The organism is Ruegeria arenilitoris (genome assembly GCF_013030265.1).
Lineage (GTDB): Bacteria > Pseudomonadota > Alphaproteobacteria > Rhodobacterales > Rhodobacteraceae > Ruegeria > Ruegeria arenilitoris_E.
This window is the reverse complement of the sequence record NZ_WPZQ01000009.1, coordinates 57,672-173,014: the sequence shown is the minus strand read 5'-3', so window position 1 is coordinate 173,014 and position 115,343 is coordinate 57,672. Positions and strand designations below refer to the sequence as shown.

Annotated in this window: 94 protein-coding genes, 1 tRNA gene and 1 pseudogene (2 of these 96 cut by a window edge); 53 read left to right on the top strand and 43 right to left on the bottom strand. The window is 53.8% G+C overall.

The window, feature by feature from the left end; all coding sequences use genetic code 11:
• The 4 genes from GOX61_RS16855 to GOX61_RS16840 form a co-directional block, all read left to right on the top strand.
• On the top strand, positions 1-944 hold the 3' portion of the coding sequence (locus GOX61_RS16855) for a patatin-like phospholipase family protein (RefSeq protein WP_155147973.1). 106 nt of this gene lie to the left of the window's left edge; only the last 944 of its 1,050 coding nucleotides appear in the window; its start codon lies beyond the left edge, outside the window; its stop codon occupies positions 942-944.
• Positions 945-1,105: 161 nt separating this feature from the next.
• Positions 1,106-2,119, top strand: coding sequence for a catalase (locus GOX61_RS16850; RefSeq protein ID WP_170335567.1), 1,014 nt, complete (start codon positions 1,106-1,108; stop codon positions 2,117-2,119).
• A gap of 4 nt (positions 2,120-2,123) precedes the next feature.
• Complete coding sequence (locus tag GOX61_RS16845) at positions 2,124-2,840, top strand: hypothetical protein (protein ID WP_170335565.1); 717 nt, start codon at positions 2,124-2,126, stop codon at positions 2,838-2,840.
• Positions 2,837-4,234, top strand: a complete 1,398-nt coding sequence (locus GOX61_RS16840) for a Dyp-type peroxidase (RefSeq protein ID WP_170335563.1) — start codon at positions 2,837-2,839, stop codon at positions 4,232-4,234. Before GOX61_RS16845 ends, GOX61_RS16840 begins: the two co-directional genes overlap by 4 nt.
• Here GOX61_RS16840 and GOX61_RS16835 read toward each other — a convergent pair.
• Positions 4,231-7,401, bottom strand: coding sequence for an ATP-binding protein (locus tag GOX61_RS16835; RefSeq protein WP_217353899.1), 3,171 nt, complete (start codon positions 7,399-7,401; stop codon positions 4,231-4,233). The genes GOX61_RS16840 and GOX61_RS16835 overlap by 4 nt on opposite strands.
• Positions 7,402-7,581: 180 nt before the next feature.
• The gene (locus GOX61_RS16830) at positions 7,582-8,505 is read right to left on the bottom strand and encodes an SMP-30/gluconolactonase/LRE family protein (RefSeq protein WP_170335559.1); all 924 of its coding nucleotides are present in this window, start codon (positions 8,503-8,505) and stop codon (positions 7,582-7,584) included.
• A gap of 378 nt (positions 8,506-8,883) precedes the next feature.
• On the opposite strand from GOX61_RS16830, the gene GOX61_RS16825 reads away from it, so the two are divergent.
• Positions 8,884-11,670 carry a bifunctional aconitate hydratase 2/2-methylisocitrate dehydratase gene (locus GOX61_RS16825; protein ID WP_170335557.1) on the top strand — a complete coding sequence of 929 codons (2,787 nt, stop codon included), beginning with the start codon at positions 8,884-8,886 and terminating at the stop codon, positions 11,668-11,670.
• Positions 11,671-11,953: 283 nt separating this feature from the next.
• On the opposite strand, the gene GOX61_RS16820 is transcribed toward GOX61_RS16825, so the two are convergent.
• Positions 11,954-12,934, bottom strand: a complete 981-nt coding sequence (locus GOX61_RS16820) for an aldo/keto reductase (RefSeq protein WP_170335554.1) — start codon at positions 12,932-12,934, stop codon at positions 11,954-11,956.
• Between the two features lie 138 nt (positions 12,935-13,072).
• Between GOX61_RS16820 and GOX61_RS16815 the strand changes: the two genes are divergently transcribed.
• Positions 13,073-13,951: an AraC family transcriptional regulator gene (locus tag GOX61_RS16815; RefSeq protein ID WP_170335552.1), complete on the top strand. Its 879-nt coding sequence runs from the start codon at positions 13,073-13,075 to the stop codon at positions 13,949-13,951.
• A gap of 79 nt (positions 13,952-14,030) precedes the next feature.
• On the opposite strand, the gene GOX61_RS16810 is transcribed toward GOX61_RS16815, so the two are convergent.
• The 9 genes from GOX61_RS16810 to gntH form a co-directional block, all read right to left on the bottom strand.
• A complete protein-coding gene (locus GOX61_RS16810; RefSeq protein WP_155147989.1) occupies positions 14,031-14,786 on the bottom strand; it encodes an ABC transporter ATP-binding protein in 756 nt (251 codons plus the stop codon).
• A 9-nt stretch (positions 14,787-14,795) separates the two neighbouring features.
• Positions 14,796-15,551 carry an ABC transporter ATP-binding protein gene (locus tag GOX61_RS16805; RefSeq protein ID WP_170335550.1) on the bottom strand — a complete coding sequence of 252 codons (756 nt, stop codon included), beginning with the start codon at positions 15,549-15,551 and terminating at the stop codon, positions 14,796-14,798.
• A 10-nt stretch (positions 15,552-15,561) separates the two neighbouring features.
• The gene (locus tag GOX61_RS16800; RefSeq protein ID WP_155147994.1) at positions 15,562-16,767 is read right to left on the bottom strand and encodes a branched-chain amino acid ABC transporter permease; all 1,206 of its coding nucleotides are present in this window, start codon (positions 16,765-16,767) and stop codon (positions 15,562-15,564) included.
• A gap of 3 nt (positions 16,768-16,770) precedes the next feature.
• The gene (locus tag GOX61_RS16795) at positions 16,771-17,802 is read right to left on the bottom strand and encodes a branched-chain amino acid ABC transporter permease (RefSeq protein WP_155147996.1); all 1,032 of its coding nucleotides are present in this window, start codon (positions 17,800-17,802) and stop codon (positions 16,771-16,773) included.
• A gap of 105 nt (positions 17,803-17,907) precedes the next feature.
• Positions 17,908-19,254 carry a substrate-binding protein gene (locus GOX61_RS16790; RefSeq protein WP_155147997.1) on the bottom strand — a complete coding sequence of 449 codons (1,347 nt, stop codon included), beginning with the start codon at positions 19,252-19,254 and terminating at the stop codon, positions 17,908-17,910.
• A gap of 571 nt (positions 19,255-19,825) precedes the next feature.
• Positions 19,826-21,085, bottom strand: coding sequence for a HupE/UreJ family protein (locus GOX61_RS22635; protein WP_170335548.1), 1,260 nt, complete (start codon positions 21,083-21,085; stop codon positions 19,826-19,828).
• 4 nt (positions 21,086-21,089) lie between these two features.
• Complete coding sequence (locus tag GOX61_RS16780; RefSeq protein ID WP_170335547.1) at positions 21,090-22,721, bottom strand: hypothetical protein; 1,632 nt, start codon at positions 22,719-22,721, stop codon at positions 21,090-21,092.
• An 88-nt stretch (positions 22,722-22,809) separates the two neighbouring features.
• The gene (locus GOX61_RS16775) at positions 22,810-23,580 is read right to left on the bottom strand and encodes an OprO/OprP family phosphate-selective porin (RefSeq protein ID WP_217353898.1); all 771 of its coding nucleotides are present in this window, start codon (positions 23,578-23,580) and stop codon (positions 22,810-22,812) included.
• 104 nt (positions 23,581-23,684) lie between these two features.
• The gene (gene gntH / locus GOX61_RS16770) at positions 23,685-25,016 is read right to left on the bottom strand and encodes a guanitoxin biosynthesis MBL fold metallo-hydrolase GntH (RefSeq protein WP_170335543.1); all 1,332 of its coding nucleotides are present in this window, start codon (positions 25,014-25,016) and stop codon (positions 23,685-23,687) included.
• A gap of 164 nt (positions 25,017-25,180) precedes the next feature.
• On the opposite strand from gntH, the gene GOX61_RS16765 reads away from it, so the two are divergent.
• Entirely contained in the window at positions 25,181-26,515 is a 1,335-nt protein-coding gene (locus GOX61_RS16765; RefSeq protein WP_170335541.1) for a tetratricopeptide repeat protein, read from the top strand.
• Here the strand turns inward: GOX61_RS16765 and GOX61_RS22660 are convergent.
• The gene (locus GOX61_RS22660) at positions 26,430-26,726 is read right to left on the bottom strand and encodes a hypothetical protein (RefSeq protein ID WP_254436903.1); all 297 of its coding nucleotides are present in this window, start codon (positions 26,724-26,726) and stop codon (positions 26,430-26,432) included. The genes GOX61_RS16765 and GOX61_RS22660 overlap by 86 nt on opposite strands.
• 660 nt (positions 26,727-27,386) lie before the next feature.
• Here GOX61_RS22660 and GOX61_RS16755 point away from each other — a divergent pair.
• The gene (locus GOX61_RS16755) at positions 27,387-28,127 is read left to right on the top strand and encodes an ABC transporter ATP-binding protein (RefSeq protein WP_170335539.1); all 741 of its coding nucleotides are present in this window, start codon (positions 27,387-27,389) and stop codon (positions 28,125-28,127) included.
• A 4-nt stretch (positions 28,128-28,131) separates the two neighbouring features.
• Positions 28,132-29,766, top strand: a complete 1,635-nt coding sequence (locus tag GOX61_RS16750) for a putative ABC exporter domain-containing protein (protein WP_170335537.1) — start codon at positions 28,132-28,134, stop codon at positions 29,764-29,766.
• An 857-nt stretch (positions 29,767-30,623) separates the two neighbouring features.
• Here the strand turns inward: GOX61_RS16750 and GOX61_RS16745 are convergent.
• Complete coding sequence (locus GOX61_RS16745) at positions 30,624-31,907, bottom strand: serine hydrolase domain-containing protein (RefSeq protein WP_170335536.1); 1,284 nt, start codon at positions 31,905-31,907, stop codon at positions 30,624-30,626.
• A 413-nt stretch (positions 31,908-32,320) separates the two neighbouring features.
• Between GOX61_RS16745 and GOX61_RS16740 the strand changes: the two genes are divergently transcribed.
• A complete protein-coding gene (locus tag GOX61_RS16740) occupies positions 32,321-32,824 on the top strand; it encodes a GNAT family N-acetyltransferase (RefSeq protein WP_170335534.1) in 504 nt (167 codons plus the stop codon).
• 18 nt (positions 32,825-32,842) lie between these two features.
• On the opposite strand, the pseudogene GOX61_RS16735 reads toward GOX61_RS16740, so the two are convergent.
• Positions 32,843-33,379 (bottom strand): annotated as a pseudogene (locus GOX61_RS16735) (IS5 family transposase); the annotation flags it as partial.
• Here GOX61_RS16735 and GOX61_RS16730 point away from each other — a divergent pair.
• From GOX61_RS16730 to GOX61_RS16710, 5 genes are all read left to right on the top strand, one after another.
• On the top strand, positions 33,290-34,435 hold the full coding sequence (locus GOX61_RS16730) for a helix-turn-helix domain-containing protein (RefSeq protein WP_367646977.1): 1,146 nt from the start codon (positions 33,290-33,292) through the stop codon (positions 34,433-34,435). The pseudogene GOX61_RS16735 and the gene GOX61_RS16730 sit on opposite strands and share 90 nt — an antisense overlap.
• 108 nt (positions 34,436-34,543) lie before the next feature.
• Positions 34,544-35,950, top strand: coding sequence for an aldehyde dehydrogenase family protein (locus GOX61_RS16725; RefSeq protein WP_170335530.1), 1,407 nt, complete (start codon positions 34,544-34,546; stop codon positions 35,948-35,950).
• Positions 35,951-35,971: 21 nt separating this feature from the next.
• Entirely contained in the window at positions 35,972-37,948 is a 1,977-nt protein-coding gene (locus GOX61_RS16720) for a tyramine oxidase (RefSeq protein ID WP_170335528.1), read from the top strand.
• A gap of 1,918 nt (positions 37,949-39,866) precedes the next feature.
• Entirely contained in the window at positions 39,867-40,928 is a 1,062-nt protein-coding gene (locus GOX61_RS16715; protein WP_170335526.1) for an HNH endonuclease, read from the top strand.
• A gap of 50 nt (positions 40,929-40,978) precedes the next feature.
• Complete coding sequence (locus GOX61_RS16710; protein ID WP_170335524.1) at positions 40,979-41,422, top strand: hypothetical protein; 444 nt, start codon at positions 40,979-40,981, stop codon at positions 41,420-41,422.
• An 856-nt stretch (positions 41,423-42,278) separates the two neighbouring features.
• Here GOX61_RS16710 and GOX61_RS16705 read toward each other — a convergent pair.
• The 3 genes from GOX61_RS16705 to GOX61_RS16695 form a co-directional block, all read right to left on the bottom strand.
• Positions 42,279-43,475 (bottom strand): DNA-processing protein DprA, encoded by a 1,197-nt coding sequence (locus tag GOX61_RS16705; protein WP_170335522.1) that lies wholly within the window; start codon positions 43,473-43,475, stop codon positions 42,279-42,281.
• Between the two features lie 7 nt (positions 43,476-43,482).
• Complete coding sequence (locus tag GOX61_RS16700; RefSeq protein ID WP_170335520.1) at positions 43,483-45,585, bottom strand: RecQ family ATP-dependent DNA helicase; 2,103 nt, start codon at positions 45,583-45,585, stop codon at positions 43,483-43,485.
• A 403-nt stretch (positions 45,586-45,988) separates the two neighbouring features.
• Positions 45,989-46,759 carry a hypothetical protein gene (locus GOX61_RS16695; RefSeq protein WP_170335518.1) on the bottom strand — a complete coding sequence of 257 codons (771 nt, stop codon included), beginning with the start codon at positions 46,757-46,759 and terminating at the stop codon, positions 45,989-45,991.
• A 90-nt stretch (positions 46,760-46,849) separates the two neighbouring features.
• On the opposite strand from GOX61_RS16695, the gene GOX61_RS16690 reads away from it, so the two are divergent.
• The 5 genes from GOX61_RS16690 to GOX61_RS16670 all read left to right on the top strand — a co-directional run bounded on the left by GOX61_RS16690 (position 46,850) and on the right by GOX61_RS16670 (position 50,276).
• Positions 46,850-47,053 carry a helix-turn-helix domain-containing protein gene (locus GOX61_RS16690; protein WP_170335516.1) on the top strand — a complete coding sequence of 68 codons (204 nt, stop codon included), beginning with the start codon at positions 46,850-46,852 and terminating at the stop codon, positions 47,051-47,053.
• A 390-nt stretch (positions 47,054-47,443) separates the two neighbouring features.
• Complete coding sequence (locus GOX61_RS16685) at positions 47,444-47,914, top strand: hypothetical protein (protein ID WP_170335514.1); 471 nt, start codon at positions 47,444-47,446, stop codon at positions 47,912-47,914.
• Between the two features lie 217 nt (positions 47,915-48,131).
• Positions 48,132-49,490: a site-specific DNA-methyltransferase gene (locus GOX61_RS16680; protein ID WP_170335512.1), complete on the top strand. Its 1,359-nt coding sequence runs from the start codon at positions 48,132-48,134 to the stop codon at positions 49,488-49,490.
• On the top strand, positions 49,487-49,870 hold the full coding sequence (locus tag GOX61_RS16675) for a DUF5681 domain-containing protein (RefSeq protein WP_170335511.1): 384 nt from the start codon (positions 49,487-49,489) through the stop codon (positions 49,868-49,870). The genes GOX61_RS16680 and GOX61_RS16675 overlap by 4 nt, the downstream gene beginning before the upstream one ends.
• On the top strand, positions 49,863-50,276 hold the full coding sequence (locus GOX61_RS16670; protein ID WP_170335354.1) for a DUF5681 domain-containing protein: 414 nt from the start codon (positions 49,863-49,865) through the stop codon (positions 50,274-50,276). Before GOX61_RS16675 ends, GOX61_RS16670 begins: the two co-directional genes overlap by 8 nt.
• Positions 50,277-50,377: 101 nt before the next feature.
• Here the strand turns inward: GOX61_RS16670 and GOX61_RS16665 are convergent, their stop codons facing one another.
• Entirely contained in the window at positions 50,378-50,635 is a 258-nt protein-coding gene (locus GOX61_RS16665) for a hypothetical protein (RefSeq protein WP_170335509.1), read from the bottom strand.
• Between the two features lie 239 nt (positions 50,636-50,874).
• Here GOX61_RS16665 and GOX61_RS16660 point away from each other — a divergent pair, with 239 nt between their 5' ends.
• From GOX61_RS16660 to GOX61_RS16635, 6 genes are all read left to right on the top strand, one after another.
• Positions 50,875-51,357 (top strand): lecithin retinol acyltransferase family protein, encoded by a 483-nt coding sequence (locus GOX61_RS16660; protein WP_170335507.1) that lies wholly within the window; start codon positions 50,875-50,877, stop codon positions 51,355-51,357.
• 79 nt (positions 51,358-51,436) lie between these two features.
• Positions 51,437-52,369, top strand: a complete 933-nt coding sequence (locus GOX61_RS16655) for a hypothetical protein (RefSeq protein WP_170335505.1) — start codon at positions 51,437-51,439, stop codon at positions 52,367-52,369.
• Positions 52,370-52,622: 253 nt separating this feature from the next.
• Positions 52,623-53,855: a DNA (cytosine-5-)-methyltransferase gene (gene dcm, locus GOX61_RS16650; protein ID WP_170335502.1), complete on the top strand. Its 1,233-nt coding sequence runs from the start codon at positions 52,623-52,625 to the stop codon at positions 53,853-53,855.
• On the top strand, positions 53,800-54,303 hold the full coding sequence (locus GOX61_RS16645) for a very short patch repair endonuclease (protein ID WP_367646976.1): 504 nt from the start codon (positions 53,800-53,802) through the stop codon (positions 54,301-54,303). The genes dcm and GOX61_RS16645 overlap by 56 nt, the downstream gene beginning before the upstream one ends.
• Before the next feature lie 18 nt (positions 54,304-54,321).
• Positions 54,322-55,572 (top strand): type II restriction endonuclease, encoded by a 1,251-nt coding sequence (locus GOX61_RS16640; RefSeq protein ID WP_170335500.1) that lies wholly within the window; start codon positions 54,322-54,324, stop codon positions 55,570-55,572.
• Positions 55,569-56,231: a hypothetical protein gene (locus GOX61_RS16635; protein ID WP_170335499.1), complete on the top strand. Its 663-nt coding sequence runs from the start codon at positions 55,569-55,571 to the stop codon at positions 56,229-56,231. Before GOX61_RS16640 ends, GOX61_RS16635 begins: the two co-directional genes overlap by 4 nt.
• Before the next feature lie 271 nt (positions 56,232-56,502).
• Here GOX61_RS16635 and GOX61_RS16630 read toward each other — a convergent pair whose 3' ends face one another.
• Positions 56,503-57,474, bottom strand: a complete 972-nt coding sequence (locus GOX61_RS16630; RefSeq protein ID WP_170335497.1) for a hypothetical protein — start codon at positions 57,472-57,474, stop codon at positions 56,503-56,505.
• Between the two features lie 337 nt (positions 57,475-57,811).
• On the opposite strand from GOX61_RS16630, the gene GOX61_RS16625 reads away from it, so the two are divergent.
• Positions 57,812-58,774, top strand: a complete 963-nt coding sequence (locus GOX61_RS16625; protein WP_170335495.1) for an endonuclease domain-containing protein — start codon at positions 57,812-57,814, stop codon at positions 58,772-58,774.
• A gap of 139 nt (positions 58,775-58,913) precedes the next feature.
• Here the strand turns inward: GOX61_RS16625 and GOX61_RS16620 are convergent, their stop codons facing one another.
• The 4 genes from GOX61_RS16620 to GOX61_RS16605 form a co-directional block, all read right to left on the bottom strand.
• On the bottom strand, positions 58,914-60,035 hold the full coding sequence (locus GOX61_RS16620) for a hypothetical protein (RefSeq protein WP_170335493.1): 1,122 nt from the start codon (positions 60,033-60,035) through the stop codon (positions 58,914-58,916).
• A 226-nt stretch (positions 60,036-60,261) separates the two neighbouring features.
• Entirely contained in the window at positions 60,262-62,115 is a 1,854-nt protein-coding gene (locus tag GOX61_RS16615) for a hypothetical protein (RefSeq protein WP_170335491.1), read from the bottom strand.
• Positions 62,112-62,612: an ABC-three component system middle component 2 gene (locus tag GOX61_RS16610; RefSeq protein WP_217353897.1), complete on the bottom strand. Its 501-nt coding sequence runs from the start codon at positions 62,610-62,612 to the stop codon at positions 62,112-62,114. The genes GOX61_RS16615 and GOX61_RS16610 overlap by 4 nt, the downstream gene beginning before the upstream one ends.
• Positions 62,600-63,631 carry an ABC-three component system protein gene (locus GOX61_RS16605; RefSeq protein WP_170335487.1) on the bottom strand — a complete coding sequence of 344 codons (1,032 nt, stop codon included), beginning with the start codon at positions 63,629-63,631 and terminating at the stop codon, positions 62,600-62,602. The genes GOX61_RS16610 and GOX61_RS16605 overlap by 13 nt, the downstream gene beginning before the upstream one ends.
• Positions 63,632-64,056: 425 nt before the next feature.
• On the opposite strand from GOX61_RS16605, the gene GOX61_RS16600 reads away from it, so the two are divergent.
• The 3 genes from GOX61_RS16600 to GOX61_RS16590 are packed head-to-tail and all read left to right on the top strand — an operon-like array spanning position 64,057 to position 66,361.
• Complete coding sequence (locus GOX61_RS16600) at positions 64,057-64,311, top strand: DUF3489 domain-containing protein (protein WP_170335485.1); 255 nt, start codon at positions 64,057-64,059, stop codon at positions 64,309-64,311.
• A gap of 5 nt (positions 64,312-64,316) precedes the next feature.
• On the top strand, positions 64,317-64,733 hold the full coding sequence (locus tag GOX61_RS16595) for a DUF2924 domain-containing protein (protein ID WP_170335483.1): 417 nt from the start codon (positions 64,317-64,319) through the stop codon (positions 64,731-64,733).
• Positions 64,733-66,361, top strand: coding sequence for a recombinase family protein (locus GOX61_RS16590; protein ID WP_170335481.1), 1,629 nt, complete (start codon positions 64,733-64,735; stop codon positions 66,359-66,361). Before GOX61_RS16595 ends, GOX61_RS16590 begins: the two co-directional genes overlap by 1 nt.
• Positions 66,362-66,544: 183 nt before the next feature.
• Here the strand turns inward: GOX61_RS16590 and GOX61_RS16585 are convergent.
• A tRNA-Gln gene (locus GOX61_RS16585) sits at positions 66,545-66,619 on the bottom strand.
• A 91-nt stretch (positions 66,620-66,710) separates the two neighbouring features.
• Entirely contained in the window at positions 66,711-67,700 is a 990-nt protein-coding gene (locus tag GOX61_RS16580; protein ID WP_170335479.1) for an NADPH:quinone reductase, read from the bottom strand.
• Positions 67,701-67,786: 86 nt separating this feature from the next.
• Here GOX61_RS16580 and GOX61_RS16575 point away from each other — a divergent pair, with 86 nt between their 5' ends.
• Both GOX61_RS16575 and GOX61_RS16570 read left to right on the top strand, forming a co-directional pair.
• A complete protein-coding gene (locus GOX61_RS16575) occupies positions 67,787-68,695 on the top strand; it encodes a haloalkane dehalogenase (RefSeq protein ID WP_170335477.1) in 909 nt (302 codons plus the stop codon).
• A gap of 147 nt (positions 68,696-68,842) precedes the next feature.
• A complete protein-coding gene (locus tag GOX61_RS16570; protein WP_155148046.1) occupies positions 68,843-69,343 on the top strand; it encodes a ferritin in 501 nt (166 codons plus the stop codon).
• Between the two features lie 34 nt (positions 69,344-69,377).
• Here the strand turns inward: GOX61_RS16570 and GOX61_RS16565 are convergent, their stop codons facing one another.
• Positions 69,378-69,899 (bottom strand): SH3 domain-containing protein, encoded by a 522-nt coding sequence (locus tag GOX61_RS16565; RefSeq protein ID WP_209016277.1) that lies wholly within the window; start codon positions 69,897-69,899, stop codon positions 69,378-69,380.
• 138 nt (positions 69,900-70,037) lie between these two features.
• On the opposite strand from GOX61_RS16565, the gene GOX61_RS16560 reads away from it, so the two are divergent.
• The 4 genes from GOX61_RS16560 (at position 70,038) to GOX61_RS16545 (ending at position 77,130) form a co-directional block, all read left to right on the top strand.
• A complete protein-coding gene (locus GOX61_RS16560) occupies positions 70,038-71,024 on the top strand; it encodes a 2-hydroxyacid dehydrogenase (protein WP_170335475.1) in 987 nt (328 codons plus the stop codon).
• A 146-nt stretch (positions 71,025-71,170) separates the two neighbouring features.
• Positions 71,171-72,964: a gamma-glutamyltransferase gene (ggt, locus tag GOX61_RS16555; protein WP_170335473.1), complete on the top strand. Its 1,794-nt coding sequence runs from the start codon at positions 71,171-71,173 to the stop codon at positions 72,962-72,964.
• An 89-nt stretch (positions 72,965-73,053) separates the two neighbouring features.
• Entirely contained in the window at positions 73,054-74,451 is a 1,398-nt protein-coding gene (locus GOX61_RS16550; RefSeq protein WP_170335471.1) for an FAD-binding oxidoreductase, read from the top strand.
• 171 nt (positions 74,452-74,622) lie between these two features.
• Complete coding sequence (locus GOX61_RS16545; protein WP_170335469.1) at positions 74,623-77,130, top strand: GcvT family protein; 2,508 nt, start codon at positions 74,623-74,625, stop codon at positions 77,128-77,130.
• Between the two features lie 48 nt (positions 77,131-77,178).
• Here GOX61_RS16545 and GOX61_RS16540 read toward each other — a convergent pair whose 3' ends face one another.
• From GOX61_RS16540 to GOX61_RS16525, 4 genes are all read right to left on the bottom strand, one after another.
• Positions 77,179-77,514, bottom strand: coding sequence for a carboxymuconolactone decarboxylase family protein (locus GOX61_RS16540; protein ID WP_155148054.1), 336 nt, complete (start codon positions 77,512-77,514; stop codon positions 77,179-77,181).
• A gap of 70 nt (positions 77,515-77,584) precedes the next feature.
• The gene (locus GOX61_RS16535) at positions 77,585-78,238 is read right to left on the bottom strand and encodes a DUF938 domain-containing protein (protein WP_170335467.1); all 654 of its coding nucleotides are present in this window, start codon (positions 78,236-78,238) and stop codon (positions 77,585-77,587) included.
• Positions 78,235-79,302 carry an NAD(P)/FAD-dependent oxidoreductase gene (locus GOX61_RS16530; protein WP_170335465.1) on the bottom strand — a complete coding sequence of 356 codons (1,068 nt, stop codon included), beginning with the start codon at positions 79,300-79,302 and terminating at the stop codon, positions 78,235-78,237. Before GOX61_RS16530 ends, GOX61_RS16535 begins: the two co-directional genes overlap by 4 nt.
• A complete protein-coding gene (locus GOX61_RS16525; RefSeq protein ID WP_170335463.1) occupies positions 79,299-80,237 on the bottom strand; it encodes an aldo/keto reductase in 939 nt (312 codons plus the stop codon). The genes GOX61_RS16530 and GOX61_RS16525 overlap by 4 nt, the downstream gene beginning before the upstream one ends.
• 150 nt (positions 80,238-80,387) lie before the next feature.
• Between GOX61_RS16525 and GOX61_RS16520 the strand changes: the two genes are divergently transcribed.
• Both GOX61_RS16520 and GOX61_RS16515 read left to right on the top strand, forming a co-directional pair.
• Positions 80,388-80,786: a hypothetical protein gene (locus tag GOX61_RS16520; RefSeq protein ID WP_155148219.1), complete on the top strand. Its 399-nt coding sequence runs from the start codon at positions 80,388-80,390 to the stop codon at positions 80,784-80,786.
• 3 nt (positions 80,787-80,789) lie between these two features.
• The gene (locus GOX61_RS16515) at positions 80,790-82,022 is read left to right on the top strand and encodes an HlyD family secretion protein (protein ID WP_155148061.1); all 1,233 of its coding nucleotides are present in this window, start codon (positions 80,790-80,792) and stop codon (positions 82,020-82,022) included.
• Between the two features lie 33 nt (positions 82,023-82,055).
• Here the strand turns inward: GOX61_RS16515 and GOX61_RS16510 are convergent, their stop codons facing one another.
• From GOX61_RS16510 to xdhA, 8 genes are all read right to left on the bottom strand, one after another.
• Positions 82,056-83,459, bottom strand: a complete 1,404-nt coding sequence (locus GOX61_RS16510; protein ID WP_170335461.1) for an MFS transporter — start codon at positions 83,457-83,459, stop codon at positions 82,056-82,058.
• Between the two features lie 124 nt (positions 83,460-83,583).
• Positions 83,584-84,657, bottom strand: a complete 1,074-nt coding sequence (locus tag GOX61_RS16505; protein ID WP_155148066.1) for a BMP family ABC transporter substrate-binding protein — start codon at positions 84,655-84,657, stop codon at positions 83,584-83,586.
• Between the two features lie 35 nt (positions 84,658-84,692).
• Positions 84,693-85,613 carry an ABC transporter permease gene (locus GOX61_RS16500; RefSeq protein ID WP_155148068.1) on the bottom strand — a complete coding sequence of 307 codons (921 nt, stop codon included), beginning with the start codon at positions 85,611-85,613 and terminating at the stop codon, positions 84,693-84,695.
• Between the two features lie 3 nt (positions 85,614-85,616).
• Positions 85,617-86,699, bottom strand: a complete 1,083-nt coding sequence (locus GOX61_RS16495) for an ABC transporter permease (protein WP_155148070.1) — start codon at positions 86,697-86,699, stop codon at positions 85,617-85,619.
• A gap of 47 nt (positions 86,700-86,746) precedes the next feature.
• A complete protein-coding gene (locus GOX61_RS16490) occupies positions 86,747-88,264 on the bottom strand; it encodes an ABC transporter ATP-binding protein (protein WP_170335460.1) in 1,518 nt (505 codons plus the stop codon).
• A complete protein-coding gene (gene xdhC, locus GOX61_RS16485; RefSeq protein ID WP_155148072.1) occupies positions 88,261-89,196 on the bottom strand; it encodes a xanthine dehydrogenase accessory protein XdhC in 936 nt (311 codons plus the stop codon). The genes GOX61_RS16490 and xdhC overlap by 4 nt, the downstream gene beginning before the upstream one ends.
• Positions 89,196-91,598, bottom strand: coding sequence for a xanthine dehydrogenase molybdopterin binding subunit (xdhB, locus tag GOX61_RS16480; RefSeq protein WP_170335458.1), 2,403 nt, complete (start codon positions 91,596-91,598; stop codon positions 89,196-89,198). The genes xdhC and xdhB overlap by 1 nt, the downstream gene beginning before the upstream one ends.
• Positions 91,595-92,956, bottom strand: a complete 1,362-nt coding sequence (xdhA, locus tag GOX61_RS16475; RefSeq protein ID WP_170335456.1) for a xanthine dehydrogenase small subunit — start codon at positions 92,954-92,956, stop codon at positions 91,595-91,597. The genes xdhB and xdhA overlap by 4 nt, the downstream gene beginning before the upstream one ends.
• 344 nt (positions 92,957-93,300) lie before the next feature.
• Here xdhA and dnaE point away from each other — a divergent pair, with 344 nt between their 5' ends.
• The 3 genes from dnaE (at position 93,301) to GOX61_RS16460 (ending at position 97,484) form a co-directional block, all read left to right on the top strand.
• Entirely contained in the window at positions 93,301-96,801 is a 3,501-nt protein-coding gene (gene dnaE / locus GOX61_RS16470; protein ID WP_170335454.1) for a DNA polymerase III subunit alpha, read from the top strand.
• Positions 96,802-96,891: 90 nt separating this feature from the next.
• The gene (locus tag GOX61_RS16465) at positions 96,892-97,110 is read left to right on the top strand and encodes a hypothetical protein (RefSeq protein ID WP_155148081.1); all 219 of its coding nucleotides are present in this window, start codon (positions 96,892-96,894) and stop codon (positions 97,108-97,110) included.
• A gap of 26 nt (positions 97,111-97,136) precedes the next feature.
• Positions 97,137-97,484, top strand: coding sequence for a hypothetical protein (locus tag GOX61_RS16460; RefSeq protein ID WP_209016279.1), 348 nt, complete (start codon positions 97,137-97,139; stop codon positions 97,482-97,484).
• 4 nt (positions 97,485-97,488) lie between these two features.
• Here GOX61_RS16460 and GOX61_RS16455 read toward each other — a convergent pair whose 3' ends face one another.
• On the bottom strand, positions 97,489-97,683 hold the full coding sequence (locus tag GOX61_RS16455) for a SlyX family protein (protein ID WP_155148085.1): 195 nt from the start codon (positions 97,681-97,683) through the stop codon (positions 97,489-97,491).
• A gap of 148 nt (positions 97,684-97,831) precedes the next feature.
• Between GOX61_RS16455 and hisS the strand changes: the two genes are divergently transcribed.
• From hisS to hisG, 3 genes are read left to right on the top strand one after another with little or no spacing between them, the layout of a single operon-like run.
• A complete protein-coding gene (gene hisS, locus GOX61_RS16450; RefSeq protein WP_170335452.1) occupies positions 97,832-99,319 on the top strand; it encodes a histidine--tRNA ligase in 1,488 nt (495 codons plus the stop codon).
• Positions 99,320-99,322: 3 nt separating this feature from the next.
• Complete coding sequence (locus GOX61_RS16445; RefSeq protein WP_170335450.1) at positions 99,323-100,411, top strand: ATP phosphoribosyltransferase regulatory subunit; 1,089 nt, start codon at positions 99,323-99,325, stop codon at positions 100,409-100,411.
• On the top strand, positions 100,408-101,097 hold the full coding sequence (hisG, locus tag GOX61_RS16440; protein WP_170335448.1) for an ATP phosphoribosyltransferase: 690 nt from the start codon (positions 100,408-100,410) through the stop codon (positions 101,095-101,097). The genes GOX61_RS16445 and hisG overlap by 4 nt, the downstream gene beginning before the upstream one ends.
• A 2-nt stretch (positions 101,098-101,099) precedes the next feature.
• Here the strand turns inward: hisG and GOX61_RS16435 are convergent, their stop codons facing one another.
• Entirely contained in the window at positions 101,100-101,531 is a 432-nt protein-coding gene (locus GOX61_RS16435) for a DUF1489 family protein (RefSeq protein WP_170335446.1), read from the bottom strand.
• Positions 101,532-101,660: 129 nt separating this feature from the next.
• Here GOX61_RS16435 and GOX61_RS16430 point away from each other — a divergent pair, with 129 nt between their 5' ends.
• The 3 genes from GOX61_RS16430 (at position 101,661) to GOX61_RS16420 (ending at position 106,833) form a co-directional block, all read left to right on the top strand.
• Positions 101,661-103,943, top strand: coding sequence for an adenosylcobalamin-dependent ribonucleoside-diphosphate reductase (locus GOX61_RS16430; protein WP_170335444.1), 2,283 nt, complete (start codon positions 101,661-101,663; stop codon positions 103,941-103,943).
• A 601-nt stretch (positions 103,944-104,544) separates the two neighbouring features.
• Positions 104,545-105,864 carry a hypothetical protein gene (locus GOX61_RS16425; protein WP_170335442.1) on the top strand — a complete coding sequence of 440 codons (1,320 nt, stop codon included), beginning with the start codon at positions 104,545-104,547 and terminating at the stop codon, positions 105,862-105,864.
• A 42-nt stretch (positions 105,865-105,906) separates the two neighbouring features.
• Complete coding sequence (locus GOX61_RS16420) at positions 105,907-106,833, top strand: DUF2971 domain-containing protein (protein WP_170335440.1); 927 nt, start codon at positions 105,907-105,909, stop codon at positions 106,831-106,833.
• A 619-nt stretch (positions 106,834-107,452) separates the two neighbouring features.
• Here GOX61_RS16420 and GOX61_RS16415 read toward each other — a convergent pair.
• Positions 107,453-107,776 (bottom strand): excinuclease ABC subunit A, encoded by a 324-nt coding sequence (locus GOX61_RS16415; RefSeq protein ID WP_254436901.1) that lies wholly within the window; start codon positions 107,774-107,776, stop codon positions 107,453-107,455.
• Positions 107,777-108,173: 397 nt separating this feature from the next.
• Between GOX61_RS16415 and GOX61_RS16410 the strand changes: the two genes are divergently transcribed.
• The gene (locus tag GOX61_RS16410; RefSeq protein WP_170335438.1) at positions 108,174-108,362 is read left to right on the top strand and encodes a hypothetical protein; all 189 of its coding nucleotides are present in this window, start codon (positions 108,174-108,176) and stop codon (positions 108,360-108,362) included.
• 255 nt (positions 108,363-108,617) lie between these two features.
• Here GOX61_RS16410 and GOX61_RS16405 read toward each other — a convergent pair whose 3' ends face one another.
• Entirely contained in the window at positions 108,618-109,769 is a 1,152-nt protein-coding gene (locus tag GOX61_RS16405) for a hypothetical protein (protein WP_170335352.1), read from the bottom strand.
• A 197-nt stretch (positions 109,770-109,966) separates the two neighbouring features.
• Between GOX61_RS16405 and GOX61_RS22375 the strand changes: the two genes are divergently transcribed.
• The 5 genes from GOX61_RS22375 to GOX61_RS16380 all read left to right on the top strand — a co-directional run.
• Positions 109,967-110,572 (top strand): PepSY domain-containing protein, encoded by a 606-nt coding sequence (locus tag GOX61_RS22375; protein WP_217353896.1) that lies wholly within the window; start codon positions 109,967-109,969, stop codon positions 110,570-110,572.
• Positions 110,573-110,609: 37 nt separating this feature from the next.
• Entirely contained in the window at positions 110,610-111,269 is a 660-nt protein-coding gene (locus GOX61_RS16395) for a response regulator transcription factor (RefSeq protein WP_170335436.1), read from the top strand.
• Positions 111,269-112,597, top strand: coding sequence for a sensor histidine kinase (locus GOX61_RS16390; RefSeq protein ID WP_170335434.1), 1,329 nt, complete (start codon positions 111,269-111,271; stop codon positions 112,595-112,597). Before GOX61_RS16395 ends, GOX61_RS16390 begins: the two co-directional genes overlap by 1 nt.
• Positions 112,598-114,187: 1,590 nt before the next feature.
• Positions 114,188-115,198: a succinylglutamate desuccinylase/aspartoacylase family protein gene (locus tag GOX61_RS16385; protein ID WP_170335432.1), complete on the top strand. Its 1,011-nt coding sequence runs from the start codon at positions 114,188-114,190 to the stop codon at positions 115,196-115,198.
• On the top strand, positions 115,191-115,343 hold the beginning of the coding sequence (locus tag GOX61_RS16380) for a MalY/PatB family protein (protein WP_170335431.1). It continues 1,023 nt past the right edge of the window; the window shows 153 of its 1,176 coding nt (coding positions 1-153); its start codon is at positions 115,191-115,193; the stop codon falls past the right edge of the window. The genes GOX61_RS16385 and GOX61_RS16380 overlap by 8 nt, the downstream gene beginning before the upstream one ends.

The following is a 115,343-nucleotide window of genomic DNA, read 5'->3' as shown; positions in this document are numbered from 1 at the left end:
ATGGGTTTGCAGGAACGTCGACCGGTGGTTTGATAGCGGTCGCTTTGGCGGATGGCAGATCTCAGGGAAAAGACCTGACCGCATTGATCACGGATCTTGCATCGCATTATCGTGACGATGCGGATACGATTTTCAGAGAGAATGAGCGTAGTCTGGTAGACAAAGCGCTCGATGAAGTACTTCGAAAATTCAAATTCGGCGGTGGCCCGGGAATTACAGCTGCGCAGTATAATTCGACCGGTTTGGCTGAGATCGGCGAGACCCTTGTCGGTGATCGGACCGTTGGATCAATTTCTTCGGATCTGGTGATGGCCATCAATACAGTGTGCCTGCATCGCAGTGACCAAGCCGGCTGGGCGCCATTTACAGTCACCAACCAGGATCTGGGCAATGGATCATGGCTGGATATGAGCGCGGTCAAATTGCTTGACGTTGCATTGGCAAGCTCGGCGGCCCCGACATATTTTCCACCGCACCTGATAACGGCGGATGGGGTTGATTACGGGTACTTCGCTGATGGCGGTACCTTTGCGAACAATCCGGTGCTGAATGGGATCAACATAGCGATAGCTGCAGATCGGGCTGAGGGGCTTGAGCAAATCGAGGCGCTGTCGATCGGAACCGGTCAGCAGCCTACGGATATCTCGGAAGAGATGATCAAGGACCCTGACGATTGGGGCCTGCTAAAGTGGTTTGGGATAACCTCGAACGCACCGCGCGGCGCGCTGATTGAATTGTTGCTAACGACTTCGGCGGAGAACCAGTACTGGATGGCGCGACTGGTGCTGAAAGATCGGTTGGTGCGCCTGAACCCACCGTTGCCCAAGGTCGTAGGGCTGTCGACACACAAGCCCGCCGCCTATGACCTGATGGATGAGGCCTATCAGTCTATCAAAGAATCCGAGGATTGGATGCGCGCGGTGCAGATGCTTCGTGGATGGTAGTCCTATTGAGAGACTTCGGGACATCGATTGGGGATACTGGAACACACCCCGCTTTGTTTTTGTGGCACTTTCCAGAAAATGCGAAGTGTTTGTTGCGATTGCGGCTAAACCATAAAGGTTAACGCCCAAGTCTTATTTGTTCATACGCGAAGGGGAGGCATATGGACGATCCCAACATTGCCGAGAAATTGGTCGAAGTTCTACAGCGCAGCGATGGCGACACTTCGTTGCGCCCCGTTCACACCTTTGGTGTCAGCGTCACAGGATTTTTTGAACCGTCGCCGATCGCGGGCAACTTCTGTGTCGCCGAGCATTTCAAAGCAGAAAAAACAAATGTAATCGTTCGGTTTTCAAACGGTTCAGGCAGCGCAACCATTCGAGACGGCTGGTCTGATGTACGGGGGATGGCGGTACGTTTCCATCTGTCTGACGGGAGCGACACCGACCTTATCGCAATGACCTTGCCGGAGTTTTTTGCCCCTACGCCCGAGGCGTTTCTGGAATTTGCTTTAGAGGCAGCCCCTGCGCCGTATGAGGGGCAATCACCGTGGAAGAAAATCCTAGAACTGTTACACCTGAGATTGCCCGAACGTGATCCATATCCGGGTGAAACCATCAGCCCCGATGCAGGAGCTATCCGCTTTGCGGACAAGAATGCCTATGCGCAGCTTGGCGTGCTACAGGCCGCAACCATTGGCGCGCCGGTGAGCTATGTGCGTGCGGCATATCACGCTGTCCACACCTTCGTGGTTACCGATCCTGACAACACGCGCCGCTGGGTGCGGTTTAGCTGGCAGCCGATTGCGGGTGTTCTCAGAACCGATCCCAACAAAACGCCGGTCGATGACTATCTTAAGCAAGAACTTGTGGACCGCATTGCTAACGAACCGGCTCGTTTTTCGCTGATGATGACAATTGGCGAAGTAGGCGATGACTTCAATGACTCGTCACGACCTTGGCCACCGCATCGGCAAAGGGTGATGATGGGAACGCTCACGCTCGACGCCATACCCGATAACCAGGAGGAGCAGTGCGAAAAGCTCAGCTTCAATCCGGGTCTCCTTACTGATGGTATCGAGGCGTCAGATGATCCGGTGCTGCATATCCGCAAGGAATCCTACAAGATTTCAAGCAAGTGGCGGAACGGAACACCATGCCCATTTTCGCGGAGTTAAGACCATGACAAGCCGGAACGGATGGTTCAATCGCTATGTCAACAGTTTGCCCGAGCGAGGCTGGTTCAATTTCCTATCCCGCTACGTGGTCGTACCCTACTGGATCTGGAAAGAGCCGAAGCCAAAGCTGCCGGGTGGGCCCCGCCCGTCACCGCAACCCAGCGAAAATGTTCAGAGGATGATGAACCTCATCATGCCCCTAAAGGATCCGTCACCGGCAGGGCGGGCGCGAGCAACGTTGGCGATTGCCCAGAATGTCGATGAGATTTTTGCCGGCCTCGATAATGTGGGTACGGTGCACTTTGCGCGCTTTTTGCTGATCGGAAACAACATCTGCATGATATCTGTCTATGATGGCGATTTCAGCAATTACATCCGGGATTTCATCACAACGATAGGCAGTGTCTTCAACGATGTTATGTCGTTAGTCGAAGGCGGTGATGAGCTTATGCCGACCGAGCACAACGTTGAGAAGTTCATCGATTGGGTGCATGAGCATGATCTGTTTCAAGCGCCTGACTTCCCAACAGATTTGTTCGGTTTGCAGGACGCAGCTAAAGGGCTAGTTCCCAATGATCCGCCGCACATGATTGGCTCGCTACCGCGCGATCTGATTCTGCAGTTGCATGCAAATCCAAACATTTCACTGGGTGGTGGCTATCGCGCCTATCCCGGTGTTTCTGCCGCTCAAGTACGCAGCAAATTCGGAGTGGGCTGGTGAACAAGGCTTTCGATCTCGGCGATATTCAGGGCAACATCCTGCGTGGCTATCGCCGCAACTTTGTACGACATCTCATTCTTGAGGTTAATGATCTGGCAGCGGCAAGAGGTTTTCTGGCTGCTTCGGTAGATGGGAACAACTCGGATGTTCCGGCGATTACACGAGACACGACTTGGCGCCAAAAGCCCGCGGTTTGTTTCAATATCGGTGTGACATTTGAAGGTTTGCGCGCGCTGGGCACGCCTTCAGAGCATCTGGATACATTCCCGACCGAATTCCGGCAGGGTATGACGAAACGCGCCATGAAAATTGGTGATTTCGGGGAGAGTGCCCCCGAACATTGGCCTGCGCCTTTCGGTACTCCGGATCGTGTACACATCATTGCCTCGATACACGCGGATACCGAAGAACCTTTGGATGAGGTTCAGGCACAGGTGGCAGGTGCATTCGATGTTCTGGGCGTGCGCAACGGGCGAAACCTACCTGAAGGCAAGGTGTTCTTTGGTTATGTTGACGGCATTTCGCAGCCACGCTTCAAACATGTCATCGATCCGGATCAGGTAGGTGTGGATGAACCCATCGATCCACTTGGTACGGCATTGCTGGGCTATCCCACACGTCAGGAAGGTGTGACGTTTCGGGTCCCTACGCCCCATGAGTTGGGGTTCAATGGGTCGTTCAACGCCTTCCGCATTCTCGCGCAGGATGTTGTAGGTTTCGAAGCTTATCTGGATCAGGCCGCCACCGAGTTGATGGAGCATCCTGAAGCAACGCAACTGGCTGATCCTGAAAATCTTGACCGGATTGGCGAGGGGTTGGATCTGCATGGCGCATTGCGTGAGGTTGTTGCCGCACAGATGTGCGGTAGGTGGCGCAACGGTGTGCCATACGAGTTGTCTCCTGATGCGCAATTCCCTGAAGAGCCTGTCTCGCTAACTAATTTCGACTACACGCGCAATTCTCGCTGCCCGGCCGGTTCACACTTGCGACGCGGTAACCCTCGTGGCGGACCCATCGTGCAGCGCATTGCGAATTATACCAGGCGTCTCGTGCGGCGCGGGATGTCATACGGTCCGGATTTCGATCCTCAGCAACCGGACAGTCATGAGCGCGGACTGCTTGGCAGCTTCATCGGAGCCAATATAGGTGCGCAGTTCGAAGCGGTTATGTGCGACTGGATCAATCTTGGTCTTCATGATCCGACCATCACCGGATCCAATGATCCGCTGTTGGGTGCAAACACAACTGAAACCAGCTGGTTCGACATGAGATTGCCGGATGGTGAGACGATCCGTATTCGCGGCATTCCCCGCCTGATCACGTCGCGGGGCGGGGCCTATACGTTCCTGCCAAGCATTGCTGCGATCAAGTACCTGTCAGAGTTGACTAATTAGGCGCTCAGGGAAAGCTCATTCAACGCGGTATCGATCCGTGTGAGCATCGGCGACTGGCCCGCGGTTTCCACGACCAGACGGGCCCGCTGCAGATGTTCCACGGCCAAGGGCCTTTTCTTTTTTGCCTTGTAAAGCAGGCCCATGATCATGTCGCAGCGTGCGATATAATGACCGCCGCTGTCGAATTGCGGATTCTTGCGAATGTGTTCGATCATGGCGATCATTTCTTTTTCACCAAAGATCATGACCCGAAGGATCGAGCGCAGATTTCTGAACAAGACGCCAAGCGAACCGCCACCTTCACCCGTGAGAATGGCCAGATGCATTTCACATAGGAAGAGGCGGCCCCAGTCTGCAGCGGTTTGGGTGCCATCTTCGTCACGCTGGCGAATGACATCTTTGATCTGGCGTAGACCCTCGGCAATCTGACCATTCAGAGCGTAGGCGACACCCAGCATGGTTGCTGGGCCGTTGGTGAATAATGCCCAGCCTTTGGCATCGCATGTGCTGATATGTTGTTTGACCGTCTCAAGGGCACCCGGTTTGCCCAAGGGTATCATCGAACTGACCCGCGCAACTTCGGCGATGGCCAACTCAAATTCGACCTGTGACTGGCGTCGTGCTTCTTCTGCCATTTTTAGTGCAAGCTCATGGTCGTCAGTGACCATCGCAATCAGAGCTTTCATCGCTGTGCCATAACCAAGCGAGCGTGGATCATTCTTGGCCTTGCCAACGGCGATCATTCGATCCGAATTGGCATGTGCCGCAGCTACCCGACCACGATTGAGTTCATTCCAACCGATGGTCGCCAGGAAGAAGTTCTGAATATAGGCGTCTTCAATCTTTTCCAGATAGCTTTCGATTTCGGCGATCTTGGCATTGAACAGATCGTTTTCAATCGGCGCAAAGTAGATGGATACCGACAGTTCATTAACCATGGCATACGCTCGGGAGGCCGGGTCACCAAGTCGTTCAGCCATTGCGGTCAGCTCTTGCTGAACACCATGTGCCTTGCGGAATTTTCCATTGCAGACGAGACAGGAAACGTAGTGATGCAGGAAAAGGGCGTGATGGCTGCTGTCTCCAGCTTCTTCGAGGATCGGCCGAACATTATCAGCTAGTTCGATCAGTTTGAGCACACGCATCGAAATATTCGAGCACAAGGCAAAATCTGCAAGAAACTCCACAAATTGCTCATTCGTGGCGCAGTCTGGATCGCTTTGATAAAGTTCGAGCGCAGAAACAAAGTACTTGTTGGCTTCGTCAAGGGAGTAGATGCCCAAGCTCTTTACACCTGCCAAAGTGCTGTACTTGAAAGCCTGATCCGTTCGATCTGTGAGCCCATAGTGATGGGCAAGGGTTTCAGCAACTTCCTGAAGTCGGTTCGAGTTTCTCAACTCCAACATATCCGCGATGGCCAGATGCAGTGTCGACCGGCGAGTTGATACGAGGCTTTGGTACACCGAGTCTCGCAGCAGGACATGTTTGAAAATGTAATCGGAAGAGTTGGTTTCCCGATAAAGAACATCCAGAGCTTGCAGCCTTTGTAGCGCTGCCCCTACGCCGCCTGGCTTTTCAACCAGTTGAGACAACAGGCCAGGATCAAACCTCCGTCCAATGACAGCAGCCGCTTGCAACAACTCTCGGTCTTCTGGTTTGAGGTGTTCCATTCTGGCGGCGAGCAGGCCACGCATACTTACGGGCAGTTCATTCTCACCTTTGCCAACTTCGAAATAGGCTCGTCCTGCATCAACTCTCAGGGTGCCTTCATCTAGCAGGAAACCTAGTAGCTCCTCTCCAAAAAGAGGGTTTCCTCCAGCACGCTCTGTCAATTGAGAAGCCAGATCGTCCGGCAATGTATCTACCCCGAGCCGCGTCTGGGCCAGATAGGTAATATCGTCAGACGGTAACGGGCCGAGCGAAATCGTTGTCACACCGGCCTGGGCATTCCAACCCGGAGTATATTCCGGGCGCCGTGTCTGGATGATCAACAGGTTATTCTGCTGACCACTTTCAACCAGATTGCGAACAAGCTCTTCTGAAGCGGAATCGATCCAATGCGCATCCTCTATAAGCAGGATTACTTTGCCATGCGCACATTTTGCCTTCATCAAAGCTGGCAGCAATTCGCGCGTGCGCAGACCGATCAAAACTCCATCAAGCCCGTCAAGTGCACCTGCGGGAGGTTTCAGGCCAAGCAAGTTGAGCAGTAAGCCCAAGTTTTCAGCCGAGTGTAAATCCGCGGCAGTCAGTCCCTTTTCCAGCTTGCGAGCTACTTCTGTCGGGTCATCAGCCTCGCGGATTTTGAACGCACTGCGCATGATTTCCAGAAAGGGCAGGAATGGCACCTGCTGACCATCCGCAAAGCAATAGCCGGAAAGAACCGAGGCTTCTTCGGAAGGCACTCTTTTAAGAAATTCGAACACAAGGCGCGTCTTGCCCAAGCCGGGCTCAGCGACCAGATCAATGACGGACAAGGCGTCATCTACATTGGCCAGCGCATCGAATAGCTGGTTCAGTTCCCCAACTCGCCCGACATAGCTGCTGAGTCCACGCGCAATCGAGGCATCAAAGCGTGTTGCATCATTGCTGACCGACTGCAATTGCCAGAGCTTCTGCGGTTTGAGCAAACCTTTGATTTGATGCTCACCGTTGAAGCTCAGATCGGCGACCCATTCGACCAGCCGACGTGTTGTATCGCACATCAAGGTGCCAGCAGGCGGTGCAAGGTTCTCAATGCGCGCCGCGAGATTGACCGTGCTGCCAACAGCAGTTGTTGGTCCGTCCTCGCCCTGCACAGCGGCCATCAGGACAGTTCCGGAACTGATGCCAACACGCATGCGTGGGCGTACCCCGAATTCTGCTTCCAGATCATCCGCTGCTGTCGCAAGGGCTTTGTGAATCGCCATCGCTGCCCGGCATGCGCGCAGTGCTGCATCTTCAAGTGCTTCCGGGATGCCGAACAAAGCCATGATGCTGTCGCCAGCAAAGTCGCGCACTGTACCGCCATGCTCCTCAACAGCGTTGGTCAGCGTCTCGTAGGTTAGGCGGACAAAATTGAGGGCCTTCTCTTCGCCAAGTTCGGCAACGATAGCGGTATAACCGACCATGTCCGCGAACAACACGGACACCTGGCGTCTTTCACCAAGGCTAGCTTGCTGTGACACTGGTATGTTCGCAACATCCCCCATCTGAAAAACCTATCTACTACAGCAAAGGTTGTCCCGCCAGACTTACGCAACATCACGTGACCAAGGTTCATTGAACGGCAGCCAAAATGTCACGCATTACACAGCTATGGGTTGATCCGGGTTGCTGATTGCGCAAAGTCGATCTTGTTTTTGAGATCAGGCTGAATAAACAAGTTTCAATCCGGGCCGAGGCCATCTGGTCTTGTAGATCTTGCCTGTGCTTGAGGCGGTAATCCACAAGTCACGCATGTCACTGCCACCGAAGCACATGTTGGTTGTGAAAAGATCAGGTATTTCAACGTGTTCCGTGGTTCCGTCGAGATTGAATACTGTAATGCCACCGGTGAACAATGTTCCCACGCAAACACGTCCGTCTTTTTCGACCTTGAGACTATCAAGCCACTGGTATCCGGGTAGCGTTTGAACAACATTTCCCGGCATTCCGGGCAAAGGTCCCGGCTTCACTTTACCGGGAGCAGTGATCTCCATCGCCCAAAGACGTCCGTAAACAGTGTCTGATACGTAAACAGTTTTGCCATCTGGGGACAGTCCCACGCCATTTGGCATTGGAATGGTGGCGGCTTTGGTCAGGGATTTTCCGTCGATGGTTGCATAATACAGGCCGCCATATCGCGTCGATTCTTCATCCTGAATGCCCGTGTCAGTGAACCAAAACCCCCCAGACGTGTCGAAAACGATATCGTCCGGAGCGATGAGACGCTTTCCGTCATACGAATCGTAGAGTTGGGTTACTTCCCCCGTGTCCAGATCCACGCGGTGGACTGACCCTCCCTTGTAGTTCGGTCGTATTGGGGCAGGGACCGTAATTTGCTCGGGGCCGTAGGGCACGAAGCTGTAGACGCCGCCATTGTTGCAAACATACGCGGCGCCATCAGGGCCGATGGCAATGCCATTCGGCCCCCCCGGGATTTCAGCAACTACGCTGACTTTGCCATCTTCGCTGAGGCGCAGCAGTGTCTGTTCTTTGATGTCGACGAAAAGCAGTGATCCGTCATCCATAGCCACAGGGCCTTCAGGAAATCCCAGCCCGCTGCACATTTCTTCCAGTTTCAATGACATACCGCTCCTCCTCACATCATGCTGACCAATAACACTGTGAATTCACTGCAGGCCAGATGATTTGTTTTTTCTCTGTAAAGAAACGCCGGATCTTGAATCTGGGTCAAGACGGACAGCCGGCTACTTCTGTGATCGTTATGTCGAAGATGCAGGGTGAAAACTCTTCACTGCCAAATAGGGAACAGGAAGCGAACCAAACCTGACGCTGCAAGCAATTTTCAGGTATGGGTCAGGTGGGGCAACATGCCACGATCCGTATTTCTTGCAACTCTGTTTCTTTTGGTATACCGCCGCATACAGCAAGCTTCTCCGGGTTCGCCAGTCACTGCTGAGGCCCATCGTTCAAGCTTCATTTAACGCTTATACGTCGGGAAAATCATGAGCCTGTTCACAGACTACCTAAATGAGATTGAAACGCGCAAAGGGCAGGGGCTGCATCCAAAGCCTATCGAAGACGGCGCGCTCACAAAAGAAATCATCTCGCAAATAAAAGATGTTGAAAATGAACACAGGCAAGAATCCCTGAAGTTCTTCGTATACAACACCTTGCCGGGCACAACCAGCGCTGCAGGCGAAAAGGCGGGGTTCCTGAAAGAGATCATTCTAGGCACGGCGACCGTTGAAGAGATTTCACCGGCTTTTGCCTTTGAGCTTTTGTCGCACATGAAGGGTGGCCCTTCCGTCGACGTCCTTCTTGATCTGGCACTGGGAGATGATCTGGAGATCGCTCAGCAAGCGGCCGAAGTGCTAAAAACACAGGTATTTCTGTATGAAGCAGATACTGACCGCTTGGCGTCAGCCTACGCTGCTGGCAACGCGGTCGCCAAAGAAGTTTTGGAAAGCTACGCCAAGGCCGAGTTCTTTACCAAGCTTCCCGACATCGAAGAGGAAATTCAGGTTGTAACCTACATTACTGCAGAAGGTGATGTTTCGACCGACCTTCTTTCGCCGGGTAATCAGGCTCACTCCAGGTCTGACCGTGAATTGCACGGCAAATGCATGATCTCCGAAGCGGCTCAGGCTGAAATTCAGGAGCTGCAGAAGCAGCACCCGGACAAGCGCGTCATGCTGATCGCCGAAAAGGGGACCATGGGCGTGGGTTCGTCCCGGATGTCGGGCGTGAACAATGTGGCTTTGTGGACTGGTAAGCAGGCAAGCCCCTATGTGCCATTCGTCAACATCGCTCCGATTGTGGCTGGTACGAACGGTATTTCGCCGATCTTTCTGACAACCGTCGGAGTGACAGGCGGCATTGGGATTGACCTGAAAAACTGGGTCAAGAAACTTGATGCAGACGGTCAGCCGGTCCTGGATGGCAATGACGAACCGGTTCTTGAGCAAGCCTACTCGGTTGATAATGGCACTGTGCTGACAATCAACACCAAGACGAAAAAGCTCTATGATGGCGATAAAGAGCTGGTTGATATCTCTTCGTCACTGACCCCGCAAAAGGTCGAGTTCATCAAGGCCGGCGGTTCCTATGCGATCGTGTTTGGTAAAAAGCTTCAGAGCTTCGCTGCACAGACACTCGGCGTTGAAACGTCGCCTGTCTTTGCAGCGTCCAAAGAGATTTCACATGAAGGGCAAGGCCTGACCGCTGTTGAGAAGATTTTCAATAAGAACGCAGTTGGTGTCGCCGACGGGGCCGTCCTGCATGCCGGGTCGGACGTAAGGGTCAAGGTGAACATCGTCGGTTCGCAGGACACAACCGGCCTAATGACTGCACAAGAGCTTGAGTCCATGGCCGCGACCGTGATCTCACCGACTGTTGACGGTGCGTACCAATCCGGGTGCCACACCGCCTCGGTCTGGGATTTCAAGGCGCAGGAAAACATCCCAAAGCTCATGAGTTTCATGAACAAGTTCGGCCTGATCACCGCACGGGATCCAAAGGGTGAATACCACGCCATGACGGACGTGATTCACAAAGTCCTCAACGATATCACGGTCGATGACTGGGCAGTTATCATCGGTGGCGACTCTCACACCCGTATGTCCAAAGGCGTAGCCTTTGGTGCGGACTCGGGAACTGTTGCGCTTGCTTTGGCAACAGGTGAGGCAACGATGCCAATCCCTGAATCCGTGAAGGTTACGTTCAAAGGAACCCTCAAGGATCACATGGACTTCCGTGATGTGGTGCATGCAACGCAGGCTCAGATGCTGAAGCAATTCGGAGACAATGTCTTTCAGGGGCGCGTCATCGAGGTTCACATCGGCACGCTGATCGCAGATCAGGCATTCACCTTCACCGACTGGTCGGCTGAGATGAAGGCCAAAGCATCGATCTGTATTTCCGAAAACGAAACGCTGATTGAATCGCTCGAAATCGCCAAGAGCCGCATCCAGATCATGATCGACAAGGGAATGGACAATCAGGCCCAGACTCTTCAGGGCTTGATCGACATCGCCGATAAGCGCATTGCCGAGATTAAATCCGGCTCAAAACCGGCCCTGACCCCCGACTTGAATGCAAATTACTTTGCAGAACTGGTCGTGGATCTGGATCAGGTCGACGAGCCCATGATTGCAGACCCTGACGTCAACAATGAAGACGTCTCCAAGCGGTACACACATGATACGATCCGGCCTGTCTCTTACTACAACGGTGAAAAGAAGGTTGATCTGGGTTTTGTCGGCTCATGCATGGTGCATAAAGGTGATTTGAAGATCGTCGCACAGATGCTTCGCAACCTTGAAAAGACGCATGAGAAGATCGCGTTCAATGCTCCGCTGGTTGTTTCGGCCCCGACTTACAACATCATTGATGAGTTGAAGGAAGAGGGCGATTGGGCAGTTCTGCAAAAGTACTCGGGGTTCGAGTTCGACGATGCCGCACCCAAAAGCGCAGCTCGGGTCGAATATGAGAACATCCTGTATCTTGAACGTCCGGGATGTAACCTTTGCATGGGTAACCAGGAAAAAGCCGCAAAAGGTGATACCGTCCTTGCCACATCCACACGTCTGTTCAAGGGCCGGGTTGTTGAGGATTCGGCTGAGAAGAAGGGCGAGTCACTGTTGGCATCAACTCCTGTAGTTGTCCTGTCGGCCATTCTGGGTCGCACCCCGAACATGGATGAATACAAGCGCGCTGTAGATGGAATTGACCTGACAAAGTTTGCGCCTCCACTGCAGAAAACACCGGGTCAGCGTTCGATCCACTACTAACCATCAGAACCCCCGGGATCAGCAGTCTCGGGGGATTTCTCTTGGGTTGATCACAAGCAAGGTTTTGGTTTTCGGTCAGAAATCGGTGATCTGCCAGAGCGATCGATCGTGTCCAAAACTATCAGGCTATTGGTGCGCCTTTACCCCTGACCGGATAATGATGATGAAACCTTGCGATTCCGAATAGCGGGACAAAGCGGCCATCGTACTTACCACCGATGACCGCTGTCTTAATTTTCAGCAGTGAACTCAAGTCAGACAAAGTCACTCGCTGAGCGCGAGATTAGTCCCACTGCGGCATGAACGCTTCTGCGTATCGCGCACCGAATCCTCCCTTCGGAAGGATTTCCGCGATAGCTTTCAAGTCATCAGCATTCAGATCAAGTTCTGCTGCACCGACGTTTTCTGTCAGTCGTTCCTGACTACGTGTACCTGGGATAGGAGCGATGTCGTCGCCCTGTGCCAAAAGCCACGCCAGCGCAAGTTGCGAGACAGGTGCGTTCTTCGTTTTGGCGAGCGCTTTGAGTTTTTCGACCGCGTCGACGTTCTTTTCAAAGTTGCCAGGCTGCCAACGTGGGTCAAACTTTCGGAAATCGGTCTCTTCATAGTTGTCCGCAGGTTTTGCGTGGCCCGTCAGGAACCCGCGCCCTAGTGGTGAATAGGGAACAAAACCAATCCCGAGTTCGCGCAGCACCGGAAACAGTACTTCTACATCCCGAGCAAAGAGCGAATACTCTGTTTGTAGTGCTGCGACGGGTTGCACAGCATGGGCACGTCGGAGTGTTTTCTCACCCGCTTCACTTAGCCCGAAATGCAGCACTTTGCCTTCTTTGATGAGATCAGCGACGGTGCCTGCAACGTCCTCAATCGGAACATTGGGATCTGGCCGGTGCTGATAGAGAAGATCAATGCGGTCAGTATCCAGATAGCGCAGGCTGTTTTCAGTCACCTTGCGAATGTTCTCGGGGGTGCTGTTCAAACCGATGCTCAAACCGCCGTCAGGATCGGGTGAGAATCCGAACTTGGTTGCGATCACGATGTCATCTCGAAAATCTTTGACCGCGCGACCAATGAACTTTTCATTTTCTCCCCAGCCGTACAGCTCTGCTGTGTCGAAGAAGGTAACCCCTAAATCATAGGCTTTCTGGACAGCGGCAAGGGCGGACGCCTCATCACTTGTTCCATAGAAAGATGTCACCCCCATCGCACCATAGCCGAGGGCGGATACCTCAAGCCCCTGGCTGCCCAATTGTCGCTTTTTCATATCAATACTCCATTCTTGATTGATCGTTGTGGAGCATATGGGCATGGAGAAAGGGTCGCCCCTGCCTGATCATGTGCAATCATTGCCTATTTCTGTCACGATATTGACTGTCCACATAGGAATCGCCTTATTCCTTGCATGAAACAGCTATCCGATCTCAAAGAGCTTGCGTTGAAACATGCGGGCTCATCTGCGATTCCTGACTTGGAAATACATAAGCTGGACCAGCCTACAGAGTTGATCCCACTCATATACGAGCCAAGCGTTTGCCTAATTTTACAGGGCAAAAAACGCACCATCATCGGGGAAAAGGTGCTGGATTACTCGGGTGGCTCTTGCCTGATTATAGCAGCAGAATTGTCGGCGCTCGGACAAGTCACCCACGCATCTGTCAGCGAACCTTTTCTGGCGCTTGCTTTAACGATCAATACAACCAAACTCGCTGACGCGATGCGAAAAGCCCCGGTATCTGAACACTCAGGCGATCAAAGCTTTGGGTTGCAGTCAGCTTCTGAATTGCTGATTGAAACATGGGGCAGACTGTTGGGTATGTTCGACCGTCCAGATGAAATACAAGCGCTTGGACCTCTGTATGAGCAAGAACTTCTGTACAGGTTTCTCGTTGGACCAATGGGTCCATTCTTACGTCAGATTGGCACAGAAGATTCCGATCTATCTCGCATTCGTCATACGATGGAATTCATACGTCAACATCATGCCGAACGATTAGAGGTCCGTGAATTGGCTGAATTGGCGGGCATGAGTCTTACGACCTTCCACCGTCGCTTTAAGAAAGTCGCAGGTATCAGCCCACTCCAATATCAAAAGCAGTTCCGGCTGCATGAAGCCAAGCGTTATCTGGTTGCCCGTGAAGGCAATGCTGCGTCGGTGGCTTACCGTGTAGGCTATGAAAGCACGTCCCAGTTTAGCCGCGAATATCGACGACTATTTGGATTGCCGCCGCTTCAAGATGCTGCTGCGGCACGAGAATTGGCGAAGGTTCGCGCAAGTCAGTAAACTTACCTCCGAAGCAAACAAGTGCTTTGGACGCGTTTTAAATCTGCCCTTTTGGTCTGATTGGCACGAAATATGCGAACTAGATTGCTAGATATTCCTCACGGAGATTGGTGTCCTCAAGCACCTCTTTCGCCGTACCATCAAATACAATGGTCCCGGTATCTAGTATGATTGCACGGTCCGCCAACTCCAAAGCGCGTACGGCGTTTTGCTCAACAATGATCGTGGTCATACCCTGTTGCTTAACGTGAATAAGGGTCTTTTCGATTTCATCGACAATGACAGGAGCCAGTCCCTCATATGGTTCATCCAAGAGTAAGACCTTGATGTCCCTCGCCAAGGCTCTGGCGATTGACAGCATCTGCTGTTCGCCTCCTGACAGTGTAATTCCCTCTTGTTTTCTACGCTCACCCAAACGTGGGAACAGTTCGTAAAGCCGTTCCAGTGACCATCCAATTGGTGGGGCAATCTGAGCAAGCTGCAAGTTTTCTTCCACGGTCAGGCCGGGAATAATGCGCCTGTCTTCCGGTACAAGACCTAAGCCTGCCGCGGCGGCTTCGTAGCTAGTCATGTTGTGTAACGGCTTATGGTCAAGCCAGATTTCACCATGTCTTACTTCAGGCTCTCCAACTCTCGCGATCGAACGAAGTGTTGAGGTTTTACCCGCACCGTTGCGCCCGAGAAGAGCAAGAATTTCACCTTCGTGCACGTTGAAGCTGACGCCTTGCACGATGTAGCTTTCTCCATAGTAGGAGTGCATATCCCAAACGGAGAGAAACGCAGGGGCCGTGCTGGCCAAATTGGCGTTTTTCGAAAAGTCAGGTTTTTCGTTCATAGCTTTTCCTTACGCAGCCTCGCCTAGATAGGCCTCGCGAACCTTGGGGTTACCGCGGATGTTTTCAGGAGTATCTTCAACCAGGGGTGTACCCTGAGCCAGAACAGTGATGCGTTCGGCTAGGCTGAAGACCACATGCATGTCATGCTCGATGATTGCGATGGTGATGTCGCGCTCATCCTTAATTTGTTTTAGCAGATCGATCGTGTTGTTGGTATCCGCCCTCGCCATCCCAGCCGTGGGTTCATCCAGTAGAAGTAGCCGCGGATTTTGGCTGAGGCACATGCCAATCTCAAGCCGCCGCTTGTCACCGCGCGACAGCGAGGCAGCATGCATTTCGCGTTTGTCCGCCATATTCATCTCTTCCAGCATGGCTTCGGCTTGTTCGACGATGTCGCGCTCGTTTGCGATGGTCTCATATGCATGCATTCGGAATGCACCGTCCCGCATTGCAAAAATCGGGATCAACATGTTCTCCATCACTGTCAGCTCACCAAAAATCTCCGGCGTCTGGAACACGCGACTAATACCCATCTGGTTGATCTGATAGGGTTCGCGCCCCAACACCGAGGCGTTGTCGAACAATACGGAACCGGTGTCTGGCATAAGCTTGCCCACCAGACAATTTAGTAAAGTCGACTTGCCGGCACCATTAGGCCCGATGATCGCGTGAACCGAGTTTTCCTCAACACTGAGATTTACGTCCGTTAGTGCCTTGAGACCGCCGAAACGCTTGCTGACGTCTTTGACTCTTAGAATTGCCATGGCGCGCCCCTTATTCCGCCGGTTCCGTTTTGCCTGACGTTGCATCGTCGGCTTTTGATTTCTTGCGCTTGATCCGGTTAAGCAAACGCTGGCCACCTTCGACAAGACCACCTGGCAAGTAGATAACGACCAGCATGAAAAGGATGCCGAGCGTCAGATGCCAACCTTTTCCAATAAACGGATGGATCACGAACACTACCGCGTCTTCCAAGCCGTCAGGCAGGAAAGCAAACCAACTGTGCAACACGTTGTCGTTGATCTTCGAGAAAATGTTTTCGAAATATTTGATGAAACCTGCACCCAATACTGGACCGATCAAAGTGCCTGTACCACCCAGGATCGTCATCAGAACGACTTCACCCGAAGCGGTCCACTGCATACGCTCTGCGCCTGCCAGTGGATCCATTGCCGCCATCAGACCACCAGCTAGACCGGCATACATGCCAGAGATTACAAACGCCGCCAATGTGTACGGCTTTGAGTTTAGGCCGGTATAGCTCATCCGTTGCTGGTTTGATTTGACCGCCCGCAGCATCATGCCAAAAGGTGAGCGGAAGATGCGGATGGACAGATAGAATACCATCATCATGATTATCGCACATAGATAGTATCCCGCGTTAAAATCAAAGCTCCACGCTCCCACGTCCATTGTATAGGTTGCGCGCATCGGCAGCCCGAATAGATGCGGCAGGTCTGGTGAGTTGGCGCCTTGCAAGATTTGCGGATCGTCTGCGTAAACCTGTAGGCCGGTTTCCCCGTTAGTTAGGTTGAACTTGGGGTTCGACAAAACAGAGTAGGCCAATGCAAAACTCATCTGCGCAAAGGCCAGAGTCAGGATCGAAAAGTAGATGCCCGACCGGCGCAGACTTACATAACCAATCAGCAGTGAGAACACCCCGGCAACCACAACGCTGAGTGCGATCGCTGGAATGATATTGTAGCTCAGCAACTTGAACATCCATACCGCTGAATACGATCCGACACCCAAAAAGGCTGCATGACCGAATGACAGGTATCCTGTAAGGCCGAATAGGATGTTGAACCCGATGGCAAAGATGCCAAAGATCACGAAACGCTGCATCAAGTCCGGATAACCCGCGTTAAATTGCGCCATGGCGCTGCCTTCTGGGAACGGGTTCAGGATGAACGGGGCCAGCAGGGTGAGAAGGCCGACGATGATCAGAAGGCTGGTGTCTTTTTTGTTCAGTCCAAACATCGATTATTCCTCCATCACGCCTTTGCGTCCCATCAACCCGCGCGGGCGTGTCAGAAGCACAATGATGGCAACAAGGTAGATGATGATTTGGTTGATCCCAGGGATTGTCGTGGTGGCCCAGGTTGTTGAGGCAAAACTCTCCAGGATGCCCAGTAGAAAGCCAGCCAGCACGGCTCCGGGCAGCGAGCCCATGCCGCCGACAACAACCACAACAAAGCTAAGGACCAGAAAGTCCATCCCCATGTGATAATTTGGCGGGTTCAGCGGCCCGTACATTACACCGGCCAAACCGGCCACTGCGGCAGCGATACCGAACATGATCGTAAAGCGCCGGTCGATATTTATTCCCAGCAAGCCTACGGTCTCGCGGTCCGCCATTCCGGCGCGCACGACCATCCCGAACGTGGTGAATTGCAGGAATGAGAAAACAGCACCGATAATTGCGACGGCGAATCCGAAGTACACCAGACGCCAAATTGGATAGATTATGGCGTTGGGATCAAATCCAACCATTGTGCCAAGGTCGATAGAACCGCTCAGCGCGTCAGGCGGTGGAGTTTGGATTGGATTGGCGCCGAAGAAATACTTTACGATTTCCTGCAGCACGATCGCAAGACCAAACGTCACAAGGATCTGGTCAGCGTGAGGGCGCTTGTAGAAATGCTTAATCAACCCGCGTTCCATCACGTAGCCCACTGCCAACATGATCGGGATCGCAAACAGGACAGCCAGTGGAACAGACCAATCGATGATCGTCGCACCGGTCTCTGGGCCGAACCAGGCCTCGACGTAGGGTGTTTCAACCTTCAGCGGGTTTCCCAGGAAGTCGGTCTGGCTCTCGTCGATGGTCACAAAGCTCAGGTTCATGAGCTTTTGCAGAGTAACGGCACAGAACGCACCGATCATGAACAGTGCCCCGTGGGCAAAGTTCACAACGCCCAGCGTTCCAAAAATAAGCGTCAGCCCCAGCGCAATCAACGCATAGGCCGACCCTTTGTCCAGACCGTTCAAAATTTGCAATAGGATGGCGTCCATTGGCCCCACCTCAGGGTTGGTCAGTGTGAATTAAGCGGTTAACAGGATCAGCCCTGTTGAAGGTGTCTGGCCACCTTTTTGGCAGCCAGACTTAGACACGAGGACTTACGCGCCCGGGTTACACTCACCCAGTGAGCCACCGGCGAACATCGGATGCTCGGGGTCGTATTCGACCTGTGCGCGCGGCGTGATCTCGACGATTTCCAGAGTGTCATAGGCGTTGGTCGGGTTCTCGTTGCCACGAACGACCAACACGTCTTTGAAGCACTGGTGGTCCGCACCGCGGTACCAGGTCGGACCGTTGCCCAAACCGTCAAACTCGAAGTCTTCCAGAGCTTCGACAACGCCGCACGGGTTGAATGTACCCGCACGCTCACAGGCATCCGCATAAAGCAGAACTTGTGCATAGCAGGTCTGTGCAGAGTTGGACGGCGGTTTGCCGTACTTCTCACCAAACGATTTCACAAAGGCTTTGGTGCCCTCATCTTGCAGCTGCCAGTTCCAGTTCATCGAACCCAGCACGCCTTTGATGTTCTCGCCTGCACCAGCGGCCATCAGTTCCGAATACAGCGGAACGACGATCTTGAAGTCTTTGCCGTTGGCCACCTTGTCAAGCAGGCCGAACTGAATAGCGTTGGTGAGCGAGTTCACCATGTTGCCGCCGTAGTGGTTCAGAACCAGAACATCAGCGCCCGAATTCAAAACCGGAGTGATGTAGGACGAGAAGTCCGTGGACGCGAGCGGTGTTTTGACAGTGTTGACCGTTTCCCATCCCAAAGCTTCTGTCGAGGCAACAATGGACTCTTCCTGAGTCCAACCCCAGTTGTAGTCAGCCGTCAGGTGATAGGCGCGGCGCTCATTGCCCATCTCGGCGGCCAGCACCGGTGCAAGGGCAGCACCCGACATGTAGGCGTTGAAGAAATGGCGGAAACCATTGGCCTTCTTGTCTTTGCCAGTCGTGTCGTTGGCGTGGGTTAGGCCCGCCATGAAGATCACGCCTGCTTCTTGACAGAGGCCTTGCACAGCAACGGCCACACCCGATGACGAACCGCCATTGATCATGATAGCGCCGTCTTTTTCGATCATCGATTTTGCCGATGCACGCGCAGCGTCTGACTTGGTCTGCGTGTCGCCTGTGACGAACTCGACCTTCTTGCCAAGGATACCGTTGCCCTTCAGTGCCTTCGAAGTGAAGGTGTTCAAGCAGCCGCCATCTCCCTCACCATTGAGATGTTCGACGGCCAGTTGTTGCGCCAGCAACTCGTCGTTACCCTCTTCTGCATACGGCCCAGTCTGGGGAACATTGAAGCCCAGGGTTACGGACCCTCCGGTTGGTTCGTTGGTGTAAGCAGCAGCCGACGAAGCCGTGAAGATCGTAGGCAGGGCTAGACCGGTACCTGCGACGGCACCAGACTTCAACACGCCGCGGCGTGTGACAGATTTATTGGTCATTAATTCCTCCCATTTCCCTTTCTTTCGTCATTTGGCTCCTCTTCCAGCAGACGAAAGCGCACTTATGTGCAAATCAATAATGGAAAGCCGAAGGAAAATTTCACAACAAATTGCTGGATTTGAAATAAAATTTTGTAAATTTATTCACCAATTTCGCCCATATTTGTAAATTTTTCGCGGACTGGTAGTGCTAACTAATATGATTCCTGACAGTTAGGTGCAAAAAAGCTATTCCTAGTGCTTTGTCCTGAATGGCTTCGCACGCTTTAGTGGGCAGAAGCTGAGGCTAATTCGCAAGTGCGAGGCAGTATTTTCTGTTTCAGTTTGATACTAGATGTTCACAGAGGCTGGGTGTCTGCCGTCAAAGGAGCCTGATTTATCATTTGCCTGTTTTGGGCTCCATGCCGCATTTCGCTGCATTGTTGTTCGGCGACCTGTCACAGCCCGAAGCGGATATTCGCAAGTAAACTTCGCAGATTGAGCGATGCGTAAAGAAACTTGCCGTACAGCGGCAAAAACCACGTATCAGACGACCAGCGGCTAACGTGATTCATGTCAATAAACGCAAAGATCAGAGAAAGAACTCTGCCCTTTCCACTACCCAAACCATTGCGACTAGACTTGCGCATGCGGCAACGGCAGCGCGAGAGCTGACCCAGATACGGCCTGGTTGTTTACGCAGCAACAACACCAGGGGCCAGACCAATAGAACGATTATGACTTGTCCAGCCTCTACTCCGACATTGAAGGCCAGCAAGCTGTGCCAAACGTTTGGTGCATCAACTCGTAGAATTTGATGCAACATGAAGGAGAAACCAAACCCGTGCAGCAACCCAATCCCGGACGTGATTGCAAAAGCCTTCAGGTCGCCATGTCCTTTCTCCGGTGGCCAAACCGCCATCGCAGCAGCGTAGATAATTGAAAGTGCTATTGCCAGTTCGACAGTTGGGATGAACCACGCTCCGCTCGGTGCGAAGCCAAAAAAACCTAAAATCAGTGTTACCGTGTGGCCCAAGGTAAAGCCTGTGACGCGGGCGAGAAGGCTGTGCAAGTTCAATGCACCGATGATCATGCAAAGCACAAACAGAACGTGATCGGGACCTTCCAAAATATGCCGAATACCTTCGACAAAGAAGGTCGAAGCGGCTGCGGTTGCCGATCCGGAAACTTCGACCGGGGTATGCATCAGGCCCCGCGCACGAAATGTCCGAACATCCTGCCCGTTATAGTCGAGGATCAGGTTCGCCGTTTCTTCTTGTTCAGGAAGTCCCGGATCAGAAGTGTAGGATAAACTGTATGCTCCAACCTCTCCCGTCACATAGCGCAGATGTACATCAACCATCACCTCGCCAACATAAATCTTCTCGGTTGTTGGAAACACATCTCTTGGCGCAAGTGCCGAATGCGCCTCATCAAGCGTGGCAAACCCAGGTTCTTGCCCCGACGGGTGCAGTCTTATCGAGACGATTTCTGGTGTTTGTTGGTGACCGTCGATAGATAGCACAAAGCCGTTTTCAGCAATACGAGCCAAGCCGGTTGGATCTTTTTGCAATGCGACCTGATCCAAGTAGTGCATCAGCACCCCATCTTCGATCAGATTGTATGTGTAAGGAGCTGGTTCGAGCAAACCGTCCGGGCCTTTGGGACCGACGAGTTCCGCAACCAGATACGGCATCGGAAGGCGCAAATAGACATCTAAGCCATTTTCCGAATGGGCCACATGATGAATGCGGACATTCTGGTTGAGATTGAAATGCGCCTCTGCTCTGCCTGCGCACAAAAAGATCATGGCAAACAGGAACGTGGCAAAAAACAATCTAACCACTACCACAGAATTACCCTCCTGTTTTGGCGCTGATAATCGTCAGCTCATCAAGCATCCAATGGTCGCCATGCTGCGAAACGTCTAGCAAGCCGCGATAAGAAACCGTTTGCCTGTGTAGGTGCCCCCAATGACCTCCGCTTACACGGGCAGTCCAATTGGCGAGGGCCTGATGCTGATGTCTGTCTTCGCCGGGCGAGAAGCTTTCGACGTTCAGGTCTGAAATCGCTTCGACTCGTGCCAAGGCGCCAGAGGGCAGGGTAACCGACAAGCCACGACGCATCTCTGCTTGAACCTTTTCGCGATTGATTGCTTCGACATATGGCTCCATCGCCGCCACGGTATTGTCATCTCGCGTCTCAAGCATCGTGGTTCCGATGTTGGTCAAAAGGCCTTCTACGATTTGATGCGTCGCGATCTCATCCGGCTCAGGCGCTGTCGACAAGTTGTTCAGTGAGTAAGTGACAATCGCAGCGGCTCCGAATGCCCCGGTCAGGCCAAGCAAGATCAGACGCTGACCGTTTGCACGTTGCGACGAATAATAGGCGCATACCAAACACAGAAAACCTAAGCCGAACGCAAGCGAAGGCACCTGAGCTACACCTGCGACTTTGACGACGACCGGGCTCGTTTTCGGATTGACCCAAGTTGTCAGATGATTGTTCCAACTTACAACAGGATCGGATGCATAAATCTGCGAGGGAACCGCCCCTGCCGGATCGGAGAGGGTGATCGGAATAACTTCCAGACCATCTGGGAAAAGCTCCCAAGCCAGGTCAACTCGGCTCGGCAAGGTCTCAACCGGATAGGAAAGGACAACACCCAATAGCATCGTCTTTCGGTTAGCCTCTGCTTCATCCGGAAGAACACGCAAACCTTCGGCACCAACTTTGATACGTGAAACCTGCACCGTTTCCGGTTTCATCGGCTTGCCGTCTACGGCGAGCGGGTTTCTAGTCGCAAGAAAGTCCGATACGCCAGACTTGATCCTGGCGACATCATCTGGAGTTAATCGCTCTGCGCCTTCAAAGTCCAAATCCGCCCAAGTTTCGAAGTCTTTCAAACGCAATATGATCTCGTGCCGGACCACACGCGGCTCCATGGCCAGGAACGACATCATCGGAGACTTGTGGTGGCGGGTGAGGTTTGGGTTCTCAAATTTGCTAAACCAAGGATCATTCCAATCTGGCAGTATTGTCTCAGCCTGAGAAAGGTAACGATAGTCTGTCACTGGAACGCCCATGTGCTCTACCACAACGCCGAGTGAAGCCAGGGGAATCCCGTCTGGACTTAGGGGGGGAATGAATGTGACCCGATCAGGCTTGCCATTGAACGGAAACTCCATATCCACGAAGACGACATTTTCGCTGCGTGGTCGCGGTCGAAACTGAGCGCTGGCTGCAGTTTGCCGGGAAATTCTGGGGCGCACATCAATCGTATTCGTTGTGCTGGTCAGTTTCTCTTCGTCTGCCCAGATCTGAAGGTTTCGACCCGTACGCTCGGCCAGTGACGTACCCGAACCATCATCTGGAATGACGAATATGGGATAGTCGTTCAAATCGACCTCAAGGAGAACCCGCACATGACCAGGCTGCACCGAAAGCTCGACAAAGTTTGGGGCGGTTTCCCCGCCGTAGGGGGACACGAGGTCAGCAATCGATTGGTTCGCGCTAAACGTAAGACTGGCGAGCACCGAGCCCAACCAAACGCATATTGTGCCGCATTCTCCAATCTTAGAAATGGAACGCGACGGCAGCATAGATACCATTCTGGTCAACATCATAGGCAAACTCCCCGCCCGTGCGGTCAGTGGAATAGTCAATTCCATAGAACTGATAGCCAAACCGCAGGGACGTGTTCTCCCAGCCTTTCCAGTCAAAACCAGCCAGAAGCAGATATTGCAGGTCATCGCCATTCACGCCGAAACCACTCAGTTCAGCGCGACTGGCGAAACTCCATTTCTCGTTGATTTCCATCGCATAGCGGAGTGCGATCATTGGCTCGAACCAATCTTCCGTTCCGCCCAGCGTTACGCCGGGTCCGGGGCCTGCAATGTTGATCTCTTGTTTAAGTCGGTTCCACTGAACGCCAATTGCGGCGTCTGCTGCATAGCGTCGGCCCGAAGCAAGGACCCCGTTTGCGAACCGGTAAGCCCCCTGAACGTTTACAAAGGTCTGCCGGACATCAACATCAACGCCTGCTCTTCCGCCCGGTAGAGTTCCGTCTTCACCAAGCCTTACATAGTAGAGTTCAGAGATGATCCCAAAGTCTCCGTTCCAACCTTCGTAGCGCACTGAGGCGGCACCTTGGAGAACATCGAGTACCTCGCTCAGGCTCAGATCCAGATCGACGCTTGTACCATCAATTGTCGATGTACCCGTCGTGCTGAGCGGCAGGAACAGATAGGGCGTAATGGAATGTCGCCACCCGCCTTCATCATCTTCTGAACGCGCAAGAGATTGAGCGCTCGCCGCATGGGATGTCGCTATAGTCAACCAACCCACACAAACCAAATGGCGATAAATCAAAGATGTGTGTCGCATAAGGAAACCCGATCAGATTTAGGTAAAGCCGGCGCGTGTTGCAGTCGCGCCGGTCAAATTTGACTTTATTGATCGCCGGGATACGGGAACTCTTGGCCCAACACCTCTGACGCTTCCTCGTAGATCGGTCGCAAGACGTCATCCACGTCGTCAACACCCCCGAGAGTGAACTCTGAGAACGTGAGAACATCTTGCGGCACACCAGCTTTTTCAGAGAAATTGACTCGATCCTGCATGTCTGGTGCTTGCGCCGGAGCAGCCAATGGAGGTGCCCAAGTTCTTTCTTCGGTTGCGGCCATACGGATGATTATGTCGTCCTTGGTGACGTTCCATACCATAAAGTCGTCTGCCAGACTGAGCGGGCCGTCATAGGTTGATCGAATACGCTGGTAGACCGAGTTGACCGTGTCGAAATCGTTAAAGAAATGATACGCGACGGCCAATCTTGGTTGGATGTCACTCATCACCTTTCCAAAGGCTTCAGGTGCTGTGTGGACTTGGGTTCCGACCAATAGTGCCGATTCAGGTGTAAACTTCATTTTGGTGACCAGTTCAGGTACGGCGATGAAACACTCGTGGATCGCGAGATCTGCATTCTTTGCGTATTCTTTGAACCATTTGTTCGGATAGGTGTCCGAGCTGAACACAAATTTCAGCCCATTCCACTCCAAAGCATAACTAACCGAGCCATCAATTGCGTGGATTGCTGGAAAGGACCGGATCGTTACACCATTGTTCTCGTAGACCACTTGGTTTTCACCTTTGTAGTCGAATTCGTTGATTTCCAAGCTGTATCCGCGAAAATCTGTATTACCGGCACGCGCGGCCAGATCCCAGGTCAACATCCGACGCATATTTTCAAGCGCATAGGCTGTCCCTAACTCTTCCACAGGACCGCTTGGCCCCCAAACCCGCAACGGAACATTTCTGCCCATCAACGCTCCACCGATGAACAGGTCATGCAACGCGCCGAAATGGTCGGTATGCAGGTGCCCGATAAAAACCTTGTCCAAATAATTGTACGGGATTTGCAGGGAAGAAATTCGCTCGGCCGATCCCGAACCAATGTCGAACAAGAACTTGTCTCCGTTGCCCAGTTCCACAAGGAAACACGCAGCAGCCTGAGCAGCCCGCGTTGTAGGCATTCCAGTTCCGCAGGCAATTACTCGCATCTCATCGTCGGCGAGATCTTCGGTATTGGGATAGTACACATCGCGCGGGCGATCACGCACCATCGTCGGAGAAACTTCTTCTGTTTCCTGCGCGTATGCTGCCGAGGGGGCAACTACATCAAATACCGCGTCGGTAATCGCTTGAGGGGAGACAGCCCAAGCGCCAAACATCACACCAATTGCGAAGTGCTTGCTAAGACTCCTGTAATTCAGATGTTGAGCCATGTGTCATCCTCCAGCCGCATGGTGGTTGGCAAGCTGGAGTTGCGGATTTTCGCGCTCCGGCTCGCTGTTTTGGTTACAAGCCTGAGGCTTAGGGAACATACACGTAAGTGACTCACGGTGAATAACGGGGTGACTCACGGGCTGATAATTGCAAAAATACGAATATGGTACGGCATTCCGAAATCGTCTCGGACGGTGAGAAACGCGCTGCCCTAGGCAGATTGCTTGCTGACGCTCATCTAGATGGATCCGATAGACTTCAGGCGTTCCTGACGTACATCGTCGAGGAAGAACTCGCAGGGCGGGGCGAAGAAATCCGCAGCAAGACTATCGCTCAAGATGTTTACGACCGCGATACCTCGGAGGGAACTGATCCGGAGAACATCGTTCGCGTCGATGCTCGGCGGCTTCGCCAGTTCTTGGAACTGCATTACGAAGGTATTGGAAAAGATGATCCGGTACGACTGTGTATCGATAGCGGTGGATATAGGCCGCGTTTCGAAGCCGTTTCAGGCATCGCTACAGTATCAATCTCGACTGAAGTTAAACGTTTTGGACTACCCATAGGCGCGTTCGCCATAGGGGCTTTAGTTGGTGCATTGGTCGCAGTCGGTCTTGCCCAAGATGGACAGGAAACTGCTTCTGCTGAAGTGAGCGGTTTGCCTGCAGCTGACTCGAACGCGTACTTGCAGCGCGCTGCAATTTACGAAAAATCCCCGGCCGCACTACAAGCGTTCAATTTGGCGCAACAGGCGCGGACAATGATATTTCCGATCTTCGACCAACAACGCCAGTTATTGGTTCTCACCGTGTTCGAAGGCGTGATCGAAATCGACCCAGAGTATTTCGGCGGATATGCGGGTGCAGCGCAGGCACTCGCGTCCCTTGCGGTGATAACTCCGCCGTCCGATGCCAAGACCGAATATGCTGATGCCGCCATGAAGCTGGCGAACCAAGCAGTTAGCCTTGCTCCGGACCAAGCCTGGAGCCAGTCCGCTAAAAGCTGGGCCTTTTTCGCCAATCGCGACTACGACGCAGCTTTGCAACTCGGTAGACGGGCCTCAAAACTTGATCCGAATGATGGAGCGGTTCTCGACTTTCTTGGCGCTGTGGCTTTGTTTTCGGGCGCATTCGAGGAGGCAATCGAGACCGCAGACAGGCTCTCGTTGCTGGATCCCAGCAACCAGAGGTTTGCCAATCGAAACATTTCGGGCGCGACGCACTTTCATCTGGGTGAATATCAAACAACGGTAGAGCGCTTTGAAGAGGCAAAGCAACTTGGCGATCCGCTTAGCGCTCCTTCTCTGGCTTATGTGACGGCAGCGCTGTCTGCCATGGGGCAAAACCAAGCGGCCAAAGCCAAGCTGGCTGAACTTGAGCGTGCATGGCCGAACGCGCCAATAGACGCGATACTCAAAAGTATCCACAAAGACGTCGAGAACGCAGAAGCCGTGCTACGCGAGTTACGAAAACAAGGATGGGTAAGCCCTGTCCGATAGGGTGATGAACGACGGCTGATAGCGGTGCCAAGGTCATAGTTTTTTCCGTGTGTGGGGGCTCAAGTCGAAACTCACTCCACCTATCCGCCAGCAGCAGAAATTGTTCATGACTGTCCTGATAGCGCAGCCGGTTTGCAAGCGAGCCTGCATAGTGTCCGATGTGAAGCGGCCCCGTGGTGCGGTCACCTGTCAGAATGTTTGGTTTGTTCATTTGCGTCTTCTCATGAAAAGGGAGGCGGCACATCGGGAGGCTCGGAAAACAAAAGGCCGCCCATGCGGCGGCCTCGGGATACGTTTGGTCATCCGGCCACCCTGTCAGGAGGCCAGCCACCAAGTCATTGCGATGATCGTAGTGTTTTCCATGGAATACTGACTATCGTCTGTGAAATTACTGGTCAATCAATTGGTAGAGAGGGCTTGAGGCTGACCTCGGATGCGGTGCAGCACGTTCGCTTTGCGATGCAAGTACGGCCCAATGAGGACCTTCACCGCATAGTATCTATGTTGCGGTGTGGCCCGCTAAACCGGACCTTCGCTGCATCAGTAACATCGGGGTACTTGCGAACTCACAAAACGCAGGACTTCGTGGGAATTCAGGTGTGACAACCGACTGTCAGCATTGGAAGGTCAGTAGTCAGAATTCACCACTTCTTTTGGTAGCAAATCGATGCGACCTTTAGCACATCACAGTGCGCTAACTACGTATTTCCACTGTTTCATTCAGCTATGGGCATAGTAAATGACTTGAAAAACAGTTTTGGACTTAGAATTGACATGAATTAGTCCAAAATTTCGATGACTTGAGTGGTGTTGGAGCCCATGTCAGCCCGCCAAGTTGGCTGCAAACCAGAGAACCTCGAGCAACGAGCACATGATCAAAGTCACGAACTTCAGCAAACAATACAAAGGCTTCACGGCCGTGAAGAACCTTAGCTTTTCGGTTGAACCCGGCCAAATCCTCGGGCTGGTTGGTTCGAATGGTGCAGGCAAGACGACGACCCTGCGTGCCTTGTGCGGGATTGTCCCTCCGACCTCGGGGCGCCTCTTGGTTGCGGGCCATGACATTGTACGGGAACCAATCGAAGCAAAACGGAACATCGGCTATATTCCTGATGATCCGCGGCTTTTTGACACCATGACGGTCTGGGAACATCTGGCCTTTACTGCAGCGGCTTACCAACTTGTAGATTTTGAGGAAACCGCCGAAGCGCTTCTTGTGTCCTTCGAGCTTACCCATAAGCGCGATACGCTCGTCCATAACTTGTCTCGCGGTATGCGCCAGAAGGTGGCGATCGCCTGTGCCTTTTTGCACGATCCCAAAGTGATCCTGTTCGATGAGCCCTTAACGGGGCTCGATCCGCAGGGGATCCGGGGCATCCAGCAGGCGATCCGAGAACGTGCGCGTTCCGGTGCCGCCATCATCATCAGCTCGCATCTTTTGAGCCTGTTCGAGAACTTGTGCACGCATATTATGGTGCTGAACCTTGGTGAGTGCCGTAGGTTTGGCACGATGAGCGACGTGTTGAGCGAGGTCGGCGAGACCGACAGTAACTCGGCCCTAGAAGAGGCGTATTTCAGCATCACCCAAGACAAAGAAATGGCTGAAGTTTAAAGATATGGATTCCGCGCTTTTTCGTCTTCTTTTGATGCGCCTGCGTGGCGGCATCCGCCTGCGTCTGATCCAATTGACAACTTTGCGCGGCCTGCTCTTTTCTGTTGCTTTTTGCGGGATCGTTTGGCTGCTGCTGGTTGCAAACGGCTCAACTATGGAAACGGGGTTCCTGGCAGACGCCGCCTTGGATCGGCAAGCTTTAAACACGCAGATCAGCACTTACATGCCGATCGGAATGCTTGCGATGTCCCTGTTGACGGTCGCGTTGTCTGTCGGTCCTACGTTTCATTTTTCGCCCGCAGAGATCAATTTTCTTTTCACCGGGCCATTCCGTCGGCGCGACCTGATCATCTACAAATTCGGCGCCTACGTTGCCGGTGCCACATTAAGCTGTGCGCTCATCACCATCTTTGCGCAGGCGCAAACGGGGTCCGCACTGACTGCGTTTATCGCCTCGCTCCTGACGCTCGTCTTCGTTCAGTTGAACAGCGCCGTCATCGGCATGGCTGGGCAAGCACTGGAAGGCAGCAGGTTTGCGCGGCTTCGATGGCCCGCAATTGCGCTGCTTTCCGCCGCTGCGACCGCCACCGCAGTCTACGCTTGGACAACGCCCGAGCGCAGCCTATTCGACCTGCTGTTCGAGTTTCGCCACTCGTGGATCGGCACCATTGTCCTGTCACCCTACATCGTGTTTGCCGAACTCTTCGTAGCGCCATCGCCATTTCCGCATCTGTTCTTTTGGGCCTCAATCGCGGTCCTCATCAACGCTGCACTATTGCACCTTGCAATCAAGCTCGACGCGCGCACGACCGATCGTGCCTTAAGGGAAAACGCCCGACAGAGCGACCGATGGGAGCGCATAAAGCAAGGAGGTTCGTTCTGGGCCACTGAACGGACCGAAATACCTTCGATCCGTCGTGCGCCGACTATAAGTGGTTTGGGGCCGATTATCTGGCGTCAGGCGCTCAACGTTGCCCGCAGTTCATTCAGGGTCGTTGCCGTATTTGTTGGTATGGCAGCCTGCGTCGGGCCAGTCCTTTCCGCGGCCGGTATATCGGTCACGGACTCGCGGGCCGTGTTGTTTTTCTACATCTTTTTTGTGTTCATCCTGCCTCGAACACTGGTTTGCGACTTTCGCGGCGACCTGAGCCGGATGGAAGTCTACAAGACCTTGCCCATCACACCATGGCGCATCTGCGCAGGTCAGCTCGTGACTCAGGTGGTTCTGGCCTGTGTCGTTGCTTTGACCATGATCGTCAGCATCGTTGTCTTTCAAGATGGACTCGGCATACCCGATGCACTGGTCCTTGCGGCTTTTGTATTCCCGTTGACCGTGCTTCTCTATACCGTTGAGAACACCATACATCTTTTGTTTCCGACAAAACTCCTCCCGATGGGACGAGCAGACTTCGAATTTCTTGGTCGTTCACTTGTCGAGTTCATTGCGAAGTCGATTGCCATTTTTGCGGCTGTGGCGGCTTCGGCTGCCGTCGGGCTATTCACATTCACAACGATAAGACCCTCTTGGGTTCTATTGGGGTTGGCCAGCTGGATCACATTGACCTTGTTCGGGCTTTTTGCGTTGGCCGCGATGCAATATGCGTTTCGTCGGTTCGCAGTGGCAGAAAACGTCGACTAATGCGAAGAATGGTGAACGCCGGCCGAGGCCTTCAACCTACTTGAGGCTCCAGCCGTCGGAATGGCGGGTTTGGACCTAATATCTGGTGCGGACTCGTTGAAACTAGCTCTGTCAAGAATAGCAGTTCACCAAAGTTCCGTTCCTGGCACACCATCGAATAGGCGTATCTAGTAACCGCGCTGTCGATGATCAAAGATATGGACCGACAACGAGGACCAACGTGAGTGGTAGTACTGGAAATACCTGCTAGCAGCGTAAGCGGACCAATATAGGTTAAGCACCCCTGAAAAGGAGCTGGCGCATTCACCATTCGGAAACCCCAAGTCGCCTTATCTTTTGGCGCAGGATTTCAGGTTTGAGTCCCCGCATAAATATCAGGCACGCGAGAACAAAATTGTTGTCGCGCGTAAAAATACTTGAATTGTTGCATTTTAAGTTCAAGTATTCGAATGCGTGGCAAGTCTGTATTACCTCTGTTGCTCGCGCATTTGCCAGACCTGTCTGGTTAACCTCCTGGAGATGACGTGAGTGGCGTCGCCAGGAGGTTACTTTTTCGTTGAGACAATCTTCCACAGAAGCGCCTAATGAAGCTAGCTAGGTTGAAATGCCCCCCTTGTGAGCGAAGTTTGTTTTGTTCGTTTGCCTGCTATTTGTAACCTGGTTCTGAACGTCCGGAATGAGCGGTTTGCGACTTGCCGCACTCGCGAAAGACTGAAGCGTGATCAAAGGCGGCTTTGGGCTCGTTGCAGACATTCTAAGTCAACAAAAAAGTCGACTTATGTCTGCGCTGAGCTCGGAGCAGACGTTCGAAGTGCCTTTTTCTGTGCCTTCAAAAGGGGAATGGCTAGGTTTCCCGACTACTCCTCGAATGAGCGTGAGATCGCGTCCATTGCAGCCCACCCCAACGCGATATTCTCCTTGTCTGCACTAACTGGAAGCGATGAGAATTTAACGATTACTGTCCGGGTTGTGGGGTTAATCCAAATGTGCTGACCGTTGACCCCGACGGCGAAGAACGAACCGTGGTCGTCCTTGGTCACATACCACTGATTTCGGTAGAAGCCGTCGGGCCAAGCCTTAGAGTAGATTGTCGGCTGCCAAGCCGCGTTGTCCCCGTTAAAGCGGATATCATCGATCCACCCAGACGGTATGATCTGTCGATCATTGAAGAAACCATCGTTCAGGACCATTTGCGAGAACCTGGCAAGGTCGCGCAAAGTCAGAACGAATCCGCCGTTTGCGGCGGCGGCGCCCTTGTAGTCGACCGTGATTTGGCCATCGTGGTCGGCTCCGAGTTTCGACCAGATCGCGGTGCTCATGTAGTCCGCAAACCGCTGTCCCGAAGCTCTTTCGATTAACCAACCAAGAACGTCAGTGTTGATCGATGCATATTGGAACTGCTGACCGTGCGGTCGCGACGCGTCTTTTTCAATGGTCGTCGCAAAGGCATAGACCCCTTCCTCGGCCATGGGTGCATTTTCGCCGCGCCAAGCTGTTGAGGCCTCGTGTGCGACAACCTCTGCTTGAGGGTCGGCGTAGTCCTCGCTGAAGACTATAGAGGTTGTCATATCAAGAACTTGCCGAACCGTAGCATCACCAAAACCCGGCGCGCCATCCATCTCCGGGATATAGTCCGTGACCTTCGCTGTCGGGTTCAGTCGTCCGTCATTCACGAGTATCCCGGCCAGAGTACCTGTAACGGACTTCGACACGGACATCAGAAGGTGCCTCGTGTCTGGAGTCATTCCATTGAAGTACTTTTCAAAGACGATATCGCCGTTGTGCAGAATGATGAAGCCATCGGTATACGTCCGGACCAGCATGTCCGTGACTGTCATCGGTTGACCGCCCAAGTCGTCAAACTGAAGCCTTGAGAGGTCTTGAGGCGCGAGATTGAGAGGCGCAGCCGGTCCTGAACCACGGCTGATATTTGCAACGTGCAGGAACTCGCTGATATGCTGAAACGCCCAACGATTGTCAGGGCCCTTGTCCCAAGCAGAAATATCGATGGTACGTATTGGAGGATTCCCTTGCATGATCCCCATCTCGGCCGCGGTCATCGGCCGTCCTTCGACAATGTTGTCTTGCGCAAACGCCGCACTGGCAAATGCTAAAGCGCAGAAATAGCAAAGTGTTTTCATTGTTCCCTCCCCCATTTCTTCGAATTTATAACGAGAACCCAAAACCACCAAATTGTGCGGATGTGGCGGTCTGCTTTGTCCGCAGTCCTTCCATCGGCAAAGCGATCGGGAATGTCCGGTTTGCACGGTTCAGAACTTTCTGCACGGGCGAAGCCTCAAAGTGCGGTGAAGGTCTGGTAAGGGCTCCTATCGCCAGTACAAGTGCACTGCTGAAAAACGTCCATTCTGAGCCCGGAGCTGCCGTTAGTCGCGCTTCGGGCCTATGCAAGTGCGGCGCGTCGTGAACGCACAAACCGGACATTGAGCGCAATTTTGTGAAAGGCAGGGGAGTGGGAAAGTTGTCGTTGCTGATTTTCGTTACTTGTGAAGGTATTGGCAACGACCATCAGGATTCAACTGAAAGCCAATAGTCTATGTATTCGATACCAACTTTGGAAACAGAGCGCGTCATATTGCGTGTGCCCACGATGGAGGACTGGCCAGAATACTCTGAGTTGATGGTGTCAGAACGCTCGGTTTTCATGGGTGGTCCTTTCTCTCTTGCTGCTGCCTGGGGATTGTTTTGTCACGACGTTGCGCAATGGGCACTGATGGGAATTGGCGCGCTGATGATTGAAGAACGTCGGTCAGGGCGGTGTTTAGGGCAAGTAGGAGTTAATTCCGGTCCTCTGTTTCCAGAGTATGAACTGGGCTGGCTTATCTATTCACACGCAGAGGGTAAAGGATTTGCCCACGAAGCTGCACAGGCGTTGAAACGCTGGGCGTATCGTGAAAGGAAACTTGAGACACTGGTCAGTTATGTGGATCCATCTAATCTTCGATCCCGTTCGCTTGCCGAAAGGCTCGGCGCTAAGTTGGACGCAGCAGCACCTCGTCAAGATCCGACGGATCTAGTTTATCGCCACCCCTTTGAATAGGTCACCTAGGCTCAGGACTCATAGCCAGAACATGACGAGAGCTGCGATGGCGATTGCTGAGAGGAAAACTGTCGGGCACCTGTCGTACCGTGTTGCGCCGCGCCGCCAATCCTTCAATCGACCGAACATGATCTCTTTGCGGTAGCAGCGTTTGTAACGCCACATGTCATACCTCGCGGGTTTCTTGCGGTGCTTTCGACCTAGTATGCAGGGGCGTGCCATTGTCGTACAAAGCTTTCCTGAACCAAACAGCATCATAGCCGCGATCCCGAGCAACCAATCGACATCTGGCAAGCTACTGAGCAAGACGCATGCACCGATGTAATTGCTGACCTATCCGGCGATTACAAAGAGGTTCGGTGGACGACCTCAGCTGTCGCAGATCGCATGCAACTTTGTGTTCATGCCGCCCTTGGTTCAGCCGCCCGCGCCCCCCTGTTTGACGTCAAAACTGGACGCAGTTCGATGAGCCTTCAGGTAAGTCGCATCAATCATCAGAGTTATTTCCTCGCCTTGATAGGCGGCCAGAGCAGCCATCATCTCGCCAAAGCCACCCGTCTTGCAACAAGAAACGTTTTGCTGAAAACCTACAACACCGGTACTGTTTACGCCAATCCAATCACAGCAAACCCAACGCTCATGAATCCACAACCAAACAACGCATCATTTGCACCGCTTGTGCAGGCGAATTTGCGTTCGCGATCCGTGGAAGGGTTTTCTCAAGATCTTGAAAGGGTCTGCGGGCAATTTGCCGTCGAATCTGGGTCTGCCTCACGCGGGCGCATTGATGGAGACGTTTCCACATTACCAGTGTCACGATTTGAAACGGCAATTGTATCTCTAGACGCTCAAAGAGTTTTTCGAGACGAGCGTATGATACGGAAGGATCCCGGAGAGCACTTGTTTCTACTCATACAGGACAAGGGAAACTGTCGCATTCACCAGAACGATACGTCGGTTTTGTTGACCCCCGGCGACATGTATCTTGTTGATAGCGCAAAACGCTCCGAGTTTGTCTATGACGGGATGAACTCTCGCCAAATCTCGATCCACCTGCCGCGTGATGAGATGCTGCACAGATTCGGGGCAATTTGCACCGGTGGGATTGGGGTGGACCACAATGATCCCTTGTTTGTGGCAATGCGCGCCGTTCTGGCCAAGATATTTGCGGAAGATAACGCAGTTACACTGCAGCTGGGCGAGGCGTTCTTGAGTTTGCTGGGGGCCTATTTCCGATGTGTCAGCCATCAGGAAGATCAAAACGGACGAGAGGCTAACGCAGTTCTGTCACGTGCCTTGCAACTGATAGAGCGCAAAGCGACCGATCCTGCATTCGGGCCGCAAGCGTTGGCAGAAGCTCTGCAAGTATCGTCCCGGACCCTTCAGCGCCATTTCGGAACGATTGGTGAAACGGCGAGTAAGCGTATCTTGTCTGTGCGGCTTGAGACCGCAAAAGCCCGACTGAAGGAAGTGAACTCTGACGCCGGACGCGACACGATCGCCGTCGTGGCGTATGATTCCGGGTTCAACGATCTGTCGCATTTTTACAAGGTCTTTCGGGAACGATTTGGTGTCTCCCCGGGGGCTGCGCGAAAGAATATGTCGCCTTGACCCAAATCTTGTGGCGCAAAACCCCAAGACTCGACCGACCGGTCGGCTAAACTTTCTCTCTATGATTGATGGTCGTGTACGAGCATCGAGATTCAGGGAGGACGAGACATGATCGAATACGATCTGACCATCGATGGTCAGCCAATATCCACGGCAACCATGTTTGATGTGCTGAACCCATCGACGGGTGAAGTTGCAGGACGGGCGCCCAATGCGACGACAGCCGAACTGGAGACGGCAGTTGCAGCTGCAAAAACAGCATTTGAAAGCTGGTCGGCCAGATCGGACGAAGAATTGCAATCCGCCTGCGAGGCTGTGGCACAGAAGATCGGAGAGCATTCCGATGAGCTTGCCAAAATCATTACCGCCGAACAGGGAAAGCCGCTGAACGGTCTGGGATCGCGCTGGGAAATGGGCGGGGCAGGGGCCTGGGCCGGATATACTGCTGGCCTGTCTTTGCCGATGAAGGTTCTGCAGGACAGCAATGAAGGACGGGTCGAGTTACATCGCAAGCCACTTGGTGTTGTAGGATCGATCACACCTTGGAATTTCCCGGTGATGATTGCGATTTGGCACATCATGCCAGCACTGCGTACCGGCAATACTGTCGTCATCAAACCATCTCCCCAGACGCCATTATCAACATTGCGTCTTATTCAGATTATGAATGAAGTTCTGCCTGCGGGCGTTGTGAATGTTATCACCAGCGATGACATCGGTGATAATATCGGTGGCGCGATGTCAGCCCATCCCGATATCCGTAAGATTGTTTTTACCGGGTCTTGCACCACCGGGCAAAAGGTCATGGCGTCGGCCGCCGAAACCATGAAACGCCTGACGCTCGAGTTGGGCGGCAATGATGCGGGCATCGTTCTGCCCGACGCCGACCCACACGCTATTGCCGAAGGTCTGTTCTGGGGTGGGTTCATTAACAACGGCCAGACTTGTGCCGCGATGAAGCGCCTCTATGTTCATGAAAGTATCCATGACGAGGTCTGCGACGCGCTTGTTGAATTTGCCCGCAATATCCCGGTGGGTGATGGCATGGACGACCATGCGATACTCGGCCCGATCCAGAACAAAATGCAGTTTGACAAGGTCAGCCGCCTGGTCGCCGACGCGAAACAGCGTGGTCGGGTGCTACTGGGTGGCGCACCGGGCGATGGGTTGTTCTTCCCTCCTACGATCATTGCGGGGCTGAATAACGGCGACCCATTGGTTGATGAAGAACAGTTCGGCCCGGCGCTGCCGATCATCAAGTACTCGGACGTGGAAGATGCGATTGCCGCTGCGAATGACAGCCCGAATGGGCTGGGTGGCTCGGTCTGGTCGTCTGACATTGAGGCCGCCAAGGCAGTTGCCAGCCGCATGGAATGCGGATCAGTCTGGATCAACAAGCATGGCGCCATTCAACCCAACGCCCCGTTCGGCGGGGTCAAATCATCTGGGATCGGCGTCGAATTCGCCGATGAAGGTTTGGCCGAATACACCGATATCCAAGTCGTATTCAGCTAAAGAAAGACAGGAGAGGAAAAGATGAAAATCAGGAATATCCTTGCCACAACTGCGCTGGGAGCCGTCTTCGCCGGTGGGGCCCTTGCGCATCCATTGGACGGACTAACGCCCGACGAGCTTCAGCAGATCAACACGATCCTGAAAGACAGCGGCACCGTCACGGATGAGACGCTGTATCCGTTGATCGACCTGCATGAGCCGTCGAAGGCCGACGTTCTGGCGTGGAAAGTAGGGGATGCGCTGGATCGTAAAGCGATGGTGCAATACACAACCGACGAAGGCTTTAGCGAGGCGATCGTAAATATCACGCAAGGCACGGTCGAAGAGAACTTTGCCATCGAGGGCTCGGGCCAGCCGATGGTTCTGTTCGCCGAGTTTATCGGTGCGCTGGAAGGTGCTCTGGGCCACCCGGACATGATCGCGGGCTTGGAAGCACGTGGTTTAACAAATGAAGACGCGTTCTGTCTGCCTCTCACAGCGGGCAATTTCTTTACCCCCGAATTCGACGGTACGCGTCTGATGAAGGTGCCCTGCTATCAAAACCCGACGGGCTCAAACTTCTACGCAAAGCCAATCGAGGGTCTGTTCGCAATCTACGACATCGGCAAGCAGGCAGTTGTTGAGGTCATCGACACCGGTGCGATCCCTTTGCCGCAAGATCCCTGGGGTTACACGCTGGAAGAGGTTGCCGAACGGGCCGAGCTGCGCCCTGAAACCAACAAGGTGCTGCTGACTCAGGAAGGTGGACCTAACTACAAGCTGGATGGTAATCATCTGGAATGGGATATTTGGCGCATGAACCTGCGCGCGGAAAAGCGTGCTGGTCTGGTTGTCTCAAACATCGATGTGAACGATCAGGGCAAATGGCGTTCGGTCATTTATCAGACGCATTTGTCCGAAGTGTTCGTCCCCTATATGGACCCGACTGACGGTTGGTACTGGCGGACCTATATGGACAGTGGCGAATACGGGTTCGGCCTGTTCCTGACACCGCTTCGCGCAGGCGTTGACTGCCCGGCATATGCGACCTTCCTGCCCGCTGTGATCGCGGACGACGCCGGTATGCCGCTGGAAATTCCGGATGCGATCTGCATTTTTGAGCGTAACATTGGCGATCCTGCATGGCGTCACTTCGAGATCTTCGCTCAGACACCCGAAAATTTTGTCCCGGCCGAAGGTCGTTCGGAAACCGAACTGGTTGTGCGGACGGCATCGGAAGTCGGGAACTATGACTACTTGATCGACTACCGTTTCAAGCAGGACGGTCAGATGTTCATCAAGATCGGCGCAACTGGTCTGGACGCAGTCAAAGGTGTGGTTTCGACCTCGATGAACGATGCGACGGCTGCGGAAGATACGAAATACGGCACGTTGATTGCACCGCATCTGGTTGCGGCCAACCATGATCATTATTTCAACTTCCGTATCGACTTCGACATCGACCAGCCGGTCAACCACATGGGTTTGATGGAAATCATCCCGGCTGAAGTGCCTGCAGACAGCCCGCGCAAATCGATGTGGACCTGGCAGCACGTGATGCCGGATAGTGAGCTGGACGCACGCTATCGCTTCAGCGCATCCAGACCGCGTCACGTCCATATTTCGAACCCGCAAGCGGAAGGCTATCTGGGCCATACCCCGGGTTGGATGATTCACCACGGCTCGATCGCCTATGGCCCGTTTGACTTTGAAAACGACCCGCCGTTCAAGCGAAATGCCTATATCGAGTATTCCTCGTGGACGACAGTGTACGATCGCGATCAGCGCTATGCGGGTGGTAAATACGCGATGCAAAGTGACGGTTCGGACACGCTGGCCGAATGGGTAAAAGAGGACAAACCCCTCATGCACCAGGACATCGTGTCGTGGTTTACTGCAGGGTTCCACCACATCCCGCGAATGGAAGACTGGCCGGTCATGTCGACCGAGTGGAAGACGGTTCACATCATGCCGTTCAACTTCTTCGCTCACAACCCAGCGCTGACGATCCGCGAGTGATTATGGGCAAATGAAACAATCGAAGGGCGGCCTATTGCAGGCCACCCTTCGTTTGTGTGTGATCTTATCGATATCGATTTCTTAAAGTTTGGTAGGGCCGTCCGCTCGACTTTGCAAAGTCGACTTTCTGCGTATTGTCGTTATTGAAATTGATGGCAGCGAAGCCGAAGCGTCCAGCCCCGAACGCCGGATCCAGTGCGATCAGACCTCATGTGTCGAAGCAGTTCCTTGTAACTTGATAACAAGCCAATTGAGATGACAAGCGCCAGATGAATTCCCCAATTTTGGCAAAAAGTTGCGTTCTCGGCCGACAAAAGTTGTGTTTCAAGTCAGACAAGTTCCGATTCAAACCGGACGGCATAAATACGTGGAAAGTGGCTGGGGTGCTAGGATTTAAAATTCTATAAAAATTATTTTAAAACAAATGTATAATAGAGGTAAGCTCGAGAGGTGTTCCGGGGTTGGTTGCTTCGCAACTTCTTGTAAGTCACTTAGTGATCAAAGTTACGACAGGTATCCACATATCTTTAAAACCCACTGAAGAGCTTAACATGCTTAGATTACCAAAGAGCTTTCTCGAGTTTTTTATACGCAGTCTGAAGGCAGTACCCTACCTAGCGGTGGTGTTCGGACCAGTGTTTGCACTGATCGGTTTATGGGAAAGTCAGTCGACCAAGCAGTTCTTAAGTGAATCTAAAGACGTGCAAGCGATCGTTCTTCGGATCGACGAGCAGGTCGGTGAGAAAGGTCGTGTTTACAGGCCCACCTTTGAGGTTACGGACGAGGGTCAGAAAGTAGAGTATACGGGTAACTTGTGGACGTCGCCGAAGCCTCACAACGTAGGTGACATTGTTCGGGCAAAGTTTCAACGCAGCTCTGGAAAAATAATGAGTGAGCGAATGATCCAGAGTTCCAAAAACTTGAGCGAAAGCCTCCTCAATTTAGGTGTTTTCTCATTTATTCTAGGCATTTGTTACTTCGCTAGGAGATGGTGGTTGACCAGAACTCGCGCAAAGGAAACTGAAGGCTGAGGTGGGGGCGCAATCGATTGATGCATGAGACAAATCGTTGGGCTGAGAATCTGACACAAGTTCGTTGTTTGTGTTTAAAGGTGCGGAGTGAACAATGCTAAAGCTGTTCTCTTCACGCGTCATGTTGTGCGAGTCACTGTAAAGTTGACAAGTTGGAATCCGCGAACCGCAGCATATTGAAAGTGCCCGCATACGTTGCGGGATCTCGCAACATTTCTTATTCACAAAACCGGCAAGTTTCATGGGAAATGGCTGTGCACGCAGTCTGGTGCTATCCGCTCTCGAGCTGACATTTCCCTGATTACAGGGAGTTTGCAGGGAAATTCTGTCGATTATATGTCTTCGTACTGATCTGCCCGCGTCAATGGCCCAGAAATTCAGCTACTTAGCCTAGAATTCCCTACATTCAGAAGCAGGGAATTACTAGCGTCTTTGCAGGGAAATTTCGGCGGTAAACAGAGACGGACAAAATTCAAGGAACGCGTACGGCATGCGCGATATTCCTCGCGGTAGCTGCGAGTATTTCGTCTCGTAACGCTAAAGTTCTATGATTTCAGCAGAACCAAGATGCCGAGTTTTGGCGAACTCATGACGCGTGGGCGATACATCTTGATAGTGACATTATGTTAAATGTCCGATGAGGCCATCATGAGGTTCCAGAGCCAAGTTTGCACGCATTAAATCTAGCCAGCAGTCGCTATCCTTTCGCCTGACGCATCGCCTGATAACGATTTAAATGGGCGTCCGCGAAACGGGACTGTTATCTCAGTCGAATCCCTGCTTTATAGGCAGCCAATACACAACAGGGATAACGTTTCCTCTTTTTAAGACGCTTTGTCTGTCCATAATCACGAGACAAGTTTGAGGAAGAAATACGCGAGGAACGAATGGCGCTACGAATTTCCGCTAAGCTAAAGAAGGCTCTCTCGGAAGAGCTGAAGAAAGACAAGTCTGAGATTGAAGACTACGTCTGGAACCACAAGGAGCAAAAGTGCTTCCTTTGCTCTGAAAAGTTGAACCGCGCCTCAGATGATATTGAATTAGACCACGATGTCCCTGAGGGAGAAGGCGGCTCTAATGCGTTCGAGAACTTGAACCTCGCTCATGTTGAGTGCAACCGCTACAAAAGAAATCACAGCAGTTTTGATGTTAGGCCGCATCTAAAATTCAAACGATTTTATGAGAGTAAGTTGGGAGAAGTGCACTTCGGGGATGCAATGGCGTTCTTTGAAATAACTCCAACCGAATGCTATCTGCAGATCGATGATACTCAGTCATATGCAAATATCCAAACCACTTTGGGCGAGGAGCGGCTACGAATCCACAAAGAAGTTGTAAATGGTAAGGAGCAGTTTTTTTGTTTTGCGACGCTTCCGGTTTCTTGTATTTTAAACGATGCTGATATTCAGCCAAGAGAAATAAAAATTAACCACCTTTTTGCGATCTCGGCCGATTTAAAGAAGAATCCTCTGCATGAGCAACCAGCCATTCGAATTGCTGGCAACTCCGATAAGAAATTGATGCTAATGTTTGATGGGCAACACAAAACCGTTGCTCATATGCTTAATGGAAATCATAGCTGCACATTTAAGATCTACCTGAACATTGAAAAGCCCGAAGCCGTGCATCTCGTGAACTCGATTCAGGCTAGAATAAAGATGTTACCTCTCACGCCGTTTGAACTGGCATCAAAGATGTCCGATGAAGTTAGGCGCAAGCTTGAGGCCTATGAACATCAAATCGGTTCAACTGAAGTTTCCGAGGAAGGGTTCATTTCATGGCTTGATCCAGCCGATCGAACTCGCGCAAAAAGTGGCATAGAGGCTGCGGTTGTTGATCGCATCATAGGAGACTCTGATCTTGCGTTCATGAAAATTGTAGAGCGAAAAGGAATTCCAACCTCTAGCGATTTTTCCGTAAAAGAGCCTGCGTTTAAAAAAATGTTTTGAAAACCCTTTTGCATACAAGGCCATTAGCGGCATCCTTCAAGGGCGACGCTATGAAAGATGCCAGGGAAAGAGAGGCCAGAAACGTTACTAAGATTCTAAATTTGGCATTTGATAAAGGTTTCGTGCCAGATCCAGATAGGGATGCTGATCTTGAAAGCGCGAGAATAAGAAGATTAACCTATCAGGGTTCGCTTCGTATTATGTGCGAAATTCTTCATAAGATCACTGCAAATCACTTCTACTCAAAAGAGGATACGGTTTTGCTGGAAAAACTGATTGATGGGGAGCTCTCAAGCAAATTGTCTGAAGCTGCAGAGCGATTTTTTGGGCATCCAGTTTGGATAGCAGACCTTTCGTCAGGAACAAAATCGCAAGCCGTTGATGATGCATTGAAGAAGAACCAAAACATCGAGGATGCTTTCAAAGGTGTTGGACTGACTGCAGCCTATTGTGCTGACTTCGAGCAGCTGCCGACAAATTGGGCTGGATCCTGATATTTAGGTCGTTTGCCGACAGGACGTGTCTCGGGTTGGAGGATTTTCGGCGGTGATTTTGGACAGTACTCAAGTGCGGAGTTGCCATCCCAACTCTTGAGGGATCTAGGCCCTTGGATCAAGAAAAGGAGAAAATTTTGTCTCATGCGTAGGGACAATCTCCAAGATCTTAACAACAGATTTATTAAATTTTTTGGCCTTTCTTTGATTGTTTCTGGCTGTTGGTCAGCAAACTAGAGAGTGCACCATACTACTGTTCAAAAATGAGGTATTAATAGACAATTGATTCTGACCAGCTGGCTAACCGGAAATTAACATGGCATCAAATATCAGTCGTTGGGGCCTTTTAAGCGGATCTTTTCCGACTGACCCGGAAGTCGATCCTGATAAGTCCAATATCTTTGCGTTGGCCGCGGTCGTACAGGAATCCGACGCGTCAGGCTGCAGTTAACGGCCGGTATGTTAAGCCGTGTGGTCACAGCGCAGGCTTCTTCGCGTTTGCTGATAACACGTGTTTGCCTATCGCTGTGTGTGCACAGAGATCTGAGGTAGCATTCGGCATATAACCAGCCCGAAGCGGTCGTTCAACTTCCACTGTGTTGGGGGAAGCAGAACTTCCGCCATTGATCAAATTCGGTAGAGCAGGCTGCCAAGCAGACCTTCGGTAAGTTTGCAGCACCAAGCCCTAAAAGCGGCAGCTTTGCGCAGGAAGCGGACTGTGCAAAGTCAGAGTAATTATATACCCGGACAGTGCACGAACGGCTTTAAACCACCGTTGAGTTAAATACGTCCTCCTGTGGTGCAGATTCACCAAAGCAAAAAAATCCCGCATGCATTTATTCCGTACAGATAGCGCCTATTCGCTAGGCCGTGCGATTTCATTTTTGGAAGCAAATCGTTTCGGCTCTGAGAGTTCCAGCACAACACCCATGTTTTTTGCTTTATTAAGCCAAACAACGACCTGATTAATTTCCAAGCAAAAATGTTCGGCTATCGCAAGGTCAGTTTGCGGCCCCTCTGCTAACCATTTTTCAAGCAAATCGAGAAATACTTTGAACAATGACGTTTCCGAAGGCTGAACGTCTGAAGCGAATTGTGTGGACTTGGAAGTCCGTAAATCTAGCTGTGGCGATTGTTTTTGGTAAGTTGCAAATAGAACCTCTCTAAGGTTTTCTGGAACTTCCCCTTGAGCGCCATCAATTGGCAGAAGGCCCATCTCGACTAGACGTTTGTTACCCAATGCAACATGCTTGTCCATACGTACGAAAGCCTGCGTCCATTGTTGCTTTTGGTTCTCAATTGCCCCTGTCCACGTTCCGCCTTTAGTCTCGCTATCGACTACAATTGCAGCAGATCCTAAGGCATACATGTATTTATTTCGATCCATAGCTTTTGCAACAGTGAAACCTGAATCAGGATCGTAAGGGCTAACCAAGATGAGGTTTCCCGATTTTATTGGGTCACGATTTCGCTTTGCAAGCACCAACTTGGCAAGTGCGTCGACCAACACCGCTGTCACGTTGCCACCGGCGTTTATTGTACTATCCATGGCAGCCCGATCGATCCCCCGGGCGTCACCAGATACAACGTTTAGGCCTACTGACGCACAACGCGCCCCCAAGTTTTTGGCGAATCTCAATCCAGTTTCTGATGCATTCCGAGAGCCAACGACACAAACGGATTCACTCTTTAGTAGATCTAAGTTTCCTGCACAGTATAAAATCGGGGGGGCTCGCCCCCGCAGCTTTGCCTTCAGTCTAGAAGGATACTGGTCGTCGCCTCTGCCAATGATCTTGATTCCAAGCTGCGACCAACGTTCAACCGCAAGAGCGAGAGCAGTCCCCCGTTCCATCAGAACCTTAAGCCTTTCGGTGTCAAAAACGAGATCCTCTGGTAGTTTCTGCAACATATCGGCTGGGCGTAGGTTCAACTTAACCAGTTGCATAGCCAGCTTATTATACTCAGCACCACTAAGTGGCTCGACATCTGCAGCCTTTGTGAATTTTCCAATTAGCAACAGCGTTGCTTGTGTGTCTGGCGATAAGGTAGTCATCACTAATTTAATCTCCCGCCGCCGACGCTGATGCAAGAACAAGAGGAAACACCGGCCCTGTTCCAGCTTGTCGGAGTAAGGCGCCAACTACTGTCACAGACCATCTCGAATCCACTACATCGTCTATCAATAGTGTTGCCCCCGATCCTATAAGGTCTTTGTTAACATGAAACGCCCCATCCAGATTACTTGCTTGCTGTGAACTATTCATCATCGTTATCTGACGTTCAGTTTCCCTGATTTTTGTGACCGCAGGGCTAAAGGGAATGTCAAGCGCATGAGCCAGGCGTTGGGCAAAATTGGGGACTAAGGCTTCGCTGCGAAGAGACGGTACACATGTTATCCAAACTGGATAAGGCTGTGGCATCCATCGTTCTTTGACGAGCTCTACGCATGCGTCAACAAGAGCGTCAGAAAAAAAACCACTTTGTTTGCAGTCATCAACTTCAGTACCCCAACCGCCATCTTTCCAAGTAGACAACGCGCGCCCCTCTTCGCAACGAAGCTCTTCCGGAATGATTCCCTTCCAAGCATAATCGGGAAACGCGTTCGCCTGCCATTTTTTCCGGGGCATGAGAACTACATCGCTGCGCTTGATGAAGCGACTTGCCTCCGCAACGATTTCCTCGTCTACTTTAATTTCGATTAAAGGACTTTTAAGGCAGTTCGCGCATCTACCGCAATCTGCGGCAGCGGGATCATCGAGCGCTTCACCAAGAAACCGCATTAAGCATCGGTCTGTTTCGAGATAAGCAAGAACACTCTTCCACTCTTCTTTGCGCTGACTAATGAGCCGTCTCTCGTTCTCTTGGTCTGGTTGATATTCGTGTATGGTTCGGTACCAAAGTGTACCATTTTTCGCCACCAATCCATTGTTGACGACTGATAGCATTTTGAGAATTTGTTTTATTTGAGACGGCTTTAGATTAACTAAATCAGTCAGTTTGGTCTCTGAGATGCCTCCATCTGCCGCATCCAGGACATCTAGAATTTTCTCAACTTGCCACTGCGGAGGAAATGATTTTTCTATGAAGTGGTTATTAATTTCATGATCCTCGGCGCCGCGCATTAATACACCTACTGCATTTTCAATCCCTCGACCCGCGCGGCCTACTTGTTGGTAGTAGTGAACAATTGATTGCGGTGCCTGAAAATGAATAACAAAACTCAGATCCGGTTTATCAAACCCCATACCTAGTGCATTGGTGGCAACCAGAACTTTCATTTCGTTCCTTAGAAGCATTCCTTCCAATTCTTCGCGACTGCGATCTACTTCAGCGTTTCCAGTGCCACCGTGATACGCGTGCGCATCAATGCCTTGTGATATCAACCAATCGGTGACGCGGTTTACGTCGCGCTTGGTGAGAGCGTAAACGATACCATTGCCCTTAATTTCATGAAGAGCCTGAGATAGCCAAGCGAGTCTCGCAGCAAGATCAGGCAGTATGACAGTCTGCAATCCAAGTGTGGACCTTGTTAATGGACCCCGCTGCAATTGCGTATTTGCGCCCATTTGCTCCAGTACATCATTGACCACTCTTTCGTTCGCCGTTGCGGTTGTAGCGAGTACCGCGACATTGGAGGGAAGCTGTGCCAAAATCCGATCAACTCTTTGATAGTCAGGTCGAAAATCATGCCCCCAGTCAGAGATGCAATGCGCCTCGTCTATCACCAAAAAGCGAACCCTGTCAGAAATTTTCAACAAGCATTGATCCATGAATTTCTCATTTGAGAGTCGTTCGGGTGCGACAAGTAGTAAGTCAACTTCATTGGCGAGGACGCGGTTTATGATCCCGTCCCATTCATCTGTGTTTTTTGAGTGTATTGTAGCGGCGCAAAGACCAAGGCGTTCGGCGGCCTCTACTTGGTTGCGCATTAGGGCAAGCAATGGAGAAATTATGATCGTCGTGCCTGCACCAGAATCTCGTAGGATCCGAGTTGCTAGAAAATAGACCATGCTCTTACCCCACCCGGTTCGTTGAACCAAGAGAACCCGCTGCTGGCTATTTACAATTGCATCGATGGCGGTCCATTGGCCGTCTTTGAACTCCAAAGCGTTACCAGCGGTAGCAGTGCTAAGCAGCGCTAATGCTTCGTTATATGTAATCATCGTATTCACCTCGAATTTTCCACTAAAATTATGGACTTATGTTCAGTTCCTTAGAGCAGGCAATGGGTTGTGGATGCAATATTGAAATGACATCGAGCATGCATCCTGGCTGTGTTTCAATATTGGGCTGTGGACAGTATGCTTCGATGGTTGAACACCTTCTTTCGGGCTCACAGCGAACGGCAAATCTCCACCTCTCATGTATGATCGACCTCGTGCTGGATGAACGTAGATGAATTTCCGGGAAGGGCTGCGATCTGATGAATGCCACTGCAGTATTTCCGCACGGCAACGTCTGCTCGGGGCTTAAGAACCTGACATTCAACGTGCTATTTTGAATGTCTGGTTGCGGTTCTCGGTGACTATGAAAAAAGACTTTAGCTGACGAGCAGGGTCAGTTGCGTCAACGCGTACTTTCCCAGTGCCAGATCGCGTAATCCAATTGCCGTGGAGACCAGTTGCACCCTCGCTCAGTCAGCACGAGAATCGCATTCTGTAACACTGCTCTGGCGAACTCTGGCGTGACATGCTCAGGTTTCATTTTCAACGCCTTAGCGACGTAGCGCTGAACCATCCGATCTGGCTTGATCAGGTTGTCATTGCCTGCGAGCATCCGAAAGTAGTCGAATGAGATTCCGCTGCCCTGGCCCGGGATATCGCGGACCTGCTTTTTGATCATTGTAAGACGGGTTTCGGTCATGTCCCCAAAATCTTCGATACCGTTTGCCTGCAATGCTTCAGCATACTGGCGAACTGCTTCGGCCTTCAGAATGCCTGAGCGGGTCGATGTACGCTGCCGATTGCCGAAGAGGTCATCAGCCATCTGCTCCGCCGTCAGGCCATCAAACAGCGCCAGAAACTCACTGATGGTGTGCTCGCCGGTTGAGCGAGGCGCATCCGGCGCCAACGACATCGTCCAGCCCTGGCGTTCGCAAAACCGGGCCACCGTGTTTGCGGTAGAGGTGTATGTGACGCCAATCGAAAACACCGCATCGATTACACAAAGGGGCAGGGAGGCGTAGAAGAACTCCGCGGGCAGGGGCAGCGGCTTCAGCCCGGTTTCGATGATGTAGTCTGCAAGTTGCTTTGTCAGTTCATCAATGCCTGTCTGGGGTTCCATGGCTGTTGTTTCTGAATTCAGCATATCAATTCCCTTGTCGTCGATCAGTGACATCGACAAATGCTTTCTGAAGGGTGGAAGTCAACACATAATGTCACTGATCGTCTGTAGACGGATCGGCGACATCCCGTGCCTTTGGGTGTCATGGATGTTCGTGACCGTCTCAGTGGAAACATGCGGCGTCTGCGCCGGTCGAAAGACTGGTCGCAGGAAGAGCTCGCGCATCAGTCCGGCATCCACAGAACCTACATCAGTGATCTCGAACGCGGGGCCAGAAATCCCACGATAGAAGTGGTGGACAAGATAGCTGTTGCGCTGGGCGTACCCTGCGGCGAGCTACTGGACTGAGCCGAAGCCGAATCACGTCAGGGTTGAGAGGCCGCGGTAGCGCCCCGGTGAACCGTTTGCCCGGTGCGAAATCACGGCGAAACCGGCCTGAATATCATTTTTTGTATAAGCCATTTATAATTCTGGCATCTCTACCAAAAAAAGTTCTTGAAATTTCCACCGAACTTTCCTTTCTGGTGTTCAGCAAGACGCATCCACCGGGTGATCTTGCCTGCCAACGGAAGCTGGCTGGTTTGCTGAACTTGCCGGATGTCGGGCTCAGACCCGGCAATTCCGTAAGCGCCTATGAGGCTGCTTACGCATCAACGGAGTTAAGCGGTGACTATCACCGCATGAAATTTCGAAGCCGCCGGATGGTCCGGAGGCAAATGGTGTGTGAGGAGTACTCTGATGCATGCGTCAAAACTGGAACTGCAGGTTCCGAAAATGCCGGTGACAAGCCGGTGGAAAACAGAGCAGGTTTCTCCAAAGAAACTTGTGGATTATGGTCGCGAATACATGCCGCTTCACAGCGGCGAGCAGATGAAAGTGATCGCTGATACGATCCGTAAATTTGGTTTTGCTCTGCCAGTTGTGACAGATGGCCGGGACTCCATTATCTGGGGACCTGGTAGTGTGAAGGCGGCAATAAGACTCAGGTATTCGACGATTCCGACTGTTCCACTTCAGTGGATGACCGAGCAGGAAAGGCGCCTGCTGAGTATTGGCATGATCCGCTTTGCCCGTCTCGGAAACTGGTCGCCGGAGATCCTGGATCTTGATGTGCGTGGCCAGAGGGAAACGCAGCTGAACACCGAATTCAAGATCAATGGTGGCTTCTGTGACGCGCGTGGAAACATGTACTATCCGAAGCTGCGCTAAACAGCCTGACCTGAACAAGCGCATACTTTATTAGCTTGTTCACACGCAAAGCGAAGTGATCGGTGGAGGGGCCTGCCGATCTTGTGCCGGGAGATTCCGGCCCTTCGCAGGGATCTGTTGATCCGGCCTCTTCCTGAAACAGCGCAGACCGGTTCCCCGAACGGGGATCTGATCTCTGTCAGGGCGAGCCGGCTGCGCGCAATTGAAAGGCCCCATAATGGCTGACATTAAATCTCTGCCGGAAGAAACCCGGCTGAAGATCGTCTATCGCAAAACGGATGATCTGATCCCCTATGCCGGCAATGCCCGGACGCACAGTGACAAGCAGATTGATCAGATCGCAGCGTCGATCCGACAGTTTGGCTTTACCAATCCTGTATTGATCGACGAAAATGGCGGCATCATTGCCGGCCATGGTCGCGTCGCTGCAGCTAAGCGACTTGGCACCGCTGAGGTGCCGACGGTTGAACTGGCGCATTTGTCGGACGCAGAGCGACGTGCCTATTTCATTGCTGACAACAGGCTGGCTGAACTGGCCGGCTGGGATCGTGATATCCTGAAAATCGAATTCCAGGCGCTGGAAGAGCTGGAGCTGGATTTCGATCTGGAAATCACCGGCTTTAAAACGGCCGAACTGGATCTGCTGCTGGATGACGATGATGAAGAAACAGCGGACCCGGCTGATAAGGTGCCGGAACCTGCTGCAGAGCAGGCAATAACGAAGCCCGGTGATGTCTGGATTCTTGGCACGCACAGACTGATCTGTGGCGATGCACGTGATCCCGAGACATATGCACGGCTGATGGGCGACGATCGTGCGCGCGCTGTGTTTACCGATCCACCCTACAACGTCAAAATAGATGGCCACGTCTGCGGCTCGGGTGCCGTGAAACACCGTGAGTTTGCTATGGCTGCCGGTGAGATGGATGCCAGTGCCTTTACAGCCTTCCTGGAAGCGTCGCTCGGCGCTATGGCGGGTGTCAGCGTTGACGGTGCCATTCACTTTGTCTGCATGGACTGGCGTCACATGCCGGAACTGCAGGTGGCCGGATCCAAAACCTATTCAGAGCTGAAAAATCTGATTGTCTGGGCCAAGACCAATGGCGGTATGGGTACGTTTTATCGGTCACGACACGAACTGATTTATGCCTGGAAAGTCGGAACTGCTCCCCATCTCAATACCTTCGGCCTCGGTGAGAAAGGCAGATACCGGACGAATGTCTGGGATTATCCCGGTGTGAACAGCTTTGGTGACAATCAGAAAGATCTGGAACTGCACCCGACTGTTAAGCCAGTGGCGCTGGTGGCGGATGCGATCAGAGATGTCACACGGCGTGGTGATATCGTGCTGGATGGCTTTGGCGGCTCCGGCACGACCCTGATAGCTGCGGAGCGCTGTGGCCGTAGAGCCCGCCTGGTGGAACTCGACCCTATCTATTGCGACGTTGTCTGCCGCCGCTTTATGGCGCAGACAGGGCAGCAAGCCGTTCTGGAGGCCACCGGTGAGACATTTGCCGAGATGGCCGCTCATCGCGCTGAAGAGGCAATGGCTCCTGCCATGGAGGCTGCAGAATGAGTGGCCAGACCAAAACTCAGGTGGGCTATATGCGCCCGCCTGAACACAGCCGCTTCAAAAAGGGTAAATCCGGAAATCCAAAAGGCCGGCCCAAAAAACAGGATGATATTCTGTCTCTCACGCAGAAAGTGCTGAAGCGCAAAGTCAGGCCGAAGGGTGCCGAGAAACAGATGCCCATCAGTGAAGCTCTGATCCGCAAACTGCGGGAACTGGCACTGTCGGGTGACCGGCGCGCTATGGACCTGCAGCGGCGTATCCTTGAAGAAGCAGGTGCCGCCCAGGCCACTGAGTTTGATCCGCAGGAGAAGAAGCAGCGGATCCTGAACGCGTTCCGGAAGATGGGTGTCAATGTTATCGATGATGGAGGTGGCAATGACTGAAACCTACGACATTGGATATGGCAAACCTCCGAAATCCGGCCAGTGGAAAAAAGGTCAGTCCGGCAATCCGAAAGGTCGGCCGAAGACCCGTTCCGATCTGGTGAAAGATGCTGCAGCGATCCTGTCGGAGCCTGTTGCAGCCCGCACACCGGATGGCCGGACTGTGTCGCTGGACGGATATGAAGCTGCTTACCTGGCGCTCTGTAAAAAAGGTCTCAAGGGTCATGTGCCGTCCCTGATCAAAGCGATCAACATCATGCTGGAGGTGCAGCCGGAAATGGATGCCAGAGAAAACCAGGACAAACAGCGCCGCGAAGAGATACTCGCAAGGCTGGAAAAATGGGGGTCGATGTCCGCGGTGCCAGACGCACATCTGCTTATACCAGCTGAAAAGTTACGCTACTGATTTTAACGTTCAGACACGACCCGGATCAGGGGCGGCGGTGTTATACCCGTCGCCCCTGTCGAACTAGTCTCCGGGGACTTCGAAGCGGTGTCGACCGGCTATCAGCGATATCTGCCAGCCAGTCGCTCTATGGCCCGTATGCGGGCGTCAGCGTGGCTCAGCAGGGCCTGAATGGACCGTATCAGCTCTTCGGCCTCTTCCGCACTTATCTGCGGGTGCTGGCCCTTCAGGGCCAGCGAGGCCGCATCCTCCAGATTGCCCGTCAGCTTCGCAAATACAAAACTGAGCTGTTCCCGGGTTGCGTCGTCCATGGCTGCAGTACGGCTTGTCGGGCCATGGAAGTCGAGCGAATTCTGCATAGTGTCGACAAAGCGTTACCCGCTTGTGGACTGCACGGATAATGAAGCTGTGCCAAGCACGTAAATCGTGTGTTGCTTTGATGCCGCATCCTTAAAAAGTGTGCCGAATGGTTGTCCCGTCACTTTTTCTCCGGTGAACGGTTAGTAGGTTGCAAGCAGAGCTGGATCAGAAATCAAGCTTCGACACGCCAAATTGTGCATCGCGCAATTCAAGATAACAAAAAAAGAAAGATACAGAAGTGAAGCACCAGATAGTAAAGCCCGGAGATGTCGTTGCGACGCAAATGGGAACCTACCAGCATTGGTCTATTGTGACTGACCAGTATTGCCAGTTCGGAAAGCCAAAACTTATCTCGGCAACAAGACGTAACAAGACAGTCCGCGAAGAGCCTTGGGACGTGGTCGTCGGCGATCGAAAGACGATTGTTGCAGAGCTTTACCCAAAGTTCCCGGTACCTGAAATCCTGGCAAGAGCCAGATCACACATTGATTCCTGGGAGTACTCGGCGCTAACCGGAAACTGTGAACACTTTGTAGCTTTCGTGACAGGTCATGAAGTAAAGTCCTCTCAGGTCAGAGCGGGTGTGGTCGGGGCCACAGTAGGGGTGGGGCTTGTAAACAGCATTTCGGAAAATCCGACTTTCCTGAAACTTCTGGCAGGTGCCGTGTTGGTCGGGGGCATTGCTGTTCTGGCCAGTGGCGCAAAAGAACGAGAGTATTAACGCGCTCCCTAGGCTGTGAAGTGCTACTGCCAGCTTTCGGATTTTCCTTTGCAACCAAAGCATTCGCGTTGGGCCAACAATGAAATCAGATATATCGGAATTTTCTTATGGGTTTGCACTGACCAATGAGCTGGTTGGCTGGGTAAACCTGAGAGCAGCTCCGATTTTTCCAAGCCTTATCGAAGAAGGGAAGCCGGGTGGCGGCTATGATGTAAAGCTCGACGCCCCGGGAATTCCGCTCTATATCCAGTTCAAACGCTCTGACTATATGACGCGTCGTTCGGCAAAAGAGTATAAGGCGGTCAGGGATGTTGGTGGAAGGCTTCGTATTCCATACTACAGGTTTCCGGTAACACCGGCATCAGTCTCTGATCAGCATGAAATGCTGCTGGACCTTGATGACGGAACCAACCTGGTATTCTACGCGGCACCGAGGTTTTATAAACCGGAAGAAATCAATGCAGCGTGGGCGTCCTCTGAGGTCGCTCACCGGTCAATTTTTGTGACCCCACGGGCCATAGGTACACTGGATGACATGCCTCATAACATTGCATTTGATCAGTTCAGTACATGGCGGTGTTCTGAACCTGAAAACATCACAGCACTGAGCAGTTCCGATATGAATGGAAAGCTGTTGGAAGCTCTTGAGAGCGAAAAAGCGCCTTTGAAGGATCGTCTGCCGAGTATTGTCGAGGATCTCAGACGGGCGGAGAGCCGAGGCCGGCAGACCGCTGAAGCTCAAAGACGCTTGGGAGAGGAAAAAAGGCGTAAGGAACGGGCATCTCTTGGTGAAGACGACCAGCCTGTGTCAGATTCCTTGTCAGGTCAGTTTTTAGAGGATCAGGTTGCAGACGAGGACAAACCTTCGTCTGAACTGCCGTCGGTTTCCCAGCCCGTACAAATTCGGGCACCTAAGGAACTTGATGATTCCGCGGAAACTTTACGCGAAGCGGCTGACATTGCTGCCAGGGTTTTCGACGTGCAATTCATGATCGTTCAGACCTCGGACTAGTCTGCAGTTTGTGTCTCACAATCACGCGCTGTAAATTGATGACTTAGCCTTAGTATTGCTGCGAATTCTGCACCACCTTCAAGTGTATCGAAAAACGCGCTGAGCATCCTGGTGATATTCAGGTCCCAACCTGCGTTAACTTCAGATTCACTCCAATGTTTCCAGAATGTTCTTGCTTCGCGGGACTCTGGTCGCCATAGTGACAAAAAAATTCCCCGCGAAACCTGAAGCGCGGGAGCAGAGGGCGAGCTGAATGACCGAATTTGAATTGTTGTTGCAGAAAACCGGCCATTCGGTTTCTGAGGCCGCGGAAATCCTGGGTTATTCGGAAAGTCACATCTATCGCTGGAAACGCGGAGAGGAAACCCCGCGTGAGGGCGTCATGAACCTCCTGCGGATGGAGGCCGAGGCGCGCCAGCCTGATACATCCGGCGCCGCATTTTCATTCATCGATCTGTTTGCCGGTATCGGTGGCCTGAGAAAGGCAATGGAGAGCGCCGGTGGCCGCTGCGTATTTACGTCGGAGTGGGATAAATACGCCCAACAGACCTATGACGCCAATTTCGCAGATAACCGCCCCATCGCGGGCGACATCACGGAAATCGAGGCCGAAGAGATCCCGGAACATGACGTTCTGGTTGCTGGCTTTCCCTGCCAGCCGTTTTCGATTGCAGGGGTGTCAAAAAAGAATGCACTGGGCCGCGCTCATGGCTTTGACGATGAAACGCAGGGCACACTATTCTTCGATGTGCTGCGGATCCTGAAACATCACCGTCCGGCGGCCTTCATGCTGGAAAACGTGAAAAACCTGCGCAGCCACGACAAAGGCCGGACCTTTGAAGTCATCATGCGGAAACTCCGGGATGAGCTGGGCTATTACGTGCCTGACCCCCGGGTGATTGATGCAGCCCATTTCGTGCCCCAACACCGGGAGCGGATCGTTATTGTGGGATTCCGTGAGGAGGTATCGTTCAGCTTTGATGATGTTGCTTTACCGGTCCGGGGCGCGCGCCGGATGCGTGATATCCTGCATCCGGAAAACGGCATTGAAAACCCGGAAGGGCACTACACTCTGGGCAATGACGCGACCGTTAGCGACAAATACACTCTGACCGACAAACTCTGGAAATACCTGCAGGACTATGCCGCGAAACACAAAGCCAAAGGCAACGGGTTTGGCTTTGGTCTGGTGGATGGCGACAGCATCGCCAGAACCCTGTCCGCCCGCTACTACAAGGACGGATCGGAAATCCTCGTGAGCCGGGGTGACGGCAATAATCCCCGCCGTCTGACCCCGCGCGAATGTGCCCGTCTGATGGGCTATCCGGAAGATTTTCGGATCCCGGTTTCTGACACCCAGGCCTATAAGCAGTTCGGGAACTCAGTCGCTGTGCCGGTATTTGCCGAAGTAGCGCGGATTATGGAGCCGCATGTGCGCGCAATCCTGGAAGGGCAGGGGACGGCACCTGTTCGCAAAGCTGGCTGACGTCCACGACCGGCAAACCCGCAGCCGCAACATGGCGGCAATCCGGGGTGAGGATACGAAACCGGAACTGATCATCCGTCGCGGGCTTCACGCCCGGGGATTTCGCTATCGCCTGCACGGCCGAAAACTGCCCGGCCGGCCGGATCTGGTGCTGCCAAAATATCAGGCCGTGATCTTTGTAAACGGGTGCTTCTGGCATGGTCATCAATGCCCGCTGTTCAAATGGCCAAAAACGCGCGAAGAGTTCTGGCGCAACAAGATCGGCGGGAATGTGGCGCGGGATCAGAAGAACTTTGCTGCCCTGCAGGCAGCGGACTGGCGCGTAGCAACCGTGTGGGAATGTGCCCTGAAAGGAAAAGGCAGGCAAAATGTTGCGGATGTGATTGACACGCTCTCGCAATGGTTGTCCTGTGGCGACGCGGAACTTGATATTGAGGGGCTCCGGTAGCCATTCAGGGAGCAGTATTTGTCCGGACACGGTTTTCTGTCGAAGTATTTTGTTGGTGCCGGTGCAAAAGTCCTGCGCGGTACGGAAGTTGATCCCAAAGTCTCCCATGGCCACGAGTTCCAGGGTGTTGATGTATTCCGGGCATTTGTCGGAACTCCGGCAGACCGGGAAAAGATTCCGGTCACATATACCTGGATCGACGACTGCGAGGATGATCCCATCAGACTGAGCCTGACCGGCTCCTGGTACAACAGCCGGAAGCGGCAACCACATCGGACAGCGGAGTACAGGTTGTACTACCCGGCGGCTTCGGAATCGGTTGTTTATCGCGCGTCTGCCGGAGACACCCTGTTTCTCTGCATGACTGCTCAGCGCCACGTATTGGCTATTCTCTGTCCTGCTGGCAGTTCAATTGAGCAGCAACTCCTGTGGTTGTTTGGACTGGCTCTCACCGGGGATTATGAGCTCAGCCAGCGGGACATTGGCAGTGAAGGGGGCAGGGATGTCGATTTTGCTGCACGGGTCATTCTGGATGTGTTGGGGATTGAGCCTGAGGGCGTCGAACCGCCAGCCTTCGAACGGCTCGTTCGCAAGTTTGGTCTGGCTTTCCCATCGACTGCGAAATTCTCGAAATTCGCGCGTGACAGCCTGTCCGGTGTTGATCCCGTCGGATCTCCTGATGAGGCCCTGCTGTCGTGGATGGAGCATGAAGAAGCGTTGTTCCGTTTTATGGAACGCGAGATCGTCGCGGATCGGTTAAAGACAGGGTTTTTCGATGACAGCGGTGCGGATGTGGAGGGCTTTTTAAAGTTCTCGCTTGGGGTTCAGAACCGCCGCAAGTCACGAGCCGGATATGCCTTCGGTCATCATACAGAGGCAATCCTTCAGGCTCACAACCTGCGCTACAAACGTGAAGCCACAACTGAAAAACGCAATGCTGCTGACTTCCTGTTTCCGGGCGAAGAGGAATACGCAAACACCAGCTATCCGGTAAGTGGTCTCACTATGCTTGGAGTGAAAACAACCTGCAAAGACCGATGGCGCCAGGTTCTGGCTGAAGCCAACCGGATTTCTGAAAAACACCTGTTGACGCTTGAGCCCGCGATTTCCCGCGCGCAGACAACTGAAATGCAGGCTCAGAACCTGCGCCTTGTTTTGCCGTACGGGCTGCACGGGACGTATCACGCAGACCAGCAACCCTGGTTGCTGAGTGTCACTGACTTTCTCGATCTGGTTCAGAACCGTGGATCCGGAGATGTGTTGCTATGACGGGTTCACTAGAAGCTCTCAACGCTGGACGCACAAGAGATGAATGGGATCAGGAGCTGAGACGGCTCGAAGTCAGCCTGGGCCTGACCGAGGGCTTTAAACCGCTTTATTGCCCATGGTCGACCCTTAAAACAGGGCAAGTAGCCTTTTTGTCGCTCAACCCTGGCAGGGCTCCAGAAAGGGCAGAGATGCGTGTGGTGTCAGATGAGCGCGGAAACTCGTATGAAGTTGAGCACGAAACAACGAAATCGCCGCTCACAGATCAGTTCCTGAAGCTCTGCGCTTTGATTGGTGTTGCACCACATGAAGTAATCACCGGTGTCGTCGCTCCGTTTCGGAGCGGCGCATGGGGTGATCTCAGCACCGATCAGAAGCGACGTTCTCTGGATGCCGGGTTGGAATTTTGGCGAGAGCCATTGGCACGCACAAAGGTTCGTCTGGTGCTGACGTGTTCGACGGAAGCAACGAAGGTGGCCGCAGCTCTTTTAAAGGCTTCGCCGGATTGTGAAATGCGCGCAGGTTGGGGCAACATCAAACTTCGCCGGTTTCGGTCGCCGGACGGGCGGATTGTTGTTGGGCTCCCGCACCTTTCACGATTTAGGCTGGTCGGCAGGCCTGTGTCTGAGGCCGCGATCCTGCGGTTACTAGTCAACACGTGAACTCCGGCCCAAACCGGACGTAAAACGCGGCATTGGATTCTGCGGTATAGCTACCCCAAAGCGGTCGTTGATGGAGAAAGTGGCTCTTGTGGCACGAGGAAGAAGCTCAGATTGTAATCTCGTCTACAGCGGTTTAAACTGATGATAGGTGGTAGGGTGAAAAGCAGTGCAATTTTGCCCAGTGCGAAAACAATCTCGCACCTGTCGTGCAGGTGCTGTAGTGGCGAAGGCCGACAAAGTGGCAGCACGAGCACTGACACCCTCCACCGTTTCATCCAGCTTTGAAATATGCCGACTTTAGAACGACGCGGCGCTTAACCAGCTGTGATATCATAGCCATATCCACCCAGTTCTTGGGGTAACGGATTTCCTCAACGACCTTAATGTATGAGGTGATTGGTTCGGTTTGTTGAGTATCGCGGCGGAATACAGACGTTTTCTCATACTTCAGCAAATACTCGCATTTGCGATATTCGAACATATTGTCGATTTGGTAGGTCGTTGAGGTTACCATGTTGCTTGATGGGTGTTGTTTCAACAGTACTTTCAAGAAGGGTACTATATCCACACTGGAGGCCTTGTACTTTGTTGAACGGCTACGTCGAAACATGTGCCGCCAGCCAAATCTAGTGATTTGAACCTCTCCAAGCAGCGGGCTTTCCACCGAATTGATTGCTTTGTAAATCTGGTGCGCTTTTCTCCTGCCATTCTGAAAACCTTTGTCAGAAGATGAAACAGTTACTCCATTGCCACCGATGCCACCCACTACATGTTTCGAAGTGCATCGTGCCAAATCAAACGTCATAGCAGGAGTAACGCGGTGATGTGATCCGTATACTTGGGTGGATGAGTTTGAATTAGGGTGAACGTATGCCCAAAACACCTGACTTGTCTCTCGGTTAACCCAGATCAGGCAAATTGCGTGGCTCGTCCTTTTTGCGCTCTTCTTGGCGCTTGCTTTGAGTTTGAAGCCACCGGATGTCAGTTGTGCTCCGTAGCTTTCCCCAGATTTAACTTGTGACAAGACCATTATTCTCTCACCGGAATTCCAGGGATGAGTGAGCGAGAAGAGTAGGTCAATTTTCGCGTTGTCATCTTCTCGCGACCCCCACTGACCTTCTCCTCTGCACGCCGCAAGTACACGAACTAGTGCAAACGACTCGGCGTCACTACCGTTTATTGCATTGTGCGGGCGGTCTTCTATTGGTTCTTTTATTGGAACTGAGGTCAAAAGTTGCGACACCTACACCGTCCTTAAACTAGGGATTCGAGCGCTCAATTATACTTCTTATCAGACGCATGACCCGAATACGCTCGCAACTAGATTCGTTTCAAATCTAGACCGCGCTGCAGCACAAGCTTCTGAAAACTGCCAGCCAGAACTATAGAGCTCGCGGCCCAAAGCTGCCGTCCAACGGGACTACCGACTGCTTCGGTGCCCCTTCAATTGCAGTCAATCGCTGCACGTGCAAAAACTCTAGTAAAGCGGGTAAATACAGTGCCGGGGCAAAGCCGGTTTAAGTGTTCCTTTTTGCTAGTTCGCAACTTGAGGTAAGTGTTTATGATGCATTGGAGAAAACTTGGTTCCTGACCACTACGCCGTCGTCTACACTGAGGACGCCAGAAGGATTTTTGTGATTATTTCCGAAACTCTCGGTGATTTTGTCCTCACAAAGGACTGCTCTGTTTCAGAATGCACTTGCATTGGCTGCACATTGTTCTCCGCGTCGATTTTGTACGATGAAGAAGAGTTCCCAATACTGGAGATGGAACAGGCACAGCCCGTAGGCGAAAACTTGGTCGCTTACCCATTTACCGATGAGGGTGAAGTCTTCCTTTTGTCTCTCAAGCGTGAACTCTACAAGGACTACAAAGGGACATTAAACAAAGAAAAACTGGATGAAATCTTCAGAGTTCCGGATGCGGTGCTACTTATCAAGAACGAAGCCGACGGAACGTTTACACATACCTATGTTTCGCCGACGGTAGAAGGGCGCGTGATTTCGAAAGGATGTCGAGCAGCACCGCACTGCCCGTGCGTGGGATGCAGGATCGTTGACATGTTTTATTCCGAGAGGCCGGGCCGATACATTCCAGCGGTTGACACAACCGCCGCAAGGGCTTCTTCGGAAGGGGAGTTGGTTCTGCCCGTCTTTGAGGGAGAAGAAATTATCTCGAAGATGCTGAACCGAGACCCGTCAATTCGTCACAGTTTTTCTTCAGGCCTCTTTGATAATTCCCCGTTGGAGAAAATGTTCTACGAGCTCGCCTTCTTGGACTTGCACCTCTACCCGCAACATCCTGTTGGAAAGTATCGACTGGATTTTGCAATTCCGGATAAACGAATAGCGATCGAACTGGACGGGCATGAGTACCACAAAACAAAGTTCCAACGGACCCACGATGCAAAACGCGATCGTTGGCTCTTTGGTCAGGGCTGGAATGTACTACGCTTTACAGGGTCTGAAATCTATAAGGATCTTGACCGCTGCATAGATGAGATCTGCGAGCTGGTCGGAGTCGAACGCCTGAATAGGGTATAGGGTCGGCCCGAAGCCGACCTTGATTGCCGAAGCGTGCGCCGCAGCGCAGCTTTCCGAAAGCAGACGCCAGACATTGCTGCTTGAGTTGAGCGGGCAATTTTGTATCACTGACCACTCAGCTCGTGCAGCGCAAAGAGCATCACCGCTTGATCACACCGTGCTCCTCGTAGGCTTTCATCAGTGTTTCAGTGAACTCTGCAGTATCTGACATCATGCAGCCTATGTCAGGCCAAGCAAAAGGTTCTGCGAACAAGGAAAGGTCTTGCTCAACTTCTAGACCGAGCTTTGTTGCAACCGCCAACGCTGCCGTTGGCTCCTTGTCTTTCGGCCACAGCGTCTCGTCAAATGTGATCCAGACCTCTTCTCCATCTATGAGGCTGATTTCAGCTCGCATTGCAGCTAGCCGTTCGTTGACTGACGATGCGTCTTCAAGGAGCGCACATCGGATCAGTGTTGAGACGGCTGCTTCATTCAAGTGCAGAGTAAGCTTGGGCTCTACAATCCGCACCTCAAGGCTTTCGCGTAGTGCCGTATCTGGCGTCAGCACTGGCTCCCCAGGAAACTGATCGTCAAAAGGCTCTGCGTGGATATTGAGAGGGTGCGTGCCACAGTTAGGGCAGTGCCAATAATTCATAGCCACTTGTGGACCGGTAATCTGTCCATCGCAGCTGTGACAATACCAGGTGGATGCTTCTCCACCTCGCAGTGGATGGCGCGCTACACCGTCAAGATCGGCTTTTGTTGAACGTCGAGGCCAATCCACCGCCATCTGCGCCCGTATGCGTGTGCTGCGCTCTTTTGCGATATCGAGGAGTTGGGCCAGAAAGTTAGGATCTTTGATCGGGCTCGTTTCTGCATAGCGCTCGTCAATCTCAACGATAGGAGCTTTGAACGGAGCTTCCGGAATGCGTAGGTCCCACCCCTTTCCAGAGACGACAACGTCCCCAAGGTAGGCTCCAATCCGGTATTGGTGACCGGAGAGCTCACCCTCTTCTGGTGCTGGTTCGTCGATGTACGAGGTGTCGCCGTGTGGGGCGTTTACATCCGTCTTGGCACCCGCTTGGCGCACAAATTCTTCGGCCCGAGCAAGGTCCTCATCACTCGGATACCAATCTTCCTTCGCTGCATCGGTTAGTGCTTTCCAGTGAACGAATCCAAGCTCCATAGCTAGGGCGTTCAAGGCTTCAGTGTGCGCCATAGCGGTTGCTCGCGCATACCGCTTTCCCAACGTTCTTAACTTCTTCATTTGATGGTCTGTCATGTGTCATCTCCAATAGGATCTGACTAGGTGCCCGCTGCTAATCATCCCGCGCAGAATGCGCAGTGTGTCAATTCAAAGCTGAATAACGCTGCCTAGCTTTGCATGGCGGGCACACCGGCCTGCGTGAAGGCCAAGTAACAGATATGATCTCTACTGGAATTGGTCAAGCGGTCCTTAGTAGATGAAGTGGCTGGCTCCTGTTCCACCGGCATCGAATGCATGCACATCAGAGAAGTCCCTGCCCACCATCATAGTGAATTTGCTTTATGGTTGAGGCGAGATCATTCGGTGGGTCGTTATTTTCTACCACAATAAACTGTCCGACTTCTCGAAGTTCGTTGAGGTGGGCATAGAACCGATCAGCGATTCCAGCCTTCACCAGCTCAGCGTCACCTTCGCGGTCCTCGGGTGTATCTGATTTTTCAGGTTCTCGATACGCTCGTAGTGGCGTATCCAGCAGGAGGAATCCGGGGTGAGGTCTCCCCTGTTCATGACAGTAGATAAGAATCGCTACTTTGAACGCAGAATGCAAAATCGCCCGTACCCCCTTGCCATTTTGTTTCCGCTCTTTCCCATCAATAATCAGGTCATGGGCTTTGAGGTCAAAAATGACCGTATCGACGCCGGGATAGCCCCAAGCGACTAATACCCGTTTGACAACCTTGGCAATTTCATGGGCTTCGGTGGTGGATAGACTAGGGTCCGCGTCTTCTGCTTTGGGCCGACCTGGAACCTTTGTCTCGTTGAGCTTCTCGATCCGACCTTCCAACCGGTCGGCTTGCACGCGACGATCAAATTCTCGCTGGAGTGAACGAAGTGTTTCGGTTGCTTCGACGAAACGCGCCCGAACACCACGATCATCACCTTGTAATTCGCGGAAGGTCGCACGCTTCGTCTCTACGGTAGGCCGCAACTTCGCTATTTCATTCTCGTATTCAGAGACCTCCAGGTTCGCGCGAGCAATCGCCGTATCCAACTCACTTAGTTCGGCAGTGATTTTTTTGATCTCTACCTCTGCAGCTGATTGTTGGGCCTCGAGCATTCCAAGTTCGTGATCATGGTGATGATATTCTGGATCAGCGCCGCACAAAGGACAATTCATCACAGAGAATTTTCTAAGCAAGAAGCCGCCTTCTTCAAGCCCTGCAAGCCGAGCAGTGTCAGACACGAGCGTGCTACGCAACTCGTTGAACCGAACGACCATCGCACGAAGGTCCGCCGCATTCGCCTCAGTTTCGCGAACTTGGTTGCTTGAGGACACAAGGCTAGCGCGAGCGGCGTCAATTGCCTCCTGATGCTCGCGAACAAGCGCTTCAGCGCCGTCCCGTTCCGCTTCGGCGGCGTCCATTTCTTTTTCAAGCTCTTCATCGGTCCAAGAACCGTCGATGCGAGATTGTGTTTCGGAAAGTAATTCTTGAAGCACCTCAAGCTTTGCATTCTTTGCGGCCTTGAGTTCACCACCTGTTGGAACCTCGGCAACTGCGGACCCATCCACACCAGTAACCAGAAATTTTAAGAGGCTTTTATCTTCGGCCGTTGGCTGTCGTCCTTCACTGATAGCGACACTGGCTTTGCTGAAAATTTGATCTTCGTTAATGTATGCATAGCGAAACAGCAGTCGCAGCGAAAAACTCGACTTGTTTGCTCTTTCATTTTTGAGCAGTTTGGCACGCCGAAAGCCAAAGCGGTCCAATAGAAAAGTCGAGAAATTGGCTTTTCTCTCATCGTGTTTTGCATTCAGTTTCTGGTATTCGTTTGCGCCAGAGACAATCTCGTCCAAATGGCCAGCAGCTGTCTCAATTGCACCACCAGCGACAGCGCGTTGCAATGTTAGTTTCGAACCATCGGAAAATGTGAGCCACAACATGCACTGATCTAGGCCACTGCCTTCGCCGAGCATATCAAGGGGGTCGCGCTTGCCCAGCATGAAATCGATAGTCTGAAGCATGAAAGACTTGCCGTGGTTCGAAGCTCCCCAAACGATGTTTAGGCCGTCGCCGAACTCGACAATCACAGGTTTGCGCTCAGGACCTCTATAGGTCAAACGGTTGATGCGCATTCTGGCTGGTGCTGTACTCATGATGGAACCTCACCAGCTACTTCGTGAGACCAGCGACCGACTCCACTCTCAAGGCGTGCGAAAAAAGCGTCATGGCCTTCCTTTTCGGCACATTGGGCGATCCAATGCGATGCTTCCCGCAAGCGAAGATTGTAGGGGCTTTCCATCAAGTCAACCATCGCGGCGGCCACATTTCTTGCACGAAACGTCAATCCATTTTCATCTGCGACTTTGTCGAGAAGGAATGCGCGCTCCATTAGCGCAAGCCCTTCTTCAACTAGACGTCTTCGGACAAAAAATTCACCTTTTCTAGCTTCAACAGGCGGATGTAGGCTTTCAGGTCCTTGTGTGTCTGCTTCAATATCGCCGACATGGACTACATAGAAGTCGAGCAACGACAAATTCTTGAGATCGAAAGCGTGGGGAGCAAACGCGTCCAGGACGATGACTGCGCGCATCCCCGCTTCAAGTGGCGTGTTAAATAACTCGGGCTGAATGTCCAAGGTCATCGATCCCATCGCATGAGCTGTTTTCCATCGGAAGCAAAGTGGTGGCAAGTACCCTGCTTTACACTGGGTGTTACTCGACGATGCTTCCCTAGTGGGCCGGTTACTTCAACCGATGCAGCCTTTTCCATCACGCCGAGAAGACGCCTAAAAAGCTCTCCTTCTTCATGCGAGCAATAGTGATCGTAGACCCCATCAAATACGTCTGTATCTACTTGGTCGAGAAGAGCTACATCAATGTTGTCTCGGAAATGCAACCGAAACGCCTTGCGTTCTAGGAATTGGCGGCGGGCACGGGTGATTTTGGGTCCATAGTCAGGATCGGCCATAACAGCATTGTGGTCGGCGAAATCGATGCCACGATGAGATGCAAAAACACCAACTAACTGACTAAGGTATGCAATCTCATCATCCCCTGGCGTCGACGGTATATCGCTTTCCCGCACTGTCGGAGCGGCTCCGGGATCAAGATCGAGAAGCTCGACCATCAGACCGCGCATTTGCGGCTGTTCAATAATTGTGCTGCACTTCCATAGCTCGACGTTATCAAAATTAAAGCCGTCAATCAGTTGGCAAATTTTGGAAGTAAGCGGCGCACCTGATTTTGTAATCTTTTTCTTACAATGAGCGTCCCAGTTTTCTAATAAAGCGGCACCGATAGTTGAGGGTCTGTCAATTAAACTGAGGACAGGCCCTTCGGCCGAATTTGGCGCCACAAAAATATACCGTCGAGGCAGAGTGTAGCGTTCTTCTGACGCGTAATAGAATACCTTTCCAAGCTCCGAAAAGAACTCCCCCAGTGAAAGTGGTTTCTTGAGTTGCTTGGCTTGATAGTTATCCCATGCGCCATCGTATCGGGAATCCGTAAGGAAACCGACAGAATCCCTGCCTTGGTCAGCGGACGCTGTGGGCCGATCGAACCCAACATATTCGTCCCCATTTTCAATGAGTCGAACGATCCACTTCTTTATCAGTTCCTCAAGATGGTCGTATTCGAGAGCTAATATCTGGCGGGTCTCATTTAGTGGCAACGTAGCCTCTCAGGTAAAAAACTTATTTCAATTGGCAAAAATACAGTCAATTGGGGTAGTTGAGGGGACTCTACCTGCGCGAGCATCTAGACACCAGCTATTTTAGAGGCGGCGAATGAGTGCGTCCTGAAGACGTGCTGAACTCTTTAGAATAACAGCCGGTATCTACAAATGGGCTCGGATTCGTTGTTGCAGCCTTGCAGCAGGAAGTTGAGTGAGGTGTTCTGAATGTCGGCTCCGACCCCAGTCACATCGCTAGCTCGCAACTGCAGCGAATGGCTCCTTCGCGCCCATTTTACCATAAACAACTGGACTTTGGGTTGTTCGGAAGCGGTACTGACGGCGGTCAAGATTCGCCCGGAACAGCCGGGCTCCACTCAGTACAGGGCACAGGATCAACCTGTGTCCGCCAAGTGGAGATATCAATGACAACTTCATCTGATACAGAAATCAAAACATCGCCCTCCAAACCTGCCCGAAACAACCTGACGCGTCAGCAACAGTTACAGAAACTGCTGTCCCGCAAGTCTGGTGCCACGATTGCGCAGATTCAGAAGGCGTTTGGCTGGCAACCGCATTCCGCGCGTGCGGCGATTTCGATGATGCGCAAGGCGGGACATACTGTTGAGCGATCAGGATCTGACGAAGGTACGGTCTACCGGATTGTGAAGAGAGTGTAATCGCCATGGATGCTACGCGCGCGGATCGTGACCTTGTGAAGGTATTCTGTGACATTGAACAACTGGATCGCCCCGGCTGTCTTGATCGATGGCGGGAAGTGTTCGGTCGGCCGTCCCCAAAATACCTGTCCCCACAATTCATGAAACGAGTACTGATCCGGGAACTGCAGAACCGGGAATTGGGAGGGTTGTCTGTGAAAACAGAGCGTCGACTGCAGCAAATCGCGTTGGGCAAAATACCGCCTCCCGCTTTGAAGCCGGGATCACATCTGGTGCGAGAATGGAACGGACGCACCTATCAGGTTGAAGTGGTTGATCGCGGGTTCGTCATGGACGGCAAAACGTGGCGCTCCCTGTCAGCCATCGCAAAGCACATCACCGGGGCACACTGGTCAGGTCCGCGCTTCTTCGGGGTTCAGTGATGCGACGTATCCGCTGCGCCATCTACACGAGGAAAAGCTCGGAGGAGGGGTTGGAGCAGGATTTCAACTCACTCGATGCCCAGCGGGAGGCCTGTGAAGCCTACATCTCCAGTCAGAAGCATGAGGGCTGGGAGTTGTTGCCGAATTACTATGATGACGGTGGTATCTCGGGCGGTCAACTCGACCGCCCGGCGCTGCAGCGGCTGATGCAGGATGTTGACGAGAAACGCGTGGATCAGATTGTTGTCTACAAGATCGACCGACTGACGCGCTCGCTGGCAGACTTCGCGAAACTGGTCGAACGTCTCGACGCAGCCGACGCATCGTTTGTGTCCGTTACCCAGTCCTTCAATACGTCTACCAGCATGGGGCGCCTGACCCTCAACGTGCTGCTCAGCTTCGCCCAGTTCGAACGGGAAGTCACCGCTGAGCGTATCCGGGATAAAATTGCAGCCTCTAAACGCAAGGGCCTGTGGATGGGCGGGAATGTTCCGCTTGGATATCAGGCTGACGGCCGGACGCTGAAAATCGACGAAGAGGAATCGGCAAAAATAAGGGCACTCTACGATCTCTATCTGGAGCATCAGAGCATTCTGGATGTGAAAGAGCGGGCAGAGGCGCTGGGTCTCCGTTCGCGCCGCCGGGAGCGCCCGGGCGGACGCGTGACAGGCGGTAAGTTCTTTGATCGCGGGCACATCCATCATTTGCTCAGCAATCCGATCTATGCTGGCCGTATCCGACACAAGGGTCAGGTCTTTGAGGGGCAGCACTCTGCCATCATCGACCCGGAAATCTGGAGCCACGTGCAACGGCTGTTGACAGATAGAGCGGCCAGGGAGCGTGGCGTAAAGCAGAAAGCTACGCGATCCCTGTTGGCTGGAAAGCTTTTTGATGAAATTGGAGATCGGCTGACGCCCAGCCATAGCCGGAAGAACGGCAAGCGTTTGCGATACTACATCTCCGGACGGCTGGTCGCTGATCGCAGTCAGAAGCATCCTGATGCGTGGCGACTGCCGGCAGAACAGCTTGAAAACCTTCTGGCCGAAGTGGTCAGACAACATCTGAGCCGACCGAATGCGGTGGTTTCAATGGCACAGGATATGTCAGCGGCCGAAATTGTTTCAGCAACGGAGCTTCTCAGAGATTGCCAGTCCGTCAGGAAATGCCTCGGCCTGATTGCGCGGGCAGATTTGGGACAGGGCTCTCTGAGGGTGCAACTGGATCTCCAGGCACTGGCCCGGATGATCGAGTGCAGAGCGGACCAGGTCGATGCCGGGGAACTAACGATCGAAGCGCCATTCCGGATGCGCCGCAGAGGTGTGGAGCTGAAACTGCATCTGGGCGATGCACCGCCTGAGATCGATCAGACACTTGTCCGCAACATCATCAAGGCACGCCAATGTTTGGCGATGATCATTGATGGCAGAACGTTCTCAGAAATTGCTGAATCGGAAGGCACCTCTAAACGCCGGGTGCAGGATGTCGTCGATCTGGCAATGCTGGCGCCTGATGTTCTGGAGGCCATCGCTGCAGGCGATCAGCCTGACGGTCTGACCACGGATTACCTGATCAAGTCCGGCTTCCCGGCTATCTGGTCAGATCAGCACCAGCAGTTCGCTGCGCTCTGATCTACAGACTCTCCCAAAGTCGCCAAACTCGTACCGCCGGAACCGCGAACTGAGACTGCAGCCCGAAATCGACCATTGTTGCGCGTAAACTCGGGTCTCAGCTGGAATAGTCGGATGATAACCTGCTGAAAACACGCGCTAATAGGCGGCCAAATATTCAGTTCGTGATTTTAGGGAGAATCATGGCTGGGGTGGTAGGATTCGAACCTACGATACACGGTACCAAAAACCGCTGCCTTACCACTTGGCTACACCCCATCGGTGAGCGGCTATCTACGATTGTTGTCTGAGGGGTGCAAGAGCTTTCCTGTAAAAAAGTGTGGTGATCTGAAATTATTTTTAGGACGGTTCAGATTGTCTCGATCAGTACCGCCCCAGAGCGTTTTCCAGCTTCGACCGCCTGATGAGCCAGGGCGCAATCCTCTAAAGAATATACACCCTGAATAGGACAATGCAGTGCATTGGCGGCGAGTGCTTTGTTCAGTCTTAGAGCGGCTGCCGCGCGAACTTCAGAAGTCAACAAGTATACCAGTACCATTTCCAGCGTTACTGATTTGAACATCAGGGGATAGAAGGGCAGAGTAGGGGACATATCCTGAGCTGAACCAAAGGCATTGATCCGCCCGTTTTCGGCAACGACCGCTGTGTTGGTTTCAACATTCTGGCCAAATTCGACATCGACGATTCGATTGACCAGCTGACTGTTATTCGCAGCAATGATTTGCTCGGGTAGGTCCGGCGCATTGTAGTCAAGTACGATATCCGCACCGGCATCTTTGACCCGATCGAAATTGCGCGGACTGGCGGTCGAGATGACTCGTGCGCCGCCCCATTTCGCCAGTTGGACGGCGAGAAAGCCGACGGTGCCTGCGCCGCCGTGGATTAGTAGGGTCTGTCCTTCGATTTCACCTCCTGAAAACACTGTGTGACTGGCAGTCAGCCCCGGGATTCCAAGTATCGCACCTGTTTGTAGCGAGACCGGGTCGGGTAGATCGACCACCTGTTCAGCAGGCAATGTGATTTGTGTGGCTGCGGTTCCGAATGCACGTTGCCACTGACCATTCCAGATCCAGACGCGCTGCCCGATGCGAGAGTTGTCGACGCCGTCACCAACCGCTGAGATTATGCCGGAGCCGTCGCTATGAGGGACAACAACCGGAAAAGGAGGCTTGGTGACGCCCGGTCGCGCACCAGCACGGGCTTTGACGTCCGAGGGGTTCACACCGGAGTATGCAAGATCAACGGTCACTTCACCGGGGGCCGGAGGACGAGCCTCAATCTCCTGAACGTTCAGGACGTCTGCTGCCGGGCCAAATGCGGTGTATGTGACGGCTTTCATGAATTCCTCATCCCTTGTGTCGTGACGTTCACTCTACTGTCAGAACAATTGGATGCTAGTCTTTGCGCTATCATGGAGGGAAAATTATGAAAACGCTGCGCACACCAGATGAATGCTTTGCAGGTTTGCCCGATTACGATTTTGCCCCGAACTACATTCAAATTGATGACACCGAAGGTGGCAGTTTGAGGGTGCATTATCTGGATGAAGGGTCTGATGAGGCTGCCCCGGTTCTGCTCATGCATGGAGAGCCCAGCTGGTCCTATCTATATCGCCACATGGTCCCTCATATCGTGAGCGATGGTCATCGCGTGATTGCCCCGGATTTGGTTGGTTTCGGTAAGTCGGACAAGCCCACACAGCGCAGCGACTATACCTATGAGCGCCACGTGTTCTGGATGGGCGAGGTGCTGCGCAAACTGGATCTGCAGGGCATAACTCTGGTTTGTCAGGATTGGGGCGGCCTGATCGGGCTGCGCTTGTGGGCTGAGATGCCAGAACGATTTGCGCGTGTGGTTGTTGCGAACACAGCATTACCAATCGGCGATCAGCCTTTGGGAGAGGCTTTTGCCGCATGGCGCCAGTTCAGTCAGGATGTACCGGATTTTCGCGCAGGGCGGATCGTGTTTGGTGGCACAGTATCAAAACTGACGGATGCAGAGGTTGCTGCATATGATGCACCATTTCCTGACGATACCTACAAAGCTGGTGCACGGCAGTTTCCCATGTTGGTTCCTGATCGGCCGGATGATCCTTCGGCCGAACCGAACCGACAGGCCTGGAGCGTCATTCGATCTTTGCAAACGCCGATCCTGACGGCATTTGGTGCAGATGACAAGATAATGGCTGGAATTGACCAGGTGTTTCAAAAACTGTGCCCGGGGGCTGAAGGACAGCCACATGTTGTATTGCCGAACGCCGGACATTTTCTTCAGGAAGATGTCGGTCCGGAGCTGGCTGAACTCACCTGCGATTTTATTCGAAGAACGCGGTGAGCGACCCAGCTGCGAGTGCTTTTCAGTTGCATCGGTTTGAGTGTAATATTATGTAAAATAACAATAAAACACACTCCTGCTGTTGTGTTTAATGTTCGGAATGCCTAGCTGATTTGTAGGCGATAACCTGTCATGTAGGAGCGGCAGATGAAAATGAATGCGAAAGTCGCAGAAGCGCTGAATATTCAAATCAACAACGAGCTTCATGCATCTTACACTTACCTCGCAATGGCAGCCTATTTCGAGGCGCAGGACTTGCCCGGTTTCGCCCAATGGTTCAGAGGGCATTCCGCCGAAGAGGGCGAGCACGCAATGCGGATTTTTGACTTCATCGCAAAGCGGGGCGGACGCATCGAACTGGATGGGATTTCCAAGCCACAAACCGACTACGCGTCTCCGGTTGAAGCATTAGAACATGCGCTGGCGAATGAAATAACCGTGACCGGTCAGATCAACGCGCTGTTTGAACTGGCGCATGAGGTCAAGGAATACAGCACTCAGAACATGCTGAACTGGTTCCTTGCCGAGCAAATCGAAGAAGAAGATCTGTTCACGTCAATCCTCGACCGGGTGAAGGCGGCCAATGGTGATCGTTGGAATCTGCTTTTGCTTGATCAGGAATTGGGAAAGCGCGGCAGCGAAGAATAGCGACGGAAATGGCGGCGTCACAAAGGCGCCGCCCTCATTCGCGGATTTCAGCCGCATCAACGCCCCAAAGGTTGGCCTTTAGCGTCCAGCCGCGATAGCCACCCGCAGAAACCCGGCACCAATCGATTGAACAGGTTCCAAGGCGTGCCACAACTCCGGTCTCGAAATGGGCGTTGATCTGGGATTTCGTATCCGGGCTGGCATAGACAGGCAGCATGTCGGATTCGATCAGAACGGTGCGGACGCCGGACAGCAGCGCATAGTGAACCCACCCCCCTGCGCCATCACGGTCCTGAACCTTACGCCAGTTCCCATATTCGGCCGTGATCTGTAGAGGCATTCCGCGCCGTTTGAAAACCCAATCGATTCTGTGGGTCAGTGACGGCCCCCGACGCACGTTGCCTTCTGCGGCTTTCATCGAGACGAACCGTGGCAAAGGCAGATTGGTGACAGGACCACGCTTTTCTTCCGCGTTGGCGGCAAATGTGCCGAACGCGACAATAAATGCGGTCAGGGCCGCCAAACCTTGGCGTTTCACCGAAAAAATAGCACTCACTGCTGGCCTGCTCTTATGCCTGTTTATTGTGTTTCGAAAAAAGGTTGCGTCAATGCACGTGGGGTTCTTGTGCCCCGCCTGTTCCTGCGCCACGATGCCATGGCGCGCGACTGTTTGCAAAGCAGTAGGAGGGCTGAGGTGCCAAGAGAACGTCTGAGTGTTGTCGTTACGCGACGGTTGCCGGAAGCGGTGGAAACCCGCCTGAGCGAACTTTTTGATGTTCGGTTGCGGGATAATGACACCCCCATGACCCGAGAAGAGCTCGTCTCTGCCGTGCAGGAAGCGGATGTGCTGGTTCCGACAGTGACCGATACGATCGATGGTGGCTTGCTGGGGCAGGCGGGTGAAAACCTGCGGCTGATCGCCAACTACGGGGCAGGGGTGGACAATATCGATGTCGCAACTGCGCGCCAACGTGGGATTTTGGTTTCGAACACCCCGGGTGTTTTGACCGACGATACTGCTGATATGACAATGGCGTTGATCTTGGCCGTGACGCGCCGCATTCCCGAAGGTCTTGGTGTCATGCAAAAGGGCGACTGGTCCGGATGGGCGCCTACTGCTCTGCTTGGCGGCAGAATTGGCGGTCGTCGTCTGGGGATTTTGGGCATGGGAAGGATCGGGCAGGCTGTGGCTCGCCGTGCCAAGGCTTTTGGCATGCAGGTGCATTACCACAATCGTCGCAGATTGCGCCCCGAGGTTGAGGAAGAGCTGGAAGCGACCTACTGGGACAGTCTCGATCAGATGGTCGCACGAATGGATGTGATCTCAGTCAATTGCCCATCTACGCCATCAACCTTTCATTTGATGAACGCACGCAGGCTCAAGCTGATGAAGCCGTCGGCTGTCATTGTGAATACGTCACGCGGCGAAGTGGTGGATGAAAACGCCCTGACGCGCATGATCCGCGCGGGTGAGATCGCCGGAGCAGGGCTGGACGTCTACGAGCATGGGACCAATGTGAACCCACGTCTGCGCCAGCTGCCAAATGTCGTGCTGCTGCCTCATATGGGTTCGGCCACGTTGGAAGGGCGGATTGAGATGGGTGAGAAGGTCATCATCAATATTAAAACCTTCGAAGATGGCCACCGACCACCGGATCAGGTTGTGCCTTCGATGATATGAATTTTTCGCCCGGTCTCGTTCAACGATGAGGTCTGGTTTTTTCATGTGGCGGAAATTTGCCTTCGCTCGCGCGCCTTGCATCTTATGGTTGTGACGCTTTGCCGGGGCATACACTGTTGAAAGCAAACATTGAATTGGAGGAAATCATGCGTTTCAGTCGACTTTCATTTCTACTCCTCTCAGCGGCGGTAATTTCCGCACCTGCAATCGCTCAGGAAACTGCTGATGCCGTTGCGCCCGAAGGTGCGTCCGAAGGACAGGTTCAGGCCCTGACCAAAGAAGTGATTGCCGCGCTCGAGGCAAAGGCTGCTGGTGAACCAGTTACATCCGAGAACTGGATGGTTGCAGCGGCGAACCCATTGGCCGTCGAAGCCGGGGCAAAGGTATTGCGCGCAGGTGGCACCGCAGCAGATGCAATGGTTGCGGTACAGGTCGTGTTGGGGCTGGTGGAACCACAATCCTCGGGTCTTGGGGGTGGCGCATTTCTGGTCTGGTATGACGCTGCGAGTGGTGAGCTGACGACGCTGGATGGGCGTGAAACCGCCCCGCTGGCGGCGACTCCGACCTTGTTTCAGGACGAAAACGGTGAGCCGCTGAAATTTTTTGACGCCGTGGTTGGCGGGCTCTCGGTCGGCACGCCCGGCACACCTGCCTTGATGGAAACGGCGCATCGCCAATGGGGACGCAGCCCTTGGCCTTCGCTGTTCGATGATGGCATTCGGCTAGCGGATGAGGGCTTCCTTGTTTCACCACGTTTGGCAAGTCTGGTCGAGAACGATGCCGAGCGCCTGTCACGTTTTCCGGTGACCGCTGAGTATTTCTTGCCCGGCGGCGAACCCATCTCGCAGGGGCAGCGCCTGATGAACCCGGCTTACGCCGAGACCCTTCGAACTTTGGCTGCCGAAGGCAGTGCTGGTTTCTATGGTGGAGACATCGCGTCTGACATCGTAAGCACTGTGCGAAACGCACCGGGAAATCCCGGAGTGCTTTCTGGTGTCGATTTGGCGCTTTATCAGGTCATCGAACGCGAGCCCGTTTGCGCCGAATACCGAGAGTTTGATGTCTGTGGCATGGGCCCCCCTTCGTCAGGTGCCCTGACTGTTGGACAGATACTTGGGATGCTCAACAACTATGACTTGTCCGCGATGGGTCCAGACAGTCATGAGGCTTGGCGCCTGATCGGAGATGCCTCTCGTCTCGCCTTTGCCGATCGTGGTAGATACATGGCTGACAGTGATTTTGTTCCCATGCCGACAGAAGGGTTAGTGGATTCGGAGTATCTGGCAGAGCGGGCCACATTGTTGAAGGACAACGCGGCGTTATCCGAGGTTGCCCCGGGAAACCCTGAATTCGACCATGCGTCGAACTGGGCCGATGATATCTCGTTGGAGCTGCCATCAACCTCGCACATCTCCATCGTGGATTCCTATGGCAACGTCCTTTCAATGACGACGACGATCGAAAACGGATTTGGCTCACGGCTCATGACCAACGGTTTTCTGCTGAACAACGAACTGACCGATTTTTCGTTCAAGTCACATAGAGACGGTGTTCCAATTGCGAACCGGTTGGAGCCGGGCAAGCGCCCAAGGTCTTCGATGAGCCCGACCATTGTGATGAAGGATGATGCACCAGTGTTGGCCATTGGATCGCCGGGTGGCAGCCGCATAATTGGCTATGTCGCCAAGTCGATCATCGCCTGGGCGGATTGGGATATGAATGTCCAGCAGGCCTTGTCGCACCCACATCTGGTGAATCGTTTCGGAACTTACGATGTCGAAGCGGGAACTGCGGCCGAAGGTTATTCAGATGTGCTGGCTGAACTGGGTTTCGAGGTCAACGCACGCGAACTGACCTCGGGCCTTCACGCTATTGAGATCTCAGATGGACTGAAAGGGGCCGCTGACCACAGGCGCGAAGGTATCGCGTTGGGCGAATAAAACATCCGGATTTGTGGGTATTGCCCCATCCATGCGGGCCTTTTAGTCATGTGCTGAATGGCCCGTAAGTTCGGGTAGGGGAGGATGTCATGGTGCAAGCCACTGCTATGCCACGCAACGAGTCGGGAATTGAAACGGCCGTTGGTATTCTGAAGCAAAGGTTCGGGGATCGCTTGCAAACCGGTGCAGCCATCCGGGAGCAGCATGGCCACACCACAACATGGATCGAAAATCAAAGCCCGGATGCGGTGGTGTTTCCGCGCTCGACCGAAGAGGTTTCTGAAATCGTCAAAACCTGTGCCGCGCATAAGGTGCCGGTCATTCCATTCGGGACAGGTACGTCGCTGGAGGGGCATGTTAATGCGCCCGCGGGTGGCGTATCGATTGATTTAAGCCAAATGAACAAGGTGCTGGCCGTCAACGCCAGCGATCTTGATTGTGTCGTCCAGCCCGGCGTAACGCGCGAAGATCTGAATACGCATTTGCGTGATCAGGGCTTGTTTTTCCCCATTGATCCCGGAGCGAATGCATCGCTGGGTGGAATGGCTGCGACCCGGGCATCAGGCACCAATGCGGTGCGCTATGGAACGATGAAAGACAACATCCTTAGCCTGGAAGCTGTCATGCCGGATGGGCAAATCATACGGACAGGTCAAAGGGCCAAGAAGTCATCGGCAGGATACGACCTGACCCGGCTTCTGATCGGGGCCGAAGGTACGCTTGGGGTCATCACTGAAATCACTTTGCGTCTGCAGGGCATTCCAGAGGCGATCAGTTCGGCCCGTTGTTCATTCTCAACCGTTGATACCGCCTGTCAGGCGGTGATGATGACGATCCAATACGGTATTCCGGTCGCGAGAATTGAACTGCTTGACGAAATGTCTGTCCGGGCAGCGAATGCATATTCCGGTCTGAATCTGCCTGAAACCCCGTTATTGCTGCTCGAGTTTCATGGGTCTGAGACGGGCGCCGCTGAACAAGCTGCAACCTTTGGTCAAATTGCAGAGGAGTTTGGCGGTACAGATTTCGCCTCAACCACGACCACTGAGGAACGCAACAAACTTTGGCAGGCGCGTCACGACATGTACTGGGCCTGCTTACAACTGCGCCCGGGCGCCCGCGGAATTTCCACGGATGTCTGTGTTCCGATCTCACGACTGGCAGAATGCGTGACCGCCGCGCAGGATAAGGCAGAAGAGCTTGGTTTGCTTGCACCAATTGTCGGGCATGTGGGGGATGGCAATTTTCATACTTTGCTGCTGATCGACATGGATAACGCGGATGAGGTTGCCAAGGCTGACCAGTTCGTCGGCTGGCTAAACGATCTGGCCATTTCGATGGAAGGCACCTGCACAGGCGAGCACGGTATCGGTCAGGGCAAACGCCCCTACCTGGTCAAAGAGCTGGGAGCAGCCACTGACTACATGGTTGCCATCAAAGCAGCTCTGGACCCCAACAATATAATGAACCCCGGGAAGATTCTGTAGCTTCGACTGCACCGCTTCTGCTTTTGGCAGCCGCCCGGCGATCGGGCAAGGTGGCGCAATAGAGATAGCCTCAGGTCGGTTTTGATCTTTTTTGCGTCGGCTGGACATGGCGCTGAAGCCTGTCCTTGGGCATAAACCTTGCCAAACAGACTCAATCCGGAGAGCGGGCAAATGAAAACCCAAGTCAAAGCACTTGTCGTTGGCGGTGGCGCCGTCGGAACCTCGATTGCGTATCATCTGGCCAAGGCTGGCTGGGACGATGTGATGCTGATCGAGCGGGACGAGCTGACCTCGGGCTCGACCTGGCACGCGGCAGGCCTGTTGCCGTTGTTCAACATGTCCTATGCGACGACCCACATCCACAAATACTCGGTCGATTTCTACAAGACGCTCGAGGAAGAAACTGGTCTGAACGCGGGTTTCGCCGTCGTTGGCAACCTGCGGATGGCGCAGACGCAAGAGCGTATGGACGAGTACATGCTCTATGCCTCCACCGCCGAGACTTGCGACGTTGCCTATGAATGGCTGACGCCTGAGCAGATCAAGGAACGCTGGCCGCTGATCGAGACATCGGACCTGAAGGGCGCGATCTACCACACCGAGGACGGCTATATTAACCCTGCCGACGTGACGCAGGCGATGGCCAAAGGGGCCCGTCAGCGCGGCGTTGATATTGTGCGCAAGATGCAGGCCGATGCGTTCCATTGGAATGGCACCCACTGGGAAGTCACCTGCACCAAGATGGTCGAGAAGGGCGGCAACCTCGTTCCGTCAGATGAGCAGGTGGTAATCACTGCTGAGCATGTCGTGACCGCATCGGGCAACCACGCACAGCGCACCGCCAAAATGCTGGGTATCAAAATGCCCGCGATCCCGGTCGAACACACTTTCATCGTCATGGACAAAGACCCTGAGCTGGTCAAATGGCGCGAAGCTGGTAACCCCGAACACCCTGTTGTCCGCGATGCTGACAACGAATCCTATGCGCGTGAAGAACGCGGCGGCTGGATTCTGGGCATCTACGAACATGGCGCACCGGCGCAGTTCGAACACGGTGTGCCGGACAGCTTCCGCGCTGACCTGTTCCCGCTGGACCTGGACCGGATCGCGGATCAGTACATGGCGATGGCCGAACGCGTGCCGTCCTGCGCCGAGTCTGGTCTGAAAGACGATTTCAACGGCCCGATCTGCTACACCCCCGACGGCAACCCGCTGGTTGGCCCCGCACCCGGTCTGCGCAATATGTGGCTGGCCGAAGGCTTTTCGTTCGGGATCACCGCTGCAGGCGGCACCGGCTACTATCTGGCTCAGATGATGGTCGATGGCGAAGCTGAGATCGACATGGCGTCGCTGGACCCCAAGCGCTACAGCAGCAACTGGATGACCACCGAGTTCGCGGCCCGCAAGAACGAAGAATGCTATGAGCACGTCTACATCCTGCACCATCCGGACGAAGAGCGTGAAGCTTGCCGTCCGCTGCGTACCGTTCCGGCTTATGACCGTCAGAAAGCGCGTGGCGCACAGTTCGGCTGGGTCAACGGTTGGGAACGTCCGAACTACTTCGGACCACTGGACGCTCCGGACAACTTTGACAAGGAAAGCCGTTCGTTCCGTCGTGGTGGCTGGTGGCAATATGCCGTCGAAGAGGCCAAGGCGATCCGCGAAGGCGTTGGACTGATCGATGCGTCGGCCTTTACCAAGCATGTCGTCAAAGGCCCCGGTGCGACCGCATTCCTGGACTGGTTTACCTGCAACAAGCTGCCCAAGGTCGGTCGCATCAACCTGACCTACGCGCTGACCTCGCACGGCACCACCCGCACCGAATACACCATCGTCCGCAATGGCGAGAACAACTACTACATCGTCTCTGCCGGTGCCTGGACCGAATACGACGCCGACTACCTGCGCAAGGCGGCCGAGGACAAGATGGAGGAGTTCGGTTACATCGAGATCCAGGACGTGACCACTCAGTGGGGCGTCTTTGCCATCGCCGGACCCAAGTCGCGTGACGTTCTGAAAGAGGTCATCAAAGACGCCGATCCGGAAACCGCACTGTCCAACAAGCGCTTCCCGTGGCTGTCAGCCCGTCAGATCGAACTGGGCATGTGCCCAGTCAACGCGATCCGTGTGGCCTATACTGGTGAGTTGGGCTGGGAACTGCACCACCCGATCGAGATGCAGAACTATCTGTTCGACCTGTTAGAGAAAGCCGGTGAGAAGCACGGTATGAAGCTGGTCGGTGCTCGCGCCCAGAACTGGCTGCGTCAGGAGAAATCCTATCGCGCCTTCGGTACCGAACTGGGCCGCGACGCGACACCGCTGGAAGCCGACCTGCCGCGTTTTGTCGACCTGTCCAAGGACTTCTACGGCAAGGCCAAGCTGGAAGAGACCGGCGTGCGCGTGAAGTGCTGTACCCTTCTGATCGACGGACCGGACGATGCCGATCCGTGGGGCCGTGAGGCGCTGTACACACCGGAAGGTGAGCGCGTGGGTCGTTTGACCTCGGGCGGCTACTCGGTGGCGTTCGAGAAATCCATTGGCATGGGTTATGTGAAGCCCGAAATGGCGGTCGAAGGCACCAAGCTGCAAGTCAAGATTCAGGATAAATTGTGGGACGCGGTCGTCACCTGCGACAGCCCCTACGATCCGAAAAACGAAACCATCCGCAAGGACGGTTGATCATTCAAAGGCCCCGGAAAAGTCCGGGGCCTTTTCTTTTAGAGCCTGCTAAGCGGTCAATTCATCATAACATTCCAGCGCCTTAGCAGCGTACATCATCGACGGGCCACCTCCCATTTGAACGGCCATGGCCAGCACATCCGAAAATTCATCGCGTGCAGCCCCCGCTTTGATCAGCGCTTCAGTGTGTAGTGAAATGCAAGGCTCGCAGCGAACGGCAATCGACATGCCCAGAGCAATGAACTCCTTGGTTTTGTAATCCAGTGCTCCACCTTCTTTGACTGATTTGCCGAGCGCCCCAAACGCACGTGCGGTGTCGGGTATGGCGCCATTGAGATTGCGCAACCCTTTGCGTGTGTCCGAGAGTTTATCCTGCCAGTTCATTCTGCGGCCCTTTCAAAACATAATGTAAATGGAATATGTTTTAGGGTGACCGAGCTGACTTTGATCTCGATCAGATGCCCGGCATTTCAAAAACGAATGCCAGATTGTTGGCGGGCATTTCAGTGATTTGGATCAGTTTCAGGCCATTGGCTCGCAGTAGCTCAAGAATTTCGCTGTCATCTTTGTAGCCGATTTCCGGGTCTTGCTGAGTGAGGGCTTCGTGAAACCGTTTGTCACCGTCGCTGGTCAACTCGCCAGAGCGCATAAACGGCCCGTAAAGAACAAAGCGACCAGCCACATTAAGGGCCCGAGCGGCTTCGGCGATCAGTGTTTCAGTCTCGGGCCGACTGATAAGGTGCACAAGGTTGATCAGAATGATCAGGTCCTTTTTACCAAAATCTCTATGCCATCCCAACGCAGTCGCATTCAGCTCCACTGCGGTCGAAACATTCGGCAAAGCAGCGGTATAGGCATCGATGCTAGCCCGGCGTTGGGGGTCGATTTCGCTGGGTTGCCACCGCAGGCCCGGCAAGCACCGGGCAAAACTTGCAACATGTTGGCCAGTACCACTGGCGAGCTCCAACGCGGTGCCAGAAGGTGGTGCAACAAGTTGCACCAAATCGCAAATTGCTTGGGTATTGCGGCTTGCTGCTGGGGCGACAAGCCGACCTTCTGTGTCTTCGTTTGCCACACTAGCGTTGGGTGGAAGCTGTCGTTTGATCATTGGCGCAACCTTTCAGGGCTTAGCGCGGCAATTGTCTGGGCGGGCAGATCGGGTTCCGCTCCGATAGTCAGATCAGCCACTAGTTTCGAGGCGGCAGGGGCTGTTTGAAAGCCATATCCGCCCTGACCTGCTGACCAGATAAAAGATGGGTCAACAGGATCTGGCCCCAATACCAAGGTCCCGTCCGGGGAAAAGCTGCGCAGGCCGGCCCAATTGACCTCGACCCGGGTAACGGGCTCTGTGACCATCTCTTCGTAGCGGGCCAATCCTTCGGCCAGAACCATATCATCCGCGTAGGCATCTTGTGGCGCGACGGGTTCCGCCTCGGCAGGGGACACCAACAGTTTTCCAGCATCCGGCTTGGCGTACCATGTTTCCCCGACACCCAGCATCATTGGCCAACCGCCGACATCGAGCCCACCGGGCGCGGGTATACGGGCCATTGACCTGCGACAGGGGATAATTCCAATCGGCGGTACGCCTGCCATGTTCGCGATTTCGTCGACCCACGCACCAGCGGCATTGACAATGTTCCGGGCCTCAAAACTCTGCTGAGCCTCTACATGCCACAGCTCATCTTTTTGGATGCCGATGACCTTTTGACGAGTGAGAACGCTACCACCATTGTGGCGAATGGTACGTGCAAAATCCTGCAGTACGCGATCAGTATCGATGTCAAAAGCGCCTTCGCTGATTGCAGCGTAACCTACAGTTTCCATATTCAGGATGGGTATGCGCGACAGGGCATCCTGAAGGGGGATTTCTCGCATTCGCAAACTGGCCACATCGTCGGAGAACTGATCTTTCTGATCTTTCCCTCCGACCAGCATAAGACCACGTGGTGTCAGATAGTCGCCGGAGAAAAAGAACTCTGCACTGGCTTTGTTCAGCTCAACAACCGATGGCGGACCATACCCTTCTTCGAACAATGCAGCCGAGCGTCCGGATGCATGGTACCCAAGTGCGTCTTCCGCCTCGAGCACCGTAACTGATCCATGCGCTGACAAGCGCGCGCCAGCACTTAGGCCGGCGATGCCCCCCCCGATAACTAGGAAATCAATCATGATTGCTCTTCTAAGCGGTCGGTTGCAGGTGGTGGAGTAAGGCTGAGGGCTGTGATCCGATCGTACAGTTCCTTGGGCATTGTCCAGGTCAATGCGGCCAGAGATGGGGCGAGTTGCTCAGTATTTCTCGCCGAAATGATTGGCATTGGCTCAAATGGGCTCGCCGCAACCCATGCAACAGCCAAGGTCGCGGGGTCCTGGCCGACCTCGCTTGCCAGATCGCGCAATGCTTCAGCAGTTTCAGACATCCAGTCGGCCCCGTATCGGGCCGCATATCTGTTGTCCTCGGCCAGCCGCCCTTGACCACCCGCTGCATATTTTCCGGTCAGCAAACCGCCCCCAAGGGGCGAATAGGCTGCGACCGCGATACCTTGATCGGCACACATCGGCAGGATTTCGACCTCTGCCTGGCGCTTGACCAGATTGTACATGGGCTGCAGCACATCAATTGTCAGATCAAACTCGGCCGCAACTCGAACAGCTTTCATCACCTGCCACGCAGCGAAATTTGACAGGCCAACGTAGCGGATTTTGCCCTCCTGCTTTAGTCGGGCAAAACAAGACATGGTTTCTGAAAGATCAGTGTCAGGATCGAACCGATGAAGATAAAGCAGGTCGACCATGTCCTGATCCAGCCGTTTGCGCGAGATATCGAACTGCTTCTCGATATTCTCAGCGCCTGCACCACCGCTGTAGCCTGCTTTGGTGGCAATCAGCAGCGCCTCTCTTTCATTGGCAACCATACTGCCCAACAGCGTCTCAGATACGCCGTCGGTATAAACATGTGCCGTATCAAAATGGGTGATCCCTGCGGTGCGGCATGCATCATACATCGCGTTGCTTTGCGCTGCATCGGCACGGCCGCCAAATTGCATTGTGCCAAAGGCAAATCGGCTTACTGCGGTTCCATCAAGAGAAGTAAGAATAGAGGTCATTCGCGCGCCTTAATGAGATTGGGGATTCCGTTGAGGATTTGTCAAAGTGTCTGGCCAAACTTTAAGCAGGCTTGAATTTATGCATCAACCCATCCAAAGAGTATCAAACAGAAACAGGAGGGTAGGGTGAATACCGCGGAATTACACCCGATGGCCACAGGACATATTCCGTCCTATGTGACCCAGGCGGACGGAAGCGATTTTCTTTTTACGTTCATGGTTGTTTTTACAATTGTCGTGATTGTGTTGATCGGTGTCGCCTACTTCACCCTCCACTCGATCCCGGAAAAAATCGCGCATGAATCCAACCACCCACAGTTTCAGTTGGTGGGTATTCTGGCATTGTTGGCTTTGTTCACCCACAACGGGCTGTTTTGGGTGGCGGCCATTCTGGTGGCCGGGTTCCAATTTCCTGATTTTGCCGCGCCTTTGCGTGCAATAGCGGATTCCATCCGTTCTCTGGCACCCGAGAACACGCAGCCCCCGGTTGCAGAGGAGCCGTCCGAAATCAATCCTGAAACCGTCCAAGCCGCACCGCAGGAGCAGTAAGATATGCTTGAAACACTGATGTGCGCGCTGGTCACGGTTCTGCCTGACTATCTGTTCCGCCGGTTTGTGCAGGGCAAACGGATCGGGCATGAGATCACGCTGTTTACCATGTGGTACGAGCTGCGTTGGGGTCTGACGACCTGTGCGATCCTCGCGCTGACCGTAATCACCACGCTGTTCTACTTCCATCCATCCAGCAAAACCGCTGCCTCATACTTCCGCACGGTTACCATTCTGCCGCAACTGGGTGGTCGCGTTTCTGAAATCTATGTTCAAAACAACGAGCAGGTTGTTGCAGGCCAACCGATATTCCGCATCGAGGATTTCACTCAGACAGCACAGGTCGAAGCCGCACATGCTCAGATCGCGCAGGTTCAGGCATCGCTGAAGGTTGCTCAGACTGATCTGGCCGAGGCTGAGGCCGGGATTGCCGGTGCACGCGCAGCGCTGGATCAGTCTTTGGAGGATCTTGAACGCAATACGACTTTGCGAGATGAAGGCTCCAGCGCCGTACGATTGGCCGAGATTGAGCGTCTCGAAAATCTGGTCGAAGAGCGCGAAGCTCAGGTGGTAGCAGCACAATCCCGAAGGGCAGCAGTCATTCAACAGATCGAAGAGCTGATCCCCGCACAACTGGCCAGTGCCAATGCAAAGCTGGACGCAGCCCTGACCGAACTCGACAAAACCGTGATCAGTGCAGGAGTAACCGGACGGATTGAGCAGTTCGGTCTGCAAGTTGGGGACTATGTCAGCCCGCTACTGCGCCCTGCGGGCATTCTTGTGCCGTCATCCTCCGGCCACGATCGGTTTCAGGCTGCATTCACGCAGCTGTCTGCGCAAGTTATCAAACCAGGTATGATTGGTGAATTGGGTTGCATGACCAAACCATTCACCGTCATTCCGGTTGTGGTGGTCGAAGTGCAGGATGTCATCCCGTCTGGTCAAATTCGACCTAGTGATGAATTGCGGGATGTTCAGGTCAACAAAAATCCTGGATCGATTTTGGTCTATCTCGAGCCACTCTACAAAGGCATGGCAGACGACATTCCACCCGGAAGTAATTGTCTGGCCAACGTCTACACTGACAACCATGAAAAGCTTGAGGATGAGAATCTCGGGTTCTGGGAAAAGGCTTTCCTGCATGTGGTCGACACGATCGGCGTGGTTCACGCTGCCGGATTACGCCTTCGTTTGATCCTGATGCCGGTCAATACGCTGGTTCTGAGCGGACACTGATGCGAATAGCTTAATTCGTTTGCTCGCTATGACTTACTCGGGTTTTTCAGAGGAAGCTTTAACAGGCTTCCTCTCCAACGAAACGTAAGAGTAGGCAAAAACACAGCCAGCGAAAATGGCGATCAGCCAAAACACCATTGGAAATGAGCCGGTGATGGCAAAGGTTGTGCTTGCCAGTGCCATCCCGACTGTTCCGCCGAGCAATTGGAACGTCATGGATATCCCACTGGCCTGACCATGCAGTGCGACTGGAACTGACATCATAACAGCCCGCCGTGGTGGAACGAAAAGAAAAGGGGCGCAGCATCCCCAGATCAGAAATGCTGCCATGATCATTTGGCTGTTCCCGACCCGCATACCTAAGGCGACCAGTGCAACTCCGATAGTTCCGCAGCCGACACCGATCAGTGAGGGTGTTCTTGCTCCAAAGCGATCCGCAATCTTTCCCGCCAGTGGTGCAATGAACACCTGCGGAATTGCGACCGGCAACAGTGCCGCACCTGCGGCGAGTGGCGAAAACCCAAGCTTTGATTGAAAGTAGAGAGCGCCGAACACAAACATTACGATCTTCACGAATTGGGCAGTGAATACGATCATGTTCGCCGATGCAAAACTTGGGTTGGTAAACAGGGACACCGCGATCAACGGGTTAGGCGCCGAGCGCTCGATCGGTATGAAGAGAGTTAAGAGAAGAAGTCCCGACACTAACGCAATAACGACTTCGGGTTGCGCCCATCCACGGTCCGGGCCTTCCATTATGCCAAAAACGATTGAGGCCAGACCAACGACCAACAAAAGGAAACCTTTCCAATCGAATGCCGGCTCTGGCAACTGTGCAGGATCTCTCCAACAGGCCAAGGCTATCGCGGCCACGATCAGAACGATCGGTGGGTTGACCCAGAATATCCATCGCCACGAAATGTACTCTGTCAATACACCGCCAATCAGCGGACCCATCGACAGGAATATGGTTCCAATCGCCCCATACAAACCAAGCGCCAGACCGCGCTCATGTTCTTCGAATGAACGTATCAGTATCAGCAGGGACAACGGAAATATGAGCGCTGCGCCAAGGCCCTGGATTGCACGCGCCAGCAGTAAATCCAGCCCGCTTTCGGAAAAGCCACCCGCTGCGGAGGCCAGCCCAAAGATCAAAAGACCCGCGCTCAGCAACCAGCGTGCACCGAGAATATCGCCGAGCCGCCCTGCAGCCCCGGCAAAGCAAGCCAGAACCAGAAGATAAATGTTGACGGTCCAATGCGATTGAAGCCGGGTCAGGCCCAGATCTTTTTGGATTGTCGGCAGAGCCACGCTGATGACTGTTTCGTCCAACAGGATCACGCCCAGAATGGCCCCCATTGCAGCAAGCAACCACCAACGCGTGTTTCCCTGAGTGTCAGCCACTATAATACCGTCTTGATGAAACCAATGGTTCATACATCAGTTCGATTGCACGGCCATTCGTCAAGGAAATCGTAGCGATAGCAGGTACTGCGTATACTCTCGACAAACGAAAAAGGGCCAGCCAAATGGCCAGCCCTCATTTGCTATTTGCTAGAGCTTACTGCGGGATTTCGCCTTCCAGCCCTTCAACATAGAAGTTCATACCTGCCAGCGTACCGTCATCGGCGGTCTCGCCTTCAGCCAGCCAGTCGCTTCCGTCCTGCTTCTTCAGCGGGCCGGTGAAGGGGTGGTATTCACCCGCTGCCATGGCAGCCTTCAGGGCCAGAGCTTCTTCTTTAACATCGGCCGGAACAGCGTCCGAGATTTCACCGATTGCGACCATGCCTTCCCGGATGCCATCCCATGTGTTGGCGCTTTCCCATGTACCGTCCATTACGGCCTGGGTCCGTGCAATGTAGTAGGGAGCCCAATCGTCAATGATCGAAGACACGCGCGGGAAGGGCGCGTATTCGCTCATGTCGGAGGCCTGGCCAAAGGTGACAACGTTTCCTGCCTCTTGCGCAGCCGCTTGCGGTGCGGTCGAGTCAGTGTGCTGCAGGATCACGTCCGCGCCCTGTTCGATCAGAACGGTGGCGGCGTCAGCCTCTTTCGCCGGGTCGAACCAAGTGTAGGCCCAGACGATCTTGAATTCGACATCCGGGTTTACCTTCTTGGCGTGGACATAGGCCGAGTTGATGCCGCGGATCACTTCGGGGATCGGATAGGAACCGATATAGCCGATGATGTTCGACTTCGTCATATTACCCGCGATGTGGCCCTGAACGGCGCGACCTTCGTAGAAACGCGCCGAGTAGACGGAAACGTTATCGGCTGTTTTATAGCCGGTCGCGTGCTCGAACTTCACGTCCGGGAATTTCTTGGCCACGTTGATGGTCGGGTCCATATAGCCGAACGAGGTGGTGAAGATCAGATCCGCACCTTCCAGTGCCATCTGGGTCATCACGCGTTCCGCATCCGGTCCTTCAGGCACAGATTCAACAAATACGGTTTCGACCTTGTCGCCAAAGTGCTCTTCGACCGCCAGACGGCCTTTGTTGTGCTCATAGGTCCAGCCGCCGTCGCCCACCGGGCCGACATAAACGAAACCGACCTTGGTTTTGTCTTCGGCCATGGCGCCAGTCGCCAGACCCAGCGCCATTGCGGCACTTGTCAGAAGTGATGTGAATTTCATGTAGTTACTCCCCAAGTTGGTTCAGTTGGCCCCATCTAGTGCGAGGCATGGAAGGTCCGGCCCAGTGAGGCAGGTGCGCTGCTCTTGTCGGCCGAAAGGATCACAAGCACAAGGATCGTGATGATATAGGGCGACATTGCCAGATACTCGACGGGAATGGCAACGCCTGCTGCCTGCAGATTAAGCTGCAACACTGTGATTCCGCCAAACAAATAAGCACCAAGCAATGCGCGCCAAGGTTTCCAGCTGGCGAACACCACCAACGCCAGGGCGATCCAGCCCACCCCGGCGGTCATGCCCTCGGTCCACTGCGGTACTCGGATCAGGCTGATGTAAGCTCCGCCCAGGCCCGCGCAGGCACCGCCGAACAGGATCGCCATGATGCGGATCTTGATGACCTTGTAGCCCAAGGCGTGCGCCGCATCGTGGTTTTCACCCACCGCGCGCAGGATCAGTCCGACGCGCGTGTATTTGAGTACGGCCCAGACTGCTGCTGTCAGAGCAATGCCGACATAGAGGATCGGATCATGCTGGAACAGGATTGGGCCTATGACAGGAATATCGCTGATCAGCGGGATGTGAATATCACCCATGCTGGGTGGTTTGATGCCCACATAGCTTTGCCCCAGAAGGGCGCTGAAGCCGAGGCCAAACAAGGTCAGTGCAAGTCCGCTTGCCACTTGGTTGGCGAGAGCCACCTGCGTCAGCAGCACAAACAACAGGGACAGTACCGCGCCTCCAATGGCTGCAGCAACAAAACCCAGCCAGGGTGAGCCTGTTTCGACGGAGATCGCAAAGCCGCTGATTGCACCAACAATCATCATGCCTTCGACGCCGAGGTTAAGAACACCTGCTTTCTCAACGACTAATTCTCCGATCGCGGCCAGCAGCAGGGGGGTCGCGGCCACCATCAGCGAAGCGACCAAGAGTACGGGATTGATTTCACCTAGGTCCATGGGTCACGCCACCTCGCTACGGGCCGCACGGATGCGGTAGTTTGTCAAAAGATCGAATGCCAGCAGGAAGAACAGCAGCATTCCCTGAAACACCTGAATGGCAGCGGCAGGCAGACCCAGCTGAGACTGCGCGATCTCGCCACCGATATAGGTCAGGGCCATCAGGCCACCGGCCAGCAGGATGCCCACCGGGTGCAAGCGGCCCAGAAAGGCCACGATGATCGCGGTAAAGCCATAGCCGACATTAAAGTCGATGCTGACAACGCCCGACGGTCCTGAAACCTCGAACATTCCCGCCAGACCGGCCAGAGCGCCGGACAGGCCCAGGCAGAACAGGATCAGTCGGGCAGGGTTCACACCGGCGAATTTCGCCGCGCGAGGCGCTTCACCCGTCAGGCGGATGTGAAAGCCCAGCATGTGCCGGTTCAACAGGACATAGGCAAAGATCACTGCGATCAGAGCGGTCACGACGCCCCAGTGCATTCCCGACCCGGCGATCAACTCAGCATTATAAGCACTTTCATAGGATTGCAGGTTGCGCGAACCGGGAAAGCCGAACCCTTCGGGGTTCTTAAGTAGGCCCAGCGAAACCGAGGCCAGCATCTGCTCGGCCACGTATACCAGCATCAGGGACACGAGGATTTCGTTCGTGCCAAAGCGTACTTTCAAAAAGGCCGGGATCATCGCCCAAAGCCAGCCGCCAAACGCGCCCGCGATCACCATAATCGGGAAGATATAGAAAGCATCCAGAGGGTAGAATGCCAGCCCGGCACCCGCGCCAAAGATGGCGCCCATGATGTACTGGCCCTCGGCCCCGATATTCCAGATGCCCGCACGAAAGCCCAGCGAAAGACCGATGGCGATAAGCACCAGTGGCGCACCTTTCACCAGCAACTGCGGGCGATAATAGAACGCGAACTCACCAAAGAGAGGTTCCCAAAAAATGGTTCCGATGGCCTGCAATGGGTTCTTACCCAGGATAGCGAACAAAAGCCCACCAAACACCATCGTCGCCAGTACCGCTACCAAAGGGGTCGCATAGGACCACGCCTTGGACGGCTGAGGCCGTTTCTCCAACACAATCATCTGCTCATCCCCCCGTTTTTACATTCTTTTTGAGTGTTTTTCCTGGCTTACACATGGGCCACCTCCATGCCATGTGCGCCGCCCATCATCAGGCCGATTTCGTCTACTGTCAGGCCGGTCGTGGGCCGCGGAGCGCTCAGCCGGCCTTCGTTCAGGGCAGCAAAGCTGTCCGAAATCTCCATAAGCTCGTCGAGATCCTGAGAGATGCAGATGACCGCAGTACCTTTTGCTGCCAGATCCAGAATGGCCTGCCGGATCGCGGCAGCAGCGGCGGCATCCACGCCCCATGTCGGCTGGTTCACCACCAGCACATCGGGGTCTTGCAGCACCTCTCGACCAATCACGAATTTCTGCAGGTTTCCACCCGACAGCGACCTCGCCGCATTCTCAGGTCCGGGTGTCCGAACATCAAAGGCCTCGATGATTTTCTCAGCAAAATTCTGGGTTTCGGTCCATTTCAGAAACCCTTTGCTTTCCAGCCCTTCCCGCACTGAGCCCGTCAATAAGGCATTTTCAGTGAGGCTCATGTCCGGCGCAGCAGCGTGGCCCAGCCTTTCTTCCGGCGCGGTCAGAACACCAAGCTTGCGGCGGGCCGTGGGCCCCAATTTACCAATCGCCTGCCCGTTGAACTTGATCGCGTCGGCAGTGGTTTGAATCTCACCCGACAATACGCCCAGCAACTCATCCTGTCCGTTGCCGGCGACACCGCCGATGCCAAGAACCTCACCCTTGCGAACTGTCATGTGAACGTTTCTCAGCGCGGTCCCGAACTCAGAAGGCGAAGGAACCGACAACCCACTGACATCCAGTGCAACGTCGCCAAACTCGCGCCCTGAACGCTCGGGGGTCTGAAGGGTCGAACCCACCATCATTTCGGCCATGTCACGGGCCGATGTTTCACTCGGAACACATTCGCCAACGTTCTTGCCCAGACGCAGGATCGTGGCGTGGTCGCAAAGCGTACGTATTTCCTCAAGCTTGTGCGAAATATAGAGGATCGACGTACCTTCGGACCGCAGTTTATTCAGTGTCTCAAACAGGATTTCGACCTCTTGTGGTGTCAGAACCGAGGTCGGTTCGTCCATGATCAGCAGCTTGGGATCCTGCAGCAGACAGCGAATGATCTCGACCCGCTGGCGCTCACCTGCAGACAGGTCACCGACGGTGCGGTAAGGATCCAGTGGCAGGCCATAAGTTTCCGAAACTTCGCGGATACGCGCGGCCAGATCGCCCATGGCCGGAGGGTTCTCCATCCCCAAGGCAATGTTCTCGGCCACGTTCAGCGCGTCGAACAGCGAGAAGTGCTGGAATACCATCGCAATCCCGTCGGCCCGCGCCGCGCGCGGTTCGGGGGGCGCAAAAGGTTGGCCGCGCAACAACATTGTACCGCTGTCGGGTTTCACCAGCCCGTAGATCATCTTCACCAGTGTGGATTTGCCGGCACCGTTTTCGCCCAGCAGGGCGTGAACTTCGCCTTCACCGATGTCAAAAGACACCTGATCATTGGCCACGACGCCGGGATAGGCTTTGGTCAGCCCTTGCAAGCTTAGGAGTGGAGTGGTCACGCGCTCAGGTCCTTCTTCAATTCAATCTGCCGGGCAGGGCGCAGGATTTGCGCCGCGACACCAACTGCGATCATCTGCGGGTGTTTGCCCAGGGACGGGTCCCCGATTGGGCAGGTGATCCGGCCAATCCGTTCGGGCGTATGCCCCAATGCGGCCAGCCGCGACCGGAATCGCGCCCATTTCGTAGCCGAGCCGATCAGGCCAGCAAAGCGGAAATCATGCAAAAGCAGCCTGTTGCACAGTTCCAGGTCCAAATTGTGTGAATAAGTAAGCACAAGATGCTCGGCATCGCGCGGTGCATGACGGACCAGCTCGGCCGGTTTGGCCGCCGGAACAATGGTCACACCGTTCGGCACCTCATCCGGAAAGCGTTCTGGCCCGGTATCAACCCAGGTAATTGCCAGATCGGGCAGGGGCGATAGGACATCGACCAGAGCCCGGCCGACATGACCCGCGCCCCAGATCCAAAGATTGCGCGTGGGTTCGTGAACCGGCTCGATCATCCATCCGTCAATCAGCTGCGGGTCGGGTTTTACACCCTGACCGCGGGCCTGTGCCAGCAAGCGTTTGACCGACAGTGGCATTTCACCGCCCGAGGCCGAGCGCGCGATGATCGTGTCATTCAGCTGTTCTACCGCCTCAAGGTCAAAGATTTCGCTAAGCAGGGTTACAGCCCCGCCGCAGCACTGACCCATATCCGGGCCAAGCGCGTGGTGTGTCTGGCGCGCAGGCGCTGTCTGGGACCGTGCCGCTTCGGCCGCCTGAAACTCCAGGGTACCTCCGCCGATGGTACCTGATTGCCCGTCCTCCCAAACAAGCATCGCGGCACCGACTTCGCGAGGGGATGACCCCTTGATCCCGGCGATGACCACCCGGACCACTTTGCCGTGGGTTTTGACCGCCTCCCTCAAAGCCTCTCGATCAAATCCCATCAGATGCCTCCCTTCATCCTTTGGACACCGTGCCAGACCTCTTCGGCCGTGGCGGGTGCATCCAGTGACGGATAACTGTCTCCGCAAGCTGCCACCGCATTCGACAGTGCCAGCCAGGCAGAGATACCCAGCATGAACGGCGGCTCTCCCACCGCCTTCGAGCGATAAATCGTGTCCTCGCGGTTTTGACCGTCCCACAAGGCGACATTGAAGATGTCCGGACGGTCTGAGCAGGCCGGGATCTTGTAGGTCGACGGCGCATGGGTGCGCAGGTTTCCTTTATCGTCCCAGACCAATTCCTCAGTCGTGAGCCAGCCTGCGCCCTGGACGTATCCACCTTCAACTTGTCCGACATCCAACGCAGGGTTCAGCGACGCGCCTGCATCATGCAGGATGTCGGTGCGCAGGATGCGGTTCTCACCGGTCAGCGTATCGACTGCGACCTCGGTAACAGATGCACCATAGGCGAAGTAAAAGAACGGACGGCCACGGCCCTTGATTCGGTCCCACTCGATCTTGGGCGTTTTGTAGAATCCCGTAGCCGACAGGCTGATGCGGCCCTGATAGGCCAGCGCGGCAGCTTCGGCGAAGGAATAGCGTTCCTCTCCGATCGCGACATGTCCATCCGAGAAGGTGACCGCGGATGGGTCGGCCTGATGCCGTTCGGCCAGATAATCGGCCATGCGGTCGCGGATCGTGTCGCAGGCTGCTTTTACCGCCATTCCGTTCAGGTCACTGCCGGAAGACGCCGCCGTCGCCGAGGTGTTGGGCACCTTGGCGGTGTCGGTGGCGGTGATCTTAACCATCTCCAGTGGAATGCCAAAGCGCGAGGCCGCAACCTGCGCAACCTTCTGGAACAGGCCCTGACCCATTTCAGTGCCGCCATGGTTCAGGTGGACAGAGCCGTCTTGATACACATGCACCAGCGCACCCGCCTGGTTCAGATGGGTCAGCGTGAAGGAAATTCCGAACTTGACCGGAGAAAAGGCGATCCCCTTCTTGATCACTCTGTTCTCGGCGTTCCATTTCTCGATGGCTGCCTTGCGTGATGCGTAGTCGCTGGTTTTCAGCAGCTTTTCAGTCATGCCGTGCAGCTCGAAGTCACTAACTTCCATACCGTAAGGCGTGGTGTTGCCGCCTGCGGGCAGAGGGCGTACGGGCGTGTCTCCCATCTCGACCGCGCCCCGGCTGGTCAGGTCCTCATGCGGATCGGGGTGGCCCAGAGGTTTTTCCGTAGGCACATTGTCCGCAACCGTATGTGCCGGTTCATAGTAATTCCGGCGGCGCAGCTCGACCGGATCTATGCCCAATTCATAGGCCGCGTGGTCCATAACGCGTTCGATACCAACCATACCCTGCGGGCCGCCAAAGCCACGATAGGCGGTGGCGGATTGGGTGTTGGTTTTCAGCCGGTGGCTTTCAATCCGTGCATTCGGCAACAGATAGGCGTTGTCCGAATGCAGCATTGCACGGTCCGCGACGGGTAGGGACAGGTCCTGCGCCCAACCGCAGATCGCGTAGTGGTGGAAGGATACGCCCTGAATATGGCCGTTCTCATCGAACCCGGCCTTGTACGCGATGCGGAAGGCGTGGCGTTTGCCGGTGATGATCATATCATCGTCGCGGTCATAGCGCATCTTGCAGGCCTTACCGGTGGCACGGGCCGCCACAGCACAGGATACAGCCAATGCGTTGCCCTGACTTTCCTTGCCGCCAAAACCACCGCCCATGCGACGAGTCTCGACACGTACGGCATGCATGGGAACGCCCAATGCATCCGCCACTTTGTGCTGAATCTCGGTCGGGTGCTGGGTCGAGCTATGCACCAGCATATCCGCGCCCTCATTCGGCACGGCCAGCGCGGCCTGACCTTCCAGATAGAAATGCTCCTGCCCGCCGATCTCGAACGTACCTTCAATGACACGCGCAGACCCGGCAATAGCTGCATCGGCGTCACCTTTGGCGTAGATGCGAGGGCCATCCTCGAACCGGCTGTTGGCGGCCAGCGCCTCTTCGACCGTCAGAATTGGGGTTTCTTCGGCATACTCGATGTTGCCCAACCGGGCAGCCTTGCGCGCGGCCAGATGGCTGGTGGCGATCACAAGGAAAACAGGCTGTCCGATGTAGTGAATCGAACCATCCGACAGCAGCGGCTCGTCATGGATCGACGGAGAGACGTCGTTTGCAAAGGGCAGGTCATCGGCGGTCATGACCATGACGACTCCATCGGCAGTTTTTACTGCTGACAGATCCACCGACGTGATCGTGCCCTTGGCAATCGGGCTAAGGCCGAAGGCCAGATGCAGCGATCCCTTAGGTGTCGGAATATCATCCACATAACGCGCGGTTCCAGAGACATGCAACGGCGCCGCGTCATGGGGGAGGGGTTTGGTCACACTCATGCCGACACCTCCAATACGTTTGTGACTTCGCCTTGATCTTCGAGGAAATACCTCTCAAGCATCGCTTTTGCGGTCTCCAACCGGTAGTTGGCCGAGGCGCGCATATCCGTCATCGGCGTGAAGTCGTTGGTAAAGGCTGGGATTGCGGCTTGAACGGTTTCGTTAGTCCAGGGTTTGCCATTCAGCGCTGCTTCGACGTTCGAGGCGCGCTTTGGAATGCCGGCCATGCCGCCGAACGCGATACGTGCATTGGTGACCATGCCATCCGCAACTGTGATGTAGAAACACCCACACACGGCCGAGATGTCCTGATCAAACCGTTTGCTGAGCTTGTAAGCTTTCAAACGATCCTCCTGACGTGTGAAACTGACGGCTTCGACGAATTCGCCCGGCGCGCGGTCTTGCTTGCCGTAATCGATGAAGAACTCTTCCAGCGGGATTGAGCGACGCGTGTCACCTTTACGCAGATGCAGCGTTGCACCCAAGGCAATCAGGGCGGGTGGGTTGTCCCCGATGGGCGAGCCGTTAGCGATGTTGCCACCGACCGTGGCCGCGTGGCGTACTTGTACACTGGCGTAACGACGGATCATTTCAGCGTAGGAAGGATGCAGGTTGGCCAGCGCTTCGCCCATACGGTTCATGTCGACCATGGCACCAAAGCGGATTTCGTTATCCGTGATGGTGATCTCTTTCAGATCATCGCAACGGTTCAGGAATATCACCGGGTCGAGATCCCGAAGTTGCTTTGTCACCCAAAGACCAACATCTGTTGCGCCGGCAACCAGTGTAGCGTCCGGATGCTTGGCATAAACAGTCGCCAGTTCATCCGATGACCCAGGCAACATGGGCGATGTCACCCGTGTTGCTACCGGCTTGTCTTTAACCCAAACCGGGACCGGTTGGGCCTCGGCGGCCTCGGCCGCCCGGATGATCGGTGCGTAACCAGTGCACCGGCACAGGTTTCCGGCAAGCTGTGTATCGTGATCCTTGGCACCATTGGCGTGGCTTGCTACCATCGACATGACGAAACCGGGGGTACAGAAGCCGCATTGCGATCCGTGCAGATCCACCATTGCTTGCTGAACAGGATGCGTCTCGCCATCCGGCCCGCTGGCACCTTCGACGGTGCGCACCGCTTTGCCGTGTAGTTGAGGCAGGAACAGGATACAGGAATTCAGCGCTTTGTGTCCGCCCTCGTCCGTGACCATGACGGTGCAGGCCCCGCAATCGCCTTCGTTGCAGCCTTCCTTGGTGCCGGTCAGGCCGCGATCTTCGCGCAGCCAATCCAGCAAGGTCGCCGTCGGATCAACATCCGCCAGCTCCACAGTCTCTCCGTTCAGAAGAAACGTGATATTCATGAGTGAAACCCGTCGCCTTACCCGGTTGCGCCCTTGGGTGCTCTCCTTCGATGCGACGTAGAAAGAGTAGCGGGCGAATAGCTTGCCGTCAGATGTTAGAAACAGCGCAGGTTGTCTGGCAAGAAAAACTACCTATGTGATACACCATTGGGCACTGACGCTGCGTGATTGTGCTGTTCGTTTAATAAGCACATGATTGAAACTAAAGCGCTTTTTGCCTTTGGTTGCTGCTGAACTCCGAAGCACCTTCTGGAAAACCCGAATAATCAACGCTGATTTTTAAGGCATTCCAAAGCGACGGTTCCTGCTTTTGCCCCGTGTCCGACTGAGATAGCGTGGCGGTTATGAGCAGTACTCCTCGATTCATTCACCTCCGCGTTCACACAGAATATTCCCTTTTGGAAGGCGCCGTGCGGCTGAAAAAGCTGCCCGGCTTGTGTGAAAAGATGGATATGCCCGCCGTCGCGGTAACCGACACCAACAGTATGTTCTCGGCACTGGAGTTTTCGGTGACGGCCAGCGGGGCCGGAGTGCAACCGATCATGGGCTGTCAGGTCGATCTGACCTATGTGCAGGCTCAACCGGGGGAAAAGCCCAAAGCGCCAGCGCCGTTGGTCCTGCTTGCGCAGTCCGAGGTTGGATATGAGAACCTGATGAAGCTCAGCTCTTGCCTGTACGTGGATAAGGGCGGGCAGTTGCCGCAGGTGACGCTAGAGGAGCTTTCAGAACGATCGGATGGCCTGATCTGTCTCACCGGTGGGCCGGATGGTCCGGTTGGCATGCTGCTGCAGCAGGGTCAGCGCCCGGCGGCTGAGGCTTTGGTGGATCGTCTGGCAGCGATGTTCCCTGATCGATTGTACATAGAATTGCAGCGCCATCCCGGTGAGGGCGGTCAGCCCGAAGCGGAACGCCTGACCGAGCGCGGTCATGTCGAGATGGCCTATGCCAAGAACCTGCCGTTGGTCGCCACCAATGACGTCTATTTTCCGACCTCAGATATGTATGAGGCGCATGATGCGCTGATCTGCATCTCCGAGGGCGCTTATGTCGATCAGCAGGAAGGACGCCGTCGCCTGACTGCGCAGCACTATTTCAAGTCGCAGCAAGAAATGGTGACCCTGTTCGCCGACCTGCCCGAAGCGATTGAAAACACGGTCGAGATCGCCAAACGCTGCGCCTTCATGGCTTATCGCCGTGATCCGATCCTTCCGAAATTCGCAGATGACGAGGTGGCCGAGTTGCGGCGTATCGCCAACGAAGGCCTGCAGAAACGTCTGGCCGTTATTCCGCATGCGGTGACGCCCGAAGAGTATCAGGAGCGGCTGGATTTCGAGCTTGGTATCATCGAAGGCATGGGGTTCCCGGGCTATTTTCTGATCGTTGCCGACTTCATCCAATGGGCCAAAGACCACGACATTCCAGTGGGGCCGGGGCGGGGTTCGGGTGCGGGCTCGCTGGTCGCCTATGCGCTGACGATTACCGACCTTGACCCACTGCGGTATTCACTGCTTTTCGAACGCTTCCTGAACCCGGAACGTGTCTCGATGCCGGACTTCGATATCGACTTCTGCATGGACCGCCGCGAAGAGGTGATCCGTTACGTGCAGCAGAAATACGGGCGCGACAAGGTGGGGCAGATCATCACCTTTGGTGCGCTTCTATCCAAGGCCGCCGTGCGCGATATCGGGCGGGTTTTGCAAATGCCGTACGGGCAGGTCGACCGCCTGTCCAAGATGATCCCGGTCGAGGGAGTTAAACCTGTCTCGATCGAAAAGGCGTTAAAAGATGAACCTCGCCTTCGCGAAGAAGCGCGAAACGAAGAGGTCGTCGATCGTCTGTTGACCTATGGCCAGCAGGTCGAGGGGCTATTGCGAAACGCCTCGACCCACGCGGCGGGTGTGGTGATCGGGGACCGCCCGCTTGATGCTCTGGTGCCGCTGTATCAGGACCCGCGCTCTGACATGCCTGCGACCCAGTTCAATATGAAGTGGGTCGAACAAGCCGGGCTGGTGAAATTCGACTTTCTGGGCCTGAAGACGCTAACCGTGATCCAGAACGCGATGGATTTGATTTTCAAATCTGATCGCCCGTTGCATGTCGCTGCTGATGGTACTGTGCTTTATGAACCCGCCGAAGGGGCAGAGAACCAGATCAACGCCATTCCACTGGATGATGAGGCGACATATAAACTCTATTCGGCAGCCAAGACAGTAGCTGTGTTCCAGGTGGAATCCTCGGGTATGATGGATGCGCTCAAGCGCATGAAGCCTACCTGTATCGAGGATATCGTGGCCCTCGTCGCGTTGTACCGTCCGGGCCCGATGGAGAACATCCCGACCTATTGCGAGGTCAAGAACGGGCTGCGGAAAATTGAATCCGTCCACCCGCTGATCGACTACATCCTTGAGGAAACCCAAGGCATCATCGTTTATCAGGAACAGGTTATGCAGATCGCGCAGGTCATGGCAGGCTATAGCCTCGGCGGCGCTGACTTGCTGCGCCGTGCGATGGGTAAAAAGATCAAAGAGGCGATGGACGCCGAGCGCCCCAAATTCGAAAAGGGTGCGGGAGAGAATGGTGTCGACGCCAAGAAGGCGTCTGAGGTCTTCGACCTGCTCGAGAAATTCGCCAACTACGGCTTCAACAAATCCCACGCAGCGGCTTACGCGGTCGTCAGCTATCAAACCGGCTGGCTAAAGGCGAACCACCCGGTCGAGTTCATGGCCGGTGTCATGAACTGCGATATTCACCTGACCGATAAGCTGGCCATCTATTTCGAAGAAGTCCGCAAAGGGCTGGAATTGCCCTATGTGCCGCCCTGTGTGAATCGCTCTCTTGCGACATTCGATGTGGTCGATGGGCACCTGGTCTACGCGCTGGGCGCGCTCAAGAACGTGGGTGTCGAGGCGATGAACCTTGTCGTCGAAGGGCGCGGTGACAAGCCCTTCGTGAACCTGTTCGACTTTGCTCGTCAGGTTGACTTGAAGAAAGTCGGGAAACGCCCGCTGGAGATGTTGGCGCGGGCAGGGGCCTTTGACGAGCTTGACAAAAACCGTCGCCGCGTATTCGAAAGCCTTGATCCGCTCGTCCAATACTCGGCAGCAATCCATGATCAGAAGAACTCGAACCAGGTATCCTTGTTCGGTGAAGCTGGCGATGACCTGCCTGAACCACGGCTGTCTCCATCACCAGATTGGCTGCCTGCTGAACGTCTGAGCGAAGAATTCAAAGCTATCGGCTTTTATCTCTCGGGCCACCCGCTGGACGACTATATGCCAGCGCTTAAGCGCAAGCAGGTTCTGACGCTGGACGAGGTGATGGAAAAGGCACGCTCGGGCCCATTGATCGCCAAGATGGCCGGGGTTGTGGCCGGAAGGCAGGAGCGTAAATCCGCACGCGGTAACCGGTTTGCTTTTGCTCAGCTTTCAGATCCCACCGGGGCCTATGAGGTCACCTTGTTTTCGGAGACGCTGGAGAAAAGTCGCGAGTTTCTGGAAACTGGCGCGCAGGTGGTGCTGACCGCCGAAGCGACGATGGAAGCTGATCAGCTGAAACTATTGGGTCGGTCAGTAGGGCCAGTGGACTCGGTTGTGGCCGAAGCGGGTGCCACCGGATTGCGTATCTTTGTTGACGAGGCTGGCGTCCTGCCCACGGTTGCCAAGGTTTTGGAAGATGCAGCCAATGCCGCCAAAGGGACTTCAAAGGGGCCGATTCAGCTTTGCCTGCTTGACCCGGGTCTGCCCGGAGATGTCGAGATGGATCTGGGGCAGAGCTTTCCCATCAACCCGCAAATCAAAGGTGCCATCAAATCCCTGGACGGCGTTATGTCGGTCGAGGAAATCTGAACAGTCATTGGTTTGTTGCCAGAGGGTTAGCGCACGGTTAGGCTGAACGTATAAGTAATTCATTGGGTCACGTCATAGGAGGGCACCCAGATGACGATTGCTGGTACTGGATTCAGATTTTTCACTATCGCTGCGGCAACCTCGCTGATTTTGGCATCTGCGACCGCAGGATATGCGGACAACAAAAAGAAAAAGAATACAATTGAAGGCGCCCTGATTGGCGCAGGTGTTGGGGCGCTGGTCGGCGATGGCAAAGGTGCAGCGATCGGCGGTGTCGCTGGGGCCATTATCGGACATAACTGGAAGTGATTGCGATGCGGTTAAGTAAACTCAGAATGTCCGCTTACGCCGTGATCTTTGCGGGTCCCAGTGTGGCGATGGCCGATGATGCAGCAGATCAGATGGTGCAGGATGCATTGCCCCTGATGCACTATACGTGCGCCTCGATTGCTGAAGAGGCGGATGGTGACGAAGAATTTGTGGTGGCGGTTGTTCAGAAGATGACGGCTTTGTCGCTCTACAATCGTCAGGTCAATATCGAAGATCATGCGACCACGGATGAAGAAAAAGCACAGCTGCGTGAAGCATTCATAGCCGCTCTGTCGGATGGATGCGCCGCGGACAAGAACGCCCTATTGGGTGGAGTGGTCGACAACGCGGTGAAAACGACGCTGGGGTTTTGAACCCTCAGTAGTGAGGCGGGCGTTCGTCTCCGATGACAACGCCGCCTGACCCTTCCTGTGCCCGTTCAGCCTCGCGCTGCAGCAGCATTTCGACGCGACGGGTCAGGCGATCGATTTCGTCTTGTTGGCGTGTGACGACCGTGTTCAGCTCTTCAACTGTGCGGGTCAGATGGGCGATCTGTTCTTCCAGATGCTGCATTCGGGGCTCCTGTATCTGGGCCGGTCATAGCGGCACTGCAATCTCAAGACCAGAGAAACCATGCCCTGCGACAGAGGCTTGGCTTGCCCCGATCAGGGCCATGGGATAGACCGCGCGCGGAACATAAACCTCCCAAGGACGCCCCAAAATGGCCAAGCCCAAGAAACAGCCCCGCCCCAAGGCAATCACGCCGAAAGGGTTCCGCGACTATTTCGGCTCGGAAGTCTCGCAGCGAACTGAGATGCTGCGGACCATTGCTGGCGTCTATCATCGATACGGTTTTGATGCGCTGGAAAGCAGCGCTGTGGAAACCGTCGAAGCGCTGGGCAAGTTCCTGCCAGACGTGGATCGCCCGAATGAGGGGGTCTTTGCATGGCAGGAAGTTGACGAAAACGACAAGGGCGACTGGATGGCCCTGCGCTATGACCTGACCGCACCACTGGCGCGGGTCTATGCGCAGCACCGCAACGATCTGCCGACGCCTTATCGCCGCTATGCGATGGGGCCGGTCTGGCGCAACGAAAAGCCCGGACCAGGTCGCTACCGCCAGTTCTATCAGTGCGATGCCGATACGGTGGGTACGGCCTCGATGGCCGCGGACGCCGAGATTTGCGCAATGCTGTCTGATACGTTGGAGACCGTCGGCATTCCGCGCGGCGATTATCTGGTGCGCGTCAATAACCGCAAAGTTCTGAACGGTGTGCTTGAGGCGATGGGCCTTGGAGATGATGTTGCCGCTCGTGACAATGTCCTGCGCACCATCGACAAGTTCGACAAGGTGGGTGAGCAGGGTGTGCGTGAGTTGCTGACCAAAGGTCGTTTGGACGCATCGGGTGCGTTTATTGACGGAGTTGGTCTCAGCGACGATCAGGCAGAGCCGGTGATTGCTTTCCTGACCTCGAAGGCGGCGGATACCGCTGGAACGCTGGCCAATCTGCGTACCGCTGTAGGTAACAGCAAGATCGGCGTGGACGGAATTGCCGAGTTGGAGCAAATCGGCGCACTGCTCGATGCAGGTGGGTACGGAGCGGACCGGATCGAGATCGATCCTTCGGTTGTGCGCGGTCTGGGCTACTATACTGGCCCGGTCTACGAGGCTGAACTGACCTTCGAAATTTTCGACGAGAAAGGCCGCAAGCGGCAGTTTGGGTCAGTCTCGGGCGGTGGACGTTATGACGATCTGGTCAAGCGATTCACCGGACAGGAAGTTCCCGCGACGGGTATTTCTATCGGCGTCGATCGACTGCTGGCCGCCCTGCGTGAGAAGGGCAGGATCGCCGCGCAAGCGACCGGCCCGGTGGTCGTTACCGTAATGGATCGCGACCGGATGGCGGATTATCAGGCGATGGTGGCCGAGCTGCGTAACGCGGGTATTCGGGCCGAGGTTTATCTGGGTAACCCCAAGAACTTTGGCAATCAGCTGAAATATGCGGACAAGCGGAACTCTCCGATCGCGGTGATCGAAGGCGGTGACGAAAAGGCCAACGGGATCGTGCAAATCAAGGATCTGATCCTGGGCGCGAAAATTGCCGAAAGTGCCACGCTGGAGGAATGGAAAGAACGCCCCAGCCAGTTCGAAGTGCCACGTGGTGATCTGGTCGCCAAAGTGCGTGAAATTCTGGACAGTCAGGACTGATCCATGGCCAACCGTTCTCAGATACAGGCCCGCGCCGCGATGATGCGCGTCCGGTTCGAGGCCGCTGGCGCGCAGGTTGTCGATACGCCTTTGCTGCAACCGGCGGAAACGCTGCTTGATCTGTACGGCGAGGATATCCGTGCCCGGGCGTATGTGACCTCAGACGCTCTGCGGGGCGAACAGATGCTACGTCCCGACTTTACGCTGCCCGTTGTGCAGATGCACATGACAGAAGGGGCCGAGCCGGCACGATATACCTATTCCGGTGAAGTGTTTCGCCGTCAGGAGCATGATCCGGACCGGGCCAACGAGTACATTCAGGTCGGGTATGAGGTCTTTGACCGCGATGATCCCTCAGGGGCAGACGCCGAGGTCTTTTCTCTCTTTGCTCTGCAATTGCGCGGCTTGCCTTTGCGTGCGGCTACCGGGGACATTGGCATACTGATCGCTGCAGTACAGGGCCTGCGTACAACTGACCGTCGTAAGTCCGCTCTGATGCGGCACTTGTGGCGACCTCGCCGTTTCCGCATTCTGCTGGATCGATTTGCTGGACGTAAGCCTGAACCGGAATTGCGCAGCGAATTGCTATCGGCGGCTAATCCAATGGCTTTCGAGGCCCCGATGATCGGAAAGCGACGTGCATCAGAGATCGAGGCACGCATTGTAGCGTTGCGCGAAGATCGGGACACGCCACCCATTTCCGACAACGAACTTGCGGGCCTTGAGTCGCTGCTAACCGTGCGCGAGACAATGCCCTTTGCGCTTGAGCAATTGCGCGATGTGGCCGTCGATCTTCCTCAGATCACACCAGCCCTGGACCGGTTGGAGACGCGGATCGCTTCACTGCAGGCGCGCGGTGTCGATGTAGAAAAGTTGGATTTCGAGGCTGCCTATGGGCGTACATCGATGGAGTACTATGATGGGTTTGTCTTTGGCTTCTACGCCGAGGGTCGCCCTGATCTGCCTCCTATCGCCACAGGTGGACGATATGACGCCCTGACCCGGCAACTGGGTAACGGCGCGGAAATACCTGCGGTTGGTGGTGTGCTGAGACCGGACCTGATGCTCGAGATCGAGGAGGCGGCGCAATGAGCCTGAAACTGGGTGTGCCCTCGAAGGGCCGGTTGATGGAAAAAACCTTCTCATGGTTTGAAAAACGCGGGATTATTCTGTCCCGTAGCGGGTCTGACCGCGAGTATGCCGGCAAAGTTGAAGGGATAGACGGCGTCTCGCTGATCCTGCTTTCCGCTGGTGAAATCCCGCGCGAGCTAGCGGCGGGGCGCATCCACATGGGTGTAACGGGTACTGACCTTGTGCATGAGAAATTACCCCGATGGGAGCAGCAAGTCGAAGAAGTATCCCTTTTGGGCTTCGGTCAGGCTGACCTGATCATTGCCACCCCAGCCTGTTGGGTGGATGTCGATACGCTGGACGATCTGGATGGCGCTGCGGCTGCATTTCGTCGAACCCACGGGCACCGGCTGCGCATTGCAACAAAGTATCACAGGCTGGTGCGGGAATTCCTGACCGATGCAGGGGTGGCCGACTACACATTGGTGGATAGTCAGGGGGCAACGGAAGGCACGGTAGTCAACGAAACTGCCGAGGCCATCGCTGACATCACCTCAACCGGTGAAACGTTACGGGCCAATCACCTGAAGATCTTGTCTGATGGTTTGATTCTGAAGTCGCAGGCGACCCTGTGGCGCAGCCGAGAAGCCAGCTATAGCCCGGCTGATAAAGCGGTACTGTCTGAGTTGATGGATCGGCTGAGCTGATCTTAAAGGACGCCGATCTCAGCCAGCGCTCGGTTCAGATCTTCGGGCAGAGCATCATCCTGCGACTTGCCTTTGGGCAGGTCTGCGGGGGTATCTTCGGGCTTTAAATAGCGCCAACCCTGAAACGGTCGTTTCTGGGCGTTTTGGGTGCGATGCACTTCGGGTTCCAACACGATAGCGCAACGGCGAATGCCGTCGTCGCCGATAACCTCATCCAGCCTCAGGATACGCTGGCGGCATTGCACGACGCCTTTGATTACCCAATAGATCGACCCGCCCTTCAGAATCTCTGCCTCACGCTTGGGCCACATACGGGTGACATGGCGGGGCAAGCCGTCCTCGAACCGCTGGCGGTAGGTATCCTGCCACGCGATCAGGGTGTCGACGCTTTCCGATCCGACCGATAGTTTTATGAGGTTTACGTACTTATCCACAGCTTTCCCACAGAGTCGTCCCTAGGCCCACCTTTATATTGTAGCTCATGCGCGATTGTCATCAAGCTGTTGTGGTCGGGCGTTGAAATGGTCTAATCTGGGTGCCTCTTTCAAGACAGGGAATCACCAATGAGCCGCTTTGCCGCCCCCATCGCCGAGCAGATCTGGGACATGAAATACCGCTTTAAACAGGCGGATGGCACACCCATTGACCAGACAGTCGAGGACTCGTGGCGTCGCATCGCGCGCGATCTGGCTCAGGTCGAAAATGATCCCGCACACTGGGAGCAGAAGTTTTTCGAGGCTTTAGAAGATTTCAAATATCTTCCTGCAGGGCGCATTACCGCCGGAGCGGGGACCGCGCGGCGCGTTACCCTGTTCAACTGCTTCGTGATGGGGACAGTTCCGGACAGCATGGGCGGTATCTTCGACATGTTGAAAGAGGCGGCACTGACGATGCAGCAGGGCGGCGGAATCGGTTACGATTTCTCAACCATTCGTCCGCGCGGCGCGGATGTGCATGGCGTGGCCGCTGATGCCTCGGGGCCGTTGTCGTTCATGGATGTCTGGGACGCCATGTGCCGCACGATCATGTCGGCTGGATCACGCCGGGGTGCGATGATGGCGACCATGCGCTGCGACCATCCGGATATCGAGCACTTCATTACCGCCAAATCCGACCCTGCGCGCCTGCGTATGTTTAACATGTCGGTGCTGGTTACCGATGCCTTCATGGAGGCAGTCAAGGCTGATGGCCCATGGGAGCTGGTGTTCGGCGACAAGGTCTATCACACCGTTCAGGCGCGTGATCTTTGGAACAAGATCATGCAGGCAACCTACGATTATGCCGAGCCGGGTGTAATCTTCATTGATCGCATCAATCAGGCCAATAACCTGAGCTATGTCGAGACCATCGCGGCAACAAACCCCTGCGGTGAGCAACCTTTGCCGCCCTATGGTGCTTGCCTTTTGGGTTCGGTTAATCTGGCACGTCTGGTTGCGGATCCGTTCGGAAAAGACGCCCATCTTGATGAGGCGGCCATGCAAGAGCTGGTCGCAACCGCAGTTCGGATGATGGACAACGTGGTGGATGCGTCGAAGTTCCCGCTGCCGGAGCAAGCAGCAGAAGCTCAGGCCAAGCGCCGGATCGGTCTGGGTGTCACCGGGCTTGCGGATGCCTTGCTGATGCTGGGCCTGCGCTATGGCTCAGATGAAGCGGCGCAACAGACCGAGCGCTGGCTGCACGCAATCGCTCGCGCCGCTTATCTGGCGTCAGTAGACTTGGCCAAGGAAAAAGGCGCCTTCCCCCTGTTTGACGCTGAGAAGTATCTGGACAGCGGCACGATGCTGCAGATGGATGACGACGTACGCGATGCGATCCGCGAGCATGGCATTCGCAACGCCTTGCTAACATCAATCGCACCAACCGGGACGATCTCGCTCTATGCTGGGAACGTGTCGTCTGGGATCGAACCGGTCTTTGCCTATGCCTATACCCGCAAGGTTCTGCAGAAAGATGGCTCACGTACCGAAGAAGAGGTCGTGGATTATGCGGTTCAGATGTGGCGTGACAAGTTTGGGGATGTTGAGCTGCCGGACTACTTCGTCAATGCCCAAACACTGTCGCCGTCAGATCACGTCAAGATGCAGGCCGCTGCACAGAAATGGATCGACAGTTCGATCTCCAAAACCATCAACTGCCCCGAAGATATCAGCTTTGACGCGTTCAAAGATGTTTACATGCAAGCCTGGGATCTGGGCTGCAAGGGTTGCACTACCTACAGACCGAATGATGTGACGGGTTCTGTCCTGACGGTTTCTGAAAGCTCGGACAAAGTGCCCGGCGAAAGCGCTGATGCGCCTCATGAAGTTGATGGCGGCGATGTCATCTACATGTCCGAGCCTCTGGATCGACCACAATCGCTTGAGGGATCGACATATAAGCTGAAATGGCCCGATAGCGAGCATGCGATCTATCTGACCATCAATGACATCGTGATTGGCGGGCGTCGCAGACCATTCGAGGTTTTTATCAACTCGAAAAACATGGAGCATTATGCCTGGACGCTGGCCCTGACGCGGATGATCTCGGCTGTGTTCCGTCGTGGTGGTGATGTTTCATTTGTGGTTGAAGAGTTGAAAGCGGTGTTCGACCCGCGTGGTGGTGCCTGGGTTCAGGGCAAGTACATCCCATCAATTCTGGCCGCAATTGGTGGCGTGATTGAACAGCACATGGTCGCCATCGGCTTTCTCGAAGGAGAGGGGATGGGGCTGAAATCCGATCCGCAGGCGCAGGTTGTGAACATGGATGCTCCGCGTGGCAAGGCATGCCCATCCTGCGGACAATACGACATGGTCATGATCGAAGGGTGCATGACTTGCCGAAGCTGTGGTCACTCCAAGTGCGGCTGACCATCAGCCTGATTTGAATGTAGTGTGGCGTTTCATGCGACATGACCTAAACGTTTCAATAGGTCATTTTGGCTGTTGATAGGAGTAAACGGCCTCGGGTTTCTTCCGGGGTCGTTTGCAAATCTAACAAGGAAAGACGAATGAGATGGCGCGGCGCTGAAGAAACTATCAGGCTTTGATAAGAGAGGCGGCTAGCGGTCATCGGCCCCGCCAACGCCGAAGGTCTGCATTGCGGACTAAGACAGACCTTCGCTGCTCCTGTAACTTGCTGGGCAAGGCATGGGATAGCGGCCACACAGCGGACTTTCGCTGCGGTTGCAGCTCAGAGTGCCACTGATGACTGAATTACTGTTAAAGCGGACATTATGTTGGCACACGAACTTCGGGAAAATTAGCGTTGTCCTCAAGTGAGTTCTCCGACGCCAGCAACTATTGTAGCGCACAAAAATCCAGCTTTCTCGCTTGCGATCCCGAAGAGTAACTTGAGAGGGCATTTTTTTGAGCCCCCCCAAAAAAACGCTCATTATCAACGGAGTACTTTTCGATTGCCCGCTGCGCCGTACCCTATAGTTTTGAGTTCACTGCGCAAGGAGAATGGAGCATGAGCGAGACCGAAAGACGTCTAAAGGATCATTTGGACGCAAATCAAGCTATGCGTGAGCGCATGTGCTTGGAGATTTTGTCTGTACAAGATGACTACACCGATATCAGGCCTCGGCTACCAAAAGGCGGACCAGATGGAGGACGTGATTTACAGGGACACTATAAGGAAGATTTGTTCTTTGGCGCGGTTGGGTTTGTAAACGGTGCAACTGATTTGGCTGAGCACAGAAAGCAGATACAAAAAAAATTCAAAGAAGATTTGAAAAGCGCACTACAGCCAAAAAAGGACGACTCCCCGCAGGCAAAGGGGTTTGTGTTCCTCACAAACGTTGGTCTTACCCCGGGAATAATCGCGTCGTTGAAGAAGCACGCTTATGCTAAGGGTATCAGCTTTTGCGACATATTTGATCGAGAGAGATTAAGGATCGTTTTGGATTCCAATCGAGGGTATGTAACTCGGTTTCGATATCTAGATATTCCACTGAGTGACGCTGAGCAAAAGGAGTTTTTTAGCGCTTGGGCGGATGAGATTAACTCGGCGATCAGTTCCGGGTTGACGGGGCTAGATCAGCGAACGAAACGGATTCAATTTTTGTTGGAATCTCAAGCGCTTTTGGACAGCCTTTGGACGGTCATTGAACTTGATACATCAATTTGGGATGCCTGCAAGGGAGAGTTTTTCTTTCAAACGATGATCACACTGAGAGTCCACGTCGACGGACTTCTTGGCTTTACCTTTGGAGGAGGAACTGACGAAATAGTAGAGACGTTGGAACAGCAGGAAGCCCACTCTATCAGGCATCCCAAGAATAAACAGTACGGTTTTGGCTATAGTTGGCTTCTTCCCGGAACACCACAACATCAGCAGTATGCTGACTATGTAAAAAATCCAGAACACCCCAAAAATTCTCGCGTAGAAGAGAATATTGAGTACATTCGTACCTCGGGCTCCAGTGGCATACTGGAGGTGGGTGTTCCGCACTTGTATTTCAGGACGTTGTCCGAACCCTTTCTCGATCGATTTCAGCCCACTTGCAAAATGATCGACCTGGATCGTAGCATGATTGGTTTTGAGTGCAGCGGCGAACTCGCTGATCACATAGAAAAAATCACTATCGTCGGCGGAGGTTACGAGCTCTTGGTGCTATCCAAGTCAGATTTTCAGCTGAATCAGGGGAGCTTTGATCACTTGAAAATCCCTGTAGAGGCCAAGCAGGACGAAGAAAGTCATGATTGGGTTCGACTACGGCCTTCTGATTTTGCTTCCTTTTTTACAATTGATCTAATGTCGCAAACACCGCGACGTTACGATTGGTGATCAGGCCTCATAGAAACAAAATGATTCAGGGATATCCAAGAGTTGAAGATCTACAAGTATTTTTCTAGCAGCGTTATTGATTTAGTTTTTCAAAGGGAGGGGTTTTGCGGATTAAAATGTTCGCTTCCCAAAGAATACAACGACCCTTACGAGCTGTTTCTGGGGTTAAACTTTGACGTGCCCACGGAATGCCTTGCCACCTACCGCGACATTGTGCAGGTGGTCCCTCAATACCCAACAACTTGCTTTTCCAAGTCCCCAATTGTTTCGCCGATGTGGGCTCACTACGCCCAGAACCATTCTGGGTTTGTCCTTGAGTTTGACGTTGAAAAGTTGCGGGCGTGTTTTGAAGAAGTCGAAATTCGCGATGTCGACTACAAGTCCGAACCCAATCCAGCGCTCGCAGAATCGTTGATGCGGGTGACTGCCACAAAAAAACCTAGACACGCTGTTTGGCTGCGGCAGGCTGTTTTAACCGAAGCCTATTTTTCCAAGTACCGAGACTGGAGTTATGAACAGGAATGTCGCTTGGTTGATCGAAATCGGTATGTTGAAGTAGTTGGCGGTAACGACATCCTATTCATTCCGTCTGATTGCATTACAGCCATGATCGTCGGGAACAAATATCCCGAAAATCAGATGTCAAAAAGTGTAGAAGTTGCGGGCGCACAAGGGGTTGATTGGTTTCAACTTTGTATCGGAAAGAGTTTTCCCCTTCCCTTCATGGTGGCAGCCGAAGGTAGTACTTTCACATTTGGAAATGGGAAAATTACCGAAGCACTTCGTGTCTGCGAGGATTGCTGTGAGCCTTTGCTGGATGTCGGAGATTTGTGCGCTTGGTGTTCCATCACTGATTCCGACGCAGAGGAGGCGGCGCGGGGTAATCCGTTCAGGGTCTTGGATCACTATGGAATGCTGGAAGATTATTTGGCCACAGTACGCGATATTGAGAAAGGGAAGAAATCTTAAAGGCATAGGGCCGGTGCCCACTTCATAGAAGTTGTGTGCGAATTTCGTCCATAGGAATGCAGTTTGCCGAAAGCACTGAGGGGTCGAGTCCGGCTGACAGCATCTCAGTTCATCAGCAATGGCAGCTTACGGCTGGGATCTGCCGACTGCATTTGCAGCATCCAGATTGTGCGCCAATGACCGGTCAGGGCTCTCTGCTGCCATTCACTGCGGCTAGCTCGGATGGGTTTAATGTGCCCATAGCCGCGGTTGGCCAAGCTTCGGTCTTTCGCATTTACGGTAAGTCACGAACCGCATACTCCAGACATTCAAATCTAGATTTTGAAAGGCTGATGAGCGGGCTTTGCGGCCCATGACACTTTAAACCGCTGGGTTGAAGATGTCGGGAGACTTCATGGGTTTGAATTAGCTGACTTCGTTATCGAATAGGACAAATAGCAACTTACTCCGCCAGAAATACGCAAACAGTACCGGAAGTTCTTTTGGATATTCCATCTGTCGACTGCGACGGCAAAGGTCTGTTTGCATGGCCATGTCAGCGTTGAGCACTGACTTCAGTGAGTGCAAACGGAAGGGAATGACAGCAAATCGTGATAAGTCTAACTAACGGCGATGATACTTAATTCAGTACATTGGCTATTGCCCCTATCAGGTTCAACACCTCGTGCGTCTCACGGTTCACTTCGTATACATAGTCGCCAGCGCGCACGTAGTAGCCGTTTCGTCTAAGACCATATCTGTTGGGGTTGTCGATACGCACATACCCGTCATAGATGTAATCCCCGACCCGATATCGCTTGGCTTGGCCGGGCGGCACACATGGCACTGCTTTCTTCGCCAAGCCAGGCGGGCAATGTCCTGACTTGGATTTCACCGGAGTAGGCTGTGTGGTTGTATAGGCTTCAGCGATTGGTTCGAGCTTAGGAGTTTGTGGTCTATTCATCGCAGTGGCAACCGACGAAGTTTGGAATGCCACCAGGGTTGCTACAATTCCCAAAATTGTTTTCATTGCTGGTGCCTTTCTAACTTTAGTTGCCAAGTGACGCTCGAAGACGAGTATTGCTGAGCGCATAAGCAGTGACTCCCAACCTCCAGGTTCTTCCTCTGGAGCACGGTGGGCCCCTCACTACGATATGCTCAACAAACGACCTCCCAAACCGCAAAAGTTGAAAGCACTTCAACAGTATTGTGCGGCCAACAGCTCCTTTGTTCTTATTTCGCGAACAACATTAACTGAACGTGAACAATGTATTCTCGATGTGTTCAACCAAGCTTGGGCATAGTGACCAAGTTGGATCAAACGAAATGTATGTAGTTTGGTCAAAAACAAGGGGAACAGCATGATCAAGCCTGCCTTTGTAACTGAAGATCGTAGCACAACAGCTGCAATGCAGACCTCCGAAAAGAGCGCCGGAAAGCGTCTGCTAACTGGGATGAAGTCGAGCAATGGTCGCTTCCCTCCTATAGAAAATGCACTTAACGAGATCATAAAAAACGACCGGCTATCCGAGGCTCATAACAACGTCTGAAGGCAAATCAGTTGCCCCCCAACAATTCTCGATATTCGTCCTAACCATCGGAATTGTAAGGTGAATCCCGCCCCACATTGGGGCGGGATCTCTCTTTTGTCGCGCCTTGTGGTAACCGATTTTCTATGTCGGCATTTCAAACAATGTGGTCCAGCCTCTTCAATCCCCGTGAAGCAATAGGCTGGACCAACTTTCAGAACATCCGCGAGTAGATAGTTCTGTTTGAAGACCGAGATTGGTCTGTGACGCCCACGGCTACAAACCCAGAAGCGATTTGACTTGTTCCTCAACTGCGTCAGTGACTGGCTTGTTGGCTGCGGCTTCCAGAGCTTCACGCTCGGCTAAGTCTTGTTCTTCAACACGATCTGCCAGTTCTTCCACCTCTGCAACGGCTTCATTGTAGTCGATGGCAGCCTGCCTCTCGTCATTCAGTTCCTGAGCCTGATCGATTGAGCCGTCCAAAGCGGCTCGGGCTTCTTCGAGCTGCGCTTCGATCTCTGGATCTGTGCCGCCAGCGTCTTCCAAAGCCTGCTCAAGCTCTTGGACTTTGTCCCGGTTGTCTTGAACATCTCCCAGAGCGGCCTCCAAATCATTTTCGATTTCCTGCACCGTCCGGTCCGGCGGTTCCAATCCTGCGAGGACCTCCAAATGTTCCTCCAGATCCTCACGCAAAGGTTCTCCGGCCAGCACTGTATCTCGATAATTGGCAATTCTGCCTACGCGCGAATTTGGAGCAGCGTTTGCTAAAGCGGTTGGGCTGGCATTGGCTGCGTTCAGCGCACCCAATTCAGACGGGTGCGCTCCAAGCAGCGCCGCGATACGATTGCCTGTGGTGCGGGCAACAGGGCGTATGGACGCATCCACAATTGCAGTCCGGCGAATAGTACTTTGCGCATTGGCTTTGGGCTTGCTTCTCGTTGTCGTGGTGCCCTTTGCGGAGGAGGTCGTTTTGCGCACTTTCCCTTTTCCACTAAACAGATCCTTCAGAGAAAATCCGCCGCCTTTTCCTTGACCGGACCGCGCAGATTGCGATCTTGAATTGTCTTGTCCGGTTCCTCCGGCTTTGGTGCCGCTAAGGCCTCTGTCGGCTCCTTTTCCACGGCCACCATTTCCTACCGAGTTCTGATCTCCGGAAGCTCCATTGGCGCCGTTTCCGCCACCATTGCCGTTTCCGCCGCCATTGCCGTTTCCGCCACCATTGCCGTTTCCACCACCATTGCCGTTTCCGCCGCCATTGCCGTTTCCACCACCGTTGCCGTTTCCGCCACCGTTGCCGCCGCCATTGCCGTTACCTCCCTTAGCATAGGCAAAATCAGGAGTTGCCACTGTGGCAACAATGGCCACCGAACCCAACAAAGCGACGGTAAGAGTAGAGGCCTTTAGCAGTCCGCAAACGGTGTCTTTCATCTGATGTCTCCTCATGACACACGCCGACTGCGCTCAACGCGCTGAAGATAGCCGGGGTGTTTGGCGATTCTATTCGCATTCGAATCGCTGATGATTTTTGTTATTTGACGTGAGGGTGCTTGAACGCAGCGCTAACTGCTTGTTCATCAGCGGTTCACGTACGGCCCTATAATCTTTGCCAAAGGTATGAGGGTTTAATGCAGACCAAAGCGTTTTTGTTGCTTGCAGCTTTGCTGACTGTCTTGTCCGCAGGACAAGCGGCAGCGGATGCGCGTGAGCTCAAACAGGCCGAGCTGCGTATGGCAACACTGTCAGGAAGCGCGATCCGGTTGAAACGTGTCATAAACGGTGTGGAAAAAGCCTATGGCGGTACTCCGGTCGACGCGCGCGCCTTCAAAACGGACAAGATATACTACCGAATTCTGATCAAGAAGCCGGGGGGTAAGATCGTCAGTGTGATTGTGAATGCCGAGACCGGCACTGTTGTTTCAAATCGCTCGAGTGTCGGGCGCGAGATTTCCGCAGCTGCACGTTCCAATTCAACGAGAGCCAAAAGCAGTAATGGTCAGGGCAATTCTGATAACCGTGGGAACAGTGGAAGCCAAAGCAGTGCAGGTGGCAATGGTAACAGTGGCGGAAACGGCAACGGCGGCGGAAACGGCAACGGTAACGGCGGCGGTAACGGCAACGGTAACGGCAACGGTAACGGCGGCGGCAACAGTGGTGGAAACGGCGGCGGTAACGGCGGCGGCAACAGTGGTGGAAACGGCGGCGGGAATGGAAATGGGAATGGTAGAAATTAATGTGAAGCTGAGGTCGATTTAGCTGTAGTCTCTGGATATGCGAATACTTCTTGCCGAAGATGAACCCCAGCTATGCGAGCAAGTCAAAAGGCTGCTGGGTGCCGAAGGCCGCGTGGTGGACGTCGCCCACAACGGCACGGATGCATTGCATTTGGGAGCAACCGAGCCCTACGACATGATCATTCTCGACATTGGCTTGCCTGAACGTGATGGTATTTCAGTGCTGCGTGAATGGCGTAGTTCAGGTGTCAAAACACCTGTGTTGCTTCTGACCGCCCGAGATGGTTGGAGCGAACGTGTCGACGGTTTGGATGCGGGTGCGGATGACTACATGACCAAGCCATTCCACATGCCAGAATTGGCCGCGCGAGTCCGTGCAATCCTGCGACGACAAAGCGGCCAGATGAACCCGGTGATAGAAATGGGTGATGTCTCGCTGGATACGCGAAACGGCCGGGTCAGCGTCGATGGAATCCCCGTCGATCTTACCGCACAAGAAATCGCGGTTCTGACTTATCTTGCACACAACATTGGTCGTATGGTCTCACGTACTGAATTGTCCGAACACATCTACGAATATGACGGTGATCGAGATTCCAACACTATAGCCGTATTCGTGACACGCCTGCGCAAGAAGCTGGGTCCCGATCTGATCAAAACTGTTCGAGGGCGCGGCTACATGATTGATCCGTCCTGATGCTCTCGTTGCGCCAACGTGCCTTGCTTGGAGGTCTTGCCTCTGGTGCGTTGTCCGTTGGCGTTGGTACCCTTGTGGTTTTCTCGTATATCAATACACGAGTCCTCGAACAGTTCGACGGAGCGTTGATAGACCGTCACACCCAGCTTGTCGTTGGGCTTAGTTCTACGACAGATGACCCCGAAATCCTGCGCGAATTGATGTTTGATCCTGCTTACAGCACACCCTATTCAGGGAGGTATTGGCAAGTAATGGATAACAATGGTTTCACCTTTACCTCTGCCTCGCTATTCGATGAGACGATTGCAGCGCCTTCGCAGAACGATAATGAAGCGATTGTCTGGAATACCACAGGTCCGGATGGCGAGGCTGTTCGTAGCGTCTTTCAAAAGATCGCGTTTGAAGACGGAGCAGAATGGGGTGTGACTGTTGCTGAAAGCAGACATTTACTGATCAGTGAGCGCAGGGATGCGCAAAGCAATTTGCTTCCGGTTTTTGGGCTGGTCGGATTGATCGGGGTGGCCAGTTCCCTTTTGCTGATGTCAGCTATTGTTGGCCCACTCAGAAAGTTGCGCGCTGATGTGGCCCATCGCTGGGATCAGGGCGACGATCTGAAGCCACAAGATTACCCGGAAGAGGTTTCTCCGCTCGTAGAAGATCTCAATCAATTGTTGCATCGAAATCGGGAGATTGTCTCAAGTTCACGAAGGCAAGCCGCGGATCTGGCGCATGCGCTCAAAACACCGGCAGCCATTCTGCGAAACGAACTGGCGGACTTGTCGGATTCCGGAATAAATACTGAACCTGCGGAAGAGGCCCTCAGCCGAATTGACGCCCAACTTGGTCGTTCACTCGCTCGTATGCGGGCGTCCAACACCGGAGAACTCACGCATTCCCGAACAGATCTGACGAATTCGATCGAACGATTATCCAGGTTGTTTTTCGACATGGCTGAACGCGAAGGAAAAACGCTTACTTCATATTGTCAGACCGGTCTGCGTGTTAGAATGGATCCTCAGGATATTGAAGAAGTGATCGGAAACCTTCTCGACAATGCACTCAAGTGGTGCCGAACAACGTTTCACATCTCGGCAATTCGCGTTGGATCTGGCATCGAGATTTGCGTTGAAGATGATGGGCCAGGGATTCCAGAATATGCACGACGAGAGGCCCTTCGGTCCGGTGGGCGCCTTGATACCGCGATCGATGGAACCGGATTGGGGCTGGCAATTTCTGTTGATTTGTTGAACGCCTACGGTGGCAAGCTGGAACTGGGGGCGTCAGAACGCTTGGGCGGTTTGAAATGCGATGTATTGATTGGCACATGAGAAAGAAAACGAGTTGATCAAGTAAAGGCAGTCATAAACGAGACTGCGCTTGCCGCTTGTAGCGCACTTAAGGCGATGGCTTATTCAGATCGACTACACTGAGTTGAAAGCTTCTATACTAGTTTTGGTGCCTTCACATAAAAACAAGGGCTACGAGAAAACCAATGATAATTCCCATCGAGGCAACGGCAAAAGTTAGGGAGTAGTTTAGCATTTGGATCTTCCAATCTGATCGAATGAGCCTGAGCAGGACGCCCCCGACAAGACAACGGAACGCTATAATGCAGGACTAACATTGAATGCAGAAGGAACGCTCCGTTAACGTTCAGTTAACAATATCCTCCTGCGCCATGATTTGTCGTTGTCTCGCTAAACTTCAAGGTTTGAGGGAGTCAGCTTTCTGCAGTTCGCGACTTGCTGCACTCGCGATAGACCGAAGCGTGATCAAAGGCGGCTTTGGGCTCGACGCAGCCATTCTCTGCGGAGGGGTACCGATGAGAGATGGGCCCTTAGTTGCCGTCGGCCAAGTTTCGGTTTTTCGCATGTCCTGTAGGTCGCGAACCTGCAACTCCAGACAGCCAGGACTGGCTTGCGAAAGGCGAATGAGCGGGCTTAGCAGTCCTTTGGAAAATCAGGCGTCTGCCCCATCTACAGCTATCTGTTTGGGTGTTAGGGGTGAATAGCAATGTGCTTTCAAACGCGTCGAGGTCATCAATCAGCGTCGAAACGCAATGAAACAGTCAATGTTCTCAGGTTGAGTCGATAGTATTCCGCGCTTCGCTTCAAAAGCCAGAACCCCGCGCAAGTGGGCTCTTTTTTGCGAACATCCCCGACTAGCGCCCGGGGCTGTATCTCCCGATGAGGCCCTCTAATTTGTACCACTCGTTGCTTAGCAATACAGAAGCATCTCCGAGCTGCTGCGTCGAGGAAAGGCTCGTTTGACCCAAATCGCGCGCTGACGACAATTCAAAGCTACTGTCAGAGAGATTAGTGCTCTGGTGGGTATTGGCCGTCCGATCAGTGTGGTTACGTGTCTGCGATATTGAAGAGCGAGCGTCATGCGTAAGCCCGCGTTGGCCATGGTCACGCAATGGGCCTGCCATGGCCATTCCAGCAGTCAAAACAATGGCGAATGCGGTGACGGAGGTAATCAGTGTCTTTTTCATTTCTTGGTCCCTTCCGGTTGAGCGTTGTTGATGCGCTGTGTGTGGAACCAACTTGGCAATCCGCGAGACGATTTTATTGCGCTGGCACGTCAAGGTTTTGCGAAAAGGCTTCAGGATGGTGTGGGTCACCCCATATCAAAAAGCAATCTGCAACTGTTCGCTGCGAGTGTAGTCTAACTGAACTGAGTGAATAAGCGCCGTTATTTGTCTAGTTCGCTCAGGAAATTTCAGCCGAACAGCAATGACAGCTTTGGACTCTTGCCTCCACCCGATGCCCGCCGCAGAGAAGAACAACGCAGAGCCTTAAGCGGACCTGTCATTCGATTTGGCAGTCTTGGTCGATCCTACACTCCAAACAAGCCTTCACCAAATTTCTAACTGGATTCGAAACGACAAAACCGTGACAGTGCAGAGGGGAGAACGAATGTCTGAAACGCTGATTTCCTCTGATGTTGATTTCGCCGCTGAAGGAAAGCACAGCGGGTATCTTCGCGTGCCGCACTCGGTCGACAACTCGGCTTACGGGTGGCTGCCAGTGCCAATCACAGTCATCCGAAATGGAGAGGGACCGACATTGGTTTTGTCGGCCGGCATTCATGGCGACGAGTACGAAGGGCAAGTCGCTGTAGCAGAACTCGCCACAGAGTTGTTACCGGAACACATTCGCGGTCGCCTGATCCTGTTGCCCATGGTCAATTTGCCGGCAGCCAAGCACGGTCGACGCATATCACCTGTGGATTCCGGTAATCTAAACCGCCTCTATCCCGGCAATCCTGTAGGATCACCCTCCGAAATGATCGCCCATTACCATGAAGAGGTCATTCTTCCGCTTGCCGATTATGCCGTAGATCTTCACTCGGGTGGGTCGTCACTGCTTTATCCCGCCACGCTTTTGCGCGGGCCTGGACATACCCTACAGGAAGAGGCTGGCTTGCAGATACTCACAGAAGCCTTTGATTTGCCTTATGCATGGGTGTTTACCGGCGGAGGAGGACACAACAGCACTGCCCGAACTGCTATGGGAGCCGCTAATCGCAAGGGGGTGATCAACGTTATGGCCGAGCTAGGCGGTGGCAACGCAGTGACGCCCGGGGTTTTGTCTTTCACGCGACGTGGGTTACGCCGCATTTTGAACGTCTTGGGGATGCTGCCACATTATGTGCCAGACGCCTCAAGAGGGACTCGCCTGCTGAATGCCGTGGGCGTGATCTACTCCTATTATGAAGGCTTGTTCGAGCCGCTGAAAGGTATCGGAGATCTCGTTTCAGAGGGTGAAATCGTGGCACAACTTCACCATCCGGACACTCCGGGACGCGCACCTGAGCAAGTGCAATCCACCTTTGGAGGTGTGGTATTGGCGATGCGCGCAATGGCACAAACAAACCGAGGCGATGCACTTTATCAGATAGCACAGGACGTGGGCCGAGATGCCTGACTTTGATTTTGATGAGGTCATCGACAGGCGCGAGGTTCCAGCGCTCAAGTTTCATCAAACAGTTCTGGGACCCGATGGCGCGGATCTTTTTGCCGCTGGCGTCGCCGACATGGATTTCCGTGTCGCTCCCTGTATCACGGCTGCT

Coding starts and splice junctions, on each gene's coding strand:
- GOX61_RS16850 (WP_170335567.1), top strand. CDS start 1,106: ATGGACGATCCCAACATTGCCGAGAAATTGGTCGAAGTTCTACAGCGC.
- GOX61_RS16845 (WP_170335565.1), top strand. CDS start 2,124: ATGACAAGCCGGAACGGATGGTTCAATCGCTATGTCAACAGTTTGCCC.
- GOX61_RS16830 (WP_170335559.1), bottom strand. CDS start 8,505: ATGTCATTGAAACTGGAAGAAATGTGCAGCGGGCTGGGATTTCCTGAA.
- GOX61_RS16825 (WP_170335557.1), top strand. CDS start 8,884: ATGAGCCTGTTCACAGACTACCTAAATGAGATTGAAACGCGCAAAGGG.
- GOX61_RS16820 (WP_170335554.1), bottom strand. CDS start 12,934: ATGAAAAAGCGACAATTGGGCAGCCAGGGGCTTGAGGTATCCGCCCTC.
- GOX61_RS16815 (WP_170335552.1), top strand. CDS start 13,073: ATGAAACAGCTATCCGATCTCAAAGAGCTTGCGTTGAAACATGCGGGC.
- GOX61_RS16810 (WP_155147989.1), bottom strand. CDS start 14,786: ATGAACGAAAAACCTGACTTTTCGAAAAACGCCAATTTGGCCAGCACG.
- GOX61_RS16805 (WP_170335550.1), bottom strand. CDS start 15,551: ATGGCAATTCTAAGAGTCAAAGACGTCAGCAAGCGTTTCGGCGGTCTC.
- GOX61_RS16800 (WP_155147994.1), bottom strand. CDS start 16,767: ATGTTTGGACTGAACAAAAAAGACACCAGCCTTCTGATCATCGTCGGC.
- GOX61_RS16795 (WP_155147996.1), bottom strand. CDS start 17,802: ATGGACGCCATCCTATTGCAAATTTTGAACGGTCTGGACAAAGGGTCG.
- GOX61_RS16790 (WP_155147997.1), bottom strand. CDS start 19,254: ATGACCAATAAATCTGTCACACGCCGCGGCGTGTTGAAGTCTGGTGCC.
- gntH (WP_170335543.1), bottom strand. CDS start 25,016: ATGGCTCAACATCTGAATTACAGGAGTCTTAGCAAGCACTTCGCAATT.
- GOX61_RS16765 (WP_170335541.1), top strand. CDS start 25,181: ATGGTACGGCATTCCGAAATCGTCTCGGACGGTGAGAAACGCGCTGCC.
- GOX61_RS22660 (WP_254436903.1), bottom strand. CDS start 26,726: ATGAACAAACCAAACATTCTGACAGGTGACCGCACCACGGGGCCGCTT.
- GOX61_RS16755 (WP_170335539.1), top strand. CDS start 27,387: ATGATCAAAGTCACGAACTTCAGCAAACAATACAAAGGCTTCACGGCC.
- GOX61_RS16750 (WP_170335537.1), top strand. CDS start 28,132: ATGGATTCCGCGCTTTTTCGTCTTCTTTTGATGCGCCTGCGTGGCGGC.
- GOX61_RS16745 (WP_170335536.1), bottom strand. CDS start 31,907: ATGAAAACACTTTGCTATTTCTGCGCTTTAGCATTTGCCAGTGCGGCG.
- GOX61_RS16740 (WP_170335534.1), top strand. CDS start 32,321: ATGTATTCGATACCAACTTTGGAAACAGAGCGCGTCATATTGCGTGTG.
- GOX61_RS16730 (WP_367646977.1), top strand. CDS start 33,290: ATGAGCCTTCAGGTAAGTCGCATCAATCATCAGAGTTATTTCCTCGCC.
- GOX61_RS16725 (WP_170335530.1), top strand. CDS start 34,544: ATGATCGAATACGATCTGACCATCGATGGTCAGCCAATATCCACGGCA.
- GOX61_RS16720 (WP_170335528.1), top strand. CDS start 35,972: ATGAAAATCAGGAATATCCTTGCCACAACTGCGCTGGGAGCCGTCTTC.
- GOX61_RS16715 (WP_170335526.1), top strand. CDS start 39,867: ATGGCGCTACGAATTTCCGCTAAGCTAAAGAAGGCTCTCTCGGAAGAG.
- GOX61_RS16710 (WP_170335524.1), top strand. CDS start 40,979: ATGAAAGATGCCAGGGAAAGAGAGGCCAGAAACGTTACTAAGATTCTA.
- GOX61_RS16705 (WP_170335522.1), bottom strand. CDS start 43,475: ATGACTACCTTATCGCCAGACACACAAGCAACGCTGTTGCTAATTGGA.
- GOX61_RS16700 (WP_170335520.1), bottom strand. CDS start 45,585: ATGATTACATATAACGAAGCATTAGCGCTGCTTAGCACTGCTACCGCT.
- GOX61_RS16695 (WP_170335518.1), bottom strand. CDS start 46,759: ATGTCACTGATCGACGACAAGGGAATTGATATGCTGAATTCAGAAACA.
- GOX61_RS16690 (WP_170335516.1), top strand. CDS start 46,850: ATGGATGTTCGTGACCGTCTCAGTGGAAACATGCGGCGTCTGCGCCGG.
- GOX61_RS16685 (WP_170335514.1), top strand. CDS start 47,444: ATGCATGCGTCAAAACTGGAACTGCAGGTTCCGAAAATGCCGGTGACA.
- GOX61_RS16680 (WP_170335512.1), top strand. CDS start 48,132: ATGGCTGACATTAAATCTCTGCCGGAAGAAACCCGGCTGAAGATCGTC.
- GOX61_RS16675 (WP_170335511.1), top strand. CDS start 49,487: ATGAGTGGCCAGACCAAAACTCAGGTGGGCTATATGCGCCCGCCTGAA.
- GOX61_RS16670 (WP_170335354.1), top strand. CDS start 49,863: ATGACTGAAACCTACGACATTGGATATGGCAAACCTCCGAAATCCGGC.
- GOX61_RS16665 (WP_170335509.1), bottom strand. CDS start 50,635: ATGCAGAATTCGCTCGACTTCCATGGCCCGACAAGCCGTACTGCAGCC.
- GOX61_RS16655 (WP_170335505.1), top strand. CDS start 51,437: ATGAAATCAGATATATCGGAATTTTCTTATGGGTTTGCACTGACCAAT.
- dcm (WP_170335502.1), top strand. CDS start 52,623: ATGACCGAATTTGAATTGTTGTTGCAGAAAACCGGCCATTCGGTTTCT.
- GOX61_RS16645 (WP_367646976.1), top strand. CDS start 53,800: ATGTGCGCGCAATCCTGGAAGGGCAGGGGACGGCACCTGTTCGCAAAG.
- GOX61_RS16635 (WP_170335499.1), top strand. CDS start 55,569: ATGACGGGTTCACTAGAAGCTCTCAACGCTGGACGCACAAGAGATGAA.
- GOX61_RS16620 (WP_170335493.1), bottom strand. CDS start 60,035: ATGACAGACCATCAAATGAAGAAGTTAAGAACGTTGGGAAAGCGGTAT.
- GOX61_RS16615 (WP_170335491.1), bottom strand. CDS start 62,115: ATGAGTACAGCACCAGCCAGAATGCGCATCAACCGTTTGACCTATAGA.
- GOX61_RS16610 (WP_217353897.1), bottom strand. CDS start 62,612: ATGGGATCGATGACCTTGGACATTCAGCCCGAGTTATTTAACACGCCA.
- GOX61_RS16600 (WP_170335485.1), top strand. CDS start 64,057: ATGACAACTTCATCTGATACAGAAATCAAAACATCGCCCTCCAAACCT.
- GOX61_RS16595 (WP_170335483.1), top strand. CDS start 64,317: ATGGATGCTACGCGCGCGGATCGTGACCTTGTGAAGGTATTCTGTGAC.
- GOX61_RS16590 (WP_170335481.1), top strand. CDS start 64,733: ATGCGACGTATCCGCTGCGCCATCTACACGAGGAAAAGCTCGGAGGAG.
- GOX61_RS16580 (WP_170335479.1), bottom strand. CDS start 67,700: ATGAAAGCCGTCACATACACCGCATTTGGCCCGGCAGCAGACGTCCTG.
- GOX61_RS16575 (WP_170335477.1), top strand. CDS start 67,787: ATGAAAACGCTGCGCACACCAGATGAATGCTTTGCAGGTTTGCCCGAT.
- GOX61_RS16570 (WP_155148046.1), top strand. CDS start 68,843: ATGAAAATGAATGCGAAAGTCGCAGAAGCGCTGAATATTCAAATCAAC.
- ggt (WP_170335473.1), top strand. CDS start 71,171: ATGCGTTTCAGTCGACTTTCATTTCTACTCCTCTCAGCGGCGGTAATT.
- GOX61_RS16550 (WP_170335471.1), top strand. CDS start 73,054: ATGGTGCAAGCCACTGCTATGCCACGCAACGAGTCGGGAATTGAAACG.
- GOX61_RS16545 (WP_170335469.1), top strand. CDS start 74,623: ATGAAAACCCAAGTCAAAGCACTTGTCGTTGGCGGTGGCGCCGTCGGA.
- GOX61_RS16540 (WP_155148054.1), bottom strand. CDS start 77,514: ATGAACTGGCAGGATAAACTCTCGGACACACGCAAAGGGTTGCGCAAT.
- GOX61_RS16535 (WP_170335467.1), bottom strand. CDS start 78,238: ATGATCAAACGACAGCTTCCACCCAACGCTAGTGTGGCAAACGAAGAC.
- GOX61_RS16530 (WP_170335465.1), bottom strand. CDS start 79,302: ATGATTGATTTCCTAGTTATCGGGGGGGGCATCGCCGGCCTAAGTGCT.
- GOX61_RS16525 (WP_170335463.1), bottom strand. CDS start 80,237: ATGACCTCTATTCTTACTTCTCTTGATGGAACCGCAGTAAGCCGATTT.
- GOX61_RS16520 (WP_155148219.1), top strand. CDS start 80,388: ATGGCCACAGGACATATTCCGTCCTATGTGACCCAGGCGGACGGAAGC.
- GOX61_RS16515 (WP_155148061.1), top strand. CDS start 80,790: ATGCTTGAAACACTGATGTGCGCGCTGGTCACGGTTCTGCCTGACTAT.
- GOX61_RS16510 (WP_170335461.1), bottom strand. CDS start 83,459: ATGAACCATTGGTTTCATCAAGACGGTATTATAGTGGCTGACACTCAG.
- GOX61_RS16505 (WP_155148066.1), bottom strand. CDS start 84,657: ATGAAATTCACATCACTTCTGACAAGTGCCGCAATGGCGCTGGGTCTG.
- GOX61_RS16500 (WP_155148068.1), bottom strand. CDS start 85,613: ATGGACCTAGGTGAAATCAATCCCGTACTCTTGGTCGCTTCGCTGATG.
- GOX61_RS16495 (WP_155148070.1), bottom strand. CDS start 86,699: ATGATTGTGTTGGAGAAACGGCCTCAGCCGTCCAAGGCGTGGTCCTAT.
- xdhC (WP_155148072.1), bottom strand. CDS start 89,196: ATGGGATTTGATCGAGAGGCTTTGAGGGAGGCGGTCAAAACCCACGGC.
- xdhB (WP_170335458.1), bottom strand. CDS start 91,598: ATGAGTGTGACCAAACCCCTCCCCCATGACGCGGCGCCGTTGCATGTC.
- xdhA (WP_170335456.1), bottom strand. CDS start 92,956: ATGAATATCACGTTTCTTCTGAACGGAGAGACTGTGGAGCTGGCGGAT.
- dnaE (WP_170335454.1), top strand. CDS start 93,301: ATGAGCAGTACTCCTCGATTCATTCACCTCCGCGTTCACACAGAATAT.
- GOX61_RS16465 (WP_155148081.1), top strand. CDS start 96,892: ATGACGATTGCTGGTACTGGATTCAGATTTTTCACTATCGCTGCGGCA.
- GOX61_RS16460 (WP_209016279.1), top strand. CDS start 97,137: ATGTCCGCTTACGCCGTGATCTTTGCGGGTCCCAGTGTGGCGATGGCC.
- GOX61_RS16455 (WP_155148085.1), bottom strand. CDS start 97,683: ATGCAGCATCTGGAAGAACAGATCGCCCATCTGACCCGCACAGTTGAA.
- hisS (WP_170335452.1), top strand. CDS start 97,832: ATGGCCAAGCCCAAGAAACAGCCCCGCCCCAAGGCAATCACGCCGAAA.
- GOX61_RS16445 (WP_170335450.1), top strand. CDS start 99,323: ATGGCCAACCGTTCTCAGATACAGGCCCGCGCCGCGATGATGCGCGTC.
- hisG (WP_170335448.1), top strand. CDS start 100,408: ATGAGCCTGAAACTGGGTGTGCCCTCGAAGGGCCGGTTGATGGAAAAA.
- GOX61_RS16430 (WP_170335444.1), top strand. CDS start 101,661: ATGAGCCGCTTTGCCGCCCCCATCGCCGAGCAGATCTGGGACATGAAA.
- GOX61_RS16425 (WP_170335442.1), top strand. CDS start 104,545: ATGAGCGAGACCGAAAGACGTCTAAAGGATCATTTGGACGCAAATCAA.
- GOX61_RS16415 (WP_254436901.1), bottom strand. CDS start 107,776: ATGAATAGACCACAAACTCCTAAGCTCGAACCAATCGCTGAAGCCTAT.
- GOX61_RS16410 (WP_170335438.1), top strand. CDS start 108,174: ATGATCAAGCCTGCCTTTGTAACTGAAGATCGTAGCACAACAGCTGCA.
- GOX61_RS16405 (WP_170335352.1), bottom strand. CDS start 109,769: ATGAAAGACACCGTTTGCGGACTGCTAAAGGCCTCTACTCTTACCGTC.
- GOX61_RS22375 (WP_217353896.1), top strand. CDS start 109,967: ATGCAGACCAAAGCGTTTTTGTTGCTTGCAGCTTTGCTGACTGTCTTG.
- GOX61_RS16395 (WP_170335436.1), top strand. CDS start 110,610: ATGCGAATACTTCTTGCCGAAGATGAACCCCAGCTATGCGAGCAAGTC.
- GOX61_RS16390 (WP_170335434.1), top strand. CDS start 111,269: ATGCTCTCGTTGCGCCAACGTGCCTTGCTTGGAGGTCTTGCCTCTGGT.
- GOX61_RS16385 (WP_170335432.1), top strand. CDS start 114,188: ATGTCTGAAACGCTGATTTCCTCTGATGTTGATTTCGCCGCTGAAGGA.